The sequence below is a fragment of the Burkholderia semiarida genome, assembly GCF_029268935.1.
Taxonomy (GTDB): domain Bacteria; phylum Pseudomonadota; class Gammaproteobacteria; order Burkholderiales; family Burkholderiaceae; genus Burkholderia; species Burkholderia semiarida.
Genome location: NZ_JAHLCL010000008.1, coordinates 2,065,890 through 2,176,560 on the forward strand (window position 1 = coordinate 2,065,890; position 110,671 = coordinate 2,176,560).

77 protein-coding genes, 1 rRNA gene, 2 pseudogenes and 1 riboswitch are annotated in these 110,671 nt (G+C 65.1%); of the genes and pseudogenes, 31 read left to right on the forward strand and 49 right to left on the reverse strand.

Features of this window, described 5'->3' with window-relative positions; translation table 11 throughout:
* The 5 genes and pseudogenes from KPB06_RS34650 to KPB06_RS32365 all read left to right on the forward strand — a co-directional run.
* A pseudogene (locus KPB06_RS34650) lies at window positions 1–4,548 on the forward strand (YadA-like family protein); the annotation flags it as partial.
* A 124-nt stretch (window positions 4,549–4,672) separates the two neighbouring features.
* Window positions 4,673–5,341: an OmpA family protein gene (locus KPB06_RS32350; protein ID WP_124863275.1), complete on the forward strand. Its 669-nt coding sequence runs from the start codon at window positions 4,673–4,675 to the stop codon at window positions 5,339–5,341.
* Window positions 5,342–5,730: 389 nt separating this feature from the next.
* Window positions 5,731–6,876 carry a DUF2827 domain-containing protein gene (locus KPB06_RS32355; protein ID WP_104012520.1) on the forward strand — a complete coding sequence of 382 codons (1,146 nt, stop codon included), beginning with the start codon at window positions 5,731–5,733 and terminating at the stop codon, window positions 6,874–6,876.
* A 14-nt stretch (window positions 6,877–6,890) separates the two neighbouring features.
* Window positions 6,891–8,045 (forward strand): DUF2827 domain-containing protein, encoded by a 1,155-nt coding sequence (locus KPB06_RS32360; protein ID WP_275905227.1) that lies wholly within the window; start codon window positions 6,891–6,893, stop codon window positions 8,043–8,045.
* Window positions 8,046–8,073: 28 nt separating this feature from the next.
* Window positions 8,074–9,210, forward strand: a complete 1,137-nt coding sequence (locus tag KPB06_RS32365) for a DUF2827 family protein (protein ID WP_060315308.1) — start codon at window positions 8,074–8,076, stop codon at window positions 9,208–9,210.
* Between the two features lie 24 nt (window positions 9,211–9,234).
* On the opposite strand, the gene KPB06_RS32370 is transcribed toward KPB06_RS32365, so the two are convergent.
* The 17 genes from KPB06_RS32370 to KPB06_RS32450 form a co-directional block, all read right to left on the reverse strand.
* Entirely contained in the window at window positions 9,235–9,651 is a 417-nt protein-coding gene (locus tag KPB06_RS32370; protein WP_059575451.1) for a hypothetical protein, read from the reverse strand.
* 72 nt (window positions 9,652–9,723) lie between these two features.
* Window positions 9,724–10,527, reverse strand: a complete 804-nt coding sequence (locus tag KPB06_RS32375; protein WP_059575453.1) for an EAL domain-containing protein — start codon at window positions 10,525–10,527, stop codon at window positions 9,724–9,726.
* 791 nt (window positions 10,528–11,318) lie between these two features.
* Window positions 11,319–12,461 (reverse strand): DUF2827 domain-containing protein, encoded by a 1,143-nt coding sequence (locus tag KPB06_RS32380; RefSeq protein WP_089465749.1) that lies wholly within the window; start codon window positions 12,459–12,461, stop codon window positions 11,319–11,321.
* Window positions 12,462–12,711: 250 nt separating this feature from the next.
* A complete protein-coding gene (tssJ, locus tag KPB06_RS32385; protein WP_104012518.1) occupies window positions 12,712–13,218 on the reverse strand; it encodes a type VI secretion system lipoprotein TssJ in 507 nt (168 codons plus the stop codon).
* 20 nt (window positions 13,219–13,238) lie between these two features.
* Window positions 13,239–15,065, reverse strand: coding sequence for a type VI secretion system baseplate subunit TssF (gene tssF / locus KPB06_RS32390; protein ID WP_089465813.1), 1,827 nt, complete (start codon window positions 15,063–15,065; stop codon window positions 13,239–13,241).
* Window positions 15,066–15,088: 23 nt separating this feature from the next.
* Window positions 15,089–18,652: an ImcF-related family protein gene (locus KPB06_RS32395; RefSeq protein ID WP_226094233.1), complete on the reverse strand. Its 3,564-nt coding sequence runs from the start codon at window positions 18,650–18,652 to the stop codon at window positions 15,089–15,091.
* On the reverse strand, window positions 18,600–19,898 hold the full coding sequence (locus KPB06_RS32400) for a hypothetical protein (RefSeq protein ID WP_059575462.1): 1,299 nt from the start codon (window positions 19,896–19,898) through the stop codon (window positions 18,600–18,602). The genes KPB06_RS32395 and KPB06_RS32400 overlap by 53 nt, the downstream gene beginning before the upstream one ends.
* Window positions 19,898–20,158 (reverse strand): PAAR domain-containing protein, encoded by a 261-nt coding sequence (locus tag KPB06_RS32405; RefSeq protein ID WP_081059280.1) that lies wholly within the window; start codon window positions 20,156–20,158, stop codon window positions 19,898–19,900. The genes KPB06_RS32400 and KPB06_RS32405 overlap by 1 nt, the downstream gene beginning before the upstream one ends.
* A gap of 89 nt (window positions 20,159–20,247) precedes the next feature.
* Window positions 20,248–20,913 (reverse strand): hypothetical protein, encoded by a 666-nt coding sequence (locus KPB06_RS32410; RefSeq protein ID WP_275905228.1) that lies wholly within the window; start codon window positions 20,911–20,913, stop codon window positions 20,248–20,250.
* Window positions 20,877–23,246 (reverse strand): hypothetical protein, encoded by a 2,370-nt coding sequence (locus KPB06_RS32415; RefSeq protein WP_316252118.1) that lies wholly within the window; start codon window positions 23,244–23,246, stop codon window positions 20,877–20,879. The genes KPB06_RS32410 and KPB06_RS32415 overlap by 37 nt, the downstream gene beginning before the upstream one ends.
* A 76-nt stretch (window positions 23,247–23,322) precedes the next feature.
* Window positions 23,323–25,677, reverse strand: coding sequence for a type VI secretion system Vgr family protein (locus KPB06_RS32420; protein ID WP_275905229.1), 2,355 nt, complete (start codon window positions 25,675–25,677; stop codon window positions 23,323–23,325).
* A gap of 816 nt (window positions 25,678–26,493) precedes the next feature.
* A complete protein-coding gene (locus KPB06_RS32425) occupies window positions 26,494–28,608 on the reverse strand; it encodes a phosphocholine-specific phospholipase C (protein ID WP_099317821.1) in 2,115 nt (704 codons plus the stop codon).
* A gap of 42 nt (window positions 28,609–28,650) precedes the next feature.
* A complete protein-coding gene (locus tag KPB06_RS32430) occupies window positions 28,651–28,854 on the reverse strand; it encodes a hypothetical protein (RefSeq protein ID WP_124658445.1) in 204 nt (67 codons plus the stop codon).
* A 326-nt stretch (window positions 28,855–29,180) separates the two neighbouring features.
* Entirely contained in the window at window positions 29,181–31,181 is a 2,001-nt protein-coding gene (locus KPB06_RS32435) for an acetyl/propionyl/methylcrotonyl-CoA carboxylase subunit alpha (protein ID WP_275905230.1), read from the reverse strand.
* 36 nt (window positions 31,182–31,217) lie between these two features.
* On the reverse strand, window positions 31,218–32,003 hold the full coding sequence (locus tag KPB06_RS32440; RefSeq protein ID WP_275905231.1) for an enoyl-CoA hydratase/isomerase family protein: 786 nt from the start codon (window positions 32,001–32,003) through the stop codon (window positions 31,218–31,220).
* 18 nt (window positions 32,004–32,021) lie between these two features.
* On the reverse strand, window positions 32,022–33,629 hold the full coding sequence (locus tag KPB06_RS32445) for a carboxyl transferase domain-containing protein (RefSeq protein ID WP_059575480.1): 1,608 nt from the start codon (window positions 33,627–33,629) through the stop codon (window positions 32,022–32,024).
* A gap of 31 nt (window positions 33,630–33,660) precedes the next feature.
* Window positions 33,661–34,842: an isovaleryl-CoA dehydrogenase gene (locus tag KPB06_RS32450; protein ID WP_059575483.1), complete on the reverse strand. Its 1,182-nt coding sequence runs from the start codon at window positions 34,840–34,842 to the stop codon at window positions 33,661–33,663.
* 170 nt (window positions 34,843–35,012) lie between these two features.
* Here KPB06_RS32450 and KPB06_RS32455 point away from each other — a divergent pair, with 170 nt between their 5' ends.
* On the forward strand, window positions 35,013–35,759 hold the full coding sequence (locus KPB06_RS32455; RefSeq protein WP_059575485.1) for a TetR/AcrR family transcriptional regulator: 747 nt from the start codon (window positions 35,013–35,015) through the stop codon (window positions 35,757–35,759).
* Window positions 35,760–35,806: 47 nt separating this feature from the next.
* On the opposite strand, the gene KPB06_RS32460 is transcribed toward KPB06_RS32455, so the two are convergent.
* Window positions 35,807–36,295, reverse strand: coding sequence for a MarR family winged helix-turn-helix transcriptional regulator (locus KPB06_RS32460; protein ID WP_059575487.1), 489 nt, complete (start codon window positions 36,293–36,295; stop codon window positions 35,807–35,809).
* Between the two features lie 201 nt (window positions 36,296–36,496).
* Between KPB06_RS32460 and KPB06_RS32465 the strand changes: the two genes are divergently transcribed.
* Entirely contained in the window at window positions 36,497–37,576 is a 1,080-nt protein-coding gene (locus tag KPB06_RS32465) for an aromatic ring-hydroxylating dioxygenase subunit alpha (protein WP_099317827.1), read from the forward strand.
* A complete protein-coding gene (locus tag KPB06_RS32470) occupies window positions 37,573–38,538 on the forward strand; it encodes a PDR/VanB family oxidoreductase (RefSeq protein ID WP_059575490.1) in 966 nt (321 codons plus the stop codon). The genes KPB06_RS32465 and KPB06_RS32470 overlap by 4 nt, the downstream gene beginning before the upstream one ends.
* 167 nt (window positions 38,539–38,705) lie before the next feature.
* Here the strand turns inward: KPB06_RS32470 and KPB06_RS32475 are convergent, their stop codons facing one another.
* The gene (locus KPB06_RS32475) at window positions 38,706–39,152 is read right to left on the reverse strand and encodes a hypothetical protein (protein ID WP_059575492.1); all 447 of its coding nucleotides are present in this window, start codon (window positions 39,150–39,152) and stop codon (window positions 38,706–38,708) included.
* 405 nt (window positions 39,153–39,557) lie between these two features.
* Between KPB06_RS32475 and KPB06_RS32480 the strand changes: the two genes are divergently transcribed.
* Entirely contained in the window at window positions 39,558–41,720 is a 2,163-nt protein-coding gene (locus tag KPB06_RS32480; RefSeq protein ID WP_060315258.1) for a TonB-dependent siderophore receptor, read from the forward strand.
* 13 nt (window positions 41,721–41,733) lie between these two features.
* On the opposite strand, the gene KPB06_RS32485 is transcribed toward KPB06_RS32480, so the two are convergent.
* Window positions 41,734–43,659, reverse strand: coding sequence for an NHL repeat-containing protein (locus KPB06_RS32485; RefSeq protein ID WP_275905232.1), 1,926 nt, complete (start codon window positions 43,657–43,659; stop codon window positions 41,734–41,736).
* Window positions 43,660–44,340: 681 nt separating this feature from the next.
* Window positions 44,341–45,534 carry a porin gene (locus KPB06_RS32490; protein WP_124863247.1) on the reverse strand — a complete coding sequence of 398 codons (1,194 nt, stop codon included), beginning with the start codon at window positions 45,532–45,534 and terminating at the stop codon, window positions 44,341–44,343.
* 294 nt (window positions 45,535–45,828) lie between these two features.
* On the opposite strand from KPB06_RS32490, the gene KPB06_RS32495 reads away from it, so the two are divergent.
* The 3 genes from KPB06_RS32495 to KPB06_RS32505 all read left to right on the forward strand — a co-directional run bounded on the left by KPB06_RS32495 (window position 45,829) and on the right by KPB06_RS32505 (window position 47,851).
* A complete protein-coding gene (locus KPB06_RS32495; RefSeq protein WP_275905233.1) occupies window positions 45,829–46,470 on the forward strand; it encodes a LysE family translocator in 642 nt (213 codons plus the stop codon).
* 12 nt (window positions 46,471–46,482) lie between these two features.
* Entirely contained in the window at window positions 46,483–47,019 is a 537-nt protein-coding gene (locus tag KPB06_RS32500; protein ID WP_275905234.1) for a GNAT family N-acetyltransferase, read from the forward strand.
* Window positions 47,020–47,116: 97 nt separating this feature from the next.
* A complete protein-coding gene (locus KPB06_RS32505) occupies window positions 47,117–47,851 on the forward strand; it encodes a metallophosphoesterase family protein (RefSeq protein ID WP_059575503.1) in 735 nt (244 codons plus the stop codon).
* Between the two features lie 115 nt (window positions 47,852–47,966).
* Here KPB06_RS32505 and KPB06_RS32510 read toward each other — a convergent pair whose 3' ends face one another.
* Both KPB06_RS32510 and KPB06_RS32515 read right to left on the reverse strand, forming a co-directional pair.
* A complete protein-coding gene (locus tag KPB06_RS32510; protein WP_059575505.1) occupies window positions 47,967–49,289 on the reverse strand; it encodes an ATP-binding protein in 1,323 nt (440 codons plus the stop codon).
* The gene (locus KPB06_RS32515; protein ID WP_059575507.1) at window positions 49,286–50,026 is read right to left on the reverse strand and encodes a response regulator; all 741 of its coding nucleotides are present in this window, start codon (window positions 50,024–50,026) and stop codon (window positions 49,286–49,288) included. The genes KPB06_RS32510 and KPB06_RS32515 overlap by 4 nt, the downstream gene beginning before the upstream one ends.
* 227 nt (window positions 50,027–50,253) lie before the next feature.
* Between KPB06_RS32515 and KPB06_RS32520 the strand changes: the two genes are divergently transcribed.
* A complete protein-coding gene (locus tag KPB06_RS32520; RefSeq protein ID WP_104012507.1) occupies window positions 50,254–50,835 on the forward strand; it encodes a thioredoxin family protein in 582 nt (193 codons plus the stop codon).
* A gap of 53 nt (window positions 50,836–50,888) precedes the next feature.
* Here the strand turns inward: KPB06_RS32520 and KPB06_RS32525 are convergent, their stop codons facing one another.
* Window positions 50,889–51,527, reverse strand: coding sequence for an FMN-binding negative transcriptional regulator (locus tag KPB06_RS32525; protein ID WP_275905235.1), 639 nt, complete (start codon window positions 51,525–51,527; stop codon window positions 50,889–50,891).
* A gap of 124 nt (window positions 51,528–51,651) precedes the next feature.
* On the opposite strand from KPB06_RS32525, the gene pdxR reads away from it, so the two are divergent.
* Together pdxR and KPB06_RS32535 are read left to right on the forward strand one after the other, a co-directional pair.
* Window positions 51,652–53,187 carry a MocR-like pyridoxine biosynthesis transcription factor PdxR gene (pdxR, locus tag KPB06_RS32530; RefSeq protein ID WP_275905236.1) on the forward strand — a complete coding sequence of 512 codons (1,536 nt, stop codon included), beginning with the start codon at window positions 51,652–51,654 and terminating at the stop codon, window positions 53,185–53,187.
* Window positions 53,188–53,284: 97 nt separating this feature from the next.
* The gene (locus tag KPB06_RS32535) at window positions 53,285–55,516 is read left to right on the forward strand and encodes a penicillin-binding protein 1A (protein WP_275905237.1); all 2,232 of its coding nucleotides are present in this window, start codon (window positions 53,285–53,287) and stop codon (window positions 55,514–55,516) included.
* A gap of 34 nt (window positions 55,517–55,550) precedes the next feature.
* Here KPB06_RS32535 and add read toward each other — a convergent pair whose 3' ends face one another.
* Window positions 55,551–56,651, reverse strand: coding sequence for an adenosine deaminase (add, locus tag KPB06_RS32540; protein ID WP_275905238.1), 1,101 nt, complete (start codon window positions 56,649–56,651; stop codon window positions 55,551–55,553).
* A gap of 45 nt (window positions 56,652–56,696) precedes the next feature.
* Window positions 56,697–58,046 (reverse strand): NCS2 family permease, encoded by a 1,350-nt coding sequence (locus tag KPB06_RS32545; protein WP_275905239.1) that lies wholly within the window; start codon window positions 58,044–58,046, stop codon window positions 56,697–56,699.
* A 94-nt stretch (window positions 58,047–58,140) separates the two neighbouring features.
* Between KPB06_RS32545 and KPB06_RS32550 the strand changes: the two genes are divergently transcribed.
* A complete protein-coding gene (locus tag KPB06_RS32550; RefSeq protein WP_059643579.1) occupies window positions 58,141–59,049 on the forward strand; it encodes a LysR family transcriptional regulator in 909 nt (302 codons plus the stop codon).
* A 31-nt stretch (window positions 59,050–59,080) separates the two neighbouring features.
* On the opposite strand, the gene KPB06_RS32555 is transcribed toward KPB06_RS32550, so the two are convergent.
* From KPB06_RS32555 to KPB06_RS32570, 4 genes are all read right to left on the reverse strand, one after another.
* Entirely contained in the window at window positions 59,081–60,133 is a 1,053-nt protein-coding gene (locus KPB06_RS32555; RefSeq protein ID WP_275905240.1) for a nucleoside hydrolase, read from the reverse strand.
* A 10-nt stretch (window positions 60,134–60,143) separates the two neighbouring features.
* A complete protein-coding gene (locus KPB06_RS32560) occupies window positions 60,144–61,256 on the reverse strand; it encodes a porin (RefSeq protein WP_124863227.1) in 1,113 nt (370 codons plus the stop codon).
* Window positions 61,257–61,417: 161 nt separating this feature from the next.
* Entirely contained in the window at window positions 61,418–62,731 is a 1,314-nt protein-coding gene (locus KPB06_RS32565) for a hypothetical protein (protein WP_275905241.1), read from the reverse strand.
* Between the two features lie 334 nt (window positions 62,732–63,065).
* Window positions 63,066–64,484, reverse strand: coding sequence for an MFS transporter (locus KPB06_RS32570; RefSeq protein ID WP_059643568.1), 1,419 nt, complete (start codon window positions 64,482–64,484; stop codon window positions 63,066–63,068).
* Window positions 64,485–64,932: 448 nt separating this feature from the next.
* Between KPB06_RS32570 and KPB06_RS32575 the strand changes: the two genes are divergently transcribed.
* Window positions 64,933–67,377 carry a DUF3772 domain-containing protein gene (locus KPB06_RS32575; RefSeq protein WP_275905242.1) on the forward strand — a complete coding sequence of 815 codons (2,445 nt, stop codon included), beginning with the start codon at window positions 64,933–64,935 and terminating at the stop codon, window positions 67,375–67,377.
* A gap of 51 nt (window positions 67,378–67,428) precedes the next feature.
* Here the strand turns inward: KPB06_RS32575 and KPB06_RS32580 are convergent, their stop codons facing one another.
* The 6 genes from KPB06_RS32580 to KPB06_RS32605 form a co-directional block, all read right to left on the reverse strand.
* Window positions 67,429–68,886, reverse strand: a complete 1,458-nt coding sequence (locus tag KPB06_RS32580; protein WP_275905243.1) for a TolC family protein — start codon at window positions 68,884–68,886, stop codon at window positions 67,429–67,431.
* On the reverse strand, window positions 68,858–70,201 hold the full coding sequence (locus tag KPB06_RS32585; protein WP_275905244.1) for an HlyD family type I secretion periplasmic adaptor subunit: 1,344 nt from the start codon (window positions 70,199–70,201) through the stop codon (window positions 68,858–68,860). Before KPB06_RS32585 ends, KPB06_RS32580 begins: the two co-directional genes overlap by 29 nt.
* A complete protein-coding gene (locus KPB06_RS32590) occupies window positions 70,198–72,384 on the reverse strand; it encodes a type I secretion system permease/ATPase (protein ID WP_059575539.1) in 2,187 nt (728 codons plus the stop codon). Before KPB06_RS32590 ends, KPB06_RS32585 begins: the two co-directional genes overlap by 4 nt.
* A 101-nt stretch (window positions 72,385–72,485) precedes the next feature.
* Window positions 72,486–77,090, reverse strand: coding sequence for a calcium-binding protein (locus KPB06_RS32595; protein WP_059575541.1), 4,605 nt, complete (start codon window positions 77,088–77,090; stop codon window positions 72,486–72,488).
* An 8-nt stretch (window positions 77,091–77,098) separates the two neighbouring features.
* Window positions 77,099–77,728: a hypothetical protein gene (locus KPB06_RS32600; RefSeq protein ID WP_143328761.1), complete on the reverse strand. Its 630-nt coding sequence runs from the start codon at window positions 77,726–77,728 to the stop codon at window positions 77,099–77,101.
* Window positions 77,729–78,390: 662 nt separating this feature from the next.
* The gene (locus tag KPB06_RS32605; RefSeq protein ID WP_226094230.1) at window positions 78,391–79,014 is read right to left on the reverse strand and encodes a hypothetical protein; all 624 of its coding nucleotides are present in this window, start codon (window positions 79,012–79,014) and stop codon (window positions 78,391–78,393) included.
* Between the two features lie 505 nt (window positions 79,015–79,519).
* Here KPB06_RS32605 and KPB06_RS32610 point away from each other — a divergent pair.
* Window positions 79,520–79,830, forward strand: a pseudogene (locus KPB06_RS32610) (transposase domain-containing protein); the annotation flags it as partial.
* Between the two features lie 23 nt (window positions 79,831–79,853).
* Here the strand turns inward: KPB06_RS32610 and KPB06_RS32615 are convergent.
* Together KPB06_RS32615 and amaB are read right to left on the reverse strand one after the other, a co-directional pair.
* A complete protein-coding gene (locus tag KPB06_RS32615) occupies window positions 79,854–80,408 on the reverse strand; it encodes a hypothetical protein (RefSeq protein WP_179231793.1) in 555 nt (184 codons plus the stop codon).
* A gap of 380 nt (window positions 80,409–80,788) precedes the next feature.
* Window positions 80,789–82,300 (reverse strand): L-piperidine-6-carboxylate dehydrogenase, encoded by a 1,512-nt coding sequence (gene amaB, locus KPB06_RS32620; RefSeq protein ID WP_275905245.1) that lies wholly within the window; start codon window positions 82,298–82,300, stop codon window positions 80,789–80,791.
* Window positions 82,301–82,933: 633 nt separating this feature from the next.
* Between amaB and KPB06_RS32625 the strand changes: the two genes are divergently transcribed.
* From KPB06_RS32625 to KPB06_RS32635, 3 genes are all read left to right on the forward strand, one after another.
* Window positions 82,934–84,514, forward strand: coding sequence for an amino acid permease (locus KPB06_RS32625; protein WP_275905246.1), 1,581 nt, complete (start codon window positions 82,934–82,936; stop codon window positions 84,512–84,514).
* Between the two features lie 138 nt (window positions 84,515–84,652).
* The gene (locus KPB06_RS32630; RefSeq protein WP_275905247.1) at window positions 84,653–85,921 is read left to right on the forward strand and encodes an NAD(P)/FAD-dependent oxidoreductase; all 1,269 of its coding nucleotides are present in this window, start codon (window positions 84,653–84,655) and stop codon (window positions 85,919–85,921) included.
* Between the two features lie 105 nt (window positions 85,922–86,026).
* Window positions 86,027–86,701, forward strand: a complete 675-nt coding sequence (locus tag KPB06_RS32635) for a TetR/AcrR family transcriptional regulator (protein WP_059575553.1) — start codon at window positions 86,027–86,029, stop codon at window positions 86,699–86,701.
* A 54-nt stretch (window positions 86,702–86,755) separates the two neighbouring features.
* Here KPB06_RS32635 and KPB06_RS32640 read toward each other — a convergent pair whose 3' ends face one another.
* Window positions 86,756–88,537, reverse strand: a complete 1,782-nt coding sequence (locus KPB06_RS32640) for a phospholipase D-like domain-containing protein (RefSeq protein ID WP_275905248.1) — start codon at window positions 88,535–88,537, stop codon at window positions 86,756–86,758.
* A 105-nt stretch (window positions 88,538–88,642) separates the two neighbouring features.
* Window positions 88,643–89,401, reverse strand: coding sequence for a DeoR/GlpR family DNA-binding transcription regulator (locus KPB06_RS32645; RefSeq protein WP_059575557.1), 759 nt, complete (start codon window positions 89,399–89,401; stop codon window positions 88,643–88,645).
* Between the two features lie 228 nt (window positions 89,402–89,629).
* Here KPB06_RS32645 and KPB06_RS32650 point away from each other — a divergent pair, with 228 nt between their 5' ends.
* The 3 genes from KPB06_RS32650 to nadE all read left to right on the forward strand — a co-directional run bounded on the left by KPB06_RS32650 (window position 89,630) and on the right by nadE (window position 91,920).
* Window positions 89,630–89,815, forward strand: a complete 186-nt coding sequence (locus KPB06_RS32650; RefSeq protein WP_006480515.1) for a hypothetical protein — start codon at window positions 89,630–89,632, stop codon at window positions 89,813–89,815.
* A 193-nt stretch (window positions 89,816–90,008) separates the two neighbouring features.
* Window positions 90,009–90,878, forward strand: a complete 870-nt coding sequence (locus tag KPB06_RS32655) for a DMT family transporter (RefSeq protein WP_059575559.1) — start codon at window positions 90,009–90,011, stop codon at window positions 90,876–90,878.
* A 190-nt stretch (window positions 90,879–91,068) separates the two neighbouring features.
* Window positions 91,069–91,920 (forward strand): ammonia-dependent NAD(+) synthetase, encoded by an 852-nt coding sequence (gene nadE / locus KPB06_RS32660; RefSeq protein ID WP_059575561.1) that lies wholly within the window; start codon window positions 91,069–91,071, stop codon window positions 91,918–91,920.
* A 75-nt stretch (window positions 91,921–91,995) separates the two neighbouring features.
* Here nadE and KPB06_RS32665 read toward each other — a convergent pair whose 3' ends face one another.
* From KPB06_RS32665 to KPB06_RS32675, 3 genes are all read right to left on the reverse strand, one after another.
* Window positions 91,996–93,672 carry a S10 family peptidase gene (locus KPB06_RS32665; RefSeq protein ID WP_059575563.1) on the reverse strand — a complete coding sequence of 559 codons (1,677 nt, stop codon included), beginning with the start codon at window positions 93,670–93,672 and terminating at the stop codon, window positions 91,996–91,998.
* A gap of 73 nt (window positions 93,673–93,745) precedes the next feature.
* Window positions 93,746–95,335 (reverse strand): S53 family peptidase, encoded by a 1,590-nt coding sequence (locus tag KPB06_RS32670; protein ID WP_275905250.1) that lies wholly within the window; start codon window positions 95,333–95,335, stop codon window positions 93,746–93,748.
* A 301-nt stretch (window positions 95,336–95,636) separates the two neighbouring features.
* The gene (locus KPB06_RS32675; protein WP_059575566.1) at window positions 95,637–96,257 is read right to left on the reverse strand and encodes a LysE family translocator; all 621 of its coding nucleotides are present in this window, start codon (window positions 96,255–96,257) and stop codon (window positions 95,637–95,639) included.
* A 135-nt stretch (window positions 96,258–96,392) separates the two neighbouring features.
* Between KPB06_RS32675 and KPB06_RS32680 the strand changes: the two genes are divergently transcribed.
* Entirely contained in the window at window positions 96,393–96,857 is a 465-nt protein-coding gene (locus KPB06_RS32680; protein ID WP_006488501.1) for an Lrp/AsnC family transcriptional regulator, read from the forward strand.
* A 63-nt stretch (window positions 96,858–96,920) separates the two neighbouring features.
* On the opposite strand, the gene KPB06_RS32685 is transcribed toward KPB06_RS32680, so the two are convergent.
* On the reverse strand, window positions 96,921–97,838 hold the full coding sequence (locus tag KPB06_RS32685) for a LysR family transcriptional regulator (RefSeq protein WP_179231794.1): 918 nt from the start codon (window positions 97,836–97,838) through the stop codon (window positions 96,921–96,923).
* Between the two features lie 134 nt (window positions 97,839–97,972).
* On the opposite strand from KPB06_RS32685, the gene speB reads away from it, so the two are divergent.
* Both speB and KPB06_RS32695 read left to right on the forward strand, forming a co-directional pair.
* Window positions 97,973–98,929: an agmatinase gene (gene speB / locus KPB06_RS32690; protein ID WP_059575568.1), complete on the forward strand. Its 957-nt coding sequence runs from the start codon at window positions 97,973–97,975 to the stop codon at window positions 98,927–98,929.
* A 54-nt stretch (window positions 98,930–98,983) separates the two neighbouring features.
* A complete protein-coding gene (locus KPB06_RS32695) occupies window positions 98,984–100,309 on the forward strand; it encodes an MFS transporter (protein WP_059575570.1) in 1,326 nt (441 codons plus the stop codon).
* 109 nt (window positions 100,310–100,418) lie between these two features.
* Here KPB06_RS32695 and metE read toward each other — a convergent pair whose 3' ends face one another.
* Window positions 100,419–102,713 (reverse strand): 5-methyltetrahydropteroyltriglutamate--homocysteine S-methyltransferase, encoded by a 2,295-nt coding sequence (gene metE / locus KPB06_RS32700; RefSeq protein ID WP_059575574.1) that lies wholly within the window; start codon window positions 102,711–102,713, stop codon window positions 100,419–100,421.
* 127 nt (window positions 102,714–102,840) lie between these two features.
* Here metE and KPB06_RS32705 point away from each other — a divergent pair, with 127 nt between their 5' ends.
* The gene (locus tag KPB06_RS32705) at window positions 102,841–103,749 is read left to right on the forward strand and encodes a LysR family transcriptional regulator (protein WP_059575575.1); all 909 of its coding nucleotides are present in this window, start codon (window positions 102,841–102,843) and stop codon (window positions 103,747–103,749) included.
* A 22-nt stretch (window positions 103,750–103,771) separates the two neighbouring features.
* Here the strand turns inward: KPB06_RS32705 and KPB06_RS32710 are convergent, their stop codons facing one another.
* Together KPB06_RS32710 and KPB06_RS32715 are read right to left on the reverse strand one after the other, a co-directional pair.
* Window positions 103,772–104,494, reverse strand: a complete 723-nt coding sequence (locus tag KPB06_RS32710) for a CbtA family protein (RefSeq protein ID WP_059575577.1) — start codon at window positions 104,492–104,494, stop codon at window positions 103,772–103,774.
* Between the two features lie 13 nt (window positions 104,495–104,507).
* Window positions 104,508–104,717, reverse strand: coding sequence for a CbtB domain-containing protein (locus tag KPB06_RS32715; protein WP_034175140.1), 210 nt, complete (start codon window positions 104,715–104,717; stop codon window positions 104,508–104,510).
* Window positions 104,718–104,750: 33 nt separating this feature from the next.
* Window positions 104,751–104,889: riboswitch (cobalamin riboswitch) on the reverse strand.
* A 50-nt stretch (window positions 104,890–104,939) separates the two neighbouring features.
* Here KPB06_RS32715 and KPB06_RS32720 point away from each other — a divergent pair.
* From KPB06_RS32720 to KPB06_RS32730, 3 genes are all read left to right on the forward strand, one after another.
* On the forward strand, window positions 104,940–105,530 hold the full coding sequence (locus tag KPB06_RS32720) for a histidine phosphatase family protein (protein ID WP_059575579.1): 591 nt from the start codon (window positions 104,940–104,942) through the stop codon (window positions 105,528–105,530).
* 164 nt (window positions 105,531–105,694) lie between these two features.
* Window positions 105,695–107,287, forward strand: a complete 1,593-nt coding sequence (locus KPB06_RS32725; RefSeq protein ID WP_059575581.1) for an inorganic phosphate transporter — start codon at window positions 105,695–105,697, stop codon at window positions 107,285–107,287.
* A gap of 271 nt (window positions 107,288–107,558) precedes the next feature.
* Window positions 107,559–108,320: a 2OG-Fe(II) oxygenase gene (locus KPB06_RS32730; protein ID WP_059575583.1), complete on the forward strand. Its 762-nt coding sequence runs from the start codon at window positions 107,559–107,561 to the stop codon at window positions 108,318–108,320.
* Between the two features lie 275 nt (window positions 108,321–108,595).
* On the opposite strand, the gene KPB06_RS32735 is transcribed toward KPB06_RS32730, so the two are convergent.
* Both KPB06_RS32735 and rrf read right to left on the reverse strand, forming a co-directional pair.
* Window positions 108,596–110,020, reverse strand: coding sequence for a DHA2 family efflux MFS transporter permease subunit (locus tag KPB06_RS32735; protein WP_059575585.1), 1,425 nt, complete (start codon window positions 110,018–110,020; stop codon window positions 108,596–108,598).
* 565 nt (window positions 110,021–110,585) lie between these two features.
* Window positions 110,586–110,671: ribosomal RNA gene (rrf, locus tag KPB06_RS34655) — 5S ribosomal RNA — on the reverse strand; the annotation flags it as partial.

Here is a 110,671-nt window from a genome sequence, read left to right on the forward strand (position 1 = left end):
CCTCCACGTCGACGGGCCTCTCGTCGGCCAACAGCTCGATCACCTCGCTGTCAACCTCGACTTCGACCGGCATCAACTCGCTGTCCACCGGCCTGAGCACGGTCTCGACGAAGACCGACAACCTGGGTAGCAGCACCGCGTCGGCACTTGGCGGTGGTTCGACGTACGACCCGACGACGGGCAAGGTCTCGGCTCCGGCGTACACCACGTACAACGCGAACGGCACGACATCGACGGCCAATAGCGTGGGCTCGGCGATCAACAACATCAACAGTCAGGGCATCAAGTACTTCCACGCGAACTCGACCGGCGCCGATAGCACCGCAACGGGCACCGACGCCGTCGCCATCGGCACCGGCGCCGTCGCCGGCACGAACAACTCCGTCGCGCTCGGCGCGAACTCGGCGACCGCCGCGGCCACCCCGACGAGCAGCGCGACCGTCAACGGCGTTACGTTCGGCGGATTCGCCGGCGCCACGCCGGTCGGCACCGTCAGCGTCGGCGACCTCAACAAGGAACGGCAGATCACCAACGTCGCTGCCGGCCAAGTGACCCAGACCAGTACCGACGCGATCAACGGCAGCCAGCTTTATTCCGTCGCCCAACAAGTCGGTACCGCGACCAGTGCCATTTCGTCGCTGTCGACGTCGACTTCGACCGGTCTGTCGTCCGCGAACAGCTCCATCACGTCGCTCTCGACCTCGACTTCGACGGGCCTCTCGTCGGCCAACAGCTCCATCACGTCGCTCTCGACTTCGACCTCGACGGGCCTGTCGTCCGCGAACAGCTCGATCACTTCGCTCTCGACCTCGACTTCGACGGGTCTCTCGTCGGCTAACAGCTCAATCACCTCGTTGTCGACCTCGACTTCGACGGGTCTTTCGTCGGCTAACAGCTCGATCACCTCGCTCTCGACTTCGACTTCGACAGGTCTTTCGTCGGCCAACAGCTCGATCACTTCGCTGTCCACGTCGACCTCGACGGGTATCAATTCGCTGTCGACGGGCCTCAGTTCGACCAATAGCTCGGTGACGTCGCTGTCCACCTCCACGTCGACCGGCTTGTCGTCGGCCAACAGCTCGATCACCTCGCTGTCGACCTCGACATCGACGGGTATCAATTCGCTGTCGACGGGACTCAGCTCGGCCAATAGCTCGGTGACGTCGCTGTCCACCTCCACGTCGACCGGTTTGTCATCGGCGAACAGCTCCATCACGTCGCTGTCGACTTCTACTTCGACCGGCATCAACTCGTTGTCGACCGGCCTCAGCTCGACCGATAGCTCGGTGATGTCGCTGTCGACTTCTACGTCCACCGGTCTCTCGTCGGCCCGGCATCAACTCGTTGTCGACCGGCCTCAGCTCGACCGATAGCTCGGTGATGTCGCTGTCGACTTCTACGTCCACCGGTCTCTCGTCGGCTAACAGCTCGATCACCTCGCTGTCGACCTCGACCTCGACGGGTATCAATTCGTTGTCGACCGGCCTCAGCTCGACCGATAGCTCGGTGATGTCGCTGTCGACTTCTACGTCCACCGGTCTCTCGTCGGCCAACAGCTCGATCACCTCGCTGTCCACTTCGACTTCGACCGGCATCAACTCGTTGTCGACCGGCCTCAGCTCGACCGATAGTTCGGTGATGTCGCTGTCGACTTCCACGTCCACGGGTCTCTCGTCGGCTAACAGCTCGATCACCTCGCTCTCGACCTCGACCTCGACGGGTCTGTCGTCGGCCAATAGCTCCATCACGTCCCTGTCGACCTCGACTTCGACGGGCCTGTCGTCGGCCAATAGCTCCATCACGTCCCTGTCGACTTCGACGTCGACCGGCCTGTCGTCGGCCAACAGCTCGATCACGTCGCTGTCGACTTCGACTTCGACTGGCCTGTCCTCGGCCAATAGCTCAATCGATTCGCTGTCCACGTCGACCTCGACTGGCCTCTCGTCGGCAAACAGCTCGATCACGTCCCTGTCGACTTCGACCTCGACCGGTATCAACTCGCTGTCCACCGGCCTGAGCTCGACCAACAGCTCGGTGACGTCGCTGTCGACCTCCACGTCGACTGGCTTGTCGTCCGCGAACAGCTCGATCACGTCGCTCTCGACTTCGACCTCGACGGGCCTCTCGTCGGCAAACAGCTCGATCACGTCCTTGTCGACCTCGACCTCGACCGGCATCAACTCGTTGTCAACGGGTCTCAGCTCGACCAATAGCTCGGTGACGTCGCTGTCGACTTCCACGTCCACTGGCCTCTCGTCGGCCACCAGCTCGATCACCTCGCTGTCCACATCGACCTCGACCGGCATCAGCTCGCTGTCCACCGGCCTGAGCTCGACCGATAGCTCGGTGTCGTCGCTGTCGACCTCCACGTCGACCGGCTTGTCGTCCGCGAACAGCTCGATCACGTCCCTGTCGACCTCCACGTCGACCGGCCTGTCGTCCGCGAACAGCTCGATCACGTCCCTGTCGACCTCCACGTCGACCGGCCTGTCCTCGGCCAACAGCTCGATCACGTCCCTGTCGACCTCCACGTCGACCGGCCTGTCCTCGGCCAACAGCTCGATCACGTCGCTCTCGACCTCGACCTCGACGGGCCTCTCGTCGGCTAACAGCTCAATCACCTCGCTGTCGACCTCGACTTCGACGGGCCTGTCGTCGGCCAACAGCTCCATCAGTTCCCTGTCGACTTCGACGTCGACCGGCCTGTCGTCCGCGACCAGCTCGATCACGTCCCTCTCGACCTCGACCTCGACCGGCATCAGCTCGTTGTCCACCGGCCTGAGCAGCACGGACAGCACGATCACGTCGCTGTCGACCTCGACGTCGACCGGCATCGGCTCGTTGTCCACCGGCCTGAGCAGCACCAACAGCGCGGTATCGTCGCTGTCGACCTCCACTTCGACCGCGATCAACGCCGCGAAGACGCACTACTACAGCGTCAACGACAACGGCACGCAGCAAGCCAACTACGCGAACGACGGCGCCACGGGCACCAACGCCCTCGCCGCCGGCGTGAACGCCAGCGCGGCGGGCGCCAGCAGCGTGGCAGTCGGCGACGGCTCGAACGCGCAGACGGCAGGCGCGGTTGCGATCGGCCAGAACGCCTCGGCAACGGGCGGCAAGGCCGTGTCGATCGGCTCCGGCAACACGGCGTCCGGCGATGGCGCGGTCGCGATCGGCGATCCGAACGTGGCGACGGGCACCGGCGCAGTGGCGATGGGCGCGAACAACACGGCGACCGGCGACGGCGCGATGTCGCTCGGCAACCAGAACACGGCAACCGGCGCCAGCGCGCTCGCCCTCGGCAGCGCGAACCAGGCCACCGCGGACAACACGATCGCGCTGGGCAGCCAGGCCACGGCCAGCGCCACCGGCGCCCAGGCCTACGGCTCGGCCGCCAAGGCCACGGCCGCCGACGCACTCGCCTTCGGCACGAACGCGCAAGCGAACGTCGCGAACTCGATCGCACTCGGCGCGAACTCGGTCACGGCGGCAGCCGTCGGCACGTCGAGCGCCACGATCGGTGGCGTCACGTACCCGTTCGCGGGCGGCTCGCCGGTCGGCGTGGTGAGCGTCGGCGCACCGGGCCAGGAACGCCAGATCACGAACGTCGCCGCGGGCCGCATCTCGGCCACGAGCACGGATGCGATCAACGGCAGCCAGCTCAACGCGACGAACACGGCGCTCAACACGTTGTCGACGTCCACCGCGTCGAACGTCGCGTCGCTGTCCACCGGCATCAACTCGCTGTCCACCGGGCTGAGCACGACCAACAGCAACGTGGCCTCGCTGTCCACGTCGACCTCGACCGCGATCAGCTCGCTGTCAACGGGCCTGAGCACGACGAACAGCACCGTCACCTCGCTGTCGACGTCGACGTCGACCGGTATCGGTTCGCTGTCGACCGGCCTGAGCACGACGAACAGCAACGTGGCCTCGCTGTCGACCGGCGTGACGAACATCAACAACCAGTTGAACCAGTTGTCGACGACGCTCAACAACAACACGACGCGTGCAGTGAACAACAACGGCATCGCCGCCGACATGAACGGCACCGGCAGCGATCACCCGACCGTCACCGCCGGCTCGAACTCGGTGGCGATCGGCGCGAATTCGACGGACGGCGGCCGCTCGAACGTGGTGTCGGTCGGCAGCGACCAGCAGCAGCGCCAGATCACGAACGTCGCGCCGGGTACGCAAGGCACCGACGCGGTGAACGTGAACCAGCTGACGCAGGTGCAGACGACGCTGTCGACGGCGCTGTCGGGCCAGCAGGCGCAGATCAACTCGCTGGGTTCGCAACTGCAGCAGACCGACCAGATGGCGAAGCAGGGTATCGCGGCCGTCGGCGCGATGGCCTCGATCCCGCAGCTCGATCGCGACGCCAACTTCGGGATGGGCGTGGGCACGTCGACCTTCCTCGGCCAGAAGGCGATGGCGGTCAACATGCAGGCGCGCATCACGGAGAACCTGAAGGCGTCGATCAACGGCGGTTTCAGCGGCGGTCAGAAGGTGATCGGCGCCGGCGTGCTGTACCAGTGGAAGTAATGCGTCGCGCCGCCAGGCCGCCCAGCTCGCCGGCCGTGCGGCCCGCGGCGGCCCCGACGGCCAGACGAGCCCGCCGCGCAACCCGTGGCGGGCTTCAGTCAACCCAAGCATTGAGGATGTAACCGTGAACAAACTCGCTCTTGCGCTCGCGCTTTCCACAACGGCCCTCGCCGCGTGCTCGACCGCATCCGGCCCGACCTTCAGCGCCTCCGAACTGCAGCCGCGCGACGGCGTGCGCACCTTCCAGGTGGACTGCCACGGCCTGCTGTCGGGCCCGCAGACCTGCATGAAAGCCGCCCGCAAGATCTGCGGCGACGAGCCCGTGCGCGCCGTCGATTCGGCCCGCGCGCTGCGCGACCAATCCGATCCGGCCACGCTGGTCTTCCAGTGCGGCGTCGCACAGGCCGAAGCGGCCTCGGCCGCCACACCCGCACCCGCTGCCGCCGTCGTCGAGCGCGTGAACCTGTCGGGCGACGCGCTGTTCGCGACCGACCACGCGACGCTCGCACCGACCGCGCGCGAATCGCTCGACCGGCTGCTGAGCGAGCGTGCCGACCGCACGTACTCGCTGGTGACGGTCACCGGCTTCACCGATTCGGTGGGCAGCGACGACTATAACCTCGCACTGTCGAAGCGCCGCGCCGAATCGGTCGCCGCCTATTTGAAGGCGCATGGGCTGAAGACCGATTCGATGACGGTGTCGGGCCGCGGCAAGGCCGATCCGGTCGCGTCCAACGCGACGCCGGAAGGCCGCGCCAGCAACCGCCGCGTCGAAATCCGACTGCAGCACTGAGCCGCCTGCGGCCGCCCATGCGGCCGCGCTATCCGGCGGGCCGCACCCGCCGCGCCGGAATTCCGCCGGACCACCGGGCGCCGCTTCGCCGGCGCCCGTCCCCGTTGGCCATCGGCTATGTCAAAGTTCGTCACGCCCTGCCAAAAACGGCGGTTTCCATGCCACAATCGCCGCAGACAGTCGCCGGGGCAGCCTGCCCGACGCGCGCCGTGCCGGGCGTGCCCGGCGACACGCCGGCATCCGGCTGCCGCCTTCGCGAATCTCGTCGCCCGATTCGCACACCGCGGCGCACCGGCGCGAATCCAACCATGACAACCCACGGCGCGCCGCTGCCGGCCAGACGCTCGACGCGATGCCCGGACGCACGACGCCGCAGAGGAAACCAACCGGTGACGGACATCAATGAAGCCGCCGCGGGCGGCACCCGCAAGCAACGGCCGGCGGTCGGCATCTCGCTGTTTGCGCGCGACGGCCAGGCGATCTGGGAAAACGGCATCCACCAGAACATCGCGTTCCTCGCGATGATGCTCAAGCGCTCGGACCGCGTCGGCCCCGTCTATTTCCTGAACGGCGGCGACGCCACTGCACTGCCGGCCGGGCTCGAACTCGACGGCCTCGACATCCCGCTCGTGAAACCCGCCGACGTCACGCACGAACTCGACGTCGTGATCGAAATGGGCGCGCAGTTGCCGGTCGAATGGCTGCGGCACATGAAGGCGCTCGGCAAGAAGATCACCGCGTTCTTCTGCGGGCACGTGTATGCGGGCCTGTGCGAGACGCCGATCTTCGGGAAACCGTCGGGGCACGTGTTCAACGGCGCGCCGTTCGACGAAGTATGGCTGCTGCCGCAATACGACAAGACCGCCGCGCCGATGCTGCGAACGATCCTGCGCGCACCTGTTCACCTGATGCCGCACATCTGGTCGCCGTACTTCCTCGAGCGCCGCGTGGCCACGCTCGCCGACGAAGGCGCGACGTTCGGCTATCGGCCCGGCCAGCGGCCGTGGAGGCTCGCGACGCTCGAGCCGAACATCTCGGTCGCGAAGTCCTGTCACTACCCGATGCTCGCGTGCGACGCTTTCTACCGCGCGCGGCCTGATGCGGTGCAACACATGTTCGTCGTCAACTCGATGCACATGAAGGAACATCCGACCTTCCTGCACTTCGCGAACAGCCTCGATCTCGTGCGCCAGCACAAGGCGACGTTCGAACCGCGGCTCGACCTGCCGGGCTTCATGGCGCGCCACGCGGATGCGGTCGTGTCGCACCATTGGGAAAACGGGCAGAACTATCTGTATTACGACGTGCTGTACGGCGGCTATCCGCTGATCCACAACTCGACGCTCATTGGCGACGCCGGCTATTACTACCCGGACTTCGATTCGGCCGCCGGCGGCCGCGCGCTGCTCGAAGCGTGGCTGCATCACGACGAACGCCTCGACGACTACCGCGCGAAAGCCGGCCGGCTGCTGCAGTCGGTCTCGATCGACAACCCCGCGAACCTCGACGCGTTCGTCTCGCGTCTGGTCGCCTGAACCGGAGCATACGCATGTCGGACTCCAATGCCCGTCAAGCGCCCGGCGAGGGCAAGCGCGTCGTCGTCGGCGTGTCGCTGTTCGTGCGCGGCGCCGGCCAGTCGCTGTGGGAAAACGGCATTTTCCAGAACTGCCTGCTGCTGATCCTGCTGCTGCGCCAGTCGCCGCTCGTCGCGGATGCCGTGATGGTCAACGGCGGCGAACAGGTCGCCGATCCGCAGATGATGCTCGGCGAGTGGAACGTGCCGCTGCTGTCGATGGACGAAGCGCTCGAGCGCTGCGACGTGCTGATCGAGATGAGCGCGCAATTCGGCGCGGACTACCTGCGCGCGTTCCGCGAGCGCGGCGGCAAGGTCGTCACGATGCGGGTGGGCAACGACTACGTGATCGACATCGAGCGCGCGATGTTCGACAAGCCGTCGGGCTTCCTGTTCTCGGGCGCGCCGTACGACGCGGTGTGGACGATTCCCGAATTCGAGCGCTCGTGCCTGCACTACTACCAGACGGGCCTGCGCGCACCGGTCACGATCGTCCCGCACATCTGGCATCCGATGCTGTTCGACAAGGCGCGCGCGACGCTCGGCGCCGGTTTGTCGTTCGGCTATCAGCCCGGCAAGCCCCGGTGGCGCGTGACGATGTTCGAACCGAACATCTGCATGGTAAAGACGAGCATCATCCCGATGCTCGTGACCGAGGAAGCGTATCGCGCTAAGCCGGCGTTCCTCGAATTCGTGCGCGTATGCAACACGCTGCACCTGAAGGAACACCCGACTTTCGTGCACTTCGCGAAGAGCCTCGACATCGTGAACCACGGCATCACGACGTTCGAAAGCCGCTACGCGGTGTACGAGTTCATGGCCGCGTACGGCGACGCGGTGGTGTCGCACACGTGGGAGAACGCGCAGAACTACCTGTATTACGAGCTGCTGTACGGCGACTATCCGCTGATCCACAACTCGCCGTTCCTCGGCAAGGCCGGGTATTTCTATCCGGACTTCGACTGCCAGGCGGGCGGCCGCGCGCTGCTGCAGGCGTTCGCCGAGCACGACGCGAATCTCGACGCGTACCGCGAGCAGTCGAGGCACGTGCTCGACTCGGTCAGCATCTACAACCCCGACAACGTCGCGGCCTATACGGACGCGATCGCCACGCTCTATCGCGACGCGTGACCCGTCCCCGCCCCACGGAGCCGATCCGATGAAACTCAATGTCGCGATAACGATGAACGTCCAGCGCGACGCGACGCAGTCGATCTGGTACAACGGCGCGAACCAGCACTGCGTGTACCTGTACATGCTGCTGAAGCAGTCGCCGCTGATCGGCGAGGTCTGGCTCGCGCACGACGACGGCGTCACCGAGTATCCGCAGGCGTTGATGATGGACGCGTTCGGCGACGCGCTGCGGCCGCTGTCGGCCGTTGTCCACCAGACCGACCTGCTGATCGAGATGAACGCGTTCATCGACCCGTCGCACACGGACGTCGTGCGCCGGCGCGGCGGCAAGTGCGTGTCGTACCGCTTCGGCAACGACTACGTGATCGCGGTCGAGACGATCAACTTCGAGAAGAACGACTGGCGACCGAACCCGCACCGCGTGCAGTTCGACGAGATCTGGACCAATCCGCAGCACATGCATACGTGCGCCGCGTATTTCCAGGCCGTGTACCGCGCGCCGGTGATCGAGCTGCCGCATATCTGGTCGCCGTATTTCATCGAACGCAGCCTCGACGCCGATCCTGAACTAAAGGCGCGCTTCGGCTATCGCAACCACGGCCCGGCCAAGCGCATCGCGTTCTTCGAGCCGAACCTGAACGTCGTGAAGAGCGCGATCGTGCCGATGCTCGCCGCGAACGCGTGCTACGTCGACCATCCGGAGCTCGTCGAGCACGTGTACATGACCAACACGTTCGACAAGAAGGAGAACGTCGCCTTCAAGCATCTCGCGCTCGGGCTCGAGATGGTGCGCGACGGCAAGGCCACCGCCGACGTGCGCGCGCCGTTCGTCGCGTGGGCCGCGCATCACACCGACATCGTCGTGTCGCACCACTGGGAAAACGGCCTGAACTACCTGCTGTACGACGCGCTGTACGGCAACTACCCGCTCGTGCACAACTCGCCGTTCCTGCGCGACGTCGGCTACTACTATCCGGACTTCGAGATCTTCGATGCGGCGCGCGCGATCGCGACCGCCGCGCAGACGCACGACGCACGGCTCATCGACTACGCAGCCGCCGCCCGACGCTGCCTGCACCAGGTCGACGCGCTCGCCGAGCACAACGTGCGTGCCTATTCCACGCAGATCCAACACCTGTTCGCCGATCGCCCGCTCGGCTGATTGCGATCGCACGCGCCCGTCGCGTTACACGCGTACCCGATCGCCGCTTTGCGCGGCGAACGCGCGGCCGTGCCGCCGTCCGATGCGCGCGAGCACCGCGAAACAACGGGCTGCCGACCGGCCCGCGCGGCCCGATTGCCTGACGAGGCTGTCGCATACGCCGCGCGCGATCGCCGACTCGTCACCGCACGCGCCGGCAATGACGCCCGCGTAATAGTGCCGCGCCGCCAGCTCGCGGCCGCCCGCGTCGAGCGGGTTCATCCGCTGAATGCGGCGCGCGACGGTCGTCAGGCCGTCGAGATAGGGCGCGACATCGATCGGGGCATCGGGCGACTCGGCGCCCAGTTGCCCCAGCATGTCGGCCAGTTCGGCGAGGGCGATCAGGCCGCGCACATCGGTTGCCTGCGTGCCCGTTCCGCCTCCGGCTTTCGTCTCCGCCATCTCCACGCCCCTTTTTGCGATTCGTCCCGCCCCCGACGCGCATCCCGCGCACCGCCCTGCCCGTTCCCGCGATCACGCGGCGGCCGGCGACCGCCACGAAAAGCGGATACCCTGCGCCCACGCGACGCCGGCATCCACGATGATCTGCCGGTCCATCTCGCTTTCCACACCCTCGACGACGACGTGCCGCGCACCTTCATGCGCAAACGCGATCAACCGGCGAAACCGGTATCGCCCGATCGCGTTGCGCTTGATCATCGACAGAATCGAGCGGTCGAGCTTCACGATGTCGGGATTGCCGACCACCAGATTGTTCAATGCACTGAAACCGACACCGAAATCGTCGATCGCGATCCGGCACCCGGCGCGCCGGAGGCGGTCCACGAACGACCGGCCCGCGACAGGGTTCAGCGGCCCCGTCTCCGTGATTTCGACCACCAGCCGCGCCGCCACCGACGGCTCGCACTCGAGCCGCCTGAAGATCGCGAGCCACGCGTCATCCACGACCGCACTGGCCGCCGCGATGTTGCACCCGTACACGGCACCGGGATCGGCGCGCAGCGCGTCGATCATCCGGCCGACCACCAACCGATCGAACCAGCGCATCAGCCCGAGCGCTTCGAGGCGCGGCAGGAAGGCGAGCGGCGGCAGCGCGTCGCGCTCGCCCCATCGCAGCCGCGCCAGGCATTCCTGGTACAGCACGCCGCCCGACAGGTCGGCGCGGCACACGGGCTCGCGCGCGAATCCGAGCCGGCTTTCGACGAAACTGCGTACCGACGCGAGGTCGGGATGATCGTCGCGCGCGCCGAACACGCGGTCGATTTCGTCGCGATTCGCTTTCCGATTCGCCTCCTGGCGAGCTTCGACCGCATTCATCCGGCGCTCCGGCAAATGGCGAGCCGCCGATCGCGGCTCGACCTCAACACATCAGCGGAACGAGCCGACCTCGACGCGCTCCGCCGCCCTACCCGGCCCATCCTGTCATGTCGATTTTTCCGGGGAGCGGACTGTTCGCTGCGGCGCCGTCAAATTCGATATTTTTTGCGATATTCGGTTACCTGAAATACATCACGCACGCGCGATGCCGACAGTGCGACAGGTTACACAACCCGAATCAAAAGAACCCGAAGCTTGAGTCGTTTATCTTTTTCGTCGAAACAGTTTTATCTGAATCGTCTCTTCGCGAATTCCCCGTCTCGAGAACCAGAGCACCGTCAATTGATCTGACCAATACCGTGCCGTGAAGTACCGATCACGCGCGACAGGCCGCGGTGAAACACCGTTCCCCATACACGACCCGCCCCGCGAGAAACCCGTTTCCGCCCGCCATTCGATCATCGCGGCATTCAATTTTCACGTTTCAAACGATATTATTAAAATTCCATGCGGAATCAATCTTCATTTAATCAATAATACAAACCTCAATTATATGAAGATTATGGATTGAAACATGTTTAACAATCTTTCCAACTTGTTAACCTATAAACTTGTTTTTGACGGACTTCCCTCGGAGCCGTCAATTTCGTGCCTTCGAAAACCGTCGAACCGATCGCGTTCGGCGGTTTCTTTTTTAACGGCATGATTTCGTCAGACATGAGGGCGGGACAAACCCGGCGGTGGCAGACGGCGCGCGGGCCGCAACGAACCGGTACCGCGGAAAATCGGCTTCAGGCAGCCGTCGCGCCGATCAGGTTCGCGAGCAGCGCGTCGTACTCGGCGACGAGCGCCGGATTCGACGACGTGTAACGGCCGAGGATCTCGCGCTGGCGCCGCGTGTACGCCTGCCAGTCGTGGTCGTGCGTATGCAGCGCGCGCAGCAGCGCATCGGCGCCTTGCTGCACGTCGTTGTCCGGATAGTAGTAGCCGAGATCGGGCGCGAGGCTCGCGTTGTGCACCAGCGGATAGCCCTGCCAGCACACGTCGAAATAGAAATAGTTGAGCGGGTTCGACCACTGGTGCGACACGACGATATCGGTCAGGTCGGCCAGGAACAGCGGCGTATCGAAACGCCCGACGAAGCTCGCCTTGCCCGCGCGCACGATGTCGAGATAGTTCATCAGCATCACGAACTCCGGGCTGTCGTGTGCGAGGCGATCGGCGTTCGTCACGTGCGTGAAGCAGATCGCGTCCGGGTCGCGGCGATACGCTTCGTCGATGATCAGCATCGGATACACGCAGAACTTCACGACGTTGTGGTTCGGCTCCATCACCGTGAGCCGCTTGCCGGGCTCGCTGCGCGGCCGGTATTCGCCGTGCTCGGGCAGCGACTGCGCGCGTTCGGTCAGGAACATCGGATCCCACACGAACGGCACGACGCGCCCCGGGCAGCGGCGCAGCGACTGCAGGAACGGCAGCGACGACGGCGCAATCTGCGGAATTGCCCATACCTCGTCGTAGCCGCGGTTGATGAACAGCGAATCCCACAGCCGGCGGCCGAACAGCATCGACTCCATCGCGTTGATGTACTCGACGCCGCAGCAATAGCTGACGAGCTTCACGCCGCGCGCTTTCAGGTAGGCCGTCTGCTCGCCGTCGATTTGCCCGCCAAGCTCGATCATCACGTCGAGCGCGTCCTTCATGTCGGCGAACGCGCGCGTGTCGTACATGCCGCGATCCCACGGCAAGGCGTCGGTCAGCGGCACGTCGGTCGTGTTGACCAGCGTCACGCGGTAGCCGTGCGGCGACGCCATCAGCAGCTTCGCGAGGAACAGCGCGTTCTGCTTGATGCCGTTGATCCACAGGCTTTCGTCGGGGGCACGCAATCCGATCGTGATGCCGATGCGCAGGCCGGTCAGGACAGGAGACGTCATCGTCGGCAGGATGGAAAGTTGAACGGGGATGGCATGGCGCAGTGTAGCGCGCGAAGCGCCGCCTGCGTCAAGCGGCGGCAATCCGGCATTCTAGCGGAGCGCCGGCCGCACACTGTCAGGGATGGTCAGCGGCCGGTCCGGAGCGCTTTTCAATGGAAGAAGAGCCCGTTGTGCGCCAGACATGGCCGAGTTAACTCTCACCATCAGGGATTCCGTCGCCGACGATCAAGCTCCCGAAACCGCACCTCGTTCATGGAACCAGCTCCATCCGATCGCCCGTCACGACCAGCTTGACGGGATCGGATTTCTTCCATTGCGATTTCGGGATTAGCAGTTGCCATTCGGCACCGGCTTGGTTACGGAAGAATCCCGCGACACCGACAACTTGCGCATCATCCGCCATGGGCGCCGACAGCTTCACCGTGGCGCCAGGCCCGAGCGTGGTTTCCATACTGCCGAGCAGATCGGCCCTCAGTAACGCTCTATCGTCATCGAGCAACTGGGCGTAACGCGCTTTTTCGAAGACCTTCGCGTCTTTCAGCTGGTAAACGCGCACCACAACCGGTAATGATTGACCCTGCTCATTTTCGTTGAGCGCGGAACGACTTTCGATCACCAGATTCATCTGCTTGACCTTCGCGACGAATACCGCGCGCGTCGTATCGACCGCCGTATCCATCACCGACTGCCACATGCCGCAGCCGGACATCGCCGCGACCATCAGCGCACCGACCGCTACCAGTCGAATGCTTCGCATCCTCCGATGGTTTCTCGGTATCACAACCAGTCTCCCTTCTTGCTCACGCACGGATAGCGCCGAATCGGCCCCCCGACGCCTTCGTACAGAACGAGCCGCACTGCAAAGTGGCAACACGCGTAGCGGCCTACGAAGCGGCTGAGTACGTCGCCGAATAGCGCGACGTCGCCCGGCCCGGCGAAACCCGACGGCTCGATACCTACGTTCACATTCACGATGCGATCGACGCGCATACCCACCCGTTCCGTTTCCTCGTCGAGCCACACGTAATGGATCGCCTCGATACGTCGCCGGTTATCGTCCTGTCGCGTCCAGTCGTACAACGACAGCGCGCCGCGCAGCACGTTCGCGTCCATCATGTTCAGCTCGGTTGTGCCTGCCGCGTTGAAGTGAGAAATCACCCGCCAGTCATAGTCGCGTCCGCGCGGCGGATACAGCGGCATCGTCGGGGCCGTCAGGTTGCATACGCGCTCGACACCGTTAAAGGTCGAAGCACGCGTGGCAATCGTCGATTCACGCAGGGCCATGCGCGGCAATCGGCCATTGTTTGCCAATACCCGGACCGTCACGTGCGCGTCCGGCAAGCTGCCCGGCTCATCCCATGGATGCCCGCCCAACGTCACGACCATCTCGCGCTGGCCGGTCACGCCTTGCCGAATCGACGCGTGGTAGTAGCGATCCGGCGATTCGTGCCGCATCATCCCGCCGCGGTGACGGAATTCCTTGATCGACCGATACGCGTATTGATTGGCGGTGCGCGGATCGGTCGCCACGACCGACAGCGCATCGTAGGGCTCGACGTGCTCGCCCGCCGACCTGGGAGGGAGCACCGGATAGTCGCGATCGTGTCCGTTGGGCCGGATTGCCTGCGCGTCCAGTTCGAACAGATTGATCACCGGCGTGCAGAACAACCGGATATTGTCCGCGCCGAACGTGGCGTCACCGGGTATCCGATCCCGGATCACGATTTCGAATTCAAGACGCGTTTCGCCCGGTGGCACACTCGCCGCGTCGAAACCGCACAAGTCGACGAAGTGGAACTTCTCGGGGAACGCGAAATATTCGAGCATCGTCTGCTCGCGATCGAGAGCGGCGTCGCGTGCGTCGTGATCGACCGGCCACAGTCGCTCCTGTGCGCCAAAGCCGGCCGCCTCGAACTTCATCGCCGGACGCGGCTGTAGCTGGCCGTCGAGCAGGCGCGGCATGCGCACGCCGATCGACTCGACCTGGCGCGTGAACACTGCGTACAGCGCGGATGCGGTCGGCCGGTCGCCATGCAGGTAAAGCCGGATACGTGACAGGTCATCCAGCAACCGCTGCTCGCGGTGCAGCAGGTCGAACGCGAGCCGAATCACCGTGTGACCGTCCTCGCGCATACGCGCACCCGCCTCGCGCACGCCGAGCGGCAACAGGCTTACCGCCTGAGTGGTCCGATAAACGCATATCGTCCCGTCCTGGCCGACCGGTGTCGAATGAACCTGTAGCCCCGGCGGCAACGTATCGAGAATCCGCGCCTCGCCGGTGCGGGGCATGCACGCAAGGATCGCCAGCGACGGAATCGTGCGACCCGCATGCGGCCAAAGGTGGTCGATCAGCGGATCGGTGATTTCCGAATAGGCGTCGTCGAGCTTCATGCGCAGCCGGCTCGTGAGGAAAGCGAAGCCCGCGTAAGTCTGCTCGACACTGTCGTGGAGTGCACCGGGCATCATCGTCATTCCCACACGGCGGGCGCCTTGCGGCTGTTCCTTCGCAAATTCCCGCGCCGCTTCGCGCAGGTAGCGCATCTCGGCATCGAAGTAGCGCAGGTACGGATCGTCCTCCGCGCCGAAGCCAACGCCTTCGGGCATCACCGGTTCGTTTTTGCCTTCACTCATGGCTGGAGATCCTGTGGCAGCGGCGGCAGGAGCGGCATGGTAGACACGACACCGGCGTTGCCGACGATGAAAATGCGATCGGGCATTCGGAATCCGCGCAGTTTCAGCAGGCCAATCGGCCCGGCGCCGACCTGTGTGCGCAGCACATACGAAAGCGGCTCGCTGCTCCCGGTGTTCCACGTGAGCCGATAGCGCGTGCTATCAAGCTGCTTGACGTCCGCCTTGCTCAGCAGACGCAGGAACGCCCAATCGCCGGTCGAATCAAACGCCTGCCGCAGGCCCGCGTCGAGCGTCTGCCACGTGAGCCCCGCGTGTCCGTTCAGGCCATTGCCTGGCCACGCCAGCGGCGTCCAGCGTTCCTGCTGATTGAAATAGACGATCTGCTTGCCGTCGATCGACAGTTCCGAGCGTGTTACCTCTGGCGTCGGCAGGGCCATCATTTCGAATTTCTGTCCCGCGTCGCCCTGCAAGTAGAGCTGCGCGCCCACCGTCGACAGCTGCCGGACGGCGCTCAGGAATTTCGGGTCGAACTGCAGCGCCTGCGGCGCAAACTCGTTCGGCGCCCAGTGATCGCCCTCCAGCTTCATCACGCCGGCCAGTTGTGTAGTGACGAAACGCGAAATCAATCCGGTGTCGGGCCGAACATAGCGGCCAAGCTCAGCGAAGGATGCATCGGCCTGCGTATCGAAGAACGGATAGCGGCCGCTCATCGCCGCGTTGAAGGGCGCGGCAACGCTGGCTCGCCATGCGTCGTTCAGGCTCGCTGCGGCCGGCTGCAGAATCGTCTGCCATGCGGCCTCGAGCGGCTGCGCAAACACCGCATCGCCAAAACCCGCCCATGCCGCGCCCAGACTTGCGGCCGTCAGCGCCGCGTCATCGCGTGCTTGGGACAGCTCCGACAACTTCCCCTGGAACACCGCCTGCGCGAGCGAACGCGCCATCGCCTGCGCATCCGGACTGCCGGAAATCTGCTGCAACTTCAGCCGCATCGTCGTGACTGCCGTCAGGTAGCGCGACAGGCTCACACCGGTCAGCGCGATACCGGCCGGCAGAGCGCTCTTCGCGTTTGCAGCGGCCGGCGACGCGCCCGTGTCGCTCATCAGCATGAGCAGCGGACCGAACGGCTTGTCGAGCGGGCTGACGACGGCCGCCCCTGCCTGCTCGTCCGTGCCGATCAGGTCTTGCGCCTTGCGCATCAGCGTGTCAACCAGCGCCTGCGACGGGCGGCCCGCCTGGGCCTGATATTGCACGGATTTCATCAGCGCGATCAACGGCGAGGTCTGTGCATCCGCGAGCCGCGAAAGCTGTGCCACCGCACCGCCGAGATTGGATGCCGGCTGCCATTGCATACTGTTGAGCATGCGCTGCCACGCAACCGTGTACTCGTCAAAATAACGCGCCGTCAGCCGCTGCTTCAGTTCCTCGGCGGGCGCTTTAGACCGGATCATGTCGGCCGCGCGCGTGTGCCCCGTCGTCCGAGACGGCTGCGTGCTCGCCAACACCCAGTCGCCACTGCTTTGGTACTCCCCGGCGGCCTTGTCGATTGCCGCGGCGATCATGCCGTCCCACGCTGCGCGCGTATAAATCCCCGGCACCGTCTGCGACGCGGTGAACATCCCACGTGCATCGGCGCCATTCAGCAGCGTCTCGAGCGACGCGTCGGCGTACTTGTTCTCGACGTCGTCAATAATGCGCCGGTAGACCGTGTCGTCGGCTGACGCGAGTCCCATCTGCGTCACCAGCATGTTGCGAGTCGCTGTCACGACGCGATCGTCCGTCGCAATTCGCCATTCCGGATGCGCTTTCAGATGATCGGCGTAAAACGCTGCGAGCCGTCGGCCGATATCGTCACGCTCGCCCGAAGGCATTTCCGGCGGCCTCTTCCACAGAGCTGTGAGTTGATGCTTCAGAAATGCAGATTCGGCGCGAGATGGATCACCGAGCATCAGATAAGCCTTGAGCGCATTGTAGGTACTGCTGCGTGCGTCCTGTGATTGAAGGCTGTCGGCGCGCATCCGATCGGCTGCCACCAACAGCTCGCCGATCGTTTTCACAACAGGCGCCTGCAAGTTGCGAGTCGCGGCGATTCGGTACGGTTGCCACAGACTGCCGAGAACATCGGCATTGTGCGACAGACCCGCGCGCAGATACCACGGTGCGCCATGCCGTTGCCGGTATTCGAGCTTTTCGATCAACTGTTGCAGCGCAAGCTGCGCGCGCAAGGCGATAGCGGTTTGCGGCCGTGCATCGACCGCTGCGCGAGCCGCCGCTTCCGCTTCGCGCATGAGTTGCCGGTTGCCGACGAACGATATGGTCATCCATGCGCACCACGCTATCGCCGCAACTGTCACGCCTATCGCCAGCGCATCCGGCCAGTAGAAGCCCACCCGCTGGCCAATGCGTCGCCGACTGGCGATTGCGCGCCACGCGGGTAGCAGTGCGGCCGGTTGCGGCGGGAAATCGGTCGGGAGGGTCGGCGCCGTTGCGCTCGCGCCCGCAGCAATCGGCACCGGCGTCGGCATGGTGGCTGTCGTCGCGAATACGGGAGCGAACATGACGCCCGTCAGCGGCGCGCGCGCCCAGTGCGAATCAACGAGCGCCTGCCAGCCGGCGACGATTTGCTCGTGCTGCTTTTCGATGTATTGCGAGATTTCGGCTAAATATGTGATGCGTGTCGATGCCGCACAAAGCCGAACGCCCGTGTCCGCCGTACTACGCTCGATCGCAGCGAGTTGATCGCGTAAGACGAGAAGCCGACTAGCACCGACCACCGGCTCCGGAAATGCGCCGATCGCATCGAATGCTTCCGGGCGGCCGTTCGCCGCGGGCACTGGATGCAGGAACGTGACAGGCGCGGCCCAGCCGATGTCCGCGGCAAGCGTGGCGAGTGCGCGCGGCAGTTCGCTAACGCGCTCGTCCGCATGCGTGACCTGCACGACGCCGTCGACAGGCCGTCTGCTCCGCAGCTTACGGATCTGCCGACGCCACACGCCCGCGTCGATGTCGTCCGGCGCCGCGTGCACGAGGATCACGTCGCCGACGGGCATCGCACCCGCGCACTTCAGGCCCGGCGCGACCTGATCGACCAGCGTGTCAGCGCCGCTCACCATCAGCCACGGTGATCGGTATCGCCAGCGCCGGCCCTGCGATACCCGTAGTTCCTCGACCAGACGTTGCAGACGCGCATCGCGTTTGAACTGCCGTCCCGTCGTTGAAGCAGCTTCCTTCTCACCGGTTTGCAGACGAAACAGTTTGGCTGCGCCCGCATATGCGCAAGTCGATATCGCCATCAGATGAATGATCACGATGACAACCAGCAATACCGGAATACCGATCAATGCCAGTGTACGAGGCGTGCCATCGGGGACGCCGAGGCGCTCGCCATGGAACCAAACCAGCACGAGCGCTGAAACGGCAATAACCAAGACGGCAAGAGGCAGCCCCCAGACTGCGACCCGGCTCTGAGCGTCGTCGGTTAAGGCCGCTCTAGGCTGCGTGTTTTGTAGATTATTTTTGGATATCGACATGCGGAGAAGCCGTTTGATCTCGAGGTAAAACATAGAGGATGGCCGACTGCGAGCCATCGACGACGAGTTGCGGTCCGTCACTGGCACCGGACTCGATCGCCGCGGCGATCGCCAGCAGACCGTTCGCTGCCCGCATGTCGCCAACAATACGATCCAACCGACTCTGCGCAGCGTCTTTCGCTGCAACCACAAACCCGGCGGCGTTCAACGCGCGGTCACAGTTTTCAACCGGCCGCGTTATCCACGCGCGCGTCACCGAGGCGGCGTCGGCTTTGCCCCAGATCGCGGAATTCGCGAAACCATATTCCGGTTCGGCGGAATCACCCGCAACGGGCCTATGTAGCGCAGCCTTTCTACGGACCTCCTGCGGAAGCCCGAAATAGCCGGCATCAAGCAACGCGGCCACACATCCCTCGGCAAGGCTCTCGTCGATGTCATCGTCGTACCACGTCGTAGCGATGACGAGGAGCGGACGGGATTCATGCGCGTCGAGCCATACATCGGCCACAAGCAACGCGTCGGCAGCCGGAACGGCCTGGACTTCCAAGGGCGGAAACGCCACCAGATGCATCGCGGCACGAACCTGGGTCAAACGCACGTCCGCGATGTCCGACTCGGCCAATACGCGCACTTGAGGCCAATATGCCCTTTCGTATCGAGTCAGTGCCTGAATGCTTTCAGCGAGAGGCTCAAGCGCAACGCGAATCATCTGCACCACCGGATCGGCCTTCTTCGGTACGGCAGCAGTTGGACTTTCCTCTTCATCCGCCATGGAGGAAGCGTCCAGCGGCGGATCATTGGACGGGGCGTCCAGTAGCGGGTCGTTGTCCTCAAAGCGATTGCACAAAACCTTTCCTGAACCGTGCCGCGGGGCTTGCACCTTCATGATGGAGCGTTTCCCTATCAGAACATCGGACAGAGATGTCCCACCAAGTGGCAGGCAATAGCCTGCGTCGAGTACATAAAGCGGTCGCTGCGCAAACCCGATCTTTTTCGCAAGCCAGCGGTCACGATGATGGTTGCGCCAGTATGCGCGATACCATAGCCCCTCGTAGCCTGCGCGGCCAAAGCCGAGCAGGACCAGAAACAGTCCGTTGGGTACCCCACTAATCAAGCCCCAAAACCTAAGGCCGCTCGCGGGCTCGCTTTTCGGCCACGCCAGCAAAATGACCACCGGGCCGAACACATTACACACGAACCAAGTTAATGCCCACGGCCTGAAACGCATCCTGGCCGGATACGCGCTGGGGCGTCCGGCGGGAGAGAGATCGACCGGCACTACTCGAAGTGGACGTTCGGTAGCGACGAAATCAATCGACAACCGCACGTGCAGCGATGGCCGTCCAGCGCGAACAACTTCTCATCGCGATCGGGATACTTGTCCGCGCCCTCGTCGATGACGGTCGGACCATGCAGGTCGCAGGTCGCATCGTCGCCTTTACGTGCAAGCGGCCTGTCCATGAACGTCGTCCACGGCGAGCCGCTGGTAACTTCACCGCCATGTTCGAGCTTGTCACCTTTGCGAATAGGAGATTGCATATACTGGCTATCTAGTTGAATAGGGATTTTTGGAGTTTCCAGCACACCGCGTACCGAAGCTCAGGGACAAATTAATCGCGGATGACAATCTATCGATCCCCGTCGTCTCTTTCAGGAGCCGTCGATCGCAATGCAACAACTTCAATTCCGCCAAGCGCCACCGGAATTCGATCGATTTCCTTCTTGTCAAGCCTCTGTCCCACAATTTCAAACGAGAAACATGGGTAATGTATTGCGTCAGGGCATATTAAGAAATAATCAGGAACAGTCAATCTCTCTCGATCGCCATATATCGAATCAACGTAGGCAATGGTTCCATCCCATCCCCTTCCTTCATATTTCCTTTGCCACACGATATTACGCACATATCGCCCCCCAGAATCTTCCAAAGCAATTTCGTCGACCGCGGTGGTGTTATTCACAACACTTGAACCCGACACACCCGATTCAGCCATAAAACAACTAAACGACAGCTTCCCGCGTATAGCCCTCTTATCCAGCGCCATCACAAGATAAAAATCAAATGATATGATTTCATTATTTACACCCACCGAAGAATCGACTACCTTTGACGATATACTCTCGCCGAGAACATATCCGCACCGATTTTTCAGCAGAGATACATTATCCCGATAATTGACATGACCAGTAGAAACCGACTCACTATTCGCGGCCCCACCGAGCCCCAAAAAAGCCAACAACATCCAAAAAATATTTCTCACGGCAACTTCCGTCTTGTGAAGTTTTCCGGCCACGTTAGATCTTCCTGATTTGCCCCCTTGAAAATCGCAATATCGGTCAAAACCATTAACGCATTAGTCAGCGACGTCGATCGATCTACCAGACCATTCATGTTTGGTGGGTTTTTGCCCGTAGCACCCGGATAGTTCACTGCTGCAGCACAATTCGCAAAGGATTGGTTGTAATACCACACCTTAATTCCGGCGTTTGTTCGAATTACCCTTCTTTCGTTCACACCCATCTCATCTGCATATTTATTTGCACTATCCACCCGCGGTCGAGACGGATTGTTCACCGTAGGCATCGATTTCCCAGACCAAACCCAATAAGCACCTGCACTATGACTCGCATGATAAGCATCTCTTGCAACCTCATTTCGCCACTGCAACTCCTGCGCCCCCGGCGGCAGAGTCGGGTGTCGACCAATAAATTTAAAATATTTATAGTAGTTATTATTTCCGCCGCCCATATTTCCGTTAGGATTTGTCAACTGCAAAAAACCCCGACCAAACCAACCGTTGTGCAGGTCTGTTGCACTATCATTGCGATTCCCTTCCGCAAGATAGCGGAACCACCCTGTTTCTTGTGTGGCATTTGCTATAAAACACGCCTGTCGAATAGGGGTGTCAAGCTTGAACTTCCTCATCGAATCGTTCAAACCCAACCCAAACCTATCAAGCAAAGACGAAGCGTGATCTGGATTCGGTGACTCCCATACTCCTTGAGATGGGGAGTTATGTGAGCCTGGCTTTCTAATAACATGATCCGGTATAAGCTGGAGCATCTCCCTCTTACCAAGCCATCCGCATTTCCTGAAATGCCGAATAAATTCGAGCGGATGAAAATACCAGAGCTTCTCTTTTGCTAGCGATTCCTCGGATGGCAACCTGTCAAGAAACTGGAATTTTCCGAGAAATTCAATAAACAAGGCATAGCCATCCGGGTTGGTATCTTTCTGCTTGCCAAAGAATCCATCTGGTTCATTCAGACCTCGATAGCGATCGTCGTTGTCCGACGGATCCCACTCGCTGCGCGCGTTGAACACCAGCCCCCTGAGCTTTGTGCGCACACCCTCTGCATTCCGCACATAGCCAGCGAGCAGCTGATTGGCACTATCGTTGTTGTTACCGTCGTATTCGAGCGGCTGGATCATTCCGAACGTTGCCTGTGGATCAGTAACGCCGGTCAGACGACAAAGCTCATCGTATCCGCATAACCCATCCCGATTAAACGGCGTATTGCTTTCGTCAACTTTTTGCCAACCCTTGAAGAACGGAAAGTCGGCATCCGACAATTTGATGATCTTGTCGGCAGCGATGTTGACATATCCTTGCGTCCCGTTCTCGTCGATTGGCACCGCTACCCAAGTAGCAGGGGCCTCCCCCGTCACCACCGTACGTGAAAGAATTCGCCCAAAGCGCAGCATTTCATAGCCATCGCTGGGACACTCTGAATAAAGTGCTACCGCTCGATCATACAGGTCGTACTCATACTGCCCTGTTTCTCCGTCGTACGGGTCAGCAACCGGAACCTTTGTAAGCAGAATAACGTTGCCGCTGCTACCACGGTCGATCCACGCGCATGTGTAGCGCCGCCCCTTGTTGAACCATGCTTCCACATAAAGGATGTCTTGTTCACCAATTGAACCGCCTGGCAGACGCGGAAACCAGTCGTCCGCCATACCCGCGGGCTGCGCGATAAAATCATGTGGTCCCTTAATGACAAAATAGGAATGCCCCCAGTAGTCACTCGACGCAGGCTGAACAGGATTCCTCTCACCCAGTTGAACCTTGTGGCCGTCCTGATCAAACCAGGCTGTAAAGTCGGTGTCCGACATGAAAACTTCAAAATGCAGATGCCGCACTCCCTGGTGCTGACCGACATAACCGAGCATGTCCTTGCGGTACACCTTCTTTGTGCCGCCCAACTGAACGATCCCGTCTTTGCCGCCTGCCGTATCGAGCAACCATTCAGGCAGGGCATTCATCGATCCCTCTGCTGGCGGATTGGTCGGCTGAGGAGCAAGCCGCTCCTGTTCCGTCATGTCCAGCAAATGCATATATAGTGAGTAAAATGTAATCGCTCGCCCATGTCCTGTATCGGTCTTATGTCTGAGCAAGACAAATCCAGCATTCGAGTTCAGCAACGGTTGTCCAGTCGGATCTTTCGCGCCATCAGACAAAGCGCTTTTGCAAACGCGATACGCGACCACATCGCCATCGGCAATTGCGCGCACCGGTTCGTGCTGCTCGCCCGGATCCAGATGAATGCCGCAGTGAAAGCGCCGGTCGAAAGCAACGGGATAGACTCCATGATGACCAATCTCGAACTGATCGACGACATCCATCATAGGGTCCGTCTTCGACGCATCAGTAGACGTCGTGCCCGATATGGGCAGGAAGGGAGGGCTGATGATCATGGCTTCAGTGGGACGACGAGTACCGGTCAGAAATCTTCAGGCTCGTCTGCGGTAGCGATGGCAATGGTGTTGTGACGTTGTCCGGCCCCTGAAACGAAAATGACGCCGCCTTTATCGTGAAGGCGCCGGGACAGTGAAATGTCATGTTGCCATTTTCGATTACGAGCGAAGCACCACCGCTGTTGAGCGTGATCTTCGACTTGGCCGACACCTGGACGTCCGCACTTTGGCTCGCGACGCGCATCTGCTGTTTCGCGAACAAATCCATCCCGTCCGTAAGCGCCGCCATCATGACCTTGCCCTTCGCCGCGACAAAATTCAGTCCAAACTTGTGCGCGCACAGCGAGATCAGGTCCCCCGCCACCATGCGCAGTCGCTTGACGATGCTCACGTCCATATCCCGGCCTGCGGTGACGATTACGTTCTCGCCCGCCGAGTGCTGCGTCGATTTCGCTGTCACGAACGCCATGCCGCCAGGTGCACTCGCAAGCAGCCCCGCGTCGCGAAGCTGATTCAGGCCGTCGAGCAGCGCCGCCTGCGCCGCACGGTCAGCAGGGTCGGCCTTGGCCTGCGTCGTCGCTGCCGCAAGGTCCGTTACGCGCTGCAATGCTGCCTTCAGCTGCGCAATCGCGGCAGGCATATCGAGATGCGGCGTCTCGGAGCCGGCTGCCGCGTCCGCCGACAAAAACAACCCCTTCGGCGCGCGCACCGCGCCCCAGTGCTGCGTGGTCAGTTCGAAGCCCTCGCCGCGCTTGTGCTTCTCCGTGTCGACCAGATAGCCCATGTTGAGCGACGACTTCCCGAACACCGTCGCCAACCGAACACCCTCGTGATCTTTCAGGTCTTCGAAGCGCAGCTTGTTGCCAAGCAACGGTGAACGGAACACGGCACGGCTATACCAGCCCTCCTTGCCATGCACCAGATCCCGCCGGGCGTAGTCATGAACCGCCCCGGCAATCAGCAACCGATCGCAATTGCCTTGCGTCGGGACAATGCGCACCTCCGTTCTTGGCAATAAGGGGATGTGCAAGCCACCCTGGTACGCCGCGGACGCGCGCAGCAGGCGCAACGGCATGCTGTTCGTGCCACGCTTGCCGCTGTGCCGGGTGAACAGGAGCCTGACGCGATAGCGGCCATATTCGTCCATCCATGCGTACGGTCCGTCATCGCCGGACTCGACCACACCGATCAGCATCCCGGTGATCCATCGCCAATGCCTTTCAGGAACGTATTCGGGCCGATAGGTCTGATGTGCCGGGATTGCTTCGAAGGTATTGATCACCGACTGGCTGCGGCTACCGGTCGTAACGAGCTTCGTGATCACGATCCCGTGCGGCGCCTCGGGCACTACGTCATTAGTTATCCGCACCACCATGCCAGGCGCCATACCGATCACGTTACTCGTGCCCGCGAGCCGCATCTGCCGCGTGCGCAGTTCGTCACGCCGTGCATCGGCCAGCGCCTGCCCCTCTTCGATCGAATGGAAATGCTCGATGCCGCGGTTCACGCTCCCATAGACCGATCGATCGTCGGCGGCCACGACCGATTCGACCTGCAGCGGATCGTCGGGGATGCGATAGTTGTGGTCCCATTCGCGTACCGTCTGCGGCACCAGCGCGCGCGTGGCTTCCAACGTCAGAATCGCCTCGTGCCAACTCGTCAGGCCGGAGTGCGGCAGCAACGGCACTTCGAGCGCCCGCACATAGCCTCGCGCCGTATTGCCGAACACCAACGTGTCGCGTTGGGGGCCGTCCTCTTTCTTCGCCTGTTTGAAGTAGTAGTAGACGCCCGCGCGGCGGCAATGCCGATCGATAAAGTTCGCGACCGTCTCTTCGTACATCACGGTTTGTTCGAACTTCCCGTCAAGCCCTTCCAGCTCGAACTCGACGTCGAAGGACTGGAACAGACTGCGATCGACGATCACGTCGGTGAGCAACTCGCGCAAGGATCGGTCGAGAAACACGGCCGAGTCGTGCACCGATTCGAGCAGCGCGAACCGCGGCTTCAAATGAAGCTGATAGGTTGCCTCGTCACCCGTGGTCTTGATTCGCGTCCACTGCGTGACGACGCCGTGCACTGTGCGAGCGGTGTGGCGCACGGGGTCGATCAATCCCGGCAGGGACGGCACCGATGCATGCTCGTCGATCGTGAAGATCGCCGGCCGCCCGACGGTGGCCGCGCCGTCGATATGCTTGTCTGGAGACGTGACCGTGATGTCGGCCAGAAACGGCGTGTTCATCGCCTCGGTGAGCGTGAATTCGAACACGGAGAGCGCGGAAGCAAGCGTCGCGATCTCGAGATGAAGAGACTGGGTAACGATCGCGCTCGGGTGTTGGAGCACGTCCTGAATGGTTCGCATGGCACCGTTGCATGACGGGTTACATACATCGGCACGCCCCATTTGCTACAACCTCAGGGATACGATGCCGTCGAATTTTCCCGAGTTAAGCAAATTTTCATAATGAAATCCATGAGACAAATACGAAATTTGAAAATCAAATCAACGACAAGAAAATTAGGTTTGCGAATCGTTAAAATCTCACAAATTTTCGTCAAGAATGCAATATCAGAATATTCCGAGAGAAATCCATGCGATGATTTTTATTTCAATGGAATTACTGGAAAATTAACGAACACCGAAAGTTGGTGGCTGGTACCTGCTGCAAAGCAACACGTCACACATCACGCAGCACCGGTTCGTACAATCCGTCGCCCCTAATCGCTCTGCCGGTATGTCGTCGAGCGGCTGCTCGAAGGATCTGACTGGCTGCTCGCGCAAGATATCGGCCGGCGGGCGTTCAACTCGGGCGTGATCGCGTTCTGGCGCACCGAACGTAACGATGCGATGCCGCGCGACATGATGACCACGATCGCCGCACGGCAGGACAGGTCGAGCGTCTATGCCAGCGATGGCAACCCGCTGCATTCATGCGCGCGATGGAGCGCGACGGGCGGTTGCACGGCGAAGGCGTGGCCGATCTCGTCAGCCTCGACACGCCCAGGCTGTTTCGCCGTGCGGACCGCTACATCGAGCATGACCAACGGATGTGGCCCGCCACGCGCGCGGACGATGGCGCACGACGGCGAACCGCCGCACTGAAGCCGCCGCTTCGGAATCGGAACCGCAAACTCCCGCGCCGGGTGGATTCAACCAGCCGGCGCGCGTCGGTTACCGTCAGATCGCCGCGATCGTCGGCGCCACGGCGGCCGGGTCGGTGATGCTCGGCTTACCGGTCTCGACGTGCCCCGCGATGCGGCGCACCCAGCCGGCATTGCCCGCCACCGCGAACTGCAGATCGTACCAGTGGCTGCTGCACGACAGGTCCCAGTGCGCTTCGACGCGCTGCCCGGCCGGAATCGTCAGCGTGCGCGCCGCGCCGCCGTACGCGACATCGGTCGCCGTGACCGTGAGCGGGCTGGCGCCCGCATTGGCGATCGTCACGTAAACGTCGCCGTTCGCGGTGTCATAGCACGGCGTGATTTCAGGCTTGGCAGCGGCATCCGCGGCAGCCGAACCCGCGAAACGCCGGAAATAGCCGTTCGGCCCCCACACGCTCACCAGGTAGTTGCCGTTCGCATCGAGCGCCCACGTATCGGTCAGCTGCTTGCCCGCTTCGACCGTATAGCGGCGCGGCATCGCGGACAGGTCGCCCGTGTAGACCCAGAAGTGCGCGCCCTGCGTGCCGGTATTCGCGAACGTCAGCGCGTAGCCTTGCGGCTGCAACTGGCCGGTGACATGCAATTCGTACGGCAGCGCGCGCGCCGGCCGCGTGCCCGGTTCCTGCGCGGTCACGACCTGCTGCGCGGTGCTGGCCGGCGCGGTCTGCGACGACGCGCGCGAGCATTGCAGATCCGCCTGCGCGACATACGCCTGCGTGTTCGGCAGGGCCGGCACCGTCGCATCCGATTTCGAGAAGTCGAGCGCCGACGTCAGGTCGCCGCAGATCGCGCGGCGCCACGGCGAGATGTTCGTTTCCATCACGCCGAAGCGCTTCTCGATGAATTGCAGCACCGACGTGTGATCGAACACCTGCGAGCAGACGAAGCCGCCCTTCGACCACGGCGACACGACGAACATCGGCACGCGCGGGCCGAGGCCGTACGGCAGGTTGTCGGCCGTATAGGTGCCGGCTTGCGTGGCGGTCACGACGTCGTGCCGCTCGAGCGACACGTCCACCGTGCTCATGCCCGAGCCCGGCAGCGTCGGCGCAGACGGCGGCACGACATGATCGAAGAAGCCGTCGTTCTCGTCGTACATGACGAGCAGGACCGTCTTGCTCCACACGTCCGGGTTGGACGTCAGCGCATCGAGGATCGTCGACAGATAGTACGCGCCGTACAGCGGCGTGAACTTCGGATGCTCGGAATACGCGGCGGGCGGCAGCAGCCACGACACCTGCGGCAGCGCATTCGCCTGCACGTCGGCCTTCAGTTGCGTGATCGGACGCGTGCTCATCCCGCGCGTCTGCAGCGACGAACCGGCCGGCGCGTTCACGAAGTTGCTGAAGCACGCGAGCATGTTCGTGCCGTAGTTGCCGGTGAAATTGTCGAACCCGGTGCCCTGCTGGTAGATCTGCCACGAGATGCCGGCTTTTTCGAGCCGTTCCGGGTAGGTCGTCCAGTTGAAGGGCGGGAGCTGAACCTTGTCGAACTGATTGTCGATATAGTCGGTGTTGTCGAGCAGCGGGCCGCCGCCCGTGCCGAGCGGATCGACCATGCCCGTCATCAGGTACATGCGGTTCGGGTGCGTGTTGCCGGGAATCGAGCAGAAGTAGTTGTCGCACACCGTGAACGCATCCGCGAGCGCGTAATGGAACGGGATGTCGTCGCGAACGTGATAGCCCATCGTCATGTTCGACTTCTGCACGGCCCACTGGTCCGCGCGGCCGTTGTCGATCGCACCGTGCGTCGTCGCCCACGTATGCGGGAGGCCGCCGATACATTGCGCGTTGACGCCCGGGTTGGTCGTGTCGTAGCGAAACGGCGCGATCACGCTCGACTTGTCTTCCTGACGCGGCTGGAACCACACCGGCTTGCCGTTCGGCAGCGTGACCGGGAAGCGGTCGTTGTAGCCGCGCACGCCGCTCAGGTGACCGAGGTAGTGGTCGAACGAGCGGTTCTCCTGCATGAACACGACGATGTGCTGCACATCCTGGATCGTGCCCGTCACGGTGTTCGGCTCGATCGCCAGCGCCTTGCGGATCGATTCCGGCAGCAGTGCGGTGGCGGCGGTCGCGCCGGCGAGGCCGGCCGAGAACTTCAGAAAGTCGCGTCGTGAATGAGTGGCCATGCTGATTGCTCTTGATGGGATTTCTGGTGGAAACGGCCGGTATCAGGAAGCAGGCGACGAAGCAGGCGCGGTGAAACCCGGCGGGCACCGCATCTGCACGGTGGCGACCACGGCGCCGCCGCACGCGGCCTTCTGCTGCGCGACGGGCGCGGCGGGTGCGGTCAGGTCGTCGTTGCAGGCGCCGAGGGCGGCGGTCAGCGCGACCAGACCGGCGGCCGCCAAAGGCCGTAGGGCCGACGTTCGCATAACGGTTCTCCGTGGGGATGATGACGTGACGCGGCGCGAACCCGCGCCGGTCATATCGACGCCGAGATGCTATGTTCGACTTGTTACACGATGGTGTCGAGTGGAGGGAAGATCGACGTGCGCGCAGCGGACGGCACCCGATGGTGTGGGAGGAGCAGCGAAGGTCGTAAGGCGTTCGAAAGACTGGCGCGAATCACGCGTCCTGCTTCATGTGTCGGCGCTATCGAAGCCGCGCAGTCCAGACGACGGGCGTACGGCGAACCGCAACGCATTTTTTGCGGGCCGGCCGCGACGGCAACCGGCCCGCGCACAAGAGCAAGGCCGGTTCAGCCTTCCGTCATCGTCAGCAACTGCGCGCCGTCGGCGACCTGGTCGCCGACGCCGTACAGCACTTCCGCGACGACGCCTGCGCTCGGCGCGCCGATCGTGTGTTCCATCTTCATCGCTTCCATCACGATCAGCGGCGTGCCGGCTTCGACCTTCTGGCCCGGCTCGACGAGCACCGCGATCACCTTGCCGGGCATCGGCGCGGTCAGGCGGCCGCCGCCCTGCTCCGCATCGCCCGCATGCGCGAGCAGGTTGCGCCATTCGAACGTCTCGGCCGCGCCCTGCGTGAACACGTGGAACGTGTCGCCGTCCGCATACACGCGGCCGCTGCTGCGCACGCCGCCGAGCGTCACGTCGAAATCGAGCGGCGTGGCGCCGCGCGTCCACGCGAACGGTTGCGCGGCCGCGTCGCCGATCGCGATGCACGTGCCGGCGCCGTCGTCCTCGCAGGTCACCGTCACGTCCGCTTCGCGATCGATCGCATGCCATTCGAGCGTGCGGCGATAGCCGCCGTTCAGCCGCCAGTTCGACAGCGCGCGCCATGGCGACGCACCCTCGTGCGCGGCCGCATCGCGTTCGCGTGCGAGCAACGCCGCGCAAGCCAGCGCGAGCGCCGCACGCGGCGGTTGTTGCGGTGCGAACAGCGCATCGTGGTTGCGCTCGATCAGGCCCGTGTCGAGATCGGCCGTCGCGAACGGCGCGCACGCGACGATCCGCTGCAGGAACGCGGCGTTCGTATGCAGGCCGACCACCTCGCACGCACGCAGCGCACGCAGCATCAGGCCCAGCGCTTCCGTGCGGTCCGCGCCGTGCACGATCAGCTTCGCGATCATCGGATCGTAGAACGGCGTGATCGCATCGCCTTCGCGCACGCCGCTGTCGACGCGCACCGCCGCGCCGATGGCGAACTCGACGCCGGCCGGCAACCGCAGATGCTTCAGCGTGCCCGTCGACGGCAGGAAGCCGCGCGCGGGATTCTCCGCGTACAGGCGCGCCTCGAGCGCATGGCCGTTCACGCGCAGTTCTTCCTGCTTCAGCGGCAGCGGCTCGCCCGCCGCGACGCGCAGTTGCCATTCGACGAGGTCGAGCCCCGTGACCATCTCGGTCACCGGATGCTCGACCTGCAGGCGCGTATTCATTTCCATGAAGTAGAACGATTCGCCCGTCATGATGAATTCGACGGTACCGGCGCCGACATAGCCGACCGCGCGCGCGGCCGCGACGGCCGCTTCGCCCATCGCCTGGCGCACGTCCGGATGCAGGCCCGGCGCCGGCGCCTCCTCGAGCACCTTCTGGTGGCGCCGCTGCACCGAGCAATCGCGGTCGAACAGGTACACGGTATTGCCGAGCGTGTCGCCGAACACCTGCACCTCGACGTGGCGCGGGCGCGTCAGGTATTTCTCGATCAGCACGCGGTCGTTGCCGAAGCTGCTCGCGGCCTCGCGCTGGCACGACGCAAGCGCCGCAGGGAAATCGTCGGAGCGCTCGACCACGCGCATCCCCTTGCCGCCGCCGCCCGCGCTCGCCTTCAGCAGCACCGGATAGCCGATCGCGTCGGCTTCGCGATGCAGGCTGGCCGCGTCCTGGTCGTCGCCGTGATAGCCGGGCACGAGCGGCACGGCGGCCGCGTGCATCAGTGCCTTCGCGGCGGCCTTCGACCCCATCGCCGCGATCGCGTCGACCGGCGGCCCGATGAACACGATGCCGGCCGCTTCGCATGCGTGCGCGAAATCTTCGTTCTCCGACAGAAAGCCGTAGCCGGGGTGAATCGCCTGCGCGCCGGTCGCGCGCGCGGCTTCGATGATGCGCTCGACGCGCAGGTAGCTGTCTGCCGCGGCCGAGCCGCCGATATGCACGGCCTCGTCGCACGCGGCCACGTGTTTCGCGTTCGCATCCGCGTCGGAATAGACGGCGACGCTCGCGATCCCGAGACGTTTGCACGTCGCGGCGACGCGGCACGCGATTTCGCCGCGGTTGGCGATCAGAATCTTGTCGAACATGGCTTCGATGTCGTCCGGAAGGTTGGGGTCACGCGATCATTCACGCCACGACGGCGCACGCTTGTCGAGGAAGGACGCGATCCCTTCGCGCGCTTCCGCGCCGGCGCGGGTCTTCGCGATCCAGTCGGCGGTCTGCTCGATCAGCGTCGCGTCGAGCGGCCGGCCGGCCACGTCGGCGACGAGCCGCTTGCACGCCTTCACCGCGTCGGGGCCGTTCGCGACGAGCGTCGCGGCCAGCTTCGCGACCGTTTCGTCGAGCGCGTCGGCCGGCACCGCGTCGTGAATGAAGCCGAGCGACGCCGCGCGCTCGCTGTCGAACACTTCGGCCGTCGTGAAGTAGCGGCGCGCCGCGCGCTCGCCCATCGCACGCACGACGTACGGCGCGATCGTCGCCGGAATCAGCCCGAGCCGCGCTTCCGACAGGCAGAACTTCACGCCGCCGGCGGCGATCGCGATGTCGGCCGCGGCGACGAGGCCCACGCCGCCCGCATACGCGTCGCCGTGCACGCGCGCGATCACCGGCTTGCCGCAGCGATAAATCGCTTCGAGCATCCGCGCGAGCTTGCGCGCATCGGCGCGGTTCTCGTCGTCCGAGTAACCGGCCATCTTCTTCATCCAGTTCAGGTCCGCGCCCGCGCAGAATGCGGCGCCTTCCGCGGCGAGCACGATCGCGCGCACGCCTTCGTGCGCATCGAGCCATTCGAACGCGGTGGTCAGCTCGGCGATCGTCGTCTCGTTGAACGCGTTGCGCACGTCGGGACGCGCGAGCGTGACGGTCGCCACGCGGCCGGCCTCGCTTACCTTGATCGTTTCGTATCGCATCGGTCTGCCTCCCGGGCGTTACATGCGGAACACGCCGAAGCGCGTGTCGTCGATCGGCGCGTTCATCGACGCGGCGAGGCCGAGCCCGAGCACGTCGCGCGTCTGCGCGGGATCGATCACGCCGTCGTCCCACAGCCGTGCGCTCGCGTAGTACGGATGCCCCTGGCGCTCGTACTGGTCGCGGATCGGCTGCTTGAATGCTTCCTCTTCTTCCGGCGACCATGCGCCGCCCTTCGCCTCGATGCCGTCGCGGCGCACGGTCGCGAGCACCGACGCCGCCTGTTCGCCGCCCATCACCGAGATGCGCGCGTTCGGCCACATCCACAGGAAACGCGGGCCGAACGCGCGGCCGCACATCCCGTAGTTGCCGGCGCCGAACGAGCCGCCGATGATCACCGTGAATTTCGGCACCTTCGCGTTCGACACGGCCGTCACCATCTTCGCGCCATGCCGCGCGATGCCTTCGTTCTCGTACTTGCGGCCGACCATGAAGCCCGTGATGTTCTGCAGGAACACGAGCGGGATCTTGCGCTGGCAGCACAGCTCGATGAAATGCGCGCCCTTCACGGCCGATTCGGAGAACAGGATGCCGTTGTTCGCGACGATTCCGACCGGGTGGCCCCAGATGTGCGCGAAGCCGGTAACGAGCGTCGTGCCGTAGCGCGCCTTGAATTCGTCGAATTCCGAATCGTCGACGATCCGCGCGATCACCTCGCGCACGTCGAACGGCTTGCGCGTATCGGCCGGGATCACGCCGTACAGGCTCTTCGCGTCGTAGCGCGGCGGCTTCGGCTCGCGAAGCTGAACCGGCGACGCGATCTTCGGCGCGAGGTGACCGACGATGGTGCGTGCGATCGACAGCGCATGCGCGTCGTTCTGCGCGAGATGGTCGGCCACGCCCGACAGGCGCGTATGCACGTCGCCGCCGCCGAGATCCTCGGCGCTCACTTCCTCGCCGGTCGCGGCTTTCACGAGCGGCGGCCCGCCGAGAAAGATCGTGCCCTGGTCCTTCACGATGATCGACTCGTCGCTCATCGCCGGCACGTAGGCGCCGCCGGCCGTGCACGAGCCCATCACGACGGCGATCTGCGCGATCCCCGCGGCCGACATCGTCGCCTGGTTGTAGAAGATGCGGCCGAAGTGGTCGCGATCGGGAAACACGTCGTCCTGGTTCGGCAGGTTCGCGCCGCCCGAATCGACGAGGTACACGCACGGCAGCCGGTTTTCCGCGGCGATCTCCTGCGCGCGCACGTGCTTCTTCACGGTGATCGGATAGTAGGTGCCGCCCTTGACCGTCGCGTCGTTGCACACGATCACGCATTCGCGGCCGGCGATGCGGCCAATCCCGGTGATGACGCCCGCGCCCGGCGCGTCGTCGTTGTACATGCCGTTCGCCGCGAGCTGCGAGAACTCGAGGAACGGCGCGCCCGGATCGAGCAGTTGCGCGATGCGATCGCGCGGCAGCAGCTTGCCGCGCGACAGGTGCTTGTCGCGCGCGGCCTGGCCGCCGCCCTGCGCGAGCTGTTCGATCTTCGCGCGCAGGTCGGCGACGAGCGCCTCGAGCGCCGCGGCATTCGCGCGGAAGTCTTCCGAACGCGGGTTCAGTTTCGATTCGATGATCGGCATCGACGGGGCTCCGTTCGCGTGACGTGGGGCGTTACATCGTTTCCGCGAACAGCTCGCGGCCAATCAGCATCCGGCGGATTTCGCTCGTGCCGGCGCCGATCTCGTACAGCTTCGCATCGCGCCACAGGCGGCCCACCGGGTATTCGTTGATGTAGCCGTTGCCGCCGAGAATCTGGATCGCCTCGCCGGCCATCCACGTCGCCTTCTCGGCCGTGTAGAGAATCACGCCCGCGCAGTCCTTGCGCACCTGGCGAATGTGGTCGCTGCCCGCCGAGTCGAGATGGCGGCCGACCGCGTACAGATACGCGCGACACGCCTGGAACGTGGTGTACATGTCGGCGACCTTGCCCTGGATCAGCTGGAATTCGCCGATCGCCTGGCCGAACTGCTTGCGGTCGTGGATGTACGGCACCACGGCGTCGAGGCACGCGGCCATGATGCCCGTCGGGCCGCCCGACAGCACCGCGCGTTCGTAGTCGAGGCCGCTCATCAGCACCTTCACGCCGCCGTTCAGCTGGCCGAGGATGTTCTCTTCCGGCACCTCGACGTCCTGGAACACGAGCTCGCCCGTGTGCGAACCGCGCATGCCGAGCTTGTCGAGCTTCTGCGCGACGGAGAAGCCCTTCATCCCCTTCTCGACGATGAACGCGGTGATGCCGCGCGGGCCGGCTTCGATGTCCGTCTTCGCATACACGACGAGCGTGTCGCAATCGGGGCCGTTGGTGATCCACATCTTCGTGCCGTTCAGCACGTAGCGGTCGCCGCGCTTGTCCGCGCGCAGCTTCATGCTGACGACGTCGGAGCCGGCGTTGGGCTCGCTCATCGCGAGCGCGCCGATGTGTTCGCCCGACACGAGCTTCGGCAGGTACTTCCGCTTTTGCGCGTCGGTGCCGTTGCGGTGGATCTGGTTCACGCACAGGTTCGAGTGCGCGCCGTACGACAGGCCGATCGACGCCGACGCGCGCGAGATCTCCTCCATCGCGACCATGTGCGCGGTGTAGCCCAGGTTCGCACCGCCGTATTCCTCGGAGACGGTCATCCCGAGCACGCCGAGATCGCCGAACTTCTTCCACAGATCCATCGGAAACTGGTCGGTGCGGTCGACCTCCGCCGCGCGCGGCGTGATTTCCTTCGCCGCGAACGTCGCGACGGCGTCGCGCAGCATCTCGATGTCTTCACCGAGCATGAATTGCACGCCGGGCAGGTTGATCATGTCTCCTCCGTCTCCAGAAAGTGTGTCGCACTCACCGATTTCTGAGTTTCGCTCAGATCGAATGAATACGCCGATTCATTGACCAATACAGCGGAAATTTTGCACAGTTTCGCGCCTCGCCCGGTTCGCCGTCAATAGTTTTTTGAGTGATACTCAGATATGATGCGAAGATGACAGCCGCTCCCGCCGACACCATGACCGCCACCGCCAAAGCCGATCGCGCCGACGCGTCGCGCGCCCCCGCCGGGCGCAAATCCCAGCAGCGCGTGCAGGACATCCTGCGCGCCGGCCGTGAAGTGTTCGCCGAAAAAGGTTACGAGCATGCGACGGCCGCCGAGATCGCGCAGCGCGTGGGCGTGTCGGAGGCGACGGTGTTCAGCTATTTCCGCGGCAAGCGCGAGCTGTGCGCGCGTGTGATCGCCGACTGGTACGACGAAATCATCGCCGCGTTCGAACACGGGATGCCGCGGGACGCGTCAGTGCAGCAGCAGTTCGCGTTCATCGTGCGCACCCATCTGCGCTTGATGCTCGTGAACGGCACGGGGCTGTGCGCGCTGGTGCTGTCGGAAGGCCGCGCGAAGCAGCATGCGCTGAGCGACGAGCTCACCGCGCTGCAGCGCCGCTACACGGCGCCGTTGATGGACGTGCTCGCGCGCGGCCAGGCGGCCGGGCAGGTTCGCGCGGATCTGCCGCTGAGCCTGCTGCGCTCGATGGTGTTCGGGCCGATGGAGCACGTGCTGTGGGATGCGATCCTCGGGCACCGCAAGCTCGATACCGAAACGACGGCCACGCAGTTGATCGACATGCTGTGGGCGGCCGTGCAGCCGCCGGCGCCGGAACAGGCGGCGCTCGTGCGCTTCAGGAACGAAGTCGCGGAAGCGGTACGGCGGCTGGAAGGCGAAGCGTCACGCGGGTGACGGCCGGCGCAGCGCGCGCCGCCGTTCCGCGCCGTCGCCCGGCGCCGCTACGAATCCTCGCTCACCCGCAGCGGCGCGCGGCTCTGCTCGTTGTTCAAATGGACGAACTTGCGCAGCAGGCGCATCAGTTCCTCCGCATCGTCCTCACCCATCCCGTCGAACAGGCCCGCGCGCAGTTCCTTCACCGAGGGAATCAGCTGCGTGAGCAACTCGACGCCCGCCGGCGTCAGCAGCAGCCGCCGCTGACGCCGCGGCAGCACTTCGCGGACGATCAATCCTTTCGCCTCGAGCCGGACCGCGAGATCGGCCGTCGTCGACGTGTCGAGCGCGACCCGCTGCGCGAGCGTCACCTGATCGAGCCCCGGATTCTCGTACAGCATCCGCAGCACCGCGTACTGCACGGGCGTCACGTCCCGGCCGAGCTTCTCGTAGAACATCGCAACCGCGATCTGGTGCGCGCGCCGGATCAGGTGCCCGGGTTCGTCGTACAGGTCGATCGGGAAAGCCGGCAGGTCGGCGGGATTCGTTTTTTCCATGGATGAGTCGATGACATAGGCGGCGCGCACCGGTTGCGCGCGCCGTCGGCATGGCGCTGTCTCGCGCCATTTCCCGGGAAAACCAGTATACCGCTCGCCTTGTCCCGCCCCCTATCAGTGAGTACACTGAATCTCATTCAGTACACGGAATGAAGATCGGGCCGCTTCCCCGGCGGCACCGCCCCGAAGGAGACAAGGAACATGTTTCTCAAGAATGCCTGGTACGTGGCGTGCACGCCCGACGAGATCGACGGCAAGCCGCTGGGCCGCAAGATCTGCAACGAATCGATGGTGCTCTACCGCGCGGCGGACGGCCAGATCGCCGCGCTCGAGGATTTCTGCCCGCACCGCGGCGCGCCGCTGTCGCTGGGGTTCGTGCGCGACGGCGTGCTCGTGTGCGGCTATCACGGGCTCCAAATGGGCTGCAACGGCAAGACGGCCGGCATGCCGGGCCAGCGCGTCGGCGGTTTTCCGTCGATTCGCAGCTTTCCGGCGGTCGAGCGGTACGGCTTCGTGTGGGTGTGGCCGGGCGACGCGTCGGAGGCCGATCCCGCCAAGCTGCCCGCGCTGGCATGGGCCGAGGATCCGGCCTGGGCGCACGGCGGCGGCCTGTATCACATCCGCTGCGACTACCGGCTGATGATCGACAACCTGATGGACCTCACGCACGAGACGTACGTGCATGCGACGAGCATCGGCCAGAAGGAAATCGACGAAGCGCCGCCGAAGACGACCGGCCACGGCGACGAAGTCGTCACGAGCCGCTTCATGGAGAACGTGATGCCGCCGCCGTTCTGGCGGATGGCGCTGCGCGGCAACGGGCTCGCCGACGACGTGCCGGTCGACCGCTGGCAGATCTGCCGCTTCACGCCCCCGAGCCACGTGATGATCGAAGTAGGCGTCGCGCATGCGGGCCACGGCGGCTACGACGCGCCGGCGGACAAGAAGGCGTCGTCGATCGTGGTCGACTTCATCACGCCCGAAACCGACACGTCGATCTGGTATTTCTGGGGGATGGCGCGCAATTTCCGGCCGGACGACGACGCGCTGACCACCGAGATCCGCGAAGGCCAGGGCAAGATCTTCGCGGAGGATCTGGAGATGCTCGAGCGCCAGCAGCGCAATCTCGAGCAGTGGCCCGAGCGCACGCTCCTCAAGCTCAACATCGACGCCGGCGGCGTGCTGTCGCGCAAGGTGATCGACCGGCTGCTCGCCGCCGAAAACGCGGCGAGCCCGCCGCGGCCCGCGATTCCGGTCGCGCACGTCAAGGAGGCGTCATGAGCGACGCGACGTTGACGGTCCGGGTGGCCCGCAAGTGGCGGGAAGCGCGCGACATCTGCGGCTTCGAATTCGTCAGCGACGACGGCTCGCCCTTGCCGCGCTTCGACGCCGGCGCCCATATCGACGTGCATCTGCCGGGCGGGCTCGTCCGCCAGTACTCGCTGTGCAATCACCCCGGGCAACGCGATCGCTATCAGATCGCTGTGCTGCGCGAGGCCGAAGGCCGCGGCGGCTCGCGCGCGATTCACGACGAAGTCCGGCAAGGCGATACCGTGCGGATCGGCATGCCGCGCAATCAATTCCCGCTCGCCTCCGACGCACCGCACCATCTGCTGCTCGCCGGCGGGATCGGTGTCACGCCGATTCTGAGCATGGCGGAACGGCTGTTCTCGACCGGCACGCCGTTCGACATGCACTACTGCGCGCGTTCGGCCGATCGCATGGCCTTCGTCGAGCGGATCAACGCAGCCGGTTTCCGTGATCGCACCCGCTTCCACGTCGACGACGGCGACCCGGCGCAACGTTTCGACCTGGCCGCCGTGCTCGCGGCCGCGCCCGAAGGCACGCATCTGTACGTATGCGGCCCGCGCGGCTTCATGGAGGCGGTGCTGAACGCCGCGCGCGAGCGCCACTGGGACGAAGCGCGGCTGCACTACGAATTCTTCGGCGGCGCGGTCACGCGATCCGGCGCCGATCGCGCATTCCAGATCCGGATCGCGAGCAGCGGCCAGACGATCGACGTGCCGGCCGAATGCACGGTCATCGCGGCGCTGGCGGCGCACGGCGTCGACGTGCTGACCTCGTGCGAGCAAGGCGTGTGCGGCACCTGCCTGACCCGCGTGCTCGAAGGCGAGCCCGATCATCGCGATTCATATCTGACCGACGACGAAAAGGCGGCCGGCGACCAGTTCATGCCCTGCTGCTCGCGGTCGCGCACCGACCTGCTGGTACTCGATCTGTAGAGCGGCAGACGGGCTGCCGGACGCGCGGCGGCCGACCACGATAACGGAAACGATCAATGGCGAATCCTGCCCGCCGTCGGTCAATACACCTGAATTCCCGACCGATCGATGGTGCTGCAACCCGAATCCGCGTGACCATCGCACGCCGGCGCCGCCCATCGCTCGGCTCAATCGGCGAGCCGGCAATGCGTCAGCTTCAACCCCGGCAGCACCGGCGCGTCGATATAGCCTTCGTTCACGCAACTGAACCGGAAAGCCGCGGACGTGACGAACGGCTTGATCTCGCCGCCGGGGAATTTCGGCTTCAGCGCGCCTTGGTCGGCCACGTCGAAATGCGTGTCGAACTGCTCGCCGTCGGCCGTCAGCGCGCCGAAGTACGTGCCGCCCGGGTCGCTACCCATCCGGATCACGGCGCCGACGAACGTGAGGCGCTTGCCGTCGTACTTCGTCTTCGCGGCGGCCATGTCCCGCGTATAGGCCTCGATCACGGCGCCGTAATGCGCGTCGATCGCGGGTTCGGCGTTCGACGCCGCACCGGCCGCCTGGTGAACGCCCGCCAGCAGCGTGCAGGCAGCAAGCGCGGCCGCCGCGAATGGTGCGGAAATCTTCTTCATGGGTGGTCTCTCCCGTCCAGCGTGGTGGTTGAAATGATCGAACCCGGCGCGATGCCGGTTGAATTCGCTTCCGTTGATTTAATCGTTCGAATGGCGGTACGCGGCTGCGATCACTTCATCCGCCCGCGTGGTCGCGCGCGGCGCATGGCGTCGCGCTGAACGCGACGTGGCAGGAAGATGACATGGTGCGGCCCCCGGTTCTCTCTCGTTGAATTTCACTGCGTCTGATTTTGGCCGCTACGGTAGCAGACGGCCGACAGGCCGGCAACCGAGGGCCGAGCATCGTCCTGCCGCCCCATTACAATTGCAAATGGTTCTCATTACATATATCATGCGCGTCCTGTACGCAACGCAATGTCGCGGCCCGCGCCGCGATCCTTAGCATTCCTCTTCCCGCATCGATTCATGCCATCCCGTCGAATGTCCTGCCGCGCCCGGGCCGCGCGTCCGTGGCGCACGCGCCTGCCTGCCCTGCTCACCCTGTGCGTCGCGAGCGGCGCGCATGCGGCCGGCACCGAACCCGTCGCACCCGCACCTGCGACCGCCGTCGAACACGAACTCCCGGCGATCAGCGTCAATGCATCGGCCGCCGTCGACCCGACGATCGGCTATCAGCCGCGCACGACGAGCATCGCGGGCGGCGACGACCGGGCGCTGAAGGAGATTCCGCAATCGGTCGCGGTGGTCAGCAGCAGCGTGATGCAGGACCAGCAGGCGCGCTCGCTCGACGACGTGCTCGGCAACATCAGCGGCGTCACGCAGACCAACACGCTCGGCGGCACGCGCGACGCGTTCATCAAGCGCGGCTTCGGGTCGAACAATGACGGCTCGGTGCTGGTCGACGGCGTGCGCACGCCGGTGCTGCACAGCTATCTCGCGACGATCGATCGCGTCGAAGTGCTGAAGGGCCCCGCTTCGCTGCTGTACGGGATGCAGGACCCGGGCGGCGTGATCAACCTCGTCACGCGCAAGCCGGAAGACACGTTCGGCGGCTCGATCTCCGCGTCGCGCACGAACCACGGCGGCAGCAGCGCACAGTTCGATCTCACGGGCCCGCTCGGCAAGCCTGGCCAGATCGCGGGCGGCACGCTCGCATTCCGGCTGACCGGCGAATACGACACGAGCCGCTACTGGCGCAGCTTCGGCCGCGAGCGCAACGCATTGATCGCGCCCGCGCTGTCGTGGCACGACGCGAACACATCGATCGACGTCAGCTACCAGTACGTCGATTACACGATGCCGTTCGACCGCGGCACCGTGCTCGTGAACGGCCAGCTCGACGATGCGCTGCGCTATCGCCGCTACGAGGAAGCGTGGTCGCAAAGCAGCGGCATCCAGGAAACGCTGCGTACGCGTATCGAGCACCGCTTCTCCGATGCATGGCGCGTGCGCGCAACTTACGGCTGGGGCCGCGATCGCTACGATCAATACCTCACCCGCGCCACCGCGTTCAACAGCAGGACCGGCGCGCTGACGCGCTCGTCCGATGCGAACCTCGGGCGCAACGACTCCGACCAGATCGCGACGCTCGGCCTGCTTGGCAACGTCACGCTCGCGGGCATGCAACACGCGATCTACGTCGGCGGCGAATACGAGCGGCAGCGCAGCTTCCGCGGCGACACGATCCGCGGCAAGGCGACGACGGGCTTCGATCTTTACGATCCCGTGTACGGCCTGCTCGCGCCCGGCGGCATACCCAACGCGAAGCAGAGCGATTCGCGCTCGGTCGTGCATGCGTATTCGACGATCGTGCAGGACTCGGTCAAGATCACCGAACGCCTCACCGCGGTCGGCGGCCTGCGGTGGGAAAACTGGCAGCAGGAGTCGGGGATGGGCCGGCCGTTCGTGTTCGCCGACCGCTCGCGCGGCAGCGTCTGGCTACCGCAGTTCGGGCTCGCGTATGCATTGACGCCGGCGCTCACCGCCTACGCGAACGTGAGCCGCTCGTTCAAGCCGAACGTCGCGTCGAACGTTGCCGCGCCGCTCGCGCCGGAATACGGGCGCGTGCTCGAGGCCGGGCTGAAGTTCAGCCTGAAGCCCGCGATCACGGGCACGCTCGCCGTGTATCAGATCGACAAGCGCAACGTGGCGGTCACGGTCGGCGACATCACGTCGACGATCGGCACCGCGCGCTCGCGCGGGATCGAGCTCGACGTCGCGGGGCAGATTACGCGCCACCTGAGCGTGATCGGCAGCTACGCGTACACGAACGCGAACGATCGCGACAGCAACACGCCGCTCGTCAACGTCGCGCGCCACACCGGCAGCCTGTTCGCGGTATACGACACGGCCATCGCGAACTTGCCCGGGCGCTGGCGCTTCGGCGGCGGCGCACGTCTCGTCGGTGCGCGCTCCGGCGACACCGCCAACAGCTTCACGCTGCCCGGCTACGTGACCGTCGACGCATTCGCGGCCTACGAAACGACGATCGGCAAGTTTCCGACCCGCTTCCAGCTCAACGTGAAGAACCTGCTCGACAAGACCTACTATCCGTCGAGCAACAGCAACCTGATCGTCGCGGTCGGCGAACCGCGACTCGTCACGCTGACGACGACGGTATCGTTCTGACGGCCCCGCGCGGTCACGGACGCCAGCGATACACGACGATGCTCGACCCGTTGTAGTTGTCCTTCGTGATCACGTACTCGCCGTTCGAGCGCAGGTACGCGCGCACGCCGTACATCGAGTCGACGTCGTTGCCGACGTCCATCGCCGACGGATTCGAGTTCGTCAGCGTCGTGACGAGCGCACCCGTGTTCAGGTCGAATACGTCGATGTTCGGCACCGTGTGCACATAGCCGACGAACAGATAGTGCCCGGCCGCCGCGATCGATTTCGGGTTCGCGCTCGTCAGGTTGATCACCGGGTTCGGCGCGCTCGTGTTGCCGTTCTTCCAGCCGCGATAGACCTCGATGTGCCCGTTCATCGCCGTCCAGTCCCAGTTGCCCGCGAGGCCCTGCGCGAGGATCATCGTGTCGCTGTCGGCCTGGTAGATGATGCGCGTAACGGGCGCCACGCTGCTCGGCACGGGCGTCGTCACCGGCTTGCCCCATGACGGCTTGCCGGTCGCGTCGAAGCCCGTCATCGGATAGCGCGTGATCACGTTGGAGCCGTTCAGCCCGGCCCACACGTCGCCGTTGCCGTCGATGTCGAAACCGGCCGTCACCTGCAGCGTCGTGTTGAACGGCTTGCCGGGCAGCGAGCCGGCCGGAATCGCGATATAGCCGCTCGCGGTGTTGAAGTAATAGAAGTTGAAGTTGCCCGGGTTCTGGCCCGACGCGACGAGAATCCGGTTGCCGCCGACCGTCACGAGCTGGCCGAAGTGCTGGCCGCGCTGATAGTCGTTCATGTCGAGACGCGGATCTTTCGGATAGGTGAACGGGTCGATCGTGTTCGCGACGAACGTGCCGCCCGCGGTGCCCGTGTACACGTTGTTGCCGCTGAAGAACAACGCGCCGTCGGTCGCGGGGTCGGGCGCGGCGACGCCCTCGAAGTTCAGCGCCTGCAGCTTCCACTGCAGCGTGCCGACCGGGCTGTACGAATGCAGATCGGTGCTGCCGTTGCGGCCGAGATCCCAGCCGCCGCCCCATGCGTTGTTCAACACGTACAGGTTGCCGGCCGCATCCTTGCCGAGCGCCGCGACGCGCGTGAAGCGCTTGTCGCCGACCTGCCCCTTGATGCCCGTCGTCGTGTCGAGATAGCCGCCCTGCACGCCGAACGTGCCGACCTGCACCGGCAACCCGGGCAGCCCGCCGTACATCTTGATGTTCATGTCGGGCCCTTCGTCGCCCACCATCAACCGGCCCATCGGCGCATCGAAGTACAGCGACGCCGGCCGCGCGCCGGCCGCCATCTGGAGCGTGTTCATCGCCGCACCGGTCGGGCTGAACTGCGCGACGACGCCCGCGCTCTTGCGCGCGACCCACAGGTTGCCGGCCGCATCGAGCGCCAGCGCGCCGGGGCCCGTGACGCCGATGTCGCGCTGCCATACGCCGTCGGTCGTGTAGACGCGCACGCGGTTGCCGTAGAAGTCGCTCACGTACAGCAGGTTGCCGGCCGTCGCGAGGCCCGTGATCACGTCCGCATACTGGATGCCCGTCCACGTGCTGACCGGAATGCGGAGGTCGCGCTGGTTCGTGCTTCGGTTGTAGCGGCCCACCGAGCCGCTGCCGAACGTGCGGTTGTAGCCGAGCGCGACGAACAGCGACGTCGAATTGCCGGTGATCGCGCCGCCGTGGAATTCGTCGTGAATGCCGATCGTGCCGAGCGGCTGGCCGTTCTGGTAGATCGCGACGCCGCCCGCGTTCTCGTCCCAGCGCGACGCCGTGTAGATCACGCCTTCGGGCGCGACCCACATCGAGCGCGCGCCGTTGCCGACGTGCGAGGCCAGCGTGCCGTACGTGTTCGCGAGCCAGTCGGTCGAGTATTGCGCCTGCGCGTGGCTCGCCGGCGCCAGCATCGCGATGCACATTCCGAGCAACGCCGCGCGGATTTGTTTCATTGACATGAATAATGCTCCCAGACGAACCATCGTCGACACTGTAAATCGCGGCGCGTGAAATATTGGTGATTCCGGAAAATTCGCATTCGCCGTTCCCCGGAATTATTCACTCCGCGCCTTTTGCCGTCCGGGGCTTTTTCGTCAACGATCGCAAAATCGCCTAACCCGCGCCCATACGGCCTTCCAGCGTGCAGCTCCAGCGCATTTCCCGGCATTTTCTTCCGGATCACGCAATGCAAATACGTCATTTTTTCTGCCACGACCGCATTGCTTTTTCATTCCCCGGAAATCGTTTCTATTATTACAAATCGAAATCGAAATGAAAGAAAAAAATTATTCGGTGCGATCGGAAATGCGTGATCCTGCAACGGACGGGAAAGCGGGAGGAAAAGCAGGAATGCGGAGGGGAAAGTCGCGCGCCGGCCGTACCGGCTCCGCTGCAGATCGCCGGATAATTGCCATCGCAAGCACGCGCACGCAGCCTGTTCGGCACGACGCGCACGCCGAGCCGATCCGTTCCGAACACGATCTCGCCGCGCGGCGCGACGGTCGCCGCGCCGCACCGGCACTGCGGACAGCGTTCGCGTCATGCCGCCGCCTCGAAAAGGGCGGCGGCGGTACAGGAGCATGCGCGCCACGAGGCCCGCATCGTCCGCGAGCCCCGTTGCACGCGCAACGGCCGCCGCGTCAGAACTTCTGGCGCAGCCCGAGGCTCACGATCGCCTGCGACCGCGAATCGGACGAATGGCCGTTCGCCTTGTCCGACACCGACGCGGTCGCGGCCACCGGCCGGCCGAGCGCGTCGAGCGTCGTGCCGGACGCATGCTGGTACGCGCCGAGCAGGTACACGCTGGTGCGCTTCGACAGGTCGTAGACCGCGCCGAGCGTGACGTTGTGATACTGCGCACGGCTGTCGATGCCGTCGACGTCGCTGCCGCGCGTGTAGCTGTAGCCCGCGAACAGCTGCGTCTGCGGCTGCACGTTCCAGCGTGTGAACACGCCCGCGACGTTGAACGTCGCATGGCCGCTGAACAGCGACTGCGCGCCGCCGCGATACTGCACGTTGCTGTAGTTCACGCCGACGACGGCCGGCCCGAAGTTGTACGTCGCGCCCGTCGCGATCACCTGCTGCGACTGCGCGCTCGCATAGCCTTCGTTGATCGACGAATTGAACAGGCCGTCGTCGGTGCTCCGCCACTTGCCTGCCGTCGGGTCGGTCGCGCCCGTCTTGCTGTTGTCCGAGCGCTCGTAGCCGACACCCACGCGCAGCGGGCCGGCCGCGTACGCGGCGCCGACGCTCCACGTGTTGCGCTGCTTCATGCTCCCCGGCTGGCCGCCGAAGCCGTACAGCGCACCGAACGTGAAGCCCGAGTAGTTCGCGCTCGTGTACTTGATCGCACTGTCGACGCGTGCGGTCTGGTCGAGATCGTCGATGTCGCCCGGGTGCGCGCCGAAGCCGCCGATGAACGACGACGGGCCGACCGGGCTCACGAAATCGTCGAGCGACGTGTACTGGCGGCCGAGCGTGATCGTGCCGTAGCGGTCGCTGCCGACGCCGACGAACGCCTGCCGGCCGAACTGGCGGCCGCCCTGGCCCGACGTGCCGTTCGTGATGTCGAAGCCGTTCTCGAGGACGAACAGCGCGCGCATCCCGCCGCCGAGATCCTCGGAGCCCTTGATGCCCCACCGGCTGCCGGACAGGTTGCCGGTCGTGAGCCCGACGTTCGAATGCCCGGTGTACGCGCCCGCCGAGCCGGCCCGTTCGTTGCTGCGATAGGTCACGCCCGCATCGACGATGCCGTACAGCGTGACGGAGCTTTGCGCGGCGGCGATACCCGCGAGCGAGAGCAGCAGCGGGGCTGCGATCAGTTGCTTGTTCATGGTTTCGTGTCTCCGGGCGGTGAACCCGTTGTTCTGGCTGTTTGCGAGTAGCGAGCGGGCGCCGACATCCGCCGGCGGTGCAAGGCCGGCGACGTCCGCGCGCGACGATGCGGCGGGCGTGCCCGCTGCGGCCGGTATGGTAGTTGGAACCGGTTCCGTTCCAAAGCGGAATAATGACAACAGATTCTTGTCAAAATCGCGATAGTCGGAGACGGCGCCGAGGCGGCGGCGCCTGTACAGCGCGGGGCGGCGCGGACGATAATCGGCTGCGCGCCTTCCACCGGGAGCTTCTTCATGCATGAAACGACCCTGCTGGTCTTCTCCGCCGTCGCGTTCGTCGGCATCGCGACACCCGGCCCGACCGTGCTGCTCGCGCTGACCAACGGCTCGCGCTACGGCGTGCGCCGCGCGGCCTACGGTTTCGCGGGCGCGATGCTGTCCGACTTCGTGCTGATCGTCGCGGTCGCGCTCGGCCTCGGCGCGCTGCTGATGGCGTCGGCGTTCTGGTTCTCGGTCGTGAAGTGGCTCGGCGCCGCCTACCTCGCCTATGTCGGCATCCGGTTGCTGACGTCGACGGGATCGTTCGACGTCGCGGCCGCGCAAGGCGACACGGCATCCGGACGCGCCGGACGCAACGCATCGATCTTCGCGAAAAGCTTCCTGACCGCGGTGACGAACCCGAAGGGCTATCTGTTCTTCTCCGCGTTCCTGCCGCAGTTCCTCGATCCGGCCGCGCCGCTCGCGCCGCAGTACGTCGCGCTCGCGGTCACGTTCGCGCTGCTCGACGGCGCGGTGATGTTCGGCTACGCGCTGCTCGGCGCCCGTGCGGTGCGGCTGCTGAAGCGCTCGGGCGCGCTGTGGCTCGAGCGCACGTGCGGCGCGATGCTGCTCGCGCTCGCCGGTTCGCTGGCGCTGTACCGGCGCCATGCCGCGTAGGCGCCGGGTTCGATGAAAATCGCCGCGCCGCCCTGCTCCGGATTTCCCGGCCTGTCGCTCAGGCAACTCGAACGCGCGGACCTCGACGCGTGGTACGCGTACCTGTCGAACCCGGCCGTTTTCCGCCACACGAGCTGGAACCTGCGCTCGCCCGACGATCTGCTGCCGCTGTTCGACAGCATCGAATCGGCCGATCCGGATTCGATCCGGCGTCTCGCGATCGTCGATACCGAATGCGGCGCACTCGCCGGGACGATCGGGCTGCATACGGTGTCCACCGCGAACCGCTCGGCGGAGATCGCGTACGACCTCGCGCCGTCGCACTGGGGGCGCGGCATCGCGAGCGCGGTGTGCGAAGCCGTCACCGCGTGGGCGTTCGCCGAAGGGGGCTTCATCCGCATGCAGGCCGTCGTGCTGACCGGCAACGCGGGCTCCGCGCGCGTGCTGCAGAAGTGCGGCTACCGCTACGAAGGGCTGCTGCGCGCATACAAGATGGTGCGCGGCACGCCCGGCGATTTCGCGATGTACGCACGGCTCGCGACCGACTGACGCGCCGCCCGCGGCCTCACGTGCCGACGCCGTGACGCGATTGGACGGCCCGCGCCGAATTGGCGACAATCGCCGTTCCCCTCATCGACGCTCCGCCATGAAAATCGCCGCGCTGTCCGATATCCACGGCAACCTCGCCGCGCTCGACGCGGTGCTCGACGACGTCCGGCGCCGCGGCGCCGACGTGATCGTCAATCTCGGCGACATCGTGTCGGGCGCGCTCCATCCGGCCGAAACGGCCGACCGCCTGATCGCGCTCGACCTGCCGACCGTCAAGGGCAATCACGAACGGCAGTTGCTCACCGAGGATCGCGACGCGATGCGGCTGTCGGATCGCTGGGCGCACGACACGCTGCGCGCCGACCACCGCACGTGGATCGCCGCGCTGCCCGAACGCCTGATGCTCGACGGCGACGTGCTGATGGTGCACGGCACGCCGGCCAGCGACCTCGTCTATTTCCTCGAAACGGTCACGCCCGACGGCTGCCGCGCGGCCACGCCCGACGAGGTCGCGCAGCGTGCGGGCAACGAAACGGCCTCGCTGATCCTGTGCGGCCACACGCACGTGCCGCGCGCCGCGAAGCTCGACGACGGCCGGCTGATCGTCAATCCCGGCAGCGTCGGGCTGCAAGCGTATACGGACGATCTGCCGCATCCGCACCGGATCGAGACGGGTTCGCCGCATGCGCGCTACGCGATGGTGTCGCGCACCGCCGCCGGCTGGAACGTCGAATTCCATGCGGTCGAATACGACTGGCACACGGCCGCGGCCATCGCGGCCTCGCGCGGGCGCGACGACTGGCGCGTCGCGCTGCGCACCGGCCGCTGCTGACGCACTCGCGCCGCTCGTCGACGCGCAGCCGAGACGCGTGTGACGTCGCACGCATCCCGCACATCGCACGCTTCGGCACACGCCCGACACCGCGACGCTCGCGCGCCGCGTCGCTTCACCCCGCGTTCCTCAGCGTCAGCCTCGCTTCGAGGCCGCCGCCGTCGGGCCGGTTGTTCAGCGTGAGCGTGCCGCCCATCGCAAGCGCCAGTTGCCGCGCGATTGCGAGGCCGAGCCCCGTGCCGCCCGTATCGCGATTGCGCGACGTCTCCACGCGCCGGAACGGCTCGAACACCGCGTCGAGCTGATCGTCCGGAATGCCGGGACCGCGGTCGAGCACCGCGATCACCGCGCCGCCGTCCGGCGCCGCCTGCACGTCGATCTCGGCCGCGCCCGCGAACTTCAGCGCGTTGTCCACGAGGTTGCCGACGATGCGGCGCAGCGCCTTCGGCCGCGTGACGAGCGCGAGCGGCGCATGGCTGTGCAGCGCGACGTCCTGCCCCGCATCCGTGTAGTCGTACACGATGCTGTCGAGCAGCGCATCGAGATCGATGCGGCGCGCGGCCTCCTCGGTGCCGTGCAGCGTCCGCGCGTACGCGACGCCCTCCTTCACCAGATGCTCCATTTCGAGCAGGTCCTGGCGCAGCTTCGCGCCCTGCGTGTCGTCGTCCATCACGTCGACGCGCAGCCGCATTCGCGTGATCGGCGTCTGCAGATCGTGCGAGATCGACGCGAGGATCTGCATGCGCTCGGCCATGTACTGCGCGATGCGGTCCTGCATCGCGTTGAAGGCCCGCGCGGCGCGCGCGACTTCAGACGGCCCGTCTTCGTTCAGCCGCTCGCCCTTCAGGTCGGGGCCGAGCGCGTCGGCGGCCTGCGCGAGCTGCTTGAGCGGCCGCGTCGCGAGCCGCACCGCGAGCCAGCAGCACGCGGCCAGCACCGCGAGCTGCACCACGAGCACGGCCGGCAGCCAGCCCGACAGCGGCACCGTCGACATCGGATGAATGTCGATCGTCAGCGGCGACCCGTCGGTCAGCCGCAGATGCACCTGCAGATGTTCGCGGTCGCCGGGAATCGAGTTCGCGGTCAGCGGGTAGTCGCCGCCGATGCCGTCCGAGATCGAGCGCTCGACGCGCGCCGACAGCCGCGCTTCCGGCGGCGTGCCGGTTTGGCCGGGCCCGAGGATGAACGCATAGCTGCGCCGCGCGAGACGCGGCAGCCACGCGGCCCGCTCGGCCGGCGGCAGATGGTCGAGCAGCGCAACCGAGCTCGCGACCTCGCGCTCGATGTAGCCCATCATCAGGTTCGTGGTCGCCTGGTCGCGCTCGGTCATGGTGAGCCAGAACGACAGCGTCTGCGCGAGCGCGAGCCCCACGAACAGGATCAGCGCGAGCCGCGCGAACAGCGAACGCGGCCAGTGCCACGGCGTGCGCGCGCTCATGGCGTACCGTCGATGGCGGTCACGGCCGACGAGAACACATAGCCCTCGTTGCGCAGTGTCTTGATGTAGCGCGGTTCGCGCGCGCCGTCGCGCAGGCGCTGGCGCAGCCGGCTCACGAGCAGGTCGATCGAGCGGTCGAACGGGTCGGACTGCCGCCCTTGCGTCAGGTTGAGCAATTGATCGCGCGTCAGCACGCGCTGCGGGTTGTCGAGGAACACGCGCAGCAGCCGGTATTCGGCGCCGCTCAGCGCGACCAGCGTGCCTTCGGCGTCGAGCAGGTGGCGCCCGGTCGTGTCGAGCTGCCATTCGCCGAACGCGAGTATCGCGGCCGTTTCCGTCACCTGCATGCCGGGCGGCAGCATGCGCGCGCGGCGCAGCACCGAACGGATCCGCGCGAGCAGCTCGCGCACCGCGAACGGCTTGGCCAGGTAGTCGTCGGCGCCCATCTCGAGGCCGATGATGCGGTCGGTTTCCTCGCCTCGGGCGGTCAGCATCAGCACCGGCACCGTGCGGAACTTGCCCGCGCGCAGATCGCGGCACAGCGTCAGGCCGTCCTCGCCGGGCAGCATCAGGTCGAGCACGATCAGGTCGGGCGCGCCGTCGTCGAGCACGTGGCGCATCTCGCGGCCGTTCGCGGCCAGCGACACGCGCATGCCGTTCTTCTCCAGGTAGTCCGCGATCAGTTCGCGGATCGCGCGATCGTCGTCGACGATCAGCACGTGGTCGATCTTGTCCATGAGTCGGTGTCGGTATCGGGGTTCGGGCGGGCGATGTCCGCCTTTATACCGCACGGCGGGCACGCGTTTGTATCGCAATGTATCGCGTCGCGGCGACGACACACAACATTGCACACGCGCGGCCGGCCGGACACATCGCAGATACGTCGGCGCCGCCTAATGGGGCCTGTCGAAACCCGCCCGGACGCCGACATCGCGCCGCGGCCCCCAAAGATCAGGAGAACGCCATGCTGCCCCGACTCAAGACCGCCGCCCTCGTCATCGCCCTCGCCGCCACGGCCGGGCTCGCCGCGTTCGCCGGCACCCGGGACGACGCGGGCATGCAGACGTCGCTGGCGGGCATGGCGGCGCCCGGTTTCACCGGCATCGAGCGCTGGCACAACAGCGCGCCGCTGACGCTCGAGCAGTTGCGCGGCAAGGTCGTGCTCGTCGATTTCTGGACGTACTCGTGCATCAACTGCATTCATACGATCCCGTACGTGAACGACTGGTATCGAAAGTATCGCGACCAGGGGCTCGTCGTGGTCGGCGTGCATACGCCGGAATATCCGTTCGAGCGCGACGCGAAGAACGTCGCCGATGCGATCAAGCGCTTCGACATCCGGTATCCGGTCGCGCAGGACAACCGCTACGACACGTGGCGCGCGTACGGCAACCAGTACTGGCCCGCGCTGTACCTGATCGATGCGAACGGCAAGATCGTCTATACGCGTTATGGCGAAGGCGGGTACGACAAGACGGAGGCCGCGATTCGGGAAGCGCTCGCGCAGGCAAAGGCAGGGATGAAGGACTCGACGCGCACGCAGTGATCAGCGCGGCGCGCGGGCCCGCGGCTCGCCCGCGCGCCGCGGTCCTCGTGTGCTCAAGTGCGCTTCGCGTCCGCCTCCGCCAGCATCGCCTCCCCGATCGCGAGATGGCCGTCCGCGACCAGCGCTTCGCCGGCGCCGCGGATATCGGCTTCGGCCTTGTTCTGCCCGAGCTTGCGCTTGCCGACGAGCCGCGTGATCTCGATCCGCAGCCCGACGATCGATTGCAGCATCGTGTCGATATAGTCCTTCGGCGCATCGCCCATCTTCCACGGCACGGGTTGCGACGCCTCGTGCGTGCGCGTCAGCCGCGCGACCACGCCACGCACAAATTGCTCGTCGTCGCACACCGTGATGCGGCCGTGCGCATGCACGACCCGGTAGTTCCATGTCGGTACCTCCCGGTGCGTCACCTGCTTGCTCGGATACCAGTTCGGCGAGATGTACGCGTCGCCGGCGCGGAAGATCACGAGCACCTGGTCGCCGTTCGCGACGTCCTGGCAGACCGGATTCGCGCGCGCGACGTGCGCGTGCAGTTCGCCGAGCCCGCCGTCGCCGGGCATCAGCTCGAACGGAATGTGGTTCGCGTCGAGCCCGCGCTCGCCGTGCGTGATCAGGCTGCCGAACGGATGCTGCGCGATCAGCTCGCGCAGCGCGTCGGGGTTGGGTTCGTTGAAATCGGCGGGGACGTACATGTCGGCTCCACGGTCGTGCGGGGTGGGGAAATGGCGCGGGCGCAGGCCCGCCATGCGCCGATTGTGGCCTCAAACTGGTTTATGCTGTAGAGCCGGTTTGAAACAATTTCAGCAGACCAGAATCATGGCAAGAACGGCCCGGATCGTCGAAATCCCGTCGCTCGGCGCGCTCGACCGCGCGGCCGGCGACCTGAGCCGTCAGCTCGCGCAGGCGCTGCGCGACGCGGTGCGCCGCGGCGACGTCCGGCCCGGCGACACGCTGCCCTCCACGCGGCTGCTGGCGGCGTCGCTGCAGGTGGCGCGCGGCACCGTCGTCGACGCCTATGCCCAGCTCATCGCCGAAGGCTTTCTCGAATCGCGCGGCGGAGCGGGCACGCGGGTCGCGCACGCGCTCGCGGAACCGCCGCCCGGCAACGGCCCGGAATCGCCGGCGCCAGGCCCGGACCCGATGCGCGACGGCCTGCCCGAACCGGCCGCCACCTTCGCGCGGCTCGCCCGCGAATTCAATCCGCTGCCGGCCATGCCGTTCGCGATCTCGGTGCCGCTCGGCCTCACCGCGCCCGACGACATCTGGCGCCGGCTCGGCAATCGCCTGCGCGCCCGCGGCGCCGGCGCGCCGTCCGGCTATGCCGATCCGCAAGGCGCGCTGCCGCTACGCGAGGCGATCGCCGATTACGTGCGCCGCTCGCGCTCGGTGCGCTGCGACGCCGGCCAGGTCGTGATCACGAGCGGCACGCAGCAGGGGCTGCATCTCGCGAGCCAGGTGCTGCTCGGCGAACACGACCGCGCGTGGGTCGAGAATCCGGCCTACCGCGGCATCACCGCGCTGCTCGAAAGCACCGGGCGGCGCGATGCGATGGTGCGCGTGCCGGTCGACGCCGACGGCCTCGACGTCGACGCCGGCATTCGTCTCGCGGCCGATGCGCGCGCCGCGTTCGTCACGCCGTCGCACCAGTACCCGCTCGGCATGCCGCTGAGCATGGCGCGCCGCAATGCGCTGCTCGCGTGGGCCCGCACGCACCGCGCATGGGTCGTCGAGGACGACTACGACAGCGAGTTGCGCTACGAAGGCTATCCGTTCCCGTCGCTGCAGGGCCTCGCGCCCGATCGCGTGATCTATCTCGGCACCTTCAGCAAGATCCTGTTTCCGTCGCTGCGGCTCGGCTACGTGATCGCGCCCGACGCTCTCGTGCCCGCGTTCTGCGGCGCGCGCGTGCTGATGGATCGTCATGCGCCGACCGCCGATCAGCACGTGCTCGCCGCGTTCATCGCCGAAGGCCATCTCGACCGCCACATCCGCCGCGTGCGCGGCGTCTATGCGGAACAGCGCGCGCTGCTGATCGACACGCTCGGCGCGCGGCTGCCGCGCGAACGCGCATGGGTGCAACCGGGCGACCAGGGGATGCACGTCGTGCTGTGGCTCGCGCAAGGCATCGACGATCTCGACGTGGTCGCGCGCGCCGCCCAGGCCGGTGTCGCCGTGCGTGCGGTGTCGCCGATGTTCGCGCCCGGCACGGCGCGCCCGGGGCTCGTGCTCGGCTTCGGCGGGTTCGGCCGTGCGCAGATCGAAGCGGCCGCGCAGCGGCTCGCGGACGTGGTTTCGTCGGTGGAATCGCGGCCTCGCGCATGGCAAAAGGTTGTCGGCGGGCAACAAACGTAATCGTCTGTAAATCCTGCAAGCAAACGGCCGTTTCGACTGCCGGCGCACAGGTTCCGTTTGCTAGGATCGCGCGTCTTCCCTCCGCGCTCCTGCCGCCGTGAATCGCTTCGTGCCGTTTCTTCGAGACGCGTGGCTCCGTTGCCGCGCCCGTATCGCGCCGCTCGCCGCCGCGTGCCGCACGCGCGTCCGCGCACTGTGCGCCGGCGCGCTGCATCGCCTGCGCCATCCGACGCGTCGCGGCGTGGCGCTGACGCTCGCCGCGATCCCGGTGCTGGGCCTGCTGGTCCTGCTCGCGTTCGTCCCGTTCACGCCGAGCATCGGCGACATCCGCAAGGCGCGCATCGACCGCCCCGCGCGCGTGCTGTCTGCCGACGGCCAGTTGATCGCCGAGTTCCGGCCCGTGAACCGCGAATGGGTGCCGCTCAGGCAGATCTCGCCGCACATGATCGACGCGCTGATCGCGACCGAGGACCATCGCTTCTATGCGCATCACGGCATCGACTGGCGCCGCACGCTCGCGGCCGGGCTGCGTACGTTCTCCGGCGATCGCCAAGGCGGCTCGACGATCACGCAGCAGCTCGCGCGCAATCTGTATCCCGATGAAGTCGGCCGCGCGCCGACGCTCACGCGCAAGGTGAAGGAGCTGATCACAGCGTTCAAGATCGAAGCGGTGTACAGCAAGGACGAGATTCTCGAAACCTACCTGAATACCGTGCCGTTCCTGTACAACGCGTACGGCGTCGAGATGGCCGCGCGCACCTACTTCGGCAAGTCGGCGGACCAGCTCGACATCACGGAAAGCGCGACGCTCGTCGGGATGCTGAAGGGCAACAGCTACTACAACCCGGTGCTGAATCCGGAACGCGCGGTCCAGCGGCGCAACGTCGTGCTCGGCCGGATGGCGCAGACGGGCATGCTGGCGCCGCGACAGCTCACGACACTGCAGCGCCAGCCGCTGCGCGTCGACTTCGAACCGCAGACCGCGCAGCCGGGCCTCGCGCCGCATTTCGCGGTGCAATTGCGCAAGTGGCTGATCGCGTGGGCCGACCGCAACAACTACGATCTCTACTCGGACGGCCTCGTCGTGCGCACGACGCTCGATGCACGCCTGCAGGACATGGCCACGCAGGCGCTCGCACGGCAGACCGAACGGCTGCAGGCGATCGCCGACAGCGCATGGCGCGGGCCGTCCGGCTGCGGGCTGCGCAACGACCTGTTTCGCGGCTTCATCCGGCAGACGCCCGAATATCGTCAGGCCCGCGAAACGGGGCTCGCCGATGTGCCGGCGCTGAAGCAGCTCGGCGCGAATCGCGCATTCATGCGCACGCTGTGCGAGCGCAAGACGCAGGTGCAGGCCGGCTTCGTCGCGATCGATCCGCGCAACGGCGCGATCCGCGCGTGGGTCGGCAGCCCCGATTTCGGCAGCGAGCCGTTCGATCACGTGATACAGGCGCGGCGTCAGCCGGGCTCGACGTTCAAGCCGTTCGTCTATGGCGCCGCGTTCGCTGACGGGATGCGGCCGGGCGATACGTTCGTCGACCGTCCCGTCGCGATCCCGATCGACGCGCACACGGTGTGGCGCCCGACCGATGCGGAACCGCCGACCGGCGAGCCGATGACGCTGCGCGACGGGCTGGCGCTGTCGCGCAACCGCATCACCGCGCAGGTGATGCAGCACGAGGGCGCGGCGAAGGTCGCGCAGCTCGCCCGCGCGATGGGTGTGCGCGACAGCCCGCTCGACGCGGTGCCGTCGCTCGCGCTCGGCACGAGCCCCGTCACGCTGAAGGAGATGGTGTCCGCGTACGGCACGATCGCGAACCGCGGCGTGTACGTCGCGCCGCAGACGATCACACGCATCGAGGATCGCAACGGCAAGGTGCTCGCCACATTCGCCAGTGCGCCGCCGGAGCGCGCATTGCCGGTGGCCGCGGCGCAGACGCTGGTCGACGTGATGCGCGGCGTCGTCGATTACGGCACCGGCGCCGACATCCGCTCGCGCTACGGCATCCGCATCGACGTCGCGGGCAAGACCGGCACGACGCAGGACAACACCGACGGCTGGTTCATCCTGATGCATCCGCAACTGGTGGCCGGCGCATGGGTCGGCTTCGACGACGGCAGCGTGACGCTGCGCAGCGACTACTGGGGCGCGGGCGCGCACAGTGCGCTGCCGATCGTCGGATCGTTCTACGATGCGGCGCTGCGCGCGCGGGCCATCGATCCGAACGTGCAGTTCTCGCCCGACTTCCGGCCGCGTAGCGCGCCGGCGCCGAAGCGGCGCGCGCCGCAGCATTCGGGACTGTTCGACTGGCTGAGGTTGTTTCGCTGAGCGTGATGCGGGCGGGCTTGGTCAGAAAACGCGCTCAGCCCGCCGCGAGCGTCGCAGCCAGCGCGTCGTATTCAGACGCCCATGCCGCACGCCACACCGCCTTCGTCGCGTCATCGACCCACGCGCCGTCGATTCCGTTCAGCATGAATTGCTTCAACTCGGCCACGGTGAAGCCGAAATGGCTGAACATCAGCTCCCACGCTTCCGAAGGGTTGACCTTGTGCAGCGCCGGATCGTCGGTGTTCGGATGGATCTTCAACCCGAGGCCCGGCATCTTGCGCATCGGATGCAACTCGGCCCATTGCTCCGGCGGCAGTGTGCGCAGGTAGTACGAATTCGTCGGCACGACGGTGAATACGATGCCGCGTTCCGCGTAGCGCGCGCACAGTTCGGGGTTGTCGACGATCGTATAGCCGTGATCGACGCGATCGACGTGCAATAGATCGACAGCCGTCTCGACGTTGCGCCACGGCATCCCGAATTCGCCCGCATGCGCGGTCGTGCGAAAGCCGGCCGCGCGCGCGTTGCGGTACGCCTTCCAGAACAGCTCGGGCGGCCGGTCGTTCTCGCGATAATCGATGCCGAGCCCCGCGACTTCGTCCGCGCGATTCGCCTTCATCCACTCGACGATCGCAACCGCTTCGTCGGGGTCCTGCTCGCGATCGATGCTCGGAATCAGGCGCGCGCCGATCCCGAAATCGCCCGCGGCGTCGCGAATCGCCGTCACGATCGCGGCCTGCGCGTCCGCATACGCGATACCCGACACGCGCACCGTTCCCGTCGGATTCCAGAAGAATTCCGCATGCCTGACGTTGTGCGCGGCCGCGTCTTCCAGATACTCGTAGGCAATCCGCCGCAGGTCGTCGGGGCGTGTGAGCAAATACTTGTCGAGCGCGCGCAGCACGTGCAGCACGCCCACCGGCTTCTCGCCGCGCGCGTAGAACGCGTCGATCTCCGCGCGCTCGATCGGCGCGCCGCTGCGTTCGGCCAGCGCGACGAACGTGTCGTGCCGCACCGCGCCGAGCAGATGGCAATGCAGCTCGACCTTCGGCAACGCGTGGAAGAAGGCCCGATGGGCGGGCGTAATCTCGATGCCCGTGCGCGCGGCCGGGACGTTGCCTGGTGTTCCCTTCATGTCAGTCTCTTTTTTGGTAGTGCCGATGCGTCGCGAAGCCGTCTCTCAGTGCGGCTTCACGACGGTCCAGAAGTAATAGCCGAGCGGCAGCGCGAGGACGACGAGCCCCCACGACACGTCGCGCCAGCGGCAGGCCAGCAGCTTGACGAGCACGTAGCACAGCAGCCCGCCGGCAATGCCGGTGCCGAAGCTGTTCGACATCAGCGTGAGCAGCACCATCGACATCACGGGCAGCGCATCGGTGAAGTCGTCGAAATGCGTGTGGCGGATCGTCGCGAACATCGACAGCCCGATCAGGATCAGCGCCGGCGCGGTGGCCTCCTTGGGGATCGCGAGCGCGACCGGCACGAACAGCAGCATCGCGGCGAACAGCACGGCCGCGGCCAGCGACGACAGCCCGCTGCGGCCGCCGGCTTCGACACCCGCTGCCGATTCGATCAGCGCGGTCAGCGCCGGAATGCCGAACACGGGGCCGAGCGTCGCGGCAAGCGAATCGACGACGAACGGCCGGTTGATGTTCGGCAGGTTGCCCTGTTCGTCGAGCAGGTTCGCCTTCGCGCCGACCGCGAGCGCGGTGCCGAGCGTCGAGAAGAATTCCGCCGCGAAGAACGCGAACAGGTACGGCGCGGCGGCCAGGCTCAACGCGCTGCCGATATCGAGCTTGAACGCGATCGGCGCGATGCTGTGCGGCAGCGACATGAACGACGCGGGCAGGTGCGTGACGCCGAGCGGCACGCCGGCCGCGGCCGCGACGAGGATCGCGATCAGGATCGCGCCGGGCACCTTGCGCGCCTGCAGCACGATCGCCACCGCGAGGCCGATCAGCGCGACCAACGCACCCGGCCGCGAGAAGTCGCCGAGCGCGAATGCGTTGGTCTTCGCGTTCGCGACGACCATCCCAGCATTGCGCAGCCCGAGCATCGTGACGAACAGCCCGATCGACGCGCCGAGCCCGAGCTTGATCTGCACCGGAATCAGGCGCACCACGACGCCGCGCGCGCCGAGGATCGTCAGCAGGAAGAACAGCACGCCCGACACGCACGCGATGCCAAGGCCCGTCTGCCAGCCGACGTGCTCGCTCGTCGCGAGCGTCACGCCGATGATCACCGAGCCGCCGATACCAGGACCGACGAGGAACGGCAGGTTCGCGTAAAGCCCCATCAGCGTGGTGAACAGCACGAACACGACGATCGTCGCGGTCGTCGCCGCGCCGCGGTCCATGCCGCCCGTCGCGAGCAGCGACGGGATCACGACGAGCAGGTACGCGGCCGCGAGAAACGACGTGACGCCCGCGATCGTCTCGGTGCGTACGGTCGTGCCCCGCGCGGCGAGCGCGAAGCGCCGCTCGAGCCAGTTGGCCGGCGCGTGCGCCGGCATCGTGTCAGTCGCTGACATGGTGGTTCTCCCGTGATTCCGAATATTGTCCTGTGTCGGGTCGTGCAGCGCGGTCTTATACTGCCGCGTACCGCATCCCGACCGTTATTGCCCGATGTCCGACCGCTCGTCGCTGCTCCCCGCGCTTACGCTGCGGCAGGTCCAGCACTTCGTCGTGCTCGCCCATGCACGCAGCTTCACGCAGGCCGCGCAGGCGCTGTCGCTCACGCAGCCGGCGCTCACCGCGTCGATCCGCCAGATCGAGTTCCTGCTCGGCGGCCGCCTGTTCGCACGCACCGCGCATCGCCTCACGCTCACCACCGCGGGCGAAGCCGTGCTGCCGCTCGCCGAACGCCTGCTCAACCAGGCGCGCGGCACCTTCGACGACATGACGCGGCTCATCGGCGAACGCATCCAGACCGTGCGCATCGCGTTCATTCCGTCGGTCGCGGGCCGCCTGCTGCCCGCGCTCAATGCCCTGCGCGGCACGCACCCGACGCTGCGCTTCACGCTCACCGATTTGCCGAACAGCGCACTCGTCGAAGCGGTGCGCGACGGCGTCGCGGATCTCGGCATCGGCGTGCGCGAACCCGATAGCGACGACGGCACGCTGCGCTACCAGCAGCTGTTCGAGGACGAGATCGTGATCGTCGTACGGCACGACGATCCGCTCGCCCGCGCGAAGAGCGTCACGTGGGCGAAGCTCGTCGATCGCGAACTCGCGGTATTCGTGCGCGGCAGCGTCAGCGAATCGCTGCATCGCACCGGCGGCGCCAGGAAGCTGCGCCTGAACGTCACGTACCGGATGGAATACACCGAGCCGCTCTACGCGCTCGCGCGCAACGGCCTCGCGACCGCCGTGCTGCCAAGCCTCTACACGATGCATCTGCACGATCCCGAACTCGTCGCGCTGCGCGTCGACAAACCGCGCGTCACGCGTGCGATCTCGCTGATCTCGCTCGCCGCCGACGATCGCGGACCGCACGTACGCGCGTGCCGCGAGTGGATTGCGAAGCACATCTGATGCCACGTTCGCCGCGCGTGGCCGCCCGCGTTCAGGGCAGCTTCGCGATGCGCTCGACGAGCGTCGCGTAGAAGCGGTCCGCGTCGACTTCGTTGATCCACGTCGCATTCGGGGCACGGCCGCTGCGCCCGTTCCAGTCGACGATCGTCTCGCCGAGCGTCCATTGCCCGCTCGTCTCGACCACCACGTTCACCTTGCGGCCGCCGAACAGCGTCGGATCGACGAGATAGCCGACGGCCGTCGGGTCGTACATCGGCGCGTCTTCAACACCGCGCCGCTTCTTGTTGTAGGCGAGCTCGGCCTCCATGATGTCCGCGACGATCGCGCCGCAGCGGTTGCCGAGCGCGCGGAACGGCGCGACGCGCGCCGGCGTGATCGGCGCCTTCACCGCGACGTCGCGCGGCAGCACGACGATCGGCACGCCGCTGCCGAACACGACGTCGGCAGCCTGCGGATCGACGTAGACGTTGAACTCCGCGGCCGGCGTGATGTTGCCGCGCTCGAAGAACGCGCCGCCCATCAGTACGATATCGCGCAGTGCGGCGCGAATCCGCGGCGCCTCGACCAGCGCGGTCGCGAGGTTCGTCAGCGGGCCGAGCGCGCACAGCGTCACGCTGTTCGGCGCCGCGCGGCTCAGCGTATCGACGAGGTACGACACTGCGTGACCGGCCGCGAGCGGCGCGCGCGGCTCGTGCAGTTCGACGCCTTCGAGCCCCGTCTTGCCATGCACGTTCGCGGCCGTCACGAGGTCGCGCACGAGCGGGCGCGGGCAGCCCGCGTACACCGGCAGCGTCTTCGTGCGGCCGGCCCAGTCGCGGACGATCCGCGCATTGCGTTCGGTCAGATCGAGCGGCACGTTGCCTGCCACGGCCGTCAGCGCGCGCACGTCGAGCCGGTCCGGCGCGCCGAGCGCGAACAGGATCGCGATGGCGTCGTCCTGCCCCGGATCGGTATCGATGATCACCGTGCGGCGCGCGACGTCGCCGCCGGCCGCGAATGCGCCCGTTTCGGGCAGCAGCGCGGTGCCGGCCAGCGCGGCGGACAGTTTCAGGAAGGTGCGGCGGGATGCGATCGGGTGAGTCATGGTCGGGTGCTCAGAAGACGTGCCGGACGCCGAGCGTCGCCATCATCTGGCGCGTGCCGGTCGAACGCGCATACGCGAAGATCTGCGCATGATCCGCGTCGCCGGCCGCCTGCTGCACGATCACCGTCAGCGCGACGTCGGTGCGTTTCGACAGGAAGTAATCGGCCTGCAGGTTCACCTGATGCCATTTCGGACGCTTGTCGATCACGTCGTACTTGCCGTTCGTGAACGCATACGCGGCGCCGAGAAAGAGCTGCGGCGTCATCGTGTAGACGACGTTCACGCCCAGGTTCTGCAGGTGCAGGTGCGAATTGTCGAGGTAATCGTAGCGCACGTCGGTGAACATCGCCGCGAACTGCGCGCGGCCGATCGTGTAGAAGCCGCCCGTGCCCGCGATCCGCTGCCGGCTTGCGTACGCGGCCGGCGACATCGCGCTCTTGCTGAAGATCAGCAGCGGCGACGCATAGTCGTTCGCGATCGCGCCGTCCTGGTTCGTCGCGCTGTACGGATGGTTGTACTGCGCATAGACCGCGCTCCAGCGCAGCGGGCCGCGCTCATAGCCGAGCCCGAGGCTGTACGCGCTGTTGTTCGCGAAACCGGTGGCATTGCTGAAGCCGTACAGTGCGGTGAACTTCAGCCCGTAGTAGACGGGGCTCACGTACTTCACCGAGTTCTGCACGCGAATGTCGTTGTAGCCGTTGTCGTTGTCGCCGATGTTCACGCCGTTGCTCGCGATGATCACGGGCCCGATGTAGTCGTGGATCGCGTCGTACTGGCGGCCGAACGTCAGCGAACCGTAGGTACGATCGGCGAGCCCGACGTACGCCATGCGCCCGAACTCGCGGCCATTCTGCGCGGCCGTGCCCGTCATCACGTTGAAGCCGTTTTCGAGCTGGAAGACCGCGGACAGCCCCTGCCCCAGATCCTCCTTGCCCTTCAGCCCCCAGCGCGGGTTCTGGTTCGTGCCGGACAGCGCCTGCCACGCGTTCTTGCCGCCCTGATTCGTCGCGAACCCGACACCGGCCGAGATGAGACCGTACAGCGTGATGCTGCTTTGCGCACCGGCATGGGTCGCGAAGGCGCCGAGCATCGCGAGCGGAGCGAGCTTGTAGAGAGTTTTCATGCGGGTCGTGTGGTCGATGAGGGTCCAGGCGCGGCAGGGTTCCGCGAAACTGGGCACGACTATACGAACCCGGATCGGATAATAAAAGTTTGCTTTCCTTATATGTCAATAAAACGGATTTATTCTCATCTTTACGCCTTCCGCGCTCGGCGAACGGGCCGTCAATCCGCCGTGTCCCCGCCCTTCGGCAGCTTCGACCACGCGCCGCGCCCCGGCATCGGCGACCAGGCCGGGCGGGTCTTGCGCGCGCTGTCGATCACGACCAGATAGCGGCCCGCGATCGGCGTGATGTCGCGATCGCGACGCAGCACCCACAGCGACTTGCCGGCCTCGACGCGTGCCTGATAGTCGTCGTCGAGCAGCCCGTGCTGGTCGAGGAACGTATTCAGCGACGCGGGAATCCGCACGCAGCCCTTCGAATGCCGGATGCCGAGCAGCGCTTCGAGCCGGTCGGGGTCGGTCGCATGCATCTGGAAGCGCATCGGCGACACGCCGCCCTTGCCCCAGCCGCGCTCGCCGTCCACCCAGCCGAAATCGTAGATGCGCATGTCGCGGTGGCCGTAGCCGCGGATACCGTTCTCGTTCGTCGTGCCTTCCGCGCGGAAATCCATCGTATCGGGCGAGTGATGGAACACGCCGAGCGGCGTCAGGAAATGGTCGTACTGGCCCGGCAACCCGGTGCCGACCGGTGATGCGCCGATCATCAGCCACGCATTGGCCGGCGTCGCGCGGAAGTAGATGAACAGTGCCTGCACGTTCGGCGCGCGATCGACCATCACGACGTATTCGCCCGCGAGATCGCCAAGGTCCGCATCGGCGAGTGCTTTCTGAAGCCGCTCGCCGTACGCGCGCTGCTCGTTCGCCGGCACGTTCAGGCGTCGCGTGACTTCCTGCGTGAATCGCTTGCGGATGTCGAGCGCGCGCGTCGTCGCGCGTTGGGCTTCCTCGGCCGACAGCGGCGGATGCCGGCGCGGCGGAGTGGGCGCAGGCGGCTCGGCCTCGCTGGCGGATGTGTCGGAGGCGCCCGATGCAGGCGCGGCGGCCGACGACGCGGAAGCGGCCGACGCACCCGATGCCGCGCCCGCGGGTTCCGCGTGATTCACGTGTGACGCGGCGGATGCCGGCGCTGCCGCCGATGATGCACCCGGCGCCGCATGCGCGGACGAAGCCGGATGCGTACCGGAGGGCGCCGAAGCAGGCGGCACAGCGGGTGAGGATGAGGATGAGGATGACGCGGCAGACGGCGCAGCGTCGGACGCGGCAAAGGCAGGCCGCTCGGCGAGCACGGAAACCGACACTGCGGCAGCAAGCCCCACGGATGCGGCGACTGCGCGGTTGAGGCAACGCGGCTTCGCAAAGCGCCGCGTCAAATAGGCAAGAATCATACGTTCGAGGCCATCGGCCGATCCGGCCGCCGCATGCGGCTGGTGCGAGCGGCGCATCTTCCGCGCAAGCCATCGACACGTGCGGCGCATCGCGCGCGCCCGGCGCCGACGCCTCTTCGCGGCGGAGCCGTTCGCTGATGCAACGCGGGCGCTCCGATGGCGGCTAATGAGTCGTCAGGCCCTCCATTTTACTCGTCGATGCGTGAATCGGCAGCGACGAAAACCGCGATTTCCCGTGAAATTGCGCTTCGTCACGCTTTGTTTCAACTCGTTTCCACCTGCGCGTTCGTTGCATGGCAGGCTCGCGCCGTCCGATCGATTCGGTCAACCAATCATTCCGACGCCCCGTCCATCTGAACTCAGAACCTCGACCACATCGCACGCATGCCGCTCGAACCGCGCGACACGCGTGCGCACCTGCCCACTACTTCGAGATGGTTTCGAGCGCGATACCCTTCGTGCGCGGCCCCATCCCTCCGATCGCGGCCATTACGATCACCATCGCGCCCGCGATGAACGCGAACACGCCTAACGTGCCGAACCCGCGCAGCACGGCCGCGATCACGAACGACGAGAAGATCGCCGAGAAGCGGCTCCACGAATAGACGAAACCGACGGCCCGCGCGCGGATCGACGTCGGGAACAGCTCGGCCTGATATGCGTGGAAGCTGTACGACATGATGTTGCTCGCGAGCGTGAGGCCGATGCCGAGCACGATCAGGAACGCGCCCACCGTCGTCTGGCTGAACAGCAGCCCGCACACGACGATCGCCGCCGCCATTGCGACGATCACCGACTTGCGCTCGAAGCGGTCGGCGATCACGAGGCCGATCAGCGGGCCGATCGGCGCCGCGAGCGCGATCACGCTCGAATACATCAGGCTCGACGTGATCGTGATGCCCTGCTTGATCAGCAGCGTCGGCACCCAGTTCGCGAAACCGTAGAAGCCGACCGTCTGGAACACGTTGAAGATCGTCATCATGATCGTGCGGCTGCGATACGGCGGCACCCACATGTCGCGGAAGCTGCCGCGCGGCGGCACGGGTTCGGCCGGCGCGGGCGGCGGCAGCGGCCGACCGTATTCGGCTTCGACCTTCGCCTCGAGCGCGCGCATGATGCGATCGGCTTCGTCGACCCGGCCCTGCTGCGCGAGCCAGCGCGGGCTTTCCGGCAGTTCGCGGCGAATCCACCACACGAACAGCGCGCCGTGCGCGCCGATCAGCACGACCCAGCGCCAGCCGTCGAGGCCGAGCGGCGCGTGCGGCACGAGCAGGTACGCGAGAAACGCGACCACCGGCACCGCGACGAACCCCACCGCCTGCTCGCACGCGAACGCGCGACCGCGGATCTGCTTCGGCACGAGTTCGGAGATGTACGTGCCGATCGTCACCATCTCGACGCCGAGGCCGAGACCGACGACGAAGCGCCAGAAATTCAGCCCGGTCGCGGTGTCCTGGAACGCCATCACGACGTTCGCGGCCGTGTACCACAGCAGCGACCACGTAAAGATCGCGCGGCGGCCGAAGCGGTCGGCGAGGAAGCCGCACGCGATCGTGCCGATGAAGAGGCCGGAGAACAGCGCGGCGATGAAACTCGCGACGCCCGTGGTGCCGAACAAGCCGTGTGTCGTTGCCGAAAGGATGCCGCTTTTCACGAGGCCCGGCGCGACGTAGCCGCTGTACAGCAGGTCGTAGAGTTCGAAGAAGAAGCCGAGGCTCAGCAACACGACGAGCTTCCAGACGCTGCGCGTCGGCGGCAGGCGGTCGAGGCGGGCCGAAATGGAGCCGGGGTCGATGGAGGGGGATGGGGCTTGTGCCTGCGGAAGGCTGTCCGTTGAGGCCATCTTGGGCGCGTCTCCTGATCGTGTCGTGTTGTGTCTTGTCGTCCGGCGGACCGTCGAACCGCCGCCGGGCGAATCGCTGCATTGTACCGGCACGCCCGTTTCGCGCAGGTGCGAGCCGGCAAGCCGGCTGCGATACAGGCACCAAACCGATTCGATGCCCGATTCCGCGCCGGATAATGTGTAAATTGCGTAACCGTGTATCAGAGACGAAACGCGCGTCAGCTCGGCGTTGCCGCGCCGCCTTCCCCCGCCCGCCGACGGCGCAAGCCCGGCAATACGGGCCTGCCGCGCCGTTTCGCGCAGGCACGCGCCGCCAAAATCGCGGCGAACGGCAAGACGCAATCGGTACAACCACGCGTTCCGCGCCCCGGTAACATGCTACCGGGCCAACTCCCGGCTTCCGGCTGCCTTTCGGCAACCGACATTGTCGGCAAATCGTAAGCATTCCATGTCCATACAACGACTATCCCTGTACGCCCGCCGGATCGCGCTGATCGCGCTGCTGCAGTTCGCGGCGATCGCGACCGCGTCGGCGTTTCCGGCGGCCGCGTCCGCGCCTGTCGCGAGCGGCGTCGGCGCAACAGAGCCGGCCATCTCGCTGCCCGACGCGGTCGCGCAGCTCAAGCAGATGCAGGCCGAGCTGGACCGCATCAAGCAGCAGACTTCGACCACGTCCAACAGCAAGGAGCTGGACGCGCTCGACGATTCGGCGCAGGAACTGAGCGCCGATGTCGCGAAACTGCAGAGCGATCTCACGCCGCAACGCGCGCAGGTCCAGGCACAACTCGACGTGCTCGGCCCGCCGCCGGCCGAGGGCGCCGCGCCGGAAACGCCCGCCGTCGCGAAGCAGCGGGCCACGCTCGACGCGCGCAAGACGCAGATCGACGCCGCGCTGAAGCAGGCCGCCGACCAGAAGGCGAGCCTCGCGAACCTGACCGAGCAATTCGCGAAGCTGCACCGCAGCCTGCTGAAGAACCAGCTCGCGTTCCGTTCGGGCAGCATCTTCAGCGCGGAGTTCTGGCTGCCGCTGTTCCACCTGTCGCCAGACGACCGCCAACGGCTCCAGGATTTCGACGACGAATTGTTCGACATGCTGCGCTCGTCGTGGGTGCCCGGGCAGCGGACGATCACCGCGATGCTGCTGATCGCCGCATTCGCGGCATGGCTCGGCGGCCGCCGGCTCATCGAGCGAGGGCTCGCCTGGGTCGCGCTGAACCGCCTGCCGCCCACGCGCCTGCGGCGCAGTGCACTGGCGCTGTCGACCGCCCTGTCGACCTTCCTGGCAACGGCGATTGCGGTGCAGATCTTCTACCTCGCCGTCGCGCGCCGCTACGAGCTCACGCCGTCGCTGATCGATCTGTGGGACCAGTTCGTGAAGCTCGCCGCGACCTGCGCGCTGATCGCGGGCCTCGGCCGTGCGCTGCTCTGCACCAAGCACCCGTCGTGGCGCCTGCCCGCGCTCGCCGATCCCGTCGCGCTCGCGATGAAGCCGTTCCCCAGCATCCTCGCCGCGCTGCTGCTGGTATCCGGTACGCTCGAGTCGATCAACCGGATCGTCGACACCAGCCTGTCGGTCACGCTGTTCGGCCGCGGCATCGTATCGCTCGTCGTCGCGCTGACGATCGGCGCGTCGCTGTTGCGCGCGAACCGCGCGCGCGCCGCACTCGCGGCAGCAGGCGAGGCGCCGGAGCAACGTTCGACGCTCGCGGGCCTGATCCATGCCGGTGTCACGCTCGCGATCGTCGTATCATTGATCGCACTCCTGATCGGTTACATCACGGTCGCGCGCTTCATCACGTACGAGCTCGTGTGGTTCGAGATCGTGCTGTGCGCGACCTACATCCTGATCCAGTTGACGCGCGACGCGAGCGAGAGCCTGTTCTCGTCGAGCCTGTCGACGGGCCAGCAGATCAAGCACCTGTTCGCGCTCGAAGACCGTCACCTCGATCAGGCGCGCACGGTCCTGTCCGGCTTCGGCACGAGCCTGCTGATGCTGATCGCGGCAATCGCGCTGCTGACGGGCGGCTTCGGCACGACGCCCGGCGATCTGCTCGACAGCGCGGTCGCGATGATCGGCAGCCAGCGGCTGCAGAGCCTGAACATCATGCCCGACCGGATCATGAACGCCGTGATCGGGTTCGCGATCGGCTTCTACCTGCTGCGCTCGCTGCGCCGCTGGCTCGACGGCGAGTTCATGCCCGCGCTCGGCATGGATACCGGCATGCGCGTGTCGCTGATCACGCTGTTCACCAACGTCGGCTACGTGCTGCTCGTGCTGATGACGCTCGGTCTGCTCGGCGTCAGGTGGAGCAATCTCGCATGGATCGTCAGCGCGTTGTCGGTCGGTATCGGTTTCGGCCTGCAGGAAATCGTGAAGAACTTCGTGTCGGGGCTGATCCTGCTGACCGAGCGCCCGGTGAAGGTGGGCGACATGGTCAGCATCGCGGGCGTCGAAGGCGACATCCGCCGCATCAACGTGCGTGCGACCGAGATCCAGTTGAGCGACCGCTCGACCGTGATCGTGCCGAATTCGCAGTTGATCTCGCAGAACGTGCGCAACGTGACGATGGGCAACAGCACGCAGGGTGTCGCGACGCTGGTGCTGACGTTCCCGCTGAACACCGATCCGGAACAGGTGCGCGACCTGCTGCTCGATGCGTATCGCGCGCACCCGGCGATTCTCGACAAACCGGCGCCGTCGGTGACGTTCAGCCAGCTCGCGCCGGACGGGATCACGCTGAGCGTGACGGGTTACGTGTCGAGCCCGCGGATCGCGAGTTCGACGAAGAGCGATCTGCTGTTCGAGATCCTCAAGCAGTTGCGCGCGGCGGGGATTACGCTGTCGAGCCCGCAGATGCTGGTCGTGCAGAACATGCCGGCGGAAGAGAAGTGAACAAAGACGGCCGGTCGCGTACTGCAGCTACCGCGATGGCCGTCTCCAGTCCTACCGGAATGCCCATCGTCCGATGATGCCGGCGCTGGCAAGCAGTCGAAGCCGTGCCGCCTCCCATTCGGCGAGCGTTCGCACCCGTTCCTGGCGGGCATCGGCAAGCGCCGCCTGCGCCGACAGCAGTTCCAGAATATCGCCTGCGCCGAACGCGTAACGATTGCGCGCCGATGTCAGCGCCGCTTCCGCGGCAGCCAGCAAGCGTGCCGACGCTCCCAGGTTATCCGCCGTCGTCTCCGCATCGGCGTGAGCCTTCAGCACGTCACGCAGAATCTGCTGCTGCGTATCGTGAAGCTGTGCCTGTGCCAGTTCGGTCTGAGCCTGCGCGCCGCGAATCCGATACGTGCGGGAAAAACCGTCAAAGAACGGAATCGTCAGAGTCAGGCCGATGCTGGTTTGCGTCGCCCGCACCGACTGCAGCCCCTGATTCGGGTAGCCGTTCCGGGACAACGTGCCGCTCAGATCCAGCGTCGGCATACCCTCTGACCGTGCAGTCGTCACCTTCGCTTGTGCAGCCTCCCATTTGGCTCGCGCTGCACGAATCTCGGGATGAGAACCTTCGGCCGCGCGAAGCCAGTCGCTTAGCTGGCGCTCCGCGTCCAGCGCAACCGGTACGACTGCCTCTTCGACCTCGACCCGCGTGCCGGCGGGCAGACCGGTCGCAAAGACCAGTTCGGCGCGGGCCCGCGCGACCTCTCCGCCCGCTCGCCGGGCAGCGAGCAATGCCTTGGCCAACGCCGTCTCCGCCTGCAATACGTCTGCTCGGGATGCAACGCCCATGGCCAGTCGCTTACGCGACGCACGCAGCGTCGATTCCGCCAAGGTCGCGGATTCGGTACGCGCGGCAAACGCGGCTTGAGCATTCTGAACATCGAAATAACTCCCGACGACATCCGCGACCGCCTTTTGCATCGCTGCGTCGTGGCTCGCCAGCGCGGCCGTCAGCAGTTGTTGCGCCGCCGCGCCGTTTGCAGCCCGCCCGCCAAAGTCGAGTAGCCGCCAGTTCAACGTCGCGTTCGACGCTCGACCGACACCGCGCGTATTCATCGACGGTGCATCGGGATACCGGCTATATGTCGTCAGTTGGCTGATCGATCCGTTGATAGTGGGGAGCCATGCCGATCTGGCTTCACCCACCGCGGCGGCCTGGATCTTGATCGATGCCCACGCCGCTCGGATACGGGGGTTGTGGCATAGCGCAAGATCGACCGCATCACCAATCGTCAGCGGCTTCGCCGGGTCGGTCGACGAAGCGCACACAACTGGCGCGTCATCGCCCGGTAATCGCTTCCCCGCATCCAGCACCGGCGGACGGGTCAGCAGCGGATCGGCGAGGCCATCCGGAATCCCGCGTGTTTCGGCATTGCACGCAATCGAAACCAACATCAGGCCGAAGACCCACGGACGCGCGCGATCTTTCAAGCTCCTAGCGCTCACGCAAACTCTCCCGTGCATGCTGCAGCAACGGCGACAGCACATACTCGATTACCCGCCGCGTGCCGGTTCTGATTTCCGCACTGCCCGACATACCCGGCGACAGTGCGATCTCGCGACCGTCGACCATCAGCGCCGAACGATCGAGCATGATCCTGACCGAGTAGACGAGCCCCTTCTTGTCGTCGTCTATCGCATCGCGCGAGACATGACTCACGGTCGCCGACACCGTGCCGTATTTCGTGTACTCGAATGCGTCGATCTTCACGCTGGCGGCCTGCCCTTCCTTGACGAAGCCGATATCCCGGTTGTCGACGAATGCTTCCATTTCTACCGCCCCCTCTCGCGGCACGATCTGCATCAGCGGCTGCGCGGCCGGCACCGCCGTCCCGATGGTGTGGACGGCGAGCTGCTGGACGGTTCCGTCGATCGGCGCGGTCAGGCGCAGCAGTTCCCCGTGTGCCTCCGCTCGCCGCATGTCGCCCGACGACGCGTCCACGATACGCTGCGCATCGTTCAGCGCATCCTGGGTATTCCTTCGCGTCTCTGCCACGAGCGCCGCGCGTTGGTGACGAGCATCCGCCAGTTGTCCCGCCATATCGATGCGCTGCTGCTCGGCCTCGATCCACGCGTGCTCCGCAACGTCACCGGTCTTCATCAACCTGGCGTAATCGTCCGCACGACGCGCCGCAAGCGGAGCGGCCTGGCCGTACCTGTGTATTTCGCTGTCGAGACGGTCCCGCCGCGCGACGAAATCGCGCCATTGATCCAGCAGGTGTCGCTCGACCTCGCGCCGCCGCTCGGGCGACACGCCCTCCACATCCGCCAGTCGAGGTTGTCGCCCCGTGTCGATCGCGTCGATCAACGCCCGTGCACGCTCGACCTGCAGTACCGCATTCAGCCGGTCGCCGTCCGCCCGTTGACGTTCGGCGTCGATCACGCGTGTGTCGAGATCGATCAGCGCATCGCCCGTCTTCACGATCTGGCCGTCGCGCACGTGCAGCGCTCTGACGCTCGCCACTTCGACCGCCGCCAGTGTCTTGGTCCGGGAGGATGGAATGATCTTGCCGCCGCCGTCGACGACAATGTCGATTTTCCCGAAATACGACCAGACGATCGCCGTCATCACGAGCAGGATGAGTATGCGCGCGACCCACCGGCCTGCCGGCGAGACAGGCGCCGCCTGGACCGACAGCGCCGCCGGGAGAAATTCGGCCTCGTTCGCGTCGAATGCCGGCAGCGTCATCCGATGGCGTCGCTTCCAGCAGTGACGCCAGACGTCGCGGTAACGCCCCACCAGTTCACGCCAGGCCTCTGCCTGCTGCCGCACGCTCATGTCCGTGCCTCCGCTACGTCGCGGCCGCCCTGTTGCAGCGAATACAAGTGTGCGTAGATGCCATCCCGCATGCGCAGCAGTGTGTCGTGCGTACCGCTTTCCACGATCTGCCCGCGATCCATCACGAGAATCCGGTCGGCATCGCGCACCGCCGAGAGCCGGTGCGCAATGATCAATACCGTGCGTCGCGCGCAGATGTCGCGCATGTTGGCCTGTATGACGGCTTCGGATTCGTAGTCGAGCGCGCTGGTCGCCTCGTCGAATATCAGGATGCGTGGATCGGTCATCAATGCGCGGGCAATGGCGATGCGCTGCCGCTGGCCACCCGAGAGTCCGGTGCCATGCTCGCCGACGAGTGTGTCGTACCCCTCCGGAAGTTCGCAGACGAACTCGTGTGCGCCGGCCAGCCTCGCAGCATCGATCACCGCGTCGATCGACGCAGTGGGTCGAGCCAGCGCGATGTTGTCCCGTACCGAACGATTGAACAGCGTGTTTTCCTGCAAAACGACGCCAATCTGCTGGCGAAGGCTCGCCGTATCGATCACGGCGATATCCTGCCCGTCGACGAGCACTCGCCCGCGATCCGGCACGTATAGCCGCTGCGCGAGCTTGGTCAGCGTGCTTTTGCCCGACCCGGAGCGGCCAACGATTCCAATGACCTCCCCCGCCGCGATCCTGACGGAGATCTGCCGGATGACATCGCTTGCATCCGGCCGGTAGCGAAACGATACCTGGTCGAACTCGATCGCCCCGTCGAGACGGGGTACACGCGTCTTTTTCGCTGCGGTTTCGGGCGCCGTGTTCAGGATATCCCCGAGGCGCCCCATCGAAATCCCCACCTGCTGAAAGTCGTTCCACAACTGCGCGAGACGCAGTATCGGACTGGATACCTGCCCGGCCAGCATGTTGAACGCGACGAGCTCGCCGACCGTCAACTTGCCGTCGATCACCAGCATGGCGCCCAGCCACATGATCGCCGCGGTCACCAGCTTGCTGATCAACGCCACGCCGCCGCTTGCAATCGTGGCAACGTTGGTCGCCGCCAGCCCCGCACTCACATAAGCGGCCAGTTGACGATCCCATCGGTCCGTCCAGCGCGGCTCGAGTGCCATCGCCTTGACCGTATCGATTCCGCTGATGGTTTCAACGAGGAATGACTGATTCTCGGCGCCCTTATTGAATTTTTCGTTCAGACGCCGCCGAATGATCGGCGTAAACACGACCGACAACAACCCGTAGAGCGGAATCGAAACAACGACGATCAACGTAAGCCACGCGCTGTACCAGAGCATCACCCCGAGAAAAACGAACGAAAACGCGAGGTCCATCACCAGCGTCACGGCGTTGCCGGTCAGGAACGCGCGAATGTTCTCCAGCTCGCGAATACGGGCGACGGAATCGCCTACACGGCGCGCCTGAAACCACGCCAGCGGTAACGCCAAAAGATGGCGGAAGAGCCGCGCGCCGAGTTCGACGTCGATCTTGCTGCTCGTATGCGCGAAGACCCACGTTCGTATCCCCGAGAGCGCCGCCTCGAACAGCGTCGCGCAAATCAGCCCAACGGCGATCACGTTCAACGTCTTCATCGCGTGATTGACGAGCACCTTGTCCATCACCACCTGGAAAAAGAGCGGCGTGGCGAGCGCAATCAACTGCAACACCAGAGAAATCACGAGGACCTCGCCCAGCAGCTTCCGATACGTGACGATTGCCGGAATGAACCAGCTGAAATCGAAGCGCGCCAGAGTGCCCGCAATGCTGCTCCTGCTCGTGAAATAGATGAGCTCTCCCGTCCAGATTTCTAGAAGACGCTCGCGCGTCAGCACGGTAGGCGCCTCCCCCGGAAACTGGACAAGCGTTCGGGGCGCGCGCGTTCCATCCCCGGCCTGATACTGCGCGACCACGAAATAGCCGCCTTCACCCTTCATCCGTGCGACCGCGGGCATAGGCGCCCGATCCAGTCGTTCGGGGTTCTGTTGAACGACCCGGGCCGTCATGCCGAGCGAACGCGCGGCTCGCAGGATTGTTTGAGTATCGAAACGATCGAAACCAAATTCATGTCGCAACGCGGCTTCGTCGGCCGCGATGCCGTGCAGGCTCGCCATCGTCAGAACGACGGCGAGACCGGAGTCGACATCCTGCGTCGGAAACGACGCCTGAGGCCGGAAATTGGAACTGTCCATGGAGGGAATACGTGGCGAGGAAGGAAATGCGATACGGCCGGCAGCAGGCCGTCCGGTCGCACTAATGTGCAACCGGACGGATGGACGTTCGGGAACGGGAATTAGCGCCAGCTTGTCGCCAGCGTGGGCGCAAGCGCGGCCTGATGCTCAGGGGGCAGCGTTACCGCTCCTGCAGCCGGCGGCGACCATGCCGCCATGGCCTGTACCAGCTTCTCGACATCGGCGTTGACGAGCGTCCGACCATCGTCCAAGCGGATCTGCTCGATCTGATAGCGTGATCCCGAGTACCAGTCCCGAACCGTAGCCGTATCGCTGGAGCCGAGGATACTGATCTCGAGATCGTCGCCGACGTGACGGAACCACAATTGATCCGCGGATACGCCAGCCCCGATGCTGATCACATCGCTGTTGCCGAGCGTTTCGTCGTCGTCCCGGATCGTGTCGCGGCCGGACCCGCGGCCAAATCGATAGGTATCGTTGCCCAAGCCGCCGACCAGGATGTCGTTGCCGGCACCACCATCCAGCACGTTGTTACCGCGATTGCCGATGATCGTGTTGTCGAGTGCGTTACCCGTGCCGTCGATGTCCTCGTTCCACAGTTTCAGCGCTTCGGCCGTGTAGATCGCGTAGGCATTCGGTACGTTGGCGGCTGCCCGGAACTCCTGAAGGCTGATGTAGCGCGTCATGTCGCTGACGCGCCGGCGGCCCGAGTCGGCGATATAGAAGCCTTTGAGCTGGCCGTCAGAGTCTCCGTAGACCGCGCCCGTCACGGTGACGACGTGATTCACGCCACCGCCATCGAGATAAGCGCTGTCCTCCCAGAGCCGCCCCGAGTTCAGCGCGAGTATCACGCCACGACCACTGCGCACGAGATTCGCAACCGCATGCTCGTCGTAGCCGGCAAGCAGATTGTTTGCAATACCGTAACTCTTGAGCAGCGCCTGTTGCTGAACGTAATTCGACCCGCCTCGCTGGTAATCCGTTGCCGCCGGGCTGGTGACGGCCCATTGATTGTCGATTGCGCGTCGGACGACGTCTCCCTCAGTCGTCGGCGTCCCGGTCTGCGTCAACAGATTCGCGATCGAGGTCAGCGCACACGTTCCCTGGAACGTCGGAACCGCATCGCCTTGCATGTAATCCAGCTCGTTGGCCTTCGGGTACCCGTACACGTGAACAGCCACGCCGTCGACAAGCCCTTTTTCCGGCTTGCCGAAATCCAGCAGGTTCAGGTTCTCGACGTGTTCGCCCAACGTATAGCTGATCTTGCTCTGCACGGTATCGATACCCTCGCCGGCGAATTCGACGACACGGTCGCCGACATTGTCGACGTAGTAGGTATCGTTGCCCTTTCCGCCGATCATCGTATCGGCACCGGTGACACCATCGAGGATGTTGTCTGCGCTGTTGCCGACGATCCGGTTATCGAGCGCATTGCCCGTGCCGTTGATGTTGAAGCCTTCGACGAGTCTCAATTCTTCGATATTGGCATTGAGAATGTAGTTTGCGCTGCTGATGACCGTGTCGTAACCCTCGTTTGCGTATTCGAGAATCACGTCATTGACGCTGTTCACGATATAGGTATCGTTGCCCGCGCCGCCTTCCATGTGATCCGCGCCGGCCCCACCGTCGAGATAGTCGTCGCCGAGACCGCCGAGCAGCGTGTCATTGCCTTCTCCACCGTAGAGATAGTCATCGTCGGTTTCACCGGGGCCTAGCGTCCTCTTCGCCTCGTTGTCGCCGGTGAAACCCACCAGCAAATCGTCGCCGGCGCCGCCGTACAGGATGTCGTTTCCGACCTGGCCGAACAGTCGGTCGTCACCGTCGCCGCCGTAAAGCCGGTCGTGGCCGTCGCCCCCCTGAATTTCGTCGTTGCCTGCGTCGCCGTGGAGCAGATCGTTGCCGAGACCGCCGAGGATCAGATCGTTTCCGGCTCCGCCGTAGATCGTATCGTCGTCGGTTTCCCATGCGGCCAGCGACTGCTTCGCGTCATTGCTGGCCGTAAAGCCGACGAGAATATCGTCGCCGTCGCCACCCCAGATCGTGTCGTTGCCTGCACCGCCAAAAATCTTGTCGTTGCCGGATTCACCGGAAAGCGCGTCGTTGCCGTTGCCGCCGTTCAACTCGTCGTTACCCGCCCCACCGAAGAGCCGGTCGTCGCCATCTCCGCCGTCGAGGAAATCGTGGTCGTTGCCGCCGTCGAGGTAATCGTTGCCCAAACCGCCGTACAGCGCATCATTGCCGTTGCCGCCATACAGCGTGTCGTTGTCGGATTCACCCCACGACAACGTTTGCTTCGCATCGTTGCTGGCGGTGAAGCCGACCAGCACGTCATCGCCATCGCCGCCCCAGAGCACGTCGTCGCCGGCTTCGCCGAAGATGCGGTCGTTACCGGCGTCTCCAAGTAGCTGGTCGTTGCCTGCGTCACCATGCAGTTCGTCGTTCCCGGCGCCGCCGAAGACCGTATCGTTTCCGTCCCCGCCACTCACGAAGTCCGCTCCGTCGCCACCGTCCATGTAGTCGTGGCCGAGGCCTCCCCACATCCGGTCGTTGCCGGCGCCACCGTACATGACGTCGTCATCCGTTTCGCCCCAGGCCAGCGTTTGCTTGCTTTCGTTCGATGCGGTAAAGCCCATCATGATGTCGTCACCGTCGCCGCCGTTCATGATGTCGTTGCCGACCTGGCCAAATAGCCTGTCGTTGCCGATCCCGCCGTCGAGGACGTCGTTGCCGGCGCCGCCGTTGAGTTCGTCGTCACCTTCCTCGCCGTACAGTCTGTCGTCGCCGTCATAGCCGAACAGCGTGTCGTTGCCGGTGCCGCCCCACAAATTGTCGTTGCGGCTGCTGCCGCCCATGATGTCGTCGCCGCCGCCGGCGAGGAAGTTCACGAGCAGGCCGCTGTTGATCCAGTGACCGTATGCGGCGTAGTAGTTCGCATCGAATACGTCGTTGCCGTCGGTTCCGACGAGATAGGTTCGATTGCTGTTGTTGACCTTGATTTGATTCGGGCCGAAAAAGATAAAGTCTCTGCCGCCGTTGACCCAGTAAATATTGTCGTTGTCGCGCAACCACCGATAGTTCGAAAACGGTACGCTCGGCGCCAGATAGATTCTTCCGGGCTGGCCCGCAACGTCGCTCCCCTTCCACGGCGCGGCGGCAGAGCCTGCCGCATACCAAGCGTTGCCGCGGGTCAGAAGGTCGTAATCGATAGCGCGGATCTCGGAAATCCCTGCCTGCCGGAGTGTTTGAAATTCGCCCGCGTCGCCGATGCCATCTTCATTGGTGTCGACCCAGACTTGCAGCCCGCTCAATTCCGCGCCTGAAAGCTTGCCGTCGCGATTGGCGTCAAGCGATCCAAGCGCTGCCGCGCTCAGGCGACGCCGCTGCGCGTCGAGCAGTACGGGGGTCTTGTTTGCAATCGATACTGCCGCGTCCAGTGCGGCGCTTTTCGCTTCGTAGAATGCGCCGATCGGGTTTTGCCAGCCTGCGGGCATCGTGAACCCGTAGTCGTTTTTTCCGCCAAAGGTCAGGGTTCGCGAAATAATCTGGCTCAGATCCAGATAACTTGTGCCGCTCAGTAGGCCGGTGGCGCGATATCGCGACAGCAGGCTGTCGGCAAAGGCGGCATCGCGGACGTTGGACAAGTCGTAGCGCTGACCGCCGTTTACGACGAAATTGCGGTCGGTAACGCCGTCGCCGTTGGTGTCTTCGCGGATTACGCTGGCGCCGTTACCGAGGTGGGTTTCTGTTTTGATGTTGTCGAAGACGCCGTCGCAGTTGGCATCGGTTCTGGTAGTAACCACGCGGCCATCATTGGCAAATCGAGTCTCTTGAAGCCTGGCACCATTCGTCGCATATCTTACATATTCCGTCACCTGTCCGTTCGAGCCGTACAACGTTGCGGTACTGAGCGCCCCGCTAACGTACTGGTTGATCTGCGTTGCACCGGTAGAAAATACCAGCGTGGTGGCCTTGATAAAACCCGTCGCCAGATCCAATGAATAGCTCACTCCCGCGACTGGCGCTTGGGACAAACGTTTGCCGGTCGCACCGTAAGCTACTCCATTTTGCTCATAGTACGTTGTATCCAGATCCGCTCCGGGACGCGCCCGAGCCAGATAGTTTCCCGCCACCTCGATCATGACCAGCTCCAGCGTGTCAGCAGACATCTTTCCGACGTTCGCGTCGTAGACCTTGGTCAGCGCACTGTTCAGATCGAATCCGGGCGCAGTGTCGTGGTCCGGGCGATCGCCCAGTACGGGGATCAACACACCGCCGTTTTTTGCGATCTCCCGAGATACCAACCAATTGTTATAGGCAGCCGCAGCCTCTCTTGTCACTCCCACCATAGCCGCCACATGGTAGTCGTCTCGCATCTCAGCTGCATGGAGCCGCTCCCGAGCTTGATCGCGTGCATCGTTGACATAGTGGCCAATCTCGTGACTCAAGATGCCGACCAAAACACGCGGATCGAGTCCGTCGAACGTCATTCCACCGTAACTCCCAAATACAATTCCTGGCCGCCGACGATCCCAGAATATTCCCCGCTCGTCAGTGTCAACCCTAATTGCCTCCAGATCCTTATTCACAACACCTTCGTTGTATTTGATTATTTGCTCTACAAGCAGATTACTCTTATTAATCAGATCAATAGCCTCTCGCCCCAACTCAATATCTCGAAACAATTCTTCACGACCAGTTATCCGCATAATCCGCCTCACTTTCTCCCACGATTCATCGAAATATAAACACCACTAATACAACCACCACGATCAATCGAAAAAACCGCCCTGGTATTCACATCCTTCTTTTCATATATATATGCCCACCACGTCCCGTGAGAAACCGGATATTTTTCAACATTATCAAATATCTCGAACAGATCGCTCGGTGTTATACATATTTCCTTGCTATCAATGGGGAGCGACAACCCGGCCCTATAGAAACCTCTCCCCATAGGCCAGAATATTCCATAGTCAAACCCTCTCGTCTTCCTGTATTCTTTAGAGGATGCCATGCGTTTCACATCAACCCCATACCCCTCAATCACTCCCTTGCTATCGCTAACTGGCTGCCGTGGGTCCACTCTGTAGTCAATCCTTAGTCGATTCGCAACAAACTCGACATTCTCAAGATCGCCAGAATCTGCAACAGTCTTGATATCCGTCAAAAAAATCTTTGGAGACCGAACCGGGTAATCCTCCACTGAATTAATCGCACACGCAGAGACAAAAAACGAAATCACGAGCAAAACAAAAATCTTCCTCACGCCCCCCAATGCTAAGCCATGACGTCGACCATCCTCTGGCAGCAATGGCAAGCCATCTTGATCCGCTTCATATTTCATACGTAGATCTAATCAATATATACACAACATCAACACTTATCCCTACATCACACTATTGAACCGCACGATGCCATGTCACGAAGATATAGAAATAATTGAAAGAAGACAAGCGAACGCTTAACTTCCGTACGCATACGAAACGACAGAATAATTCCGTACTTGTCCGAGTATGCGATATATTCCTGCCGAGCACCGTCGGTTAAGTCTCCCAATAGCATCCCCCACGCAGGCTAATCTCAACATAAAGAAGGAAACGGATGGCGGTCGTAAAGCGGTGGCCACGGCCGCGCTAACAATTCCGCCCAATTTTCACCAGAATCCCGACGTCAATTTGGAGACGAAGGCTCCGCTTCCTATGCGATCTTGGAAAACAAGCCATCTTTCCAAGATCCGCCGTGCGACCTCAACGTAATTCAAAAGTTGAACATCAAGTCGGCTACAAACAATGCTATCCAACGTGCTGATTGTTACGTTACTCAACTCATCCAAGCTCTGCCACATCGTACTCGCATATTGGACCCACGCAGCAGGACCCGTAGAAAGACACACCGCATTGTTCGACACTTACCCCATCTGAGCGGAACCATATTGCAGCGAATTTAATTCCTTTCCCATGGCGAACCCAGCCCATCCCACTCATCAAGTTCATGCCAAGCCATGAATCACTCCTCTTTCGATGAAAAAATTCTGGTCATAAAAAACCAAATCCAACTAAGACCTAGAGAAATACTCATAATATGAGCACCGCCGGCGAACAATGGCCCCACCAAGCCAAGCCACAATCGAGACTCACTAATTGGAATGAAATTAAATTCGTAGTAATACCCCTCAACCAAAACAAAAATCCCACATAAAAGGAAAAACGGAGCCCCAAAAATTACCTTTGCCTTCCCTGCCATCGACAATCTTTCATACGTTTCCCTCCCCTTAGCCTGACCAGCATAAAGCAAGCGAAATCCGACCAGAAGCCTAAAAGGGAACGCGGCAAGCATCAGTGCAAAATAGAGTGCAGTGACGTCGGGGAATTTTGACTTTTCAACAGCACCGAATATCAAAGGAAATACTTTGCCGACGCCGGCTACAATCACATCCAGAAAGGGCCATTGCACCAGCACATCCTCCGGCGCAAGCCAAGCTACGATTACACCGGCGACATGCAATACCAGAATAACCGGACTGAATTTATAAATTCCAATTATTTCACCAACAATACTTCGAGATTCATTCGAATCAGTTTCCTTTTTCAATATTGAGTCACGTCCCATTAATTTTACTTTCCAATCCATTCAACATTGGCGACCCATATTAAAGCCACCCCAACCAGTTCTTACTCATTCATCAATCGCTCGACGCCAATACTTCTTTCTGCTCAGATTCGCGTAATTTCATAATTCGAAATATCAATGTCATCCCAAAAACCACATGAAAATCCGTTTTCTGCCGTACCTTACCCGTCACCGAGCACAACACCACAAAGGTATAGAAAGAATTGAAAGAAAACAAGCAAACGATTAATTTTTCATACACATACGAAACAAGGAAAACAATTCCGTACTTGTCTGATCCACGCCTTACAACCCCGAATTAGCTGCCCTTTACACATTCACAATACCAGTCGATCTACTCTATAGACCCATGAGCCAATCAATACCGCAAAAAATCAAAAAAGCCGGCGCTGTGGTAGCAATGCCGTTCAGTCAAAACCTGAAAGGTATTTTTGTTTTATCGTTGGAGTAGTAAATTTATCGTTGGAGTTGTAAACGGAGCGGCAAACTGTTAACTTGGTCAGCGATGCTGAACGACCACCTGACCTTTCTACTGGATACCGCACCTGCCGACCTCAGTCGACTCAGCAAAGCATCTGCCACATAACTGGATCGAACAGGCCATCGAAGCGGCGGGCGCGGCCGGCATTCGTCGGCGGTGCTTACCGGCCGAACAACTGGTGTGGCTGGTCATCGCGCTAGCAATCTACCGGCACTGGTCAACCAGCGAGGTGGTCGATAGATTCGATCTGGTCTTGCCAACGAGGGCACGTTCGTCAGCAAGAGCACCGTCGCTCAAGCACGCCCAGGCCCGGCGATGCGCCCGCGGCCCGGCTTATCGGGTTCATTCCGTGCCATTTTTACCCCCTCATTTTCGACGACACCCATGAGACAAAAATAAAAACCCATACAAAACCTACTGCAACACCGAATGCCTCAACACCGCCCGCAAATAATGGCCCGACAAGCCCAAGAAAAAATCTAGAATTTGAAATAGGAATGATGTTAATTTCATAGTACGGCCGACCGAACAATACCGCCACGATCCCAAACCCAAAGAAAATAACGACTCCAATTGAAGCAAAAATTCTTTTCCAGAAAAATCCTCTAATTATTTCAAATGTCCTATCCCTATCCGCATAAAATGCCCTAGTTGAATCAATGATTCTCAGCGGCAGAAACACATACATGATCGAAAAATACAATCCGGTCACCTCAGGAAACACCGACCTCTCAATCGCTTCCCCTATAACTGGAAATATATTCGCCATATAGGACACAAACCTTCCGAGCGTCTGGTATTGCACCAATATGTCATCGGGAGCAAACCATGCCATCAGAGCGGAGACGAAATGCAAAGCCAACATTCGCGGACAGTAGCGGTAATACCTCAGAAGGCCTTTCAATTCATTCATAGATTGCTTCGCCAGAATTCTTATACTCGCAAAGAGGCCTCACCCTACAATCGGCCTTAATTTACGTCCCTCAAAGCCACATCGACCCCTCAAAAATATAGAAAGAATTGAAAGAAAACAAGCAAACGCTTAATTTTCATACACATACGAAACAAGGAAAACAATTCCGTACTTGTCTGACCCACGTCTTACGGTCCTGAATTAGCTGATCTATATATACCCACCACCAGTCGATCTACTCTATAGACCCACGAGCCAATCAATACCGCCAAAATAAAAAAGCCGGCACTCTGGCCGGCTTTTCCGCTAAACCTGAAGACCGACGTATTGTCAGTCGCTATGTACAGTCAGCACACGATACGTGTTCACGACACGGTGCATCAAACATCAAACTTCACCCCCTGCGCCAGCGGCAGTTGCCGGCTGTAGTTAATCGTATTCGTCGCCCTGCGCATATACGCCTTCCATGCATCCGAACCCGACTCGCGCCCACCGCCCGTTTCCTTCTCGCCACCGAACGCGCCGCCGATTTCCGCGCCGCTCGTGCCGATGTTCACGTTGACGATCCCGCAATCGCTGCCGGCCGCCGACATGAACTGCTCGGCCTCGCGCATGTCGTTCGTGAAGATCGCCGACGACAAGCCTTGCGGCACCGCGTTGTGCAGCTCGATCGCGTCGTCGAAGTTGTCGTAGACCATCACGTACAGAATCGGCGCGAACGTCTCGCGCTCGACCACCGCCGACTGCTTCGGCATCCGCACGATGGCCGGACGCACGTAGTACGCATCCGCATGACCGACGTCGACGCGCTCGCCGCCCTTCACTTCGCCGCCCTGCTCGCGCGCATCGGCCAGCGCCTTCTGCATCGCGTCGAACGACGCACGATCGACCAGCGGGCCGACCAGCGTGCCTTCCTCGAGCGGATTGCCGACCTTCACCGACGCATAGGCCTTCTCGATGCGCGGCAGCAGTTGCTCGACGAGGCTGCGATGCACGATCAAACGGCGCAGCGTCGTGCAGCGCTGGCCGGCCGTGCCGACCGCCGCGAACGTGACCGCGCGCACGACGAGATCGAGGTCGGCGCTCGGCGCGACGATCATCCCGTTGTTGCCGCCGAGTTCGAGGATGCCGCGTGCCAGGCGCTGGCTCAGCACCTTCGCGACTTCCTGGCCCATCCGCACGCTGCCCGTCGCGCTGACGACCGGCACCTTCTTCGACGCCGCCAGCGCCTCGCCGACATCGCGCATGCCGAGCACCAGTTGGCTCAGCTCCGCCGGCGCGACGCCCGGATGCGTCTTCTCGAACTCGCGAAGCGCCTTCTGGAGCAGCACGTGGCAAGCGATCGCGGTGAGCGGCGTCTTCTCGGACGGCTTCCACACGACCGAATCGCCGCACACGAACGCGAGCGCCGCATTCCACGCCCACACCGCGACCGGGAAGTTGAACGCCGAAATCACGCCGCACACGCCGATCGGGTGCCACGTTTCCATCATCCGGTGGCCCGGGCGCTCCGATGCGATCGTGAGGCCGTAAAGCTGGCGCGACAGGCCGACCGCGAAATCGCAGATGTCGATCATTTCCTGCACTTCGCCGAGCCCTTCCGACGTGATCTTGCCGGCCTCGAGCGTGACGAGGCGGCCCAGTTCGGCCTTGTGCTCGCGCAACACGTTGCCGAACACGCGCACGAGTTCGCCGCGCACCGGCGCCGGCACCGTGCGCCACTTGAGGAACGCGTCGTGCGCGGCGTCGATCTTGCGCTCGGCGTCGGCGGGCGTGTCGACGGCCAGCGTCGCGAGCGTCGCGCCGTCGAGCGGCGAACGCGCGGTCAGCGCATTGCCTTTCCACTGGGCGAGATCGATGTCGAGCGCGGCAAGAATGTCGTTGAATTGCATCACTTCCTCTTCAGGGACAGATTGATCGGTGCGGCGGCAGCGCCGCCCGCGTGATTCGATTGGAGCGCGTTCGAGCGCCTCGTGCAAGCGGATGCGCCGCGCGGCGGGCCCGATGCGCCATCCGGCGCATCGCGCTGCGCCGCCGCCGAAAGCCCGGCCGGACGGCGCGCCCCGGCCTCGCGAGGCACGATCCATGAAACACATTGTCGATGGCCACAAGTCGGGCCGCTATTGATATTAACTCACGACTTCATTCCCAAAACGCAAGAAGTCAGTCGGGCAGCCGCGTCCGTTCGTGCTCCGATATCGGACGGTTCCAAAGCTCGTGGACGGGTGCTCGGACGCGTCGCGCCGCGACAGCAGTTGATGATCATCCCGCATCACCCTGTTCGGAAATATCGTTTGCTCGCCCGTGCACCCCGCACCCACAATCGGTGCGACGTCGAGGTGCAACGCACCCGGCGTGCCGCCGGCCGCCACTACGGCGCCCGGACGACCGACGAAGGCGCACGCATCAGGGCCCGGCTCAGCGGGCCGGCTTCGCCCCGCATCACCGCTGCCCGGCCCGCGGCCGGCAACGCGTCGCGCTTCGTCACCGAACAACAATCCCGGAGACAGCGCCCAGCGCCCGCCATGCATTCAGATGCCCGCCCCGATTCGTCCCGCCCGTCCGGCTTGCCGCCCGCGAAGCCGTCCCTCCACCGTGCGTTGCAGGCCCGCCATCTGCGGATGATCGCGATCGGCGGCTCGATCGGCACGGGCCTGTTCGTCGCGTCCGGCGCGTCGATCTCGCAGGCCGGGCCGGGCGGCGCGATGCTTGCGTACATGGTGATCGGCCTGATGGTCTATTTCCTGATGACGAGCCTCGGCGAGATGGCCGCGTTCATGCCGGTGTCGGGCTCGTTCGCGACCTACGGCGCGAAGTTCGTCGACGAAGGCTTCGGCTTCGCGCTCGGCTGGAACTACTGGTACAGCTGGGCCGTGACGCTGGCGGTGGAACTGGTCGCCGCGCAGCTCGTGATGAATTACTGGTTCCCGCACGTGCCGGGCGTCTGGTGGAGCGCGCTGTTTCTCACGCTGATCTTCGCGCTCAACGCGCTGTCGGTGCGCGGCTTCGGCGAAGCCGAATACTGGTTCGCGCTGGTCAAGGTGCTGACGGTGCTCGCGTTCGTCGGCGTCGGGCTGCTGATGATCTTCGGGATCATGCAGGGCGGCCCGAGCGCCGGCTGGGGTAACTTCACGACCGGCGACGCGCCGTTCGTCGGCGGCTGGGCGACGATGCTCGGCGTCGCGATGATCGCGGGCTTCTCGTTCCAGGGCACCGAGATGATCGGCGTCGCGGCCGGCGAATCGGAAAACCCGCGCACGACGATTCCGCGCGCGGTGAGCCAGATCTTCTGGCGCATCCTGCTGTTCTACGTGTTCGCGATTTTCGTGATCGGCGTGCTGATTCCGTACACCGACCCGGGCCTGCTGAAGAGCGACGTGACCGATATCGGCGTGAGCCCCTTCACGCTCGTGTTCCGCCACGCGGGCCTCGCGTTCGCGGCCGGCGTGATGAACGCAGTGATCCTGACGGCCGTGCTGTCGGCCGGCAACTCGGGGATGTATGCGTCGACGCGGATGCTCTACAACCTCGCGGCCGAGGGTCGTGCGCCCAGACTCTTCGCGAAGCTGTCGCCGGGCGGCGTGCCGCGCAACGCGCTGTATGCGACCACCGCCGTCGGCGCACTGTGCTTCCTCACGTCGCTGTATGGCGACAAGACCGTGTACCTGTGGCTGCTCAACACGTCGGGCATGGCCGGCTTCATCACGTGGCTCGGCATCGCGGTCAGCCACTACCGCTTCCGCAAGGGCTTCCTGAAGCAGGGCTACCGGCTCGACCAGTTGCCGTACCGGTCGAAGTGGTTCCCGTTCGGCCCGCTGTTCGCGTTCGCGCTGTGCGCGGTCGTCGCGCTCGGCCAGGACTACCACGCGTTCCTCGCCGACAGGATCGACTGGACAGGCGTCGCCGCGACCTACATCGGCCTGCCGTTCTTCGTCGCGATCTGGCTCGGCTACGCACTCGTGCGCAAATGCCGCCTGGTGCGCTACGAGGACATGGAAATCGCGCCGTGGATCGAACGCAACGCGGCGCATGAAGCAGCCGAAAAGGCCGACGCCGGTTATCCGGCCTACGTTGCCCGCCCGGTCAACCCGACGCCGGGCGCCTGACGCCCGGTACCGCGCCAGCGGCCACCCCTTCGCGGCGCCCGGCCCGCTGCGCTGAAAACCCCATTCGACGCGGCGCGCGCGTTCAGGCAAGATCGACGCGCCGCCCGTTTTTCCGCCGTCACGAGTCACCGAACACGCATGCAGAACTTCTACGAAGCCACCGTTTCCCGCCAGCCCTACCCGGAACTGACCGGCACGATCGATACGCAGGTCTGCATCGTCGGCGGCGGCCTCGCCGGCCTGTGCACGGCGCTCGGCCTCGTCGAACGCGGCGTGCACGACGTCGTGGTGCTGGACAGCGAGCGGGTCGGCTTCGGCGCGTCGGGCCGCAACGGCGGCTTCGTGTTCGGCGGCTACAGCCTCGACAACGCCGACCTGCTGCGCACGCTCGGCCGCGACGAAGGGCGCCGGCTGTACCGGCTCACCGTCGACGCGGTCGATCTGATCCGCGCGCGCATCGCCCGCTACGGGATCGACTGCGACATCGTCGACCGCGGCGTGATGCTCGCGAACTGGTTCGACGATCCGGCGCGGCTCGACAGCGTGCGCACGCTGATGAAAGACGAGCTCGGCGTCGACTGGGAACCCGTCCCGACCGACGCGCTGCGCGAGCGGCTGAAGACGCGGCGCTATTACGGCGGCCTGTTCGAGCCGAACGCATTCCATTTCCATCCGCTGAAGTACGTGCTCGGCGTCGCGGCGGCCGCGTCGCGCGGCGGCGCCCGCGTGTTCGAGCGCTCGGCCGCGCTCGGCATCGCGCGCGACGGCGCCGGTTACGTCGTGCGCACGGCGCAGGGCACGGTGCGCGCGAGGGACGTCGTGTTCGCCGGCGGCGGCTACGCGCGCGGCGTGTCGCCGCGCATCGAGCGCGCGGTGCTGCCGATCGCGACCTACGTGATCGCGACCGAACCGCTCGGCACGCGCCTGCCCGACGCGATCGACGCGCCGTACGCGATCTACGACACGCGTTTCGCGTTCGACTACTACCGTCCGCTGAAGGACACGCGGATCCTGTGGGGCGGCCGGATCTCCGTGCTCGACCGCGGCCCCGACGCGATCGCGCGCCTGCTGCGGCGGGACCTGCTGCGCGTGTATCCGCAACTGGACGGCGTGAAGGTCGACTACGCGTGGGGCGGGCTGATGAGCTACGCGCGGCACAAGATGCCGCAGATCGGCCGCGACGCCGACGGCGTGTGGCACGCGATCGCTTTCGGCGGCCACGGGATGGCGCCGACCACGGTGGCCGGCGAGACGCTCGCCGCCGCGCTGGCCGAAGGCCGGCCGGTGCCGGACGGCTTCGCCGCGTTCGGGCTCACGCGCACGTTCGGGCTGGCCGGCCTCGCCGCCGCGCAGCTTGCGTATACGGCGTACCAGGCCCGTGACGCGCTCGCGTCGTGCCGCCGCTGAGCGCCCGCGGCGGCCTTGCCGATTAGAGCGGAAGGTCGGCCGGGCGGGCATTTTCCGCATGCTAGAATGCCTTTTCCAAGCCGCCGCGAACCACAACAAAGTCACATGAAAGCAGGAAGCAAGGCCGCCACGTCCGACCCCCGCGCGCTTGCGTCCGATGCGCGGCGCAAATACGATCCCGAGCAAACCAAGCGCAACATCCTCGAGGTCGCCACGCAGGAATTTTCCGCGATGGGCCTCGCCGGTGCGCGCGTCGACGCGATCGCCGAGCGGACGAACACGACGAAGCGGATGCTCTACTACTACTTCGAAAGCAAGGAAGGCCTGTACGAGGCCGTGCTGGAGAAGGTGTACGGCGACATCCGCGCATTCGAGCAGGAACTGCACGTCGGCGACATGGAGCCGCGCGAAGGCATGCGCCGTCTCGTCGAATTCACGTTCGACTATCACGACAAGCATCGCGATTTCGTCCGCCTCGTGTCGATCGAGAACATCCACGGCGCGAAATATCTCGAACAGCTCAAGTCGTTCAAGAACCGCAACGTCAGCATCATCAAGACGCTCGAGGAACTGGTCGAGCGCGGCGCGGCCAGCGGCGCGTTCCGCAAGGACATCGACGCATACGACCTGCACCTGCTGATCAGCTCGTTCTGCTTCCATCGCGTGGCGAACCGCTACACGTTCGGCGCCGCATTCGGCCGCGATCCGTCGGCGCCGCGCCTGCGCGCGCGGCATCGCGACACGATCGCCGACGCGGTGCTCCGCTACGTCGCCGCGTAAGCGACGGCAGCCCGCCGAAGCGCGCGCCCGTCGCGCCCGTCGCACGTCGGCGCATCAGTCCGTCGGCGCGGTCGACGCGAGCGCGATCCGCGCCTTCTCTTCCGGGCTGCCCGCGACGTAATACTTCTTCGCCCAGCTCGAATCCGGCGCGAGCGCGAGCCGTGCATGCGCGCCCGTGCCGCGCTGCTTCGCACGAATCGCCAATGCGCGTGCGCGATAGTGCTCGTAAAGCCGCAGGAATTCCGCGAGATAGATCGCCGCGATCCGCTTGTCGCGGATCTCGAGCAGGTTCTCGTCGTTGTACTGCTCGGAATTGCGGCTCATGTTCGCCGAGCCCGTATAGACGACCGGATTCGCGCCTTCCGCGTCGATCACGATGAACTTGTGGTGGATCACGACGGGCGGAAAGGCCGGCGCCGGCTCGCCCGGGAAGAGCCGCAACTCCGGCTCGAAACCCTGCGGCACGGTGGCCGGCGAGAAATACGACGCGTCGATCACGTCGTGGTTGTCGCGGCTGCGGTGGTACAGCTCGAGGTTCGCGAGCGCCGCCGCATCGAGCGACTGGCCGGCCTGCCGCGCGGCATCGGCCTTCGTCGCGCCGCCAACGTTGATCCGGTTCACCAGGCCGAACATCATCAGCCCGCGGTCGCCGGCCGCGAAGCACGCATCGCGCAGCGCCGCGTCGGTCGGCATGAACAGACAGAACGACACCGAATGCTTCGCGGCCGCGATCGCGGCGACGATCGTATCGATCTCGGTACGCTGCCCCGCCGGCTCCGGCGAGTACGCGACGCGTACCTGCGCGCTGCCGATCGTCATCGGCGCCGACCAGCCGGGCGACAGCCGGGCGGTTTCCGCAATCGACGGATTCCCGGCCAGCGCGAGGGCGCGCTCGTTGTACAGCGCGGCGAGCGCGGGCGAGTCGAACGCATGCAGTACGTTGGCCTGCTCGGTGAGCCCCTCGGTCGTGAAGTTCGCGGAACCCGTCAGCACGCGCGCGGGCGCCGGGTTCGACCGCGCATCGGTCACGATGAACTTGTCGTGCATGATGTGCGTCCGGTCGCGCGGGGCGAGCGTCGCGAGGCCTTGCAGCGCATCGACGGCCGGCTGGTTCGGCGACGGCAGCGGCGGCTTGCGCTTGCGCGCCGTCGTGTGCGCGTCATAGACGATCGCGAGCGACGCTTCGCCATGCCGGCGCCCGAACGAGGCGAACGCAGGCAGCGCCCACAGCGCGTCGGTCAGGTGATAGACGGCCGACACCGCGCGCGACGCGGGATCGAGCATCCGAGCGAACACCTGCTCCATGTCGTTCGCGAGCCACGTGCGCAGCTTCAGCGCCTGCGCGGCGCTCGGCGCCTCGTTCGGCGCGAGGCCGAGCGCCGCGACCTGCTTCGCGAACGCCTGCGAACTGACCACCGCGCGGTTGAACCACGTGCCGATGCCGTCCTCGACGTGCGCGGGCAGCACGACGTCGCACGCGCCGGCTTGCGCGTCGAGCACCTGCAGGTTCGCCGGCGTGCCGACGACCGGATAGACGTCGTAGCGAAACGACGCACCGCGGTCCTGCGGATCGATGCGCGCGTCCCACCACATGAATTTCTGGATCGGCGCCTGATCGGTCGGCGCATCGCCCTGCGTGTCGGCGGCCGGGCCGTCGAACGTCAGGCGGTTGGGCAGCCAGCTGTCCGGCGCGCGCGTCTTGCCGTCGGCCGACCAGAAGCCCGGCGTGCGCCGAATCGCGAAGCCGAGGAAATCGGCGCGCGACGCCGCATCGGGCCAGTCGAAAGCCAGCAGGACGAGGGTGGGGGAAAGATAGCTGCGCACGCTGACGGCCATTCGTTGCTCCCTGGCCTGACGGCCGGTCGAGGTGAATGGGTCAGTGTCGACGGCGGTTCTTCCGGCACGATGACCGTTCGATGAACCTTGTATGTCGGACGCGCGTCAGTCGCACACGAGCAGCTCGATGCCGCGAGCGGTCAGCGCGCGGCGCACCGCCTTGTCCGGCGCGCGTTCGGTGACGAGATAGCGGGCGGCCGACGCGCCGTTGATCCGCACCGGCGTCACGCGGCCGAACTTCGAATGGTCGGCGACGATGATCGCCGTGCCCGCCGCCGCGATCATCCGGCTGCGCACTTCTGCCGCGAGCCGCGAATAGTCGGTGCATTCGCCGTCGGGCGTGATGCCGCCGGCGCCGACGAACGCGAAATCGACGTGGTATTGCGCGAGCTGGTGGATCGTGTCGAGCCCGAACGTGGCGTCCTCGTCGTCGGACAGCTCGCCGCCGAGCAGCGTCACGCGGTTGCCGTTGCGCCGCGCGAGCACGAACGCGGTGCGCCAGTCGTTCGTGTAGATCGACAGCCGGTGCCGGTCGGCGAGCGCCAGCGCGACCGCATGCGGCGTGCTGCCCGAATCGATCAGCACCGATGCATCGTCGGGCACGAATTCGGCCGCGCGCCGCCCGATCGTGCGCTTCGCGTCGGCGTTCGCGGCTTCGCGCTCGGACAGGCTCGGCTCGCGGCGAGCCGCGGCCAGCGCGCCGCCGTGCGTCATCACGAGCAGGCCGCGCGCGGCCAGCGCGTTCAGGTCGCGCCGCACGGTTTCGCGCGACACGTCGAGCGAACGGACGAGTTCCGCGACCGACAGCGCGCCCGAGCGTCCAAGCTCCGACAGGATGTATTGATGACGTTGTTCCGCCAGCATCGCGTGTGCGCCCGAGGCGACTGGTAATGGGTAAGCCGGCCATTGTATTACGGTCGTTTGACGACCATTTGACCGCGCCGGGGAATGCGGCCGGGCGGCGGCCGCGCACGTCGCCCGAAAGCGAAATTCAGTATTGCCGGGCGCACGCGAATCGGCGCGGCGCCGGTTGCTACACTTGGCGTTTCGCCGAACGACCGACCAAGACCGACTAACCAAGGGGCTCGCGCCATGTATCGCAAAGGCAGTGTGATCGAAATCCAGTTTCCGCCGGAACGCCTCAACGACGCGGCGGGCGACCCGTACTGGATCGACCTGACGCTCGACGAAGCGCGCCGACTCTACGAACAGCTCGCCGCGCGCTTCGCGACCGACGCGCGCGCCAACCAGCCGCTCGATACGTTCTCGATCGACTGATCGCCGCCGCGTCGTAGCCGCCCGCACGGGTCGGTACGCATCGCCTTCGCATCGCCCACCCGGCGCGCGATGATCGCCCGCACCGTCACGCACCGCCCGGCGTGAGTGCAGGATTCGACAAGACACCGGCACGGCTTCGCCCGATACTGGCCGACTTTCCGGTTCTGTCCGGCCGCGTCGCGGCCCGTCACGCATGCTCAATTCGATCGTCGCCGCCGTTTTCGTCGCGCTCTGGTCCACCGGCTTCATCGTTGCACGGGCGATCAAGCCCTACGCCGATCCGAACCTGTTCCTGCTGGCGCGCTTCGCGGGCACGGCCGCGCTGTTCGGCGTGGTGGCGCTCGTCGCACGCGCGCCGTGGCCGGCCCGCCGCGAATGGCCGCGCCACCTGATCGCCGGTGCGCTGCTGCAAGGCGTCTATCTCGGCGCGAGCTACTGGGCCGTCGCGCAAGGGTTGAATGCGGGCGTGATGGCGCTGCTCGGCGCGCTGCAGCCGCTCGCCACCGCCGTGCTCGCGGTCCCGCTGTTCAACGAACGCCTGCCCGCGCGCGGCTGGCTCGGGATGGCGCTCGGGCTGGCCGGCGTCGCGCTCGTGCTCGCGCCGAAGGTAACGGGCGGCGTCGCGCCGCCGCCGGGCGCGGCGCCTGCGTGGCTCGTCGTCACCGTGTCGGTTCTCGCGGTCGGGGCGATCACCGCCGGCTCGCTGTACCAGAAAGGCAAGCTCGCGCAGAGCGACCTGCGCACGGCCGTCGCCGTGCAGAACTTCGGCGCGGCGGTCGTCGCCGCCGCCTTCGTCGTGCTGCTCCATGAAACCCGCTGGATCGGCGCGCCGGCGCTGTGGGTGTCGCTCGTATGGGGCGTCGTGTTCCTGTCCGGCGGCGCGGTCACGATGCTGATGTGGATGCTGCGGCGCGGCAACGCCGCTCGCGCGACGTCGCTGCTGTTTCTCGCGCCGCCGCTGGCCGCGCTGCAGGGTTACGGGCTGTTCGGCGAAACGCTCGCGACGATCCAGCTCGCCGGCTTCGCGCTCGCGCTGGTGGGCGTCGTGCTCGCGCGGCGCTGACGCCGGCCGTCGCCCCGCCCGGAGGCCGTTCGCGCCGCATCCCGCACCTGCCTGGCGCACCGCGCACCATGGCGACGCGCCGCGTCTCGCCGAAGCAACGCGAAACCGCCGGAAACGCAGGCCCGGCGCGGCGGCGCGCCGCGATTGCGCTTATGATGGGCGCCTTGCAATTCGTTCCGGAATTTCCCTCATGACCTCCGCCGATTACGCCAGCCGCCAACGCGCGATCATTGCCGAACTGAACGTCGCCCCGCACTTCGACGCCGAAGCCGAAATCGCCCGGCGCGTCGATTTCCTCGCGCAGTACCTTCGTTCGACCGGCCTGCGGACCTACGTGCTCGGCATCAGCGGCGGCGTCGATTCGTCGACGGCCGGCCGCCTTGCGCAACTGGCGGTCGAGCGCCTGCGCGCCGACGGCTACGATGCACGCTTCATCGCGATGCGCCTGCCGAACGGCGTGCAGAACGACGAAGAGGATGCGCAGCGCGCGCTGGCGTTCGTGCGCGCGGACGAGGTGCTGACGGTCGACGTGAAGCCGGCCGCCGATGCGATGCTCCGTTCGCTGGTCGCATCCGGCCATGCGTTCGACACGCCCGCGCAGCAGGATTTCGTGCACGGCAACATCAAGGCGCGCGAGCGCATGATCGCGCAGTACGCGGTAGCCGGCGCGCGGCGCGGCATCGTGATCGGCACGGATCACGCGGCCGAATCGCTGATGGGTTTCTTCACGAAGTTCGGCGACGGCGGCGCGGACATCCTGCCGCTCGCGGGCCTGAGCAAGCGTCGCGTGCGCGCGGTCGCGCGCGCGCTCGGCGGCGACGAGCTGATCGTGATGAAGGTGCCGACGGCCGACCTCGAGGAGCTGCGCCCGCTGCGCCCCGACGAGCACGCGTATGGCGTGACCTACGACGAGATCGACGATTTCCTCGAAGGCAAGCCGGTCGCCGATCGCGTGTATGAAACGGTGCTGCGCTTCTACGACGGCTCGCGCCACAAGCGCGCACTGCCGTACACGATGTTCGACTGGCCGGCCACCGCATAAGCCGGCCGCCGCGCCACCGACATACCGCCGCGCGCACCGTCACGGCTGCGCGCGGCCGACCGGCGACGGGCCACGCTACGCGCGCCCGCCCGTCTTCTTCGCCTGCAGCGCACGAATGCGCATCCGCGCGCCCGTATCGCTGACCGTCGCGTCGTACATCGTCGCGAGATCGCGCTTGAGCGCGGTGCGCGACCCGGCGTCGAGGTACACCATGTGCCCCGACGGATAGAACCGCGCGGACAGGTTCTGCCGCACCTTCTGGTCCTCCAGCGGCATCTGCTGCAGATCGATCACGGTCTGGTAGAACGGCGTGACGAAATCGTAGAAGCCGTTCGCCGACAGCACCTTCAGGTCCACGTTCAGCGCCATCACCGCGGCGAGGTCGCCGGCCGTGTAGAGAATCACGTTGCCCTGTGCATCGATGCCCTGCTGCGCGCCGGTCGGGTCGATGTGGCTGAAATCCCAGTTCTTGAAAGCCTGGTCGTTCAGGTCCGTGAACGCCGAGTTCGACGTGAACTTCAACTGCTCGTTCAGGTAGCTGTTCCACATCGCCGTATAGACGCCCGTCACGGCCGTCATCGTCGGATCGTTGCCGCCCGAATTCGGGTCGATCTTGCCGGCGATGCCCGACGAGATCCCGGTCACGCGGCCGTCGTACGAACCGAGCGCGAGCCCCTGCGCATGCAGCAGCGTCGTCAGGAACAGCGAATTGCCGCGCGCGTCGTAGCCCGCGATGTCGAGGCCCCACGATTGCAGCGTCGCCGTGTCGATGCCCGTGTATTCCGACAGTTTCCGCACGGTGGCCGGGTCCGCATGCGGCGCCGCGCGCAGCGCGCTCAGGTAGTCGGTGCGCGCGAACTGCGCGACTTCCTCGACGAACGCGCCGAGATCGCTCGGCGCCGGCTTGATGCCGAGCTTCTTGTGATACCACGCGTCGGCCGCGGCGGTCGGCAGCGTGCCGACCGGGTTGCCGGCCTGCCGGTAATCGAGGATCGACGATTGCAGCGTGACGCCGTTCAGGTCCACGCCGTCCTCGTGCAGCTTGTACGCGAGCACGCAGCTGCGCGCGGTGCCGTACGATTCGCCGAACAGGTATTTCGGCGAATTCCAGCGGTTGTTCTTCGTCAGGTAGCGCTTGATGAACTGCTTCAGCGAATCCGCATCCTGGTCGACGCCCCAGAAGTCGCGATTCTTGTTCGGCGCGACGGCCGCCGAATAGCCGGTGCCGACCGGATTGATGAACACCAGGTCGCTGTGGTCGATCATGCTGTCCGGGTTGTCTTCGATCTGGTACGGCGCGGGCGGCGTGAACCCCGGCATCGACGTCTTGATGCGCTTCGGCGCGAACGAGCCGAGCAGCACGAACACCGACGACGAGCCGGGCCCGCCGTTATAGAAGAACGTCACGGGCCGCGTTTCTTCCTTCGCGCCGTCCGCCGTGAACGCGACGTAGAAGATTTTCGCGGCCGGCTGCGAACTGCTGGGATCGACGGTCACGAGGTGGCCGACCGTCGCCGTGTACGCGATGCGCCTGCCGTCGATCAGGATCGTGTGGTGCGTGATCGCGGCCGCTTCGGTCGTGTCGGTCACCGAGTCGTCGGGGCCGTTGCCGTACGCGACCGGATCGAAGAACGGCTGGTCGCGGCCGCGGCTCAGCGCGACCGGGTTGATGGTCGGCGGCACGCCGTGCGAATTGTGGTCGCCGTGATGCAGCGGATACACGCCGCCGGAAGATGCGGAATCGATGCCCATCGTGCTGCTCCTGGAGGTGAAAAAAGACGCGGGAAGATCACCCGCGTCGAAAGTAAAGGCAGGTACCGGCGCGTCAGCTCGACGGCTTGCGCGCGAGGAGCGCCGCCAGTTTCGCGCCGTCGGGGCTGCCGAGCCCCGTGCACGCGTCCCAGCCGGCCGCGGCCGCATAGGTGCCATTCGAGCCTTTCGTGATGTCGCGCAACGCATCCGGATGCTTGTACAGCACCGGATTGATCCAGCCGGCCGATGCGCCGGCCGCCGCATTGATCCGCGCGATCAGCGCGGCCCACAGCGGTGCGACCGCGCTCGTGCCGCCCATCACTGCGGGCGTGCCGGCGACCGACACTTCGTAGCCGGTCTGCGGCGACGCATCGCCGGCCACGTCCGGCACACCGCGCTTGGCGAGCGGCGTGGTGGTGCCGTCGGCGCGTGCGACCTTCAGCCCCTGCTGCCACGCCGGCAGGTCGAACAGCGAACTGACGCCGCCGCCGCCCGCGCCGCCGCCCGACGCCTCGTCGTTCCACGTGACCTCGCTGCGGATGCCCTGCCCCGGCAGCGCATCGAGCTGCGTGCCGCCGCAGCCGAGCACGTACGGGCTCGACGCCGGGAAATCGACGTGATCGGCGCCATCCTGCAGCCCGTCGCCCGAGCCGCTGTCGCCCGACGCCGCGCATACGGTGATGCCCTGCGCGGCGGCCGCCTGCAGCACGCGGTTGAACGCGTGTGCCGACTGCGCCTGCCAGATCGCTTCCGGGCCGCCCCAGCTGATCGAGATCACGGAAGGCCGGTGGGTCTTGTCGGTGACGGCCGCGTTGACGGCCTGGATGAAGCCCGCGTCGCTGTTCGGCGCGAAGTAGACCGCGATCTTCGCGGCCGGCGCGATCGCGCCTGCGATTTCGATGTCGAGCGCGACTTCGCCGTCCGGGCCGTTCGGCTCGCCGGTCGGCGCATTGCGGCCGGTGCCGACGTTCACGTCGACGAGCGTCGGCGGCGTCGTGATCCCGAGCCCGCGGAAATACTGCTGGATGTCCGCCGCGCGATAGCCGCCGCCGAGTTCGATGATCGCGATGCATTGCCCGGCGCCGTCGCCGGCCGGAAAGTCGTACAGCGACGCAAGCTGGATCGGCGTGAACGTGACGGCCGCCGCGCCGCGCGCAGGCTTGAACGGCGGACGGAAGCGGAAGTGCGGCCGCGCCTGCGGGCGGCTGTCGAGGCCGAGCACGGCGGTTACCGCGTCGCCGAGCTCGTCGGGCAGCGCGATCGGGCCCGAGCGGCCGCGATACTGGCCGATCGACCGATGCTCGAAACGCTCGAGCTTCACGCTGAACGCGGCTTCGAACTGCGCGATCGTGCCGGACACCACGACGACGCTTTCGACCGGGTCGACGCGATCGACCGTCAGTTGATGACGATGCGCGAATTCCTCGGTCTTGCGGATGTCGTCGGGATTGGCGGAGAAACGCTGCGCGAATGCGTCGCGCGACACCGGTTTTGCGCGGGCGTCGCCGGTGGCGAGCTGGTGGACCAATGCATCGAGTTGCCCTTCTTCCTGCCGCCGCAACATGATCGTGACGTGGATGCGTTCTGCCGGATCGCACTGGCCGAGACACTTGGACTCGGCGACGATGCGGGGTTCACGGTCGGCTTGAAGATGCCTTGCCATGTTCAGACCCTCCTTGGTACCGCGTTGCACGGAACAGCCAGGAAATCGGACATAGCCTGCGGACGACGGTTCCGTTCGGTCAGTCGATTCGCGACGGCGCGTTTGCGACGGCGCGTTCGCGACGGCGCGTTCGCGATCACGCGAAGTCAGAGGAAGTTTAGAACAGTCAGACGATTTGCGCGCACGCCCTTCTGCGGCGAGCGTTTGCGCGAAGGCCGGCATCGCGCGCGGCCTGAATCGACTCGTGCATGGCCCGCCCGCGCGGCCGATCGCCCCGCCGGCGGCCATGTCGGCGCAACGCTCAGTCCATCGACAACCGCAGCGCGAAACCGATCAACGCCGCGGAGAAGGTCCAGCGCTGCACCGTCTGCGCGAGCGGATGCGCACGCATCCACGCCGCGATGCGCGACGCGCCGAACACGCACGCGAGGTCGAAGCACACGCCGGCCGCCACCAGCAGCGCACCGAGTTCGAACATCTGCCAGACGACCGGCCCGACCTCGGGCCGCACGAACTGCGGCAGCAGCACCGAGCAGAACAACAGCGCCTTCGGGTTCAGCAGATTGGTCAGCAATCCCTTCACGAACGACTGCCGCAGTTCGCCCGCCGCCGCGTCGCCGTCGCCGAGCGCGAACACGGGCGAGCGGAACACCTGGATCGCGACATACGCGAGATAGAGCGCGCCGCCGTAGCGGATCACCTCGTACAGCCACGGCGCGCCGCGGATCAGCGCCGCGACGCCGCATGCCGACAGCGTCACGTGCGCGGTGCGGGCGAGCGACAGGCCGGCGGCCGCCGCCATCCCCGGCCGCACGCCGCGGCCGATGCTGGTTTGCAGCACGAGCGCCATGTCCGGCCCCGGCACCGCATAAATGGCCGCCAGCGCGGCGAGATAAATCAACAGCAAATGCGTGGAAATCATGGTCTGCCCCTCGTCCTTCAGTGACGATATGTTGCCGCCGAAGGCAGAGGGATTATTGGCCATTTGCGGCTCAGGAATGGCGAGTCGTAGCGGAATCCGCCACAATCACGGGGTCATGACAAGGATTCCGCCAAAATGATCGACCTCGACAAAACCGACCGCGCGATCCTCGCCGCGGTGCAGCGCGACGGCCGCCTGCCGATCGCGCGGCTCGCCGAATCCGTCGGCCTGTCCGAGACGCCTTGCGCGCGGCGCCTCAAACGTCTGGAAAACGACGGCTACATCGAGCGCTACCGCGCGCAACTGTCGCGCCAGGCGCTCGGTTTCGGCGTGGTCGCGTTCGTGCTCGTGCGGTTCGCGACGCACGACCGCAAGGTCGCCGACCGGTTCGAACGGGAAGTGCTCGGCATCGAGCGGATCCTGGCCTGCCACAACGTCGCGGGCACCGCCGACTACCTGTTGCAGGTGGTCGCGCGCGATCTCGACGATTACGGCACGTTCCTGCGCGATTCGCTGCGGATGCTGCCGGGCGTGACGTCGATCGAATCGGCGCTGTCGCTGCGCGAGGTGAAGCACGATGCGGGGTTGCCGGTGCCGTGATGCATGGCTGGCCGGCAAGCCGCCCGCGCGCAACGCGCGTTCACCGGGTCGGCCGCGCCGGCGTCACACCACGTCGGGCGCCTGATGCGCGCGCTCGAGATCCTCGAGAAACGCTTCGACCACCGGATCGCCGCGTCCGTCGCGCGCCACGACCATGTGGAACGTGACCTCGTAGTGCAGTTGCTCCGGATTGAGCGGCGCGAGCAGGCCCTGCGCCACATAGGGCGCCGCGAAGTGCTGCGGCAGGTAGCCGAGGTGATGGCCTGACAGGATCAGCAGCGCGACGGCCTCCATGTTGTCGGCGGTCGCGGTCACGCGATCGGGCGTCGTCGACATCTGCGCTTCCGGCAGCGGATACGAGCGCCAGGCCCACTCGAAGCCGGCGACGTCGGCCGGCGTCAGCGTGCCGGCGCCCTCGAACAGCGGATGGCCACGGCCGCAGTAGGCGACCTGCCGCTCGATGAACAGCGGCGTGTAGTGCAGCGTCGGCACGCGATGCCAGAAATAGCCGACCGCGATCTGGATCTCGTTGCTCAGCAACTTTTCCTCGAGATCGCCGGGCGCGCGCACCGAGATCGAGAAGCGCACCGCCTCGTCGCGCGTGCGGAACGCGGCGATGGCTTCGGCGATCCGCGCGTTCTGGCTCACCGGCGTATGGCCGATCAGGCCGATGTTCAGCGTGCCGACCAGTTGGCGATCCATGTGCCGCGCGGCCATCCCGAATTCGTCGAGCGCCGCGAGCAGCTTGCGGCTCATCGCGTGGAACCGTTCGCCCTTCGGCGTGAGCCGGAAGCCGCTGCGGCCGCGCTCGCACAGCCGGTAGCCGAGCCGCGTCTCGAGCGACGACAGCTGCGCGCTGATCGTCGACTGGCCGACGTTCAGTATCGCCTGCGCGGCCGACACGCCGCCCGCGTCCGTGACCGCGAGAAACACGCGGATCAACCGCAGATCGAGGGTCGACAGATTCCCCAGCACGTTCATCCCCTTCCATACATCGATGAAGATCGATGTTTACGTCGATATCTTCGCATTCTTCTTTGCCGGCGGAGCGCGTAAAACTGTGCGTCAGGCCGCGTCGCATGATACGGCAACCCCACACCGGAAGAGACGAACCCATGAACGACCACACCCATTTCCAGCCGCTCGGCGGCAATGAAATGCCGCGCTCCGGCGGCATCGCGACGATGATGCGCCTGCCGCACGTGGCGAGCGCCGAAGGCCTCGACGCGTGTTTCGTCGGCGTGCCGTTCGATCTCGGCACGTCGAACCGCACCGGCGCGCGCTTCGGCCCGCGCCAGATCCGCACCGAATCCGTGCTGCTGCGCCCGTACAACATGGCCACGCGCGCGGCGCCCTTCGATTCGCTGCAGATCGCCGACATCGGCGACGTCGCGATCAACCCGTACAACCTGCACGATTCGATTGCCCGCATCGAGGCCGCGTACGACGCGATTCTCGAGCACGACTGCAAGCCGATCACGCTCGGCGGCGATCATACGATCGCGCTGCCGATCCTGCGCGCGATCCACCGCAAGCACGGCAAGGTTGCATTGATCCACGTCGATGCACACGCCGACGTGAACGATACGATGATGGGCGAAAAGATCGCGCACGGCACGCCATTCCGCCGCGCGGTCGAGGAAGGGTTGCTGCACGGCGACAAGGTCACGCAGATCGGCCTGCGCGGGACCGGCTACGCGGCCGAGGATTTCGACTGGTGCCGCGAGCAGGGCTTCCGCGTCGTCCAGGCCGAGGAATGCTGGAACAAATCGCTCGCGCCGCTGATGGAAGAAGTGCGCGCGCGCATCGGCGACACGCCCGTCTACATCACGTTCGACATCGACGGCATCGACCCGGCCTACGCACCGGGCACCGGCACGCCGGAAATCGCGGGCCTCACGGTGCCGCAAGCGCTCGAGATCATCCGCGGCGCGAAGGGGCTGAACATCGTCGGCTGCGATCTCGTCGAAGTCGCGCCGCCGTACGACCCGTTCGGCACCACGGCGCTGCTCGGCGCGAACCTCGCGTACGAGCTGCTGTGCGTGCTGCCGGGCGTCGCCTACCGCGACTGATCCCGGCGCCGCCACTATTCCAAATCAGAGGATTCCAGAGGAGCACACACCAAGATGGGGACTTCCGCCAAGCAACCGAAGCGTGCGGCGCTCGCTTCGTTCGTCGGCACCACGATCGAGTGGTACGACTTCTATAGTTATGCGACCGCCGCCGCCATCGTGTTCGGGCCGCTGTTCTTTCCCGGCGAAAACCGCTTCATCAGCCTGCTCGCATCGTTCGGCTCGTTCGCGGTCGGTTTCTTCGCGCGGCCGCTCGGCGGCGTGATGTTCGGCTATCTGGGCGACCGCTTCGGCCGCAAGCGCTCGCTGCTCGCGACGCTGATGCTGATGGCCGTGTCGACGGTCGCGATCGGCCTGCTGCCCACCCATGCGCAAGCCGGCGTGATCGCACCGATCCTGCTCGTGCTGATGCGCGTGCTGCAAGGCATCGCGGTCGGCGGCGAATGGGGCGGCGCGGTGCTGCTCGCCGGCGAGCATGCGCCCGAGGGCAAGCGCACGTTCTTCGCGTCGTTCGCGCAGTTGGGCAGCGCGAGCGGCCTGATCCTGTCGATGCTCGCGTTCGGCGCGATCAGCACGCTGTCGAAGGACGACATGATGAGCTGGGGCTGGCGCGTGCCGTTCCTCGCGAGTTCCGTGCTGCTGATCGTCGGCTTCGTGATCCGCGCGAGCGTGTCGGAATCGCCCGAGTTCGAGGAAGTCAGGAAGAGCGGCAACATCGCGCAAAAACCGCTGCGCGAAGCGCTCAAGGTCTGGCCGCTGCTGCTGCTCGCGATCGGCGCGAACGTTTACGGGATCGCCGGCGTGTATTTCAGCAACATCTTCATGATCAGCTATGCGACGCAATTCCTGTCGCTCGACCGGTCGATGGTGCTGCATTGCATGACGATCGTCGCGGTGCTGCAGTTCGTCGTGCAACTCGCGGCCGCCTTCCTCGCGCAGCGCTTCGGCACCACGCGCGTGCTGCTGATCACCGGCGCCTGGGCGATGATCGTCCCGTTCGTGATGCTGCCGCTCGTGCACCTGGGCACGCCGGTGTCGATCACGATCGGCGTCGGACTCGCGACGCTCGCGGAATCGGGCTACTACTCGGTCGTCGCCGGCTTCGTCAGCGGCATCTTCGTCGCGCGGATCCGCTATACGGCGATCTCGATCGCGTACCAGGTGTGCGGCGCGCTCGCCGGCGGCCTCACGCCGCTGGTCGCGACCATCATCGCGCAGCACGCCGCGCCGCAATGGTGGCCGCTCGCGCTCCAGTACACGAGTGCGGCCGTGCTGTCGTCGCTCTGCGTGTGGCTGATCTCGCGCCGCGTCCGCATCGACGATGCGGGTGCGCCCGGCAAGACGAACGACGCGCTGCCGCGCGGCACGCGCACCGCGTAGCGCTCGACGCGTGGTGCACATCCATGCATGACAAAAAACGACCCGCTGCCGCGGGTCGTTTTTTTCGTCCGATCGTCGATCGCGACGGTACCGCACCGCGTTCGCTGCGTCACTGCACCTGATTGCGTAGCGTCTTCGCGGCGGCGACCATGTTCGTCAGCGCCGGAATCACTTCCGCCCACTGCCGCGTCTTCAGCCCGCAATCCGGGTTCACCCACAGACGTTCCGCCGGAATCCGTTCGGCCGCCTTCTTCATCAACCCGACGATGTGATCCTGCGTCGGAATGTTCGGCGAATGGATGTCGTACACGCCCGGCCCGATTTCATTCGGATACTTGAACGTGTCGAACGCGTCGAGCAGCTCCATGTCCGAGCGCGACGTCTCGATCGTGATCACGTCGGCATCCATGTCGGCGATCGACGCGATGATGTCGTTGAACTCCGAATAGCACATGTGCGTGTGGATCTGCGTATCGTCCTGCACCCCGTTCGCGGCGATGCGGAACGACTCGACGGCCCACTTCAGGTATTCGCTCCATTGCGCGCGGCGCAACGGCAGACCTTCGCGCAGCGCCGCTTCGTCGATCTGGATCACGCGCACGCCCGCCTTCTCGAGATCGAGCACTTCGTCGCGGATCGCCAGCGCAAGCTGGTAGCACGATACCGAGCGCGGCTGGTCGTCACGCACGAACGACCAGTTCAGGATCGTCACCGGGCCGGTCAGCATGCCCTTCATCGGCTTGTCCGTCAGTGACTGCGCATAGGCGATCCACTCGACCGTCATCGCCTTCGGGCGGCTGATGTCGCCGAACAGGATCGGCGGCTTCACGCAGCGCGAACCGTACGACTGGACCCAGCCGAACTGGCTGAACGCGTAGCCGTCGAGTTGCTCGCCGAAGTATTCGACCATGTCGTTGCGCTCGGCTTCGCCATGCACGAGCACGTCGAGTTCGAGCGACTCCTGTTCGCGCACGCTGCGTTCGATCTCGGCCTGCATCGCCGTGCGATAGCCGGCTTCGTCCAGCGCGCCGGCCTTGAACCGGCTGCGCGCCTGGCGGATCTCGGCGGTCTGCGGGAACGAACCGATCGTCGTCGTCGGAAACGCCGGCAGGTTCAGTCGCGCCGACTGCTTCGACGCACGCTGCGTATAGGGGCTCGCACGGTTGCCGAGCTGCGTGTCGATGCGCGCGATTGCGGCCTTCACCGCCGGGTTGTTCACGCGCGGCGAGCGGCGGCGCGAATCGATCGCGGCGGCATTCGCGGCGAGCGCGCCGGCCACCTTGTCGCGGCCTTCGTTCAGCGCGATCGCGAGCACCTTCAACTCGTCGAGTTTCTGCAGCGCGAACGCGAGCCACGAGCGGATTTCCGCGTCGAGCTTCTCCTCGCTCGCGAGATCGACCGGCACATGCAGCAGCGAGCACGACGGCGCGAGCCACAGCCGGTCGCCCAGTTGCTTCGCGAGCGGTTCGAGCCAGTCGAGCGTCGCGTTCAGGTCGGTCTTCCAGATGTTGCGGCCATTGATCGCGCCCACCGACAGCACGCGGTCTGCCGGCAGTTCACGCACCAGCGCGTCGACTTCGTCGCGCGCGTTGATCGCGTCGATATGAAGGCCGTCGACCGGCAGCGACGCCGCGAGCGTCAGGTTGTCCTGAAGCTGGCCGAAGTACGTGGCGAGCAGTAGCTTGATGCGGCGCGTTTCCAGCGCCGCGTACGCGGTGCGCAACGCCTGGCGCCATTCGGCATCGAGCTCGGTCACGAGAATCGGCTCGTCGATCTGCGCCCATTCGACGCCCTGCGCGGTCAGCGTGTCGAGCAGCGCGCCGTACACCGGCAGCAGCTTCGGCAGCAACGCGAGGCGATCGGAATCGTCCTTCGACTTGCCGAGCCACAGGTACGTGACGGGGCCGAGAATCACCGGTTTCGCGCGCACGCCCTGCGCGTTCGCTTCGGCCAGTTGCTGCAGCAGACGCGACGGATCGAGCGAGAAATTCGTATCCGCGTGGAACTCCGGCACGATGTAGTGGTAGTTCGTGTCGAACCACTTCGTCATTTCGCCGGCCGCGACACCGCCGCAGCACGCCGCATGTTCTTCCGCCGACTGCGCCGAACGGCCGCGCGCGACGCGGAAATAGTTGTCGAGCGCATCGCCGTGGAAGTCCTGCACGCGCTTCGGCAGGTTGCCGAGCGTGAAGCTCATGTCGAGCACCTGGTCGTAGAACGCGAAGTCGCCGATCGGTGCGAGATCGAGATCACGCTGGTCGTGCCAGTGGCGCCGCCGCAACTCGGCGCCGAGCGCCTTCAGTTCGTCGCGCGACGATTCGCCCTTCCAGTAGCGTTCGAGACCGAACTTGAGTTCGCGCTTCGCGCCGATGCGCGGAAAACCGAGGTTGTGTGTCGTGACCATGAAGCTGCCGTCCAGAGAAAAATGAAGATCCGGCAGCCATCATAGGGATTTCAAACCATGAAATAAAATGGCATTATTTCATTCATCCATTAACATTCTTCATGTATTCGTGGAATGAGCGCCATCCATGCTGGAACGATTCCATCTCGTCGTCATTCGTGAAGTCGAGCGCCAGGGCTCGCTGACCGCGGCGGCCAATGCACTGCACCTCACGCAGTCGGCGCTCAGCCATACCGTCAGGAAAATCGAGCAGCAGCTCGGCACACCGATCTGGGACCGGGAAGGCCGCGGCCTGCGGCTCACGCAGGGCGGGCAGTATCTGTTGAAGCTGGCGAACCGGCTGCTGCCGCAGTTCGAGCTCGCCGAGGAACGGATGAAGCAGTACGCGAAGGGCGAGCGCGGCACGCTGCGCATCGGGATGGAGTGCCACCCGTGCTACCAGTGGCTGCTGAAGGTCGTGTCACCGTACCTGTCGCGCTGGCCCGACGTCGACGTGGACGTGAAGCAGCGCTTCCAGTTCGGCGGCATCGGCGCGCTATTCGGTTACGACATCGACGTGCTGGTGACGCCCGATCCGCTGAACAAGCCGGGGCTGCGTTTCGATCCAGTGTTCGACTACGAACAGGTGCTCGTGGTCGCGGATTCGCACCGGTTCGCGCATGCCGACTACGTGACGCCCGCGCAGCTGACCGACGAGATCCTGATCACGTACCCGGTCGAAACCGATCGGCTCGACATCTACAACCAGTTCCTGACGCCGGCCGGCATCGTGCCGAGGCGGCACAAGTCGATCGAGACGACCGACATCATGTTGCAGATGGTCGCGAGCGGGCGCGGCGTGGCCGCGCTGCCGCGGTGGCTCGCGGACGAGTACGCGGACCGGATGCCGGTCGTGCCGGTCAAGCTCGGCAAGAAGGGCATCGCGAAGCAGATCTTCCTCGGCATCCGTGAAGCGGATGCATCGATCGACTATCTGGCCGCGTTCGTCGCGCTGGCACGCGAATCGACGTGGAGCGCGCCGCGCATGCTGCGCTAGGCGCGCCCGGTTGCCCCGCGCGTCAGGCGGCGCGCATTCCCGCGCGCTCGCCGCGCTCGACCCATGCGCCGAACAGCAGGCCGATCGTCGTCCACATGATCACCTGCATGCCGATGGCCGCCACGCGGAATTTCCACAGCAAGGCCGCCGGGAAATCGGCCGGCAACTCGCTGACCGACGGCAGCCCGATCTGCACGGCCGCGATGATCGCGACGAACACGAGCCCGGCGACGATCGATGCGTTCCACTGCCCGAGCTTCGCCAGCAGATGGCGGCGCACGCTGACCGAGAACACCATCGTCGCCACCGAGATCGCGATCATCAGGAAAAACAGGCCCGTGCGATAGCCGATCGTGTCGGGGTCGCCGACCGACGGCGGATTGGCCGGGTACTTGAGGTTCGGCACGATCACGAGCGCGACGAACGCCGCCAGCGCGAGCCACGCGGCGAGCGGGCGCGCCGGCAGGCGGCTGCCGCGCCCGTATGCATACGCGAAGACCAGCGAGAACAGCCCGCCGAATGCCGCGCCGTAGGTCACGACGCCCGTCAGCAGCCCGAGGCCGGCCTGCGTGTGGCGGCTGACCAGCTCGGGCTCCGGCGCCTCGCCTTGGGCGGCGGTGGTTTTTTCCTCGAAGGCGATTGCCTGATCGACTTGCGGTTCGCCGACGATTTTCGCGAAACCGAACGTGAGGAGGCCCGCGGCGATGCCGGCGAGCATCCCGCGCATGAGCAGCTTTCCGACCATCTTTTACTCCGCGTCAGTGGCAGGGAAAGCCGAGCAGATGGCGGCCGTCGTGGACGAATTCGTGTACGACCATGCCCGGCACGAGCGACGTCGCGCCCTGTTCCGCACCGACGAAATAGAGTGCGAGCAGCAGGATCAGGCCGACGAACACGGCCCACGGCAACAGCTCACGGACGGGGATGGGTGCCGGCACGACCGCCGGCTTCAGCACTGCTTCGCTCATGGATGCACCTCAGGGGAATCGCGCCCTGACAAATGATGGATGGGTACGAAGGCAGGTCTGGCTTCCGGGATCATCGATTCTCCGGTTACAGTGGCGCGACCGCGCCGGAATTGCACCGGCTTCCGCGCTTCGTATCGGGCGAATTGTACGCGCGAACGTTCGCGTATTGAAGCGATGCCACATGGGCAAGCACATCCCGTTCCGGATCATCCGACAACCGACATGACCCTGCCTGCCTCGCTGCGCCTGATCGCGCACGCATCGACCCGCGCCATGCGCACCGGCACGTTTCCCGACGACGATCCGCTCGACGCACTCGGGCTCGCCGAAGCCGCTGCGTTGCGCGGCCGATGGATGGGCGTTGCCGGCTCGCTCGTGCTGTGCAGCCCGGCACGCTGCGCACGGCAGACGGCCGACGCACTCGGGCTGCTGCACGCCGATATCGACGATGCGCTGCGCGACCTCGACTACGGCAACTGGCGCGGCAAGCGGCTGCACGATCTCGCGCGCGACCTGCCCGACGAACTTGCAGCATGGATCGGCTCGCCGTCCGCGTCGCCGCATCGCGGCGAATCGTTCGACGCCGCCGCGCATCGGGTCGGCACATGGCTGGCCGCATTGCCGCGCGATCGCGATGTCGTCGCGATCACGCATGCACCGATCGTCCGCGCGGCCATCGCGCACGTGCTGCGGATGGATCGCGAGGCGGCCGCCCGCCTCGACGTCGCGCCGCTGTCGTGCACGACGTTCGTCGCGTCGCCCGGCGGCTGGACGTTGGCCGCGACAGACGACGTGCACGACACGGGTGCGTAGGCCACTGTCTCGTTCACGATGTGGGTAGACGATGCGCCCCGACGCGTCACATGCCGCCGCTTTCCTTACATCCCGTAAGACGCACCGTTCGTCGTCCCAACTGTCATCAAACTGACTGCTAGCCGCAGCTAGGATCGGACGCGGTTCCCTCACGAGATGCCGTCATGAATCAACCCGCTTCGTCCTCCCCGCACCATCCCGGCTCCGTCGCACGCAACAGGCAGATCGGTTATGCCGCGTTCCTGCTGGTGCTCGTGCTCGGCGCCGTCTATATCGCCACGCACTTGCTCGCCGATCTGGCGCCGGTCCGCGAAGGGACGCTGTTCCCGTATCTGCTGCTCGGCGCCGCGCTGCTGATCGCGCTCGGCTTCGAATTCGTCAACGGCTTCCACGACACCGCGAATGCGGTCGCCACCGTGATCTATACGCACTCGCTGACGCCGAACGTCGCAGTGATCTGGTCGGGCATGTGGAACTTCCTCGGTGTGATGGTCTCGAGCGGTGCCGTCGCCTTCGGCATCCTGCAGTTGCTGCCGGTCGAGCTGATCCTGCAGGTCGGCAGCGGCGCGGGCTTCGCGATGGTGTTCGCACTGCTGATCGCCGCGATCGTCTGGAACCTCGCGACCTGGTATTTCGGATTGCCGTCTTCGAGCTCGCATACGCTGATCGGCTCGATCATCGGCGTCGGGCTGATGAACCAGCTGATGCACGGGCCGTCCGGCACGAGCGGCGTCGACTGGGGCCAGGCGCTCGGCGTCGGCAAGTCGCTTCTGCTCTCGCCGATCGTCGGTTTCCTGTGTGCATCGCTGCTGCTACTCGCGCTGAAGGCCGTCGTGCGGATTCCCGAGCTGTACAAGGAACCGCCGAAGGACCAGCCGCCGCCGTTCTGGATTCGCTGCCTGCTGATCCTCACCTGCACCGGCGTGTCGTTCGCACACGGGTCGAACGACGGGCAGAAAGGAATGGGCCTCATCATGCTGATCCTGATCGGCACGGTGCCCACCGCATATGCGCTGAACAAGGCCGTCACGCCCGCCGAATCGCAGACCTTCGTGGCCGTCGCGAACCAGGCGGCCGCGACGTTCGGGAAGTATACGAACGGCGTCGCGCCGTCCGCGAACCCGCGCGCCGATGTCGAACACTACGTGCAGCATCGTGAACTGACGCCCGCCGTGCTGCCGGCCGTCGCGCAGTTATCCACGTCGCTCGCGACCGCCGTCGGCGCGTCGGGCTCGATGGCGGCCGTGCCGCAGCGCGACGTCGACAACGTGCGCAACACGATGTATCTCGTCTCCGAAGCCATTCGCCTGATCGAGAAGTCGGGCCAGCCCGCGTTCGCGGCCGACGACAAGCTCGCGATCAACAACTATCGCACGCAGCTCGACCACGCGACCAAGTTCATTCCGACGTGGGTGAAGGTCGCCGTCGCGATCGCGCTGGGTCTCGGCACGATGGTCGGCTGGAAGCGGATCGTCGTGACCGTCGGCGAAAAAATCGGCAAGCAGCATCTGACGTACGGACAGGGCGCATCGGCCGAACTCGTCGCGATGCTGACGATCGGCGCCGCCGACGTGTACGGGTTGCCCGTATCGACGACTCACGTGCTGTCGTCGGGTGTCGCGGGCACGATGGCGGCGAACGGCTCCGGCTTGCAATGGAGCACGGTGCGCAGCCTCGTCCTCGCATGGGTGCTGACGCTGCCGGCGTCGATCGCGCTGGCGGCCGGGCTTTACTGGTTGTTCCGGTCGCTGGCCTGATCGCGGACGCGGCGGGTGGCGGGCGATCGCCGGCTATCCGCCGCGGCAGGTGGGATATGGCGCTTCTCCGCTTCTCCGCTTCTACGCTTCTACGCTTCTCCGCTCCGGCACGTCGCAACATTCAGTGTGTCGATGCCGCGCCTTCAATGCTTCCTGGCCCGAATTAAAGCGCAAGATCTGGAGCGTATCGGCATGTGGACGCAGCTAGACTGGGTTCATCAACTTTCATCGTGAATCCGACCGTGCGCGACCGCACGACGCCGCACTGCCGATGCCCCGAGGTACGCCCGTGAACATTGCCGATCTGCAACCCGCCGTCGACTCGCCGGACATCGCGCAGCGCGTCGACACCCTCGACTGGCCGAGCGTCGATGCCGAGCTCGATCGCTACGGATGCGCGCGCGTGCCGGGCCTGATGTCGGCACGCGAGTGCGATGCACTCGCGTCGCTCTATCCGCGCGATGCGCTCTATCGTTCACGCGTCGTGATGGCGCGGCACGGCTTTGGCCGGGGCGAGTACAAGTATTTCGCATATCCGCTGCCCGCGGTCATCGCCGAGCTGCGCGCGACGATCTACCCGCATCTCGCGCCGATCGCGAATCGCTGGAACCGGGCGCTCGGATGCGACGTCCGTTATCCGAAAGACCATGCGACGTTCCTAGACCGCTGCCACGCAGCGGGACAGACGCGACCGACACCGCTGATCCTGCAATACGGTGCCGACGACTACAACTGCCTCCATCAGGACCTGTATGGCGAGCACGTGTTTCCGCTGCAGGTCGCGATCCTGCTGTCGGCGCCGGGCCGCGATTTCAGTGGCGGGGAATTCGTGCTGACGGAACAGCGACCACGCATGCAGTCGCGTGCGGAAGTGGTGCCGCTGACACAAGGCGACGCGGTGATCTTCGCGGTACACGGCCGGCCCGTGCAGGGAACCCGCGGCGTCTATCGCGTCAACCTGCGGCACGGCGTCAGCCGGATTCGAAGCGGCCACCGCCATACGGTCGGCATCATCTTCCATGACGCGCAATAGCGGGTAGTGGATAGCGGGCATCGGGACGGACGGCTGCTGTCTCGTCCCGCCCCTGTCGCGCATCCCATGCATGGTCGCCGCGGCACCGCACGCTATCGTTCCGAGAGCGTTCCGACAAAGCACGATCGACCAGAAGGCCGCGTGCCCGCAATGACTGAATACCGATTGCGCCGACCGTCAAGCGATCCACGCAGAAACGAATCGGCCCTTCAGGGTGAGTGCTGTAAAACATCCGCGCTCACCTGTCGCCCCGCCGATACGATTGCCAGTCCGGCCTATCCTCGCGCCATGTTGGCCCGCAGCCGGTCGCCGGCATCGGAGGCCAGCCGTGCATAGCCCGGCAACGTCAGCAGCGCGAGCACGCCCGCTGCGACGAACGCCCAGCGGAAATCGTCGAGCACGTAGTGCATGCCGGCCGCGTCGCCGCGCCCCCATGCTGCGAGCCGCAGCGACAATGCACCGAACGCGATCCCCATCCCGATCGTCATCTGCTGCGCGGCGCTCCACAGCGTGCTGGCCGCGCTCGTTTGCTGAGGCGGGATATCCGCATAGGCCAGCGTCGCGAGCGTCGTGAACTGCATCGAACGCGTGAGCCCGTAGACGAATACGACGAACAGCGTGATCGCCAACGGCGTCGACGCAGTCAGCCAGCCGCATGCGATCGTGAAAATGCCGACGATCGTGACGTCGACGAGCGCAACGCGCCGGAAGCCGTAACGATCAAGGATCCACGACGTGCCCGCCTTCATCCCGAGATTGCCGAGCGCGCTCGCGAGCAGCAGCAGGCCGGACTGAAACGGCGATAGCCCGAAGCCGATCTGGAACAACAGCGGCAGCAGGTACGGGACGGCGTTGATCGCCATCCGCGTGATCGAGCCGGTGATCACGGTCACCGAGAACGTCGGCACCTTCAGCGTCGTGAAATCGAGCAGTGGATGCGCGCAGCGTCGCGCATGCAGCCAAGCGGCAATGCCGAACAGCACGCTCGCGCCCACCAGGACACCCGCGCGCGTGAAATCGACATCCTGCTGGCCAGCCGCTTCGGTGCCGATCAACAGGCAGGTCAATGCGCCGCCGGCCAGCACGAAGCCGACCCAGTCGAGCGGCCGTTGCTCGTCGGCCCGCGTATTCCGGACGATCAGCCAGGTACAAACGAGCGCGGCAAGGCCGAACGGGACGTTCAACAGGAAGATCCATCTCCACGATGCATAGGTCGTGATGAAGCCCCCGATCGGCGGCCCGACGACGGGCGCGACGATCCCCGGCCACGTGATCGTCGCGATCGCGCGCATCAGCCTCGCCTTCTCGGTATTGCGCACGACGATCATCCGCCCGACCGGCACCATCATCGCCCCGCCGACACCCTGCAGCAGCCGGGCAGCCGTAAACGACATCACCCCGTCGGACAGCCCGCACAGCACCGACGCGCCGGTAAAGACGACGATCGCACTCGCAAAGACGGTGCGTGAACCATAGCGATCCGCGATCCAGCCGCTGATCGGGATGAACACCGCCAGCGCCAGCATGTAGGCCGTCATCCCGAGGCTCAGTGCGTTCGGTCCGACGCCGAACGAATTCGCCATTTGCGGCAGCGCGGTCGCGATCACCGTCGTGTCGAGGTACTCCATGAAGAAGGTCGCGGCGACGAGATACGGCAAGAAGTCGGTCGTCCGACCACTTTGAGCGGGGCTGTCAGTCATGAACGATGCAGAAGACGGAATACAAAAAAGCGCCGACCGCCGGCGGATGCAGGCAAGCGCCGGGGAATCGGGACGAGCGATGATATTACCCCGAAGGGCTTGCTTCCCGCTCTGCCGGGCATGTCGCGCGAATGAACTTTATGCGCATAGATTTTTATGATGATGTCGTGCTGCGATCGCCGAGTGGTGCGTATGACACGGCGCCTCGAAGGACGGGCAGATGCAGGGATTTTTCGTCAGTAGGCAGTATTCATCAATCGCTGTCGATCAACATCGCTCATCATCAGCGGTCGCAACGTCGTCGCCGAATGTGCAGTATTGGCCGGAATCGATCCTGAAGACGGATGGTACGGTTAGCGGAAGGAGGTGCTGGGAGATTCAGGACGGTACAACGGCCGCTACCCGAGAATAACGGAGCGCAGGATTGACCGGTCTGCACTGCTATTCATTACGTCGCAGCGGGACTCGGCGTAGGTAGCCTCGGCAATGCTTCGCCGCCGGCCTTTCGGGATGCCGAAATGCAAAAACCCCCGCCTTGTCGGGCGAGGGTTTCTGGCTTGAGGGAGCCTGACGATTACCTACTTTCACACGGGAATCCGCACTATCATCGGCGTAGAGTCGTTTCACGGTCCTGTTCGGGATGGGAAGGGG

Excerpts from the sequence above, each read along its gene's own strand:
- KPB06_RS32590 (WP_059575539.1), bottom strand. The coding sequence starts at position 72,384 with ATGGACAGTTCCAATTTCCGGCCTCAGGCGTCGTTTCCGACGCAGGAT.
- KPB06_RS32560 (WP_124863227.1), bottom strand. The coding sequence starts at position 61,256 with ATGAAAACTCTCTACAAGCTCGCTCCGCTCGCGATGCTCGGCGCCTTC.
- KPB06_RS32520 (WP_104012507.1), top strand. The coding sequence starts at position 50,254 with ATGCTGCCCCGACTCAAGACCGCCGCCCTCGTCATCGCCCTCGCCGCC.
- KPB06_RS32680 (WP_006488501.1), top strand. The coding sequence starts at position 96,393 with ATGATCGACCTCGACAAAACCGACCGCGCGATCCTCGCCGCGGTGCAG.
- KPB06_RS32585 (WP_275905244.1), bottom strand. The coding sequence starts at position 70,201 with ATGAGCGTGCGGCAGCAGGCAGAGGCCTGGCGTGAACTGGTGGGGCGT.
- KPB06_RS32605 (WP_226094230.1), bottom strand. The coding sequence starts at position 79,014 with ATGGATTGGAAAGTAAAATTAATGGGACGTGACTCAATATTGAAAAAG.
- KPB06_RS32405 (WP_081059280.1), bottom strand. The coding sequence starts at position 20,158 with ATGCAATCTCCTATTCGCAAAGGTGACAAGCTCGAACATGGCGGTGAA.
- KPB06_RS32655 (WP_059575559.1), top strand. The coding sequence starts at position 90,009 with ATGCTCAATTCGATCGTCGCCGCCGTTTTCGTCGCGCTCTGGTCCACC.
- KPB06_RS32470 (WP_059575490.1), top strand. The coding sequence starts at position 37,573 with ATGAGCGACGCGACGTTGACGGTCCGGGTGGCCCGCAAGTGGCGGGAA.
- nadE (WP_059575561.1), top strand. The coding sequence starts at position 91,069 with ATGACCTCCGCCGATTACGCCAGCCGCCAACGCGCGATCATTGCCGAA.
- KPB06_RS32555 (WP_275905240.1), bottom strand. The coding sequence starts at position 60,133 with ATGACTCACCCGATCGCATCCCGCCGCACCTTCCTGAAACTGTCCGCC.
- KPB06_RS32580 (WP_275905243.1), bottom strand. The coding sequence starts at position 68,886 with ATGCACGGGAGAGTTTGCGTGAGCGCTAGGAGCTTGAAAGATCGCGCG.
- KPB06_RS32630 (WP_275905247.1), top strand. The coding sequence starts at position 84,653 with ATGCAGAACTTCTACGAAGCCACCGTTTCCCGCCAGCCCTACCCGGAA.
- KPB06_RS32445 (WP_059575480.1), bottom strand. The coding sequence starts at position 33,629 with ATGCCGATCATCGAATCGAAACTGAACCCGCGTTCGGAAGACTTCCGC.
- KPB06_RS32370 (WP_059575451.1), bottom strand. The coding sequence starts at position 9,651 with ATGGCGGAGACGAAAGCCGGAGGCGGAACGGGCACGCAGGCAACCGAT.
- KPB06_RS32730 (WP_059575583.1), top strand. The coding sequence starts at position 107,559 with ATGCCCCGAGGTACGCCCGTGAACATTGCCGATCTGCAACCCGCCGTC.
- metE (WP_059575574.1), bottom strand. The coding sequence starts at position 102,713 with ATGGTCACGACACACAACCTCGGTTTTCCGCGCATCGGCGCGAAGCGC.
- KPB06_RS32360 (WP_275905227.1), top strand. The coding sequence starts at position 6,891 with ATGTCGGACTCCAATGCCCGTCAAGCGCCCGGCGAGGGCAAGCGCGTC.
- KPB06_RS32450 (WP_059575483.1), bottom strand. The coding sequence starts at position 34,842 with ATGATCAACCTGCCCGGCGTGCAATTCATGCTCGGTGAAGACATCGAG.
- KPB06_RS32455 (WP_059575485.1), top strand. The coding sequence starts at position 35,013 with ATGACAGCCGCTCCCGCCGACACCATGACCGCCACCGCCAAAGCCGAT.
- KPB06_RS32675 (WP_059575566.1), bottom strand. The coding sequence starts at position 96,257 with ATGATTTCCACGCATTTGCTGTTGATTTATCTCGCCGCGCTGGCGGCC.
- KPB06_RS32705 (WP_059575575.1), top strand. The coding sequence starts at position 102,841 with ATGCTGGAACGATTCCATCTCGTCGTCATTCGTGAAGTCGAGCGCCAG.
- KPB06_RS32365 (WP_060315308.1), top strand. The coding sequence starts at position 8,074 with ATGAAACTCAATGTCGCGATAACGATGAACGTCCAGCGCGACGCGACG.
- KPB06_RS32715 (WP_034175140.1), bottom strand. The coding sequence starts at position 104,717 with ATGAGCGAAGCAGTGCTGAAGCCGGCGGTCGTGCCGGCACCCATCCCC.
- KPB06_RS32480 (WP_060315258.1), top strand. The coding sequence starts at position 39,558 with ATGCCATCCCGTCGAATGTCCTGCCGCGCCCGGGCCGCGCGTCCGTGG.
- KPB06_RS32460 (WP_059575487.1), bottom strand. The coding sequence starts at position 36,295 with ATGGAAAAAACGAATCCCGCCGACCTGCCGGCTTTCCCGATCGACCTG.
- speB (WP_059575568.1), top strand. The coding sequence starts at position 97,973 with ATGAACGACCACACCCATTTCCAGCCGCTCGGCGGCAATGAAATGCCG.
- KPB06_RS32395 (WP_226094233.1), bottom strand. The coding sequence starts at position 18,652 with ATGTTTTACCTCGAGATCAAACGGCTTCTCCGCATGTCGATATCCAAA.
- KPB06_RS32545 (WP_275905239.1), bottom strand. The coding sequence starts at position 58,046 with ATGTCAGCGACTGACACGATGCCGGCGCACGCGCCGGCCAACTGGCTC.
- pdxR (WP_275905236.1), top strand. The coding sequence starts at position 51,652 with ATGGCAAGAACGGCCCGGATCGTCGAAATCCCGTCGCTCGGCGCGCTC.
- KPB06_RS32595 (WP_059575541.1), bottom strand. The coding sequence starts at position 77,090 with ATGCGGATAACTGGTCGTGAAGAATTGTTTCGAGATATTGAGTTGGGG.
- KPB06_RS32695 (WP_059575570.1), top strand. The coding sequence starts at position 98,984 with ATGGGGACTTCCGCCAAGCAACCGAAGCGTGCGGCGCTCGCTTCGTTC.
- KPB06_RS32465 (WP_099317827.1), top strand. The coding sequence starts at position 36,497 with ATGTTTCTCAAGAATGCCTGGTACGTGGCGTGCACGCCCGACGAGATC.
- KPB06_RS32510 (WP_059575505.1), bottom strand. The coding sequence starts at position 49,289 with ATGAGCGCGCGCACGCCGTGGCACTGGCCGCGTTCGCTGTTCGCGCGG.
- KPB06_RS32710 (WP_059575577.1), bottom strand. The coding sequence starts at position 104,494 with ATGGTCGGAAAGCTGCTCATGCGCGGGATGCTCGCCGGCATCGCCGCG.
- KPB06_RS32665 (WP_059575563.1), bottom strand. The coding sequence starts at position 93,672 with ATGGGCATCGATTCCGCATCTTCCGGCGGCGTGTATCCGCTGCATCAC.
- KPB06_RS32725 (WP_059575581.1), top strand. The coding sequence starts at position 105,695 with ATGAATCAACCCGCTTCGTCCTCCCCGCACCATCCCGGCTCCGTCGCA.
- KPB06_RS32505 (WP_059575503.1), top strand. The coding sequence starts at position 47,117 with ATGAAAATCGCCGCGCTGTCCGATATCCACGGCAACCTCGCCGCGCTC.
- tssJ (WP_104012518.1), bottom strand. The coding sequence starts at position 13,218 with ATGCGAAGCATTCGACTGGTAGCGGTCGGTGCGCTGATGGTCGCGGCG.
- KPB06_RS32380 (WP_089465749.1), bottom strand. The coding sequence starts at position 12,461 with ATGACGTCTCCTGTCCTGACCGGCCTGCGCATCGGCATCACGATCGGA.
- KPB06_RS32500 (WP_275905234.1), top strand. The coding sequence starts at position 46,483 with ATGAAAATCGCCGCGCCGCCCTGCTCCGGATTTCCCGGCCTGTCGCTC.
- KPB06_RS32635 (WP_059575553.1), top strand. The coding sequence starts at position 86,027 with ATGAAAGCAGGAAGCAAGGCCGCCACGTCCGACCCCCGCGCGCTTGCG.
- KPB06_RS32735 (WP_059575585.1), bottom strand. The coding sequence starts at position 110,020 with ATGACTGACAGCCCCGCTCAAAGTGGTCGGACGACCGACTTCTTGCCG.
- KPB06_RS32645 (WP_059575557.1), bottom strand. The coding sequence starts at position 89,401 with ATGCTGGCGGAACAACGTCATCAATACATCCTGTCGGAGCTTGGACGC.
- KPB06_RS32685 (WP_179231794.1), bottom strand. The coding sequence starts at position 97,838 with ATGAACGTGCTGGGGAATCTGTCGACCCTCGATCTGCGGTTGATCCGC.
- KPB06_RS32670 (WP_275905250.1), bottom strand. The coding sequence starts at position 95,335 with ATGGCAAGGCATCTTCAAGCCGACCGTGAACCCCGCATCGTCGCCGAG.
- KPB06_RS32600 (WP_143328761.1), bottom strand. The coding sequence starts at position 77,728 with ATGAAATATGAAGCGGATCAAGATGGCTTGCCATTGCTGCCAGAGGAT.
- KPB06_RS32420 (WP_275905229.1), bottom strand. The coding sequence starts at position 25,677 with ATGCGAACCATTCAGGACGTGCTCCAACACCCGAGCGCGATCGTTACC.
- KPB06_RS32475 (WP_059575492.1), bottom strand. The coding sequence starts at position 39,152 with ATGAAGAAGATTTCCGCACCATTCGCGGCGGCCGCGCTTGCTGCCTGC.
- KPB06_RS32490 (WP_124863247.1), bottom strand. The coding sequence starts at position 45,534 with ATGAACAAGCAACTGATCGCAGCCCCGCTGCTGCTCTCGCTCGCGGGT.
- KPB06_RS32375 (WP_059575453.1), bottom strand. The coding sequence starts at position 10,527 with ATGAATGCGGTCGAAGCTCGCCAGGAGGCGAATCGGAAAGCGAATCGC.
- KPB06_RS32485 (WP_275905232.1), bottom strand. The coding sequence starts at position 43,659 with ATGTCAATGAAACAAATCCGCGCGGCGTTGCTCGGAATGTGCATCGCG.
- KPB06_RS32650 (WP_006480515.1), top strand. The coding sequence starts at position 89,630 with ATGTATCGCAAAGGCAGTGTGATCGAAATCCAGTTTCCGCCGGAACGC.
- KPB06_RS32430 (WP_124658445.1), bottom strand. The coding sequence starts at position 28,854 with ATGCGAACGTCGGCCCTACGGCCTTTGGCGGCCGCCGGTCTGGTCGCG.
- tssF (WP_089465813.1), bottom strand. The coding sequence starts at position 15,065 with ATGCCCGAAGGCGTTGGCTTCGGCGCGGAGGACGATCCGTACCTGCGC.
- KPB06_RS32425 (WP_099317821.1), bottom strand. The coding sequence starts at position 28,608 with ATGGCCACTCATTCACGACGCGACTTTCTGAAGTTCTCGGCCGGCCTC.
- KPB06_RS32565 (WP_275905241.1), bottom strand. The coding sequence starts at position 62,731 with ATGCGCCGCACGTGTCGATGGCTTGCGCGGAAGATGCGCCGCTCGCAC.
- add (WP_275905238.1), bottom strand. The coding sequence starts at position 56,651 with ATGAAGGGAACACCAGGCAACGTCCCGGCCGCGCGCACGGGCATCGAG.
- KPB06_RS32525 (WP_275905235.1), bottom strand. The coding sequence starts at position 51,527 with ATGTACGTCCCCGCCGATTTCAACGAACCCAACCCCGACGCGCTGCGC.
- KPB06_RS32640 (WP_275905248.1), bottom strand. The coding sequence starts at position 88,537 with ATGGCCGTCAGCGTGCGCAGCTATCTTTCCCCCACCCTCGTCCTGCTG.
- KPB06_RS32570 (WP_059643568.1), bottom strand. The coding sequence starts at position 64,484 with ATGGCCTCAACGGACAGCCTTCCGCAGGCACAAGCCCCATCCCCCTCC.
- KPB06_RS32720 (WP_059575579.1), top strand. The coding sequence starts at position 104,940 with ATGACCCTGCCTGCCTCGCTGCGCCTGATCGCGCACGCATCGACCCGC.
- KPB06_RS32575 (WP_275905242.1), top strand. The coding sequence starts at position 64,933 with ATGTCCATACAACGACTATCCCTGTACGCCCGCCGGATCGCGCTGATC.
- KPB06_RS32615 (WP_179231793.1), bottom strand. The coding sequence starts at position 80,408 with ATGAATGAATTGAAAGGCCTTCTGAGGTATTACCGCTACTGTCCGCGA.
- KPB06_RS32515 (WP_059575507.1), bottom strand. The coding sequence starts at position 50,026 with ATGGACAAGATCGACCACGTGCTGATCGTCGACGACGATCGCGCGATC.
- KPB06_RS32435 (WP_275905230.1), bottom strand. The coding sequence starts at position 31,181 with ATGTTCGACAAGATTCTGATCGCCAACCGCGGCGAAATCGCGTGCCGC.
- KPB06_RS32415 (WP_316252118.1), bottom strand. The coding sequence starts at position 23,246 with ATGGATGTCGTCGATCAGTTCGAGATTGGTCATCATGGAGTCTATCCC.
- KPB06_RS32550 (WP_059643579.1), top strand. The coding sequence starts at position 58,141 with ATGTCCGACCGCTCGTCGCTGCTCCCCGCGCTTACGCTGCGGCAGGTC.
- KPB06_RS32495 (WP_275905233.1), top strand. The coding sequence starts at position 45,829 with ATGCATGAAACGACCCTGCTGGTCTTCTCCGCCGTCGCGTTCGTCGGC.
- KPB06_RS32625 (WP_275905246.1), top strand. The coding sequence starts at position 82,934 with ATGCATTCAGATGCCCGCCCCGATTCGTCCCGCCCGTCCGGCTTGCCG.
- amaB (WP_275905245.1), bottom strand. The coding sequence starts at position 82,300 with ATGCAATTCAACGACATTCTTGCCGCGCTCGACATCGATCTCGCCCAG.
- KPB06_RS32440 (WP_275905231.1), bottom strand. The coding sequence starts at position 32,003 with ATGCGATACGAAACGATCAAGGTAAGCGAGGCCGGCCGCGTGGCGACC.